The organism is Chlorogloeopsis sp. ULAP02 (assembly GCF_038404745.2).
In the GTDB taxonomy this organism is placed as follows: Bacteria; Cyanobacteriota; Cyanobacteriia; order Cyanobacteriales; family Nostocaceae; genus Chlorogloeopsis.
Window position 1 is genome coordinate 230,687 of record NZ_JAYKTT020000023.1, and the last position, 115,343, is coordinate 346,029.

A 115,343-nucleotide genomic window follows, 5' to 3' on the forward strand; every position below is an offset into this window, starting at 1 on the left:
ATCAAAGGCGACTTGGGCGCGACTAGTTCGGGGATGCCACTGATAATGCTCTCCAGCCTCGCGGAACTGAATTGATTGGGTGAGCAAGTTAATCTCTAAATGGTGGTGGAACGAGTAATTAACTGGTTCTACATCTGGCACATCAGCTAAAGGCATCGGGCTGTTATGCATTGTTCTGCCAGGATAGAACCACAGCAAGTTTAATTCTGCTGGCAAATCTCGCCCTGGTTGAACGCCTGTTTTAAAGTCTACTCGCAAATAGAAATTCAGGTGATCTACTCCATACCACAAGCGTTGGATGACGCTGCTGTTGTGCATCGTTCCTCGTGCGCCACCTACCTCTATGCGCCCGGCTTTATCCCAGTCTTGTTCATCTCCTTTACCATCTATGCTTGGATGAATAAAGCTTTCTGGGCGGTGGCTTCCCCGTGCTTCGTGAACTTCTAAAGGTAGCCGCAGATACGGGGGTATTGGTTCATTGAGGGCTTTATAAATCCCACACAAGTGTTCTCGAAATAATTGATCAAAAATGGCATCTTGATTGGAGGAGTGTCCTTCACCAAACCACCAGAACCAATCAGAACCTTCTGCTGCATATAAAGCTTCCCAAGCTGCTGGGTTGTTTTCTTCTGTGGCTTCGGGATGACTTGCCAATACTGCCCTTGCTTGTGTTAAGTAGTCCCAAGCACGATTTTTGACGGGATCGCCGATCCAGGTGGTGAAACTGCCATCCACCCATGAACCACTGTGTAGTTGGGCTTGGGGAATAGTTGCTGTAGGAGGAAATTGTTCGATAAACTCGGAAACGGTAACTAGTTTCAAATGGGGTTCTCGTTCTAGGGTTGCATACAGAGCTTCTAAGAATGGTTTTCCATCTTGCTGATAAAATTCCCAGCAATTTTCTCCATCTAGGGCGATGGTAACTAACCAAGGCTGTTCGCTAGAACGCTCTCTTTGCATTTTGGCGATCGCCTGCAAGTGTCCCACTAAATCTGCTGCTGCTTGCTTTGGTGGCATAGAACCATAGGTAAAGCCAATCAAGTCAGACAATCTATGATCGCGAAACACAATCGCCAAGTCTCCGGCTGGAGTATCTAGGCGGTAAGGACGGTACATTAACTCTGGTTGTTGAACGTTGCCGACTGCATCACGGTGGAAAAAGTGTCTCAACGTCCAACCTAGTACAGCTTCATCTGAGCAAATCCACTTAAAACCTTGTTTTATTATATATGGCAATATTTCTGGGCTGACCGACTGTTCCGAAGGCCACAAACCGCGCGGTTCTTGTTCAAATCTATCTAGATATAAATTCCAAGCTTTTCGTAAATGCCGGGGAATATCTTCTGTCCACTGAAACCTATACTCTGGTAAAGTCATATTTGGCACGGCTACTCGACCAGAGTTAGTATCGGCAAGTAGAGGCAAAATTGGGTGGGTGTAGGGTGAAGTTATAACTTCCAATTGCCCCGTTTGTTGCATTTTGCGGTGTTGGGGGATAATGCGACTAATAATTTCTCGCTGTTTGGAATAAATACGTTGGCGATCGCTTAAACTAAAATTCCGTCCCTGCTTTAACCAAGCGTCAATTTCTGGATCATTCCAAAATACTGGGTCAATCCAAGCCAAATTATGCCAAGCTAGTAGATCGCTATAATCATGTTCTTGCCAATTTTCTAAGCACCAAGTTTGTCCTTGCTCCTGCCTTTGATAGTAAAGCTCGCGGTAGCGGGGATGAGGATCGATTAAAGTATGGTGATTAGCATCAAAAAAGTGTTGAACAATAAACTCTCGCTGCTGTTGAGTTAATTGTTGACACGGCGTTAAACTAACTTCTAAATATGGATCAAAGGCTGTACCAGCTATGTAATCTTCTAATTGCAAAATTAATGATGGTACCAAATTCACTGTTTGATGCAATTTAGGATACCGCTCTAAAATTAGTATTAGATCTAAATAATCTTTAGTACCGTGTAAACGTACCCAAGGCAGACGATACTGCTGAGACAAAGCTGAAGTGCCACTACGGGATTTGTATAGCGGTTGATGTTGATGCCAAATAAAAGCAACGTAGAGGGGATGGGACATAAGCATGAAGGGGCTAGGGGCTAGGCTAGGGGCTAGAGGCTAGAGGCTAGAGGCTAGAGACTAGGGATGAAAAATGAGACAAGGGACACGCAGAAGTACAGGCATTTGCAGAGGTTTCCTAACGCACTGGCTCCTCTCCTGCTTTAGTCCCTAGTCCCTAACCCTAATACCTAATCCCTAGTCCCTAGTCTCTAGTCCCTAAATTACTTGCTCAACTTCTGCAATTTCAGGAATCATGTCCTTCAGACGGCGTTCAATACCCATTCTTAGTGTCATAGTGGAACTTGGGCAAGAACCGCAAGCACCTTGTAAGCGTAGTTTAACAATAGGGCCATCAAGTTCTACTAGTTCCACGTTGCCACCATCAGACATGAGGTACGGACGCATTTCATCTAGGACAGATTCTACATTTTCAGCTGTCAGTTCCATAGCTTCAGACCTCTTTAGAGTCGAAAATTTTTATTTTCAATATTTGTTGTTAACTACATCCTAGACCTATTTACTGCTAGATCGTACTTTGTCTAGTAGTCCTTTGTCATTTATTCTGGCTATGGATACATGACAAATGGCAAATGCTAATAGTTAAGGACTATACAGCAGCAGGTTTAATTAATTTGATATTGGAATAACTGAATTCTGTCGTAGTGCTATCTCTAGCTTGGCAATCTTGCACTATCTGTTTAGCCAGAATGTAGTACTCTCCTATTTTTTCAAAAGTGTCTTCAAATTTTAGAATACTTTTGACTTCGTTAGTTTCACGATTGCGAAAAATAGCGTCGTAGCAAGTAGCAACGTAACCAGAACCTGTATCTAAACTTGCATGGGTATCAATTTCAAAAGCCATGCGACCCATTACTTGACGCACCTGGCAAAATTCTTTACCTCTAATTTTATAATAGGACTCCGTAGATTCATCTTTAACCAAGATGTTTACTGCGCCTGTATCGTCTATTTCTCCTTGAATAAATTCGTAGTTGCCATAGGATTCTTCAAAAGAAGTGGGCTGACGATGGGTGATTATATCCTGTAGTTGAGTATAAATACCTTGTTCAACTTCTTCGTTGTTAACTTCCGTTACTTTTATACTTTTGTCGCGGTTAATGCAAATTTTTCCTGTGTAAACTTTCCCTCCCTGAACCACTTGCACATCTGCGCTGTAGCCAGGGAAGTTAGCATCCCAAGTGTAACGGCTTGCATAAGCGGTTTGAAATAACTCGCGGGCAGTTTTTAGAGGTGCCATACAACCACGTTGATTTCTACCTTTCTCAGTTTAATCTACTCAAGGAGTAAATCCGTTTAGTTGCTGTTTTGAACAAAGTCAAAAGATCATCTACAAAACCCGCCTCTACTAACAACTAACCACTACCCACTAACTAATGACTAATCTTGAGAACTGCTTTCTGTGGAGGAAACCATCACAGGTTGTTGATAAAGCGGTACGGTAAAAGTGACTGTTGAACCAAGTCCCTCGCCTAAGCTGTAAAAATGTACTTCTCCACCCATTGCTTCTACTAATTTTTGCGATATGACTAGTCCTAAGCCTGTACCACCATACTGGCGAGTGCGGGAACCATCTACTTGTGAGAATAATTGAAACAATTTGTCTTGTTTATCTAAGGAAACACCGATGCCAGTGTCTGCTACACGTACTCTGACCATACCAGGGAATTCTTGGTCTTGAAATATCACTTTTTTGCGAACTACATCAGCGCTAATGGTGACACCACCTTCCTGGGTGAATTTGATCGCGTTGCCAACTAAATTGAGCATTACTTGTTTGAGGCGCTGGTAGTCGCCATAGACAAGTATTTCGTCGGAAGTTTCTGGCAGTTGCATCCGGAAGCTAAGTTTTCTTTGTTCTGCTTGTAGACGCATAAAGTTGCCCACATTGCCAAACAGTTCTTCCAAGCTCACTGCCCTGAGTTCCATTTCCATTTTGCCTGCTTCAATTTTGGCAAAGTCTAGGATGTCACTAATAACATCGAGTAGATGCAGTGATGATTTGTGAGCTTCCATCAAAAACTGCTTTTGTTCTTCTGGATCATCTGCCATTCCGTCTAAAATCAACTTTAAAAAGCCGATCATGCCATTGAGTGGCGTTCTAATTTCGTGGGAAACGTTAGCTAGAAACTCACTTTTGAGGCGTGAAGCTTCTTCGGCTTGTTGTCGAGCGGCTTCTAGTTCTTTGTAGAGGGTGGCGTGGGCGATCGCTGTACCCAGTTGATCCGCTACTTCTTTTGCTAGTTCTAGTTCTGCCGTCGTCACCTCGTAACAATCGTTACACAAAGTTGCGGCAATCAATCCATTGGGTTGATCTTGATAGCAAGTTGCCACCACCAACATTTTCTCTTGTTCGAGTAGCAGATTTTGAGGGTTTTGAACCAAAATCGGTTCTAAAGTTGCTAAAGCTTGAGCGAACGCTGGCTCAGAGGCGGCATACATTTCTATTCCCAGCACGGAGTTAACTTCTTTTTGACGATACTCTGCTATCACCTTCAACTTATCACTTGGTGGTTGGTAAGGACAGATGATGCAACGCTTCAATAGCAGAGCTTCTCCCAAGCAGTCCACGGTTTGTTGCCAAATAACATCCAATTCTAGAGTGCGTCGAATGTTTCTGGTAATCTGGGTTACTAACTGATGATTGTGCTGCGAACGTAAAGTCAATTCTAATTCTGTAGGCGGTGGTGCTGACACATTCAGTTCTGCTTTACTAACTGTAGCTTGAAGTAATCTTCCCATTACCAAAACAGTGGTTGCGGCACTACCCAATGCTGGTAAAATCGCGCTGATTGTCAATTCTAACTCAATGAGTTGTTCACGATAGCAAAACCAGCACTGAAATTTTTCTGGCACCAAAGTTTTTAGTATCCGTTGCAACCGCTCTAAATAAGCAAGCTTATCTACTGGAGCAAAAATTGCCTCTCCTTTAGTATCGGCAACTACTTGCTGAGGATCTAAACAGAACTTCTGGCTATGTTGCCAATAAAAGGAGAGGTAACGCCCGGCTCCATCTTGGGTGTACACCAACTCTGCTCCTAAATTTGCCCATGAGCCATCAGTTTTACTGGTAATAGCTTTCTGATTCTCAGACAAAAGATTTGGCAGTTGGGAATTAGCAGTAATACTCATGACTCGAGTTGGATAAACTAATGGCAACCCACAATACTTTTCTAAAGCTGCTTCCAGTTTGGCATAACTTTTTACACCTTGTTATACCTTAAGTATGCTTGAATTGAGAATTTTTCACTAGTGGAATGTAACTGATAAAATTTACACTATTTTCATCCTCCATAAACAAATATTTATTTTTGTTATATTAGTCGTTCCATTCGCCTCTGGGTGGAACTGGTGTGCGTCTTGGATTGCGTGTCAGTTCATCATCCCTGGGTACCTCACCTCTTAACCACTGGCGGATTGCCACCTCAATCACTTTACTGGGATCGTTAGTTAAGTGATGAATTTGCTCCACTAGCTCTGAGTCTAGGCAAATTGCAATTTCTACCTTATCGGTTAATCTATTTTCCGCATCGGTAGCATGATCTTTCATATTCATAGTTGATATACTCTGGAGTGGTGTGTCAAAGGCTTTGTAAAAAGCTTTGTTTATTAGGTTTGAGCAATTGCAGCTTGCAATCAGCCTTTTTAGTCTGCATTTTGCAGTTCTAGATGTTTATTGTACGCTCCAAGCTAAACAATACTAGACGCCATAGATAGACCTTTATAAATATATTTCTGTAAGTTCATTTGTTAGGGATTGGGGATAAGAGCTAGGAGAAAGACGCGGAGGGATTGGGGATAGAGGCTAGGAGAAAGACGCAAAGAGAGAAATATTCCCTGTGTCCCTGTGTCCTCTTCCTATTCCCCAATATCAATAGCAGCGTCTGAGCAAAGAAAGCATTAAAATACGTTAAGTAAATTGCTGTTTTAACCTTGGTTGCTGCTAAAGCAGAAAAGTATTATGACTGACGTTCCCGCAGCTCGTATTCGTAATTTTTGTATTATTGCTCACATAGACCACGGCAAATCTACCCTTGCCGATCGCTTGCTGCAAGTTACGGGTACCGTAGACAAGCGGCAGATGAAGGAACAGTTTCTTGACAACATGGATCTGGAACGGGAGCGTGGCATTACCATTAAGCTGCAAGCAGCCCGGATGAACTACACGGCAAAAGATGGTCAGCAGTATGTACTTAATTTAATTGATACACCTGGCCACGTGGATTTCTCCTATGAAGTGTCTCGCAGTCTTGCTGCTTGTGAGGGCGCGTTATTGGTGGTGGATGCTTCCCAAGGTGTAGAGGCGCAAACATTGGCAAATGTCTATCTGGCACTGGAGCATAATCTGGAAATTATTCCAGTTTTAAATAAAATCGATTTACCAGGGGCAGAACCAGACAGGGTAATCTCCGAAATTGAGGAAATTATTGGTTTGGATTGTAGTGGTGCAATTCTTGCCTCTGCCAAAGAAGGAATTGGTATTGATGAAATTTTAGAAGCAATTGTTGAGCGCATCCCACCACCTCGAAATACTGTTAATGAACCCCTAAGGGCGTTAATTTTTGATAGCTACTACGACAGTTACCGGGGAGTAATTGTATACTTCCGGGTAATGGATGGGACAGTAAAAAAGGGCGATCGCGTCTATTTAATGGCATCTGGTAAAGAATACGAAATTGACGAATTAGGCGTACTTTCCCCGAACCAAAAGCCAGTTGAAGACTTACACGCTGGGGAAGTTGGCTATTTGTCAGCAGCAATTAAAGCTGTAGCTGATGCTAGGGTGGGAGATACCCTTACCCTCGCCCACACTCATGCTAAAGCCGCCGAACCATTACCTGGTTACAAAGAAGCTAACCCGATGGTGTTTTGTGGTATGTTCCCCATCGATGCCGATCAATTTGAGGACTTGCGCGAAGCACTAGAAAAACTCAAGCTCAACGATGCGGCACTGCACTATGAACCAGAAACCTCTAGCGCGATGGGGTTTGGCTTCCGTTGTGGATTCTTGGGCTTATTGCACATGGAAATTGTGCAAGAACGCTTAGAGCGGGAGTACAATCTAGATTTAATTATTACTGCTCCATCAGTTGTTTACCGTGTGACTACGAATAAGGGTGAAGTACTCTACATCGATAACCCCAGCCATCTACCTTCTCCTAACGAACGGGAAAAAATTGAAGAACCTTATGTTCAGGTAGAAATGATTACACCAGAAACTTTTGTCGGCACGTTAATGGAGTTGTCACAAAACCGACGCGGTGTTTTCAAAGACATGAAATACCTCACCCAAGGACGTACCACACTTACTTATGAGTTACCTTTGGCAGAAGTAGTTACCGACTTTTTCGATCAGATGAAGTCGCGATCGCGCGGTTACGCTAGTATGGAATATCACCTAATTGGCTACCGTGAAAATCCTTTGGTGAAGCTAGATATTATGATTAACGGCGATCCAGTTGATTCTTTAGCTATGATTGTTCACCGCGATAAAGCTTACAATGTTGGGCGATCAATGGCTGAAAAGCTCAAAGAATTGATTCCTCGCCATCAATTTAAAGTGCCAATTCAAGCGGCGATCGGTAGTAAGATTATTGCCAGCGAACACATCCCAGCATTACGCAAAGACGTGCTTGCGAAGTGCTACGGCGGTGATATTAGCCGGAAGAAGAAACTTTTACAGAAGCAAGCGAAAGGTAAAAAGCGAATGAAAGCTGTAGGTACAGTGGATGTACCACAGGAGGCATTTATGGCAGTACTGCGATTGGAGCAGCAATAATATTCCTCTAACCCCCCTTCTTCACTAGAAGGGGATTATTTTATATAGTCTGGATGATTATTAATGATTGTTCAGCATTACAATCCACAAGATTTAGAAGACACTGTTCAACTTTGGTATCGAACTTGGCACCATACTTTTCCACTACTTCAACATCCACAGCCATATTCTGCCTGGAAAATCCGTTTCCGTGACGAGCTTGCTGCAAGAGGAAGCGTTTGGGTTGCCGAAGTTAAAAATCGCATTGTGGGCTTTGTTGTAGTGATGAAAGAGGAACATTATTTGGCTCAACTTTTTGTTGCTCCAAGTTACCAAAATCGTGGTGTCGGTTCAGCGTTAGTTAAAAAAGCAAAAGAGATTTGTCCTCTAGGGCTAACCCTGCAAACATTACAAGAGAATACAAGAGCCTGCGTTTTTTATGAGAGACATGATTTCCAAGTAGGCAACCTGTCAATAAACAAAATTAATGGGCAACCCAATGTAGAATATTACTGGTTACCGTAGTGTTTTGAAGATAAAGTCTGCCAAACTATTAAGTTTTGACATCAAACGAGAGATGCCAACAACTTTGCTCAGATGAAGCGTGAAAAAAATTAAATAAGAAACAAAATTTTGTTTCTATTCAGACTTAAACTCAAGTTCAAATATTTAAAATTACAAGATTTAGCTTGTTATTGCCTTGTAAATGACAAAAATAACAACCTAGATAGCAAATTTAAAGGACTAAAACCATACTTCCGCATTCTACGCATACTATTTCCGAACCATTCTCCAAAGTCAAATCTAATCCGCGAAAGCGAATATCCTGTTTCTTTCTTTGAGTAGAGGCTACGAGTGCCATCAGTAGCACTAATTTCATCTCTTGCGAAAGTATTTATATCTTCAATGAGAATGCTGAATCCTCCAGATGAAAATTCCTGTTCTTCTTGCTCAGACAAATCTCTCAATTCTGTAAATGAGTCGGAGTTGATGTGCTTGATGTGGTTATTCACAGTAACACCTCTCTTTTTTTACATCAGTATCAGCAACTCAAAATTTAACTAAGGATAGACTAGAGTACTTTCGCCACAATAATAGCGCGAATCACACAGTGTGGATTTGTAATTTTGTTACAAAAAAATATAACTCTCCAAGAGCAGCATAGTAGTAAGTAATAAAGATGGTTATAAAAAATTAGCTCAGAAAATCTTATGTATATATTGTTGCGATTAAGTATCTAATTATTCAAACGTCTGCCCATCTTAGAAGATGCGGTAAAAATGGTTATATTATCACCTTTGTTAAATTTAGCAGGATTGATTTGAAAATCTGGTTATCCTTTTTAGGACAATTAAATTTTTGCTATATCCATGCTTTTTACCTGTTGAAGAAAAAGATTAGAAAGAGAAAGCCTATAATTATTCAAATACATATTTTTCAGCAACTTTCCAGTAACGAGAGAAACGCTTAAGGTCAATATACCCGTCATAATCAAAAAACGGCTCTACTTCAAAAATTTCTAATTCTACAGAAAGTTCAATTTCATCGCAAATAGTGTGAAAGCGAGGGCTGAGACTATCTGATGTGACTACTTTATTAGCATTATGCTCTTTCGCAAAAGCTAAAACTTCTTGTGCCACATTACCGCGTCGGATAATTACGGGTAACTCTAGTAAGCATTCGTAGATAAAAGCAATGCGTTTAAGGCTGAGTTGCCATTCTTCTATTAACGCATCGTCCCATACCCAGATAGCAGGTGCATCAGGGTATTCTTGTAATGCAGGGTTGTACGGACTTAGGCAGTCTCCATGTATCCAAACAACAGGTTTATTCATAAGAGTTATTAGTAAGGTGCTGAAAAGCCTTTACAAAAATTTACTTTAACTTAAAAAGTCAAACATATCAAAAATATGTACATCAAACACTTATTCTGGTTATCTGTCTTAATAGTTGCTATAGGTTTATTATCTAGTTGTCAAGAAATTAAGTTCAATGTAGCAACAGAAGCATCTCAAAAATGTCCTGGAGAAGATGAAAAATTCAGTCTTAGTTTTTTTAAGACTGATAATCAAGGCAAAAAATCCGCAAGAGGAATTAATCATGTAATAATTTTTAATCCTAAATCGGAAGCATTAGATTTTAAAGTTAATGTTGGTTTAGCTCATCGGCTTTATGCAAAAGATAATCGGGGAAAATTACGCAAAGAATATGTGCCAAAAACATTTCATGAATTAATTACTGGTGAAAATGCCAAATTAAACGGGCAAGCCCCGATCACAGCAATTAATGCCGACTATATAGATACTGAAAATAAACCACAAGGATTGAATATTTCTCGTGGATACGAGTATTCGGGCATATTTAAAAATAAGCGCTCCTCCTTCGGAATTTCAGCAGGCAAACCACTGCAACGCAAAGCTACAATTCAAACAGGAAGAAGAAATAATGAGATTCTCAACTACAATATTGTGGGTGGAAATGGTAGATTTTATAGTAATGGTCAGTTCAAAGATATTTGTGTAAATTTAGGTGAGTTTGCTTGTAAAGTTGCAACGAATCGTTCGATGGTAGCGATTACTAATCAAGGTTATGTAATTTTCTTGGTAAACGATATCAAAGCTAATTCTGATATTGAAGTTTCCCAACTCAATCAAGAGCTTTTGCCAGATATGTTTGATGATGTGTTAGAAGGAATTGCTCGTCAGAATTGTTTAGGCAAAATTCAAGAAGGGATGTTATTTGATGGAGGTCAATCTCCAGGATTATTTTATGATAAGAAAATTTACGTAGAAAATACAGGGCCGATTGGTTCAGTATTTTTAATTTATCAAAAAAGTAATAATGAATAAGAACAAATTTAATAGATGATGTTTGAGACACAGATAGCCGATATCTTTGAGATATCGGCTATCTTATTTTTCAATTAACCATTAACTACTCTACAAGCTAAATTCACGAGCACAAAAATACCTAAGCTGCGGTAGGCTAGATCATGACGTAAAAAAATGATTATGACACCCACAGAAATTGCAGGTACACTGGCAGAATTATTTAGTGCAGAGGCAACTGTTGCGATCGCACCCGGTTCTTGGCAAGTAGAAACTCCTGCTTTTCGTTTATTAGTATTACTTTCGGATGATGGAAGTTGGTTGCGCGTTTTGCTACCAATTGTACCAGCACAACAGGCTCGACCATTTTTAGAACAGTTTTTAGAAGCTAATTTTGATGAAACTCTCCAAGTACGCTATGCCTCACACCAAGGTGTAATCTGGGGGGTATTTCAGCATAACTGTAGTAGTTTAAGTGTAGAAGATTTGCGAGATGCGATCGCTCAACTTATCTCTTTACAGGAAGTTGGTTTGGACGATGTTTTTAATCGGTTAATTGAAAGTCGCGTTCGACAAATTATCTTAGCAGCAAAAATGCAAGGTCAATCCCTAGAATTTACCATGCAAAATCTAGAACGTTTTTACGCAGAAGGTTTAATGGGAGACGAAAATCAAACTTCACAAGCACGAGAAGAAACTTTAGCTGCTTGGCGACGTCAGTTAGAGCGACTTTGGCCAGAAATAGAACCTTAAAATAGATGTAAGACTTATAATTTATGTAGAAATTTTACTGTTGATTTTTCATCAATAAAAAATTTCTCAATTAGGACTCAGAATTAATGATGATATAAGTTTAACGTTTTTGTATATTCCACTAGATAGCAATAAAAAAGCTTGGCTAGTTTGCTCTAACCAAGCTTCATTTCACATCACACTATTACATGAGGTGCTAATTTTTTAAGCTAGTTGGCAGCTTTAGCCAACTAATAGATACGTAAAGCTAATTAAGCAGCGTCTTGAGCCAAATTTACTTTGACAACTTTATTCTTTTCTGCTTTAGTTTTAGGCAGTAATAAATTCAAAATACCATCTTTGTATTCTGCTTTTACATCAGTATTTTGAATTTTAGCAGGTAGAGGAATTACACGTTGAAATTTGCCGTAATGGAATTCAGTGCGAGTATAGCCTTTGTCTTCAGTTTTATTTTCAGACTTGCGCTCACCGCTAACATATACAGCATCTTCTGTAACCTTCACATCCAAGTCTTTAACTTCAATTCCCGGCAGTTCTAACTTTAGGTGAATAGCATCTTTAGTTTCTTGTAATTCTGCCACAGGAACTTTGATTGAATCTTTTGTAAACAATGTTGTTGGTACTCTTGTATCTTCAAATAAACTGTTGATTTGTTTTTGGAGAGTGTTAATTTCTTGCCAAGGGTTGTAACGAATAAGCATATTGTGTTCTTCCTAGAGTTAGTTTTATTGTTCCCACAACCAATACAGGAGTTAAATCCTTGCTTTGATTACTATGTTATTAATAATTAACTAGGGCGTAAATTCGGTTTTTATCACTTGGTTAATGATGATTACCGTCCATAAGTTATAGTTCATAAAAGGTGTAGAAAATTAGATATTTATGGTTCGGTAAATACTACAGGAATTCTATTTCGAGTAAAGATTTCAAGTTTTTTGAGAATTCGGGAATCTTGCTTTATAAATTGAGGAAAACAGCTACTCTGATATTTGAAAGAAAAGGTAATCCAGGGTAACTTACTATGCTATCAGTCCAAGATGCAGAAACAACTATTTTTAATTTGGTACAACCATTAGATCCTCAACACGATACAGAAGTTATAGATTTACTAGCAGCCAATAGCCGTGTTCTAGCTTCTCCTGTAACGAGTCAGCTTGACTTTCCCCATTGGGATAATTCAGCAATGGATGGTTATGCAGTGCGTTACACAGATGTGCAGCACACCAGTCAAGAATACCCAGTTACCTTAGAAATAGTTGAGGAAATCCCTGCCGGATATCAGCCCCAATCAACTATTCAACCAGGGCAAGCAGCCCGAATTTTCACTGGCGCAGTAATGCCAGCAGGTGCAGACACGGTGGTGATGCAAGAACGGACGCAGCGAGAAGAAAATTGGGTATCGATCCTGGCTGCACCAAAGCCACAAGAATTTGTCAGATATCGTGCCTCTTACTACAAAGCTGGTACGCCATTGCTACCTGCGGGAATAATGCTGAATGCTCCAGAAATAGCTATTTTAGCTGCTGCTCAATGCAGCCAAGTAAAAGTTTATCGCCGCCCATGCGTAGCAATTTTGTCTACAGGAAATGAACTAGTTACCCCTGAACAACCTCTACAACCTGGACAAATTGTTGATTCTAACCAATATGCCCTAGCAGCTTTAGTCAGACAAAGTGGAGCAGAACCACTAATGTTGGGAATTATCCCTGATGAGGCGATCGCTCTATCTAAGGCGATCGCTCATGCCATATCAAAAGCTGATATTATCATTTCTTCTGGTGGTGTCTCTGTAGGAGATTATGACTATGTTGAACAAATTATTGAGTCTTTGAGAGGGAAAATTCACATTCGTGCCGTAGCAATGAAACCTGGTAAACCGCTTACAGTTGCATTTTTTCAAGAAAATCAGATATCTACTCCACGAGTATATTTTGGTTTGCCAGGAAATCCTGTTTCGGCATTGGTAACTTTTTGGCGGTTTGTACAACCAACAATCAAAAAACTTTCTGGCATCAGTGAAGATTGGCAACCAAAGTTTGTTAAGGCACTCACTCGCCATGAGTTGCGATCAGACGGCAAGCGCGAAACTTATGTTTGGGGCAAGTTGTGCTTAAAAGATGGAGTACATGAATTCCAACTCGCAAGCGGTAACCAAAGTTCTGGTAATTTAATTAATCTTGCCCAAACAAACGCTTTAGGCATTTTACCAGAAGGTCAAACTTTAATTTCTTCTGGAGAAGAAGTACGAGTTTTACAAGTTGGCTGAGATGCGGGCATTAAACAAAAGGCAGAAGACGCAGAGCAGCTTCTGTAAAGTTAAGGGTTCCCGCAGGTTAGGGTGGGTAGGCACACAGCAGTAGGGAAAAATTCACTTTCATTTCTTTGTTGTGAACTCTGCTCATGAATGCCTTGGACTATTCTCAATCATTGTAAGGCAGGCACTGTAAAAACATAAGGGTTTGAAAAAAAGCTTAAAAGTACCCACCTTAGAGAATTTGCTATATTTCGTTACTGTATTGCTACTGCTGTACTTAATATAAAGAGCCACACAAGCGTTGAAGCTCAACTTCTGGTTGTCCAAAGTGTTGTTGGCGACACAATAGAACCTGAGCCGAGCGGTAGCGAAAGAAAAGCTGGTGACTAAACCACCCTAGCGGAGCACCAATAATTAAACCCAGCAATAAGCCAGTTATTAGAAGAGGTAACGGATTACGTCTATTTGGAGAAATATCTTGTCTAGAAGTAGTATTTTTAACCATAAGAGGTGTTCCTCTATCTGCTTGCCTTTCTTAAAAAGAGCAAAAAATAAGGTCTCTTGGCGTCTCTCTATGTACTTATTTAGTAATAAGCAAAGGCACTGACTAGGTGTAAGTTTTCCCTGATAGTTCAATGAAGAAATATGAAGATGTTAACTATTCTTACTTGCGCTCAGAGTTATTACACATTCACACAAGGCAATAATTGTGTGGCTTATCTCTTTTAAATAGCCTTAAAAATATTTATTTTTTATAAATCTTATAATATTTGAAGATATAATTCTCATTTTGCTTGCAGAATAATATAAATATAATAAATCCTGGAATTAAATAAATAAATTTTAGAGTAATTATACCTTTTTCAAATCTCGACTTATCAGAAAAGCTGGGATTCTATATTTTTAAGAATGATTTTGGGTAAATCACATTACTAAAAGATAAATAATAGGTTTGAATCTTTGAGCTAGATGAACGAAAAAACTGAAATACTCTGTTCTTAGATTTCATTACTTATGGCTAGACTAGTTATGAGAACTTCACTGTGCATTCTTAGTCTTCTGAATTTTTGACTGGGAAAAATCTTGCCAAAATGGCAACCTAGTTCTGATCCCCTCAGTTAAATTGAATAAAGATAAACGACTTCAAGGGTGTTGTTATCAGGGTGTATCACAATAAAAAATCTTGTGATACACTCTCTCTCAAAAAGAATTCAACAAATAGGAACAATATCATTACATGATATACAAATTTATTGTTTAACTTAATAAATAATTAGATTTGACATTTACTGCGCCAGGAATTAGTGTGTGATGACATTGTCGTTGTCCCACAGTTAGCCCCCTAAATAAATGGCAGTGTCTTTACATATTCCTGTTCACTTCAGTAGTAAATGTCAGAGTGGGAGTTCAAAGCGATTGATATGCTTACTCCCACTTTTATTTTTATCAGCCTTCGGCAAGGCAGTCCCAATTAAACTTGTTTCATCGGCTGAGGGCAGGAGGCACGAAGAAAGAATAAGTACTCTTGTTATCAGGTTAAACCTGGTAACGAGAGCTAGAGCATTCTGGCTCTCTAAATCGTGGGGTGAAACGATAGGTTGTAAGATATTAGCTATCAAATTTTTTTGTGATCGCATGGGTTTGTGCCAGTGATGACGCTTAATTATTGACACAGTTTCAAAAATGTACATTCCCAAACGAGGCGCGGTTGGGCGTAACAAAGCAGAGATTTCCGAGCTTGTTCTAGCTGCTTGACAATACTTGGTTGCTGCCACTGCTGCCAGTAAGACTGCTGAAGATAATCAATTAACCACAGTTGTGCTTCAGTATCTAAAGCTTTATCGATTTCTCTAGCTAATTCTAAGGCTTGGATATAGTTTTTTGGTATTTTGGTTACAGCTTGGAGTAGTTCTGGGGAAATAGCTTGCAGTTGCTCGTACGCAGCGATCGCTTCTCCAGGGCTACCAGCGGCAATACTTAAGACTGCTGGATGTTGCAAAATTTCCTGATGCTCGATATCTGTGAGTACCTCAGCTATTGCAACTGAATCTAAGCGATAAAAGGGAACGCGTTGACAGCGTGACACTAGTGTCGGCAAAATAGACTCTGGGGAAGGAGCTATTAAAATTATTGTTGCCTGCCCTGGTTCTTCTAGAGTTTTCAGCAAGGCATTGGCAGCAGTTTCTGCCATTGTTTCTGCTTGCTCTAAAACTACTATCTGCCTTGGCGCTTCCAAAGGTGGGCGACTGAGAAACTCAGTAATTTCGCGAATTTGCTCTAGACGAATCACAGGTGGTGCTTTACGCTTGAGTCCTTTCTCTGCTGCTTCGGTTGCTGTCAGTCGTTGTCCTTGGTACTGGTATGTTGGCTGTACCCACAGCACATCTGGATGGTTGTCTTTTTGCAGTTTGGTGCGGATAGAAGTGATAACTTCAGATAAGCCATCGGTAAATAACAATTCTATCAAACACCGTGTCGCCAAACCCCGTCCTACACCATTAGGCCCTAAAAACAAATAAGCTGGTGCAACTCTTTTTTGTTTAACAGCTTGAGTTAGTAACTCTACTGCTTGTGGTTGCCCTATAAGTTGTGCAAATGGGTCACTCATAATTGAATGTATAGCACTTTCAGTCAACACTTGTGTACTAGCACAAGCAATCATAAAGTTAGAACTAACACATAGGAGTTACAAGATCATGTTAGTACCCGCAGAAACCGTGAGAATCTTCCAAAAACAACCAGAATTGAGATTTTCCCCTGGTCAAGTTATTTTTGAACAAGGTCAAGAGGGAGATTTGATGTATGGCATCTTGATGGGAGAAGTCGAATTACGTGTTGATGGCAAAGTAGTTGAAATTATCAAAGCAGGTGATGTTTTTGGTGAAGGAGCCTTAGTTCATCCAGCTCGAAACAGAGCATCCACGGCGATCACCAAAACCGACTGCATAATTGCATCCATGAACAAAGATCGTTTTCTTTTTGCTGTTCAAGAAACTCCTATGTTCGCCCTGCAAGTGATGCAGAGTTTCTCAGAACGCTTGCGCCGCATTAAGCAAAATATGTAACCCTGTTTTTAACTTTTTATTTGCTTATATCCCCACCCATCAAGTTTTAAGAGCAAAATTTTCTGAATTACTCGTTGGATTGCATCTACACTGACACTAGCATCTACCCTTACTATTCGCTCTGGGTGAGATGCAGCTAATTCTGTATATCCTTTTTGAACACGACGATGAAAGGCAATATTTTCTTGTTCAATGCGATCGCCTTTAGCGGGTGCGGCGGGGGCAGAAGCTTTATGCTTGCGAGCTAGCCCCACCTCAGCATCAACATCCAGCCAGAAAGTTAAATCGCTTTTTAGCCCATTGGTAGCAATGGTGTTGAGTTTATTAATTAAATTCATGTCTAAACCGCGACCGTAACCTTGGTAGGTTACGGTAGAGTCGGTATAGCGATCGCACAATATAATTTTCCCTGCTGCGAGAATTGGTTTAAGTTCTTCGACGTGTTGCGAGCGATCGGCAGCATATAGTAATAATTCTGCTCTGTCTGCAATAGGGAAGGCAGATGGTTCTGATGATTCTCCTTCTGCCTTTTGCAGCAATAAGCGGCGCAGATGCAAGCCCAACTCTGTTCCCCCAGGTTCGCGAGTAATTACTACCGGAATACCAAGACTTTGCAGCCACTCACCACAAAGCTGGATTTGAGTTGTTTTACCACAACCTTCTACCCCTTCAAATACAATTAATTTGCCATTCATGCGTTTTGATTTTGCTGCCATCGACTTTTGAAGTATATCGTGGCAGAAATAAAGGTAGCTTTACCAAGAAAAGCATAATTTAAAGGGCAGAGGACAGAAGGTTTAGTTTACATTCTTCCCTTCTGCTATCTGCCTTATTAACATCAAATTACCAGCTGACGACTTTCTCGTTAGGACGTTGGATTATTGTTTCCAAAACCCGTCGTTTCGCCTTCGGATCTATGCCTACTAACCGCACATACTCGCCACTATACTCGGCTAAACACGATTCTAAATTTGATATAGCATCCGACTCATTTTGAATCTGACTTAACGTACAACTTTGCCAAGAACCAGTACGGAAACGTCGTTCATCTACGTGTTCAACACCAATTTTATGACCTTGAGCTAGAATATTACGTACTTGTTCTACAATCTCAGAACTTAACTGAGTATTCGATGAGTGCTGCTTTTGGAAGCCATTAGTTGCGCCTGGTTGGCTAGTAATACTACTTGAATAATTAGTAGTATTAGTTACATTTTCTAGCATAGCAGAAGGTTGATAATTTTGCCGCATATTCCGGTTGTATTCCGTCACTAAGCGGTAATCTTCCACTCGTTTTTGTTCACCAACCATCAAGTTAGCCATCTCTAACAAGTGAGAAAGATTAAAATTAGGCTTGTGAAATTGTGGTGGCCCTTCTAAACTGTTGACTACCCGTTGAGATATGCGCTCAACTCCGATTTCATAGATGAAGTTGCGGATTTGCTCATCATAAATCCGGGATCGCAAAGCGCTAAAAAAGTCAATTGACTGATGTGGAAAAGTATCCACTAGCTGCTCTACTTCCCGGTGCGAAAGCCCATCTTCACTAAAAATTCCGCCAACAATCCCTATCTTGTCATTTCTGTCTGGCTCCCAGTAGAATTTTTCCATCCGCCCATCGCGAATCAAAGGCGCGTATAAAGTAGAAAAATCATTTCCTGTCACAATAATTGGCACGCGATGTAAAGGCGTGGCATCGTAACTGCCGGGAAGTTGCACATCGGTAGGATTATCGGCAATATTCATTAGTGTGGCATTTACTAACTGAGTATTCACCGTATACTGCGTACCTTCATCAAACCGCCCCGCACCCGCATCTAAATCATTAATCATCAACACGCACATTTTGCCGCGTACCTTAATTAATTCTGCGGTTTCCCGATAGCGCAGACGAATCAGGCGTGCTGGATCTCCTGCATCCGGACTTTCTAATTCTCCGCCAGAAATGAGAGTAACTTCCACACCCATTCTCTCGAAGACTAACTCACATTGAAAAGATTTACCTTCGCCCTTACGTCCATGAATACCCAAAATTAAAGGCACCCGTACACCAGGCAGGTTGAGGAAGTTTTTGGTAATAAAAACTGCTAATTTATCCAGAAAGCGAGGAGCGATATAGTAACTCATGAACCTGTGGGATTGATAGCACTGCTTAAAATAATGTTAAGTTTTTCTGACAACAAGCGATCGCTATCTTTCGACGGAAACTGAGATAAGTTAAATCGCTATCATGCCCAGAAGCACACAGTAATGTTCAAGTATCATGTACATTCCATATACCTTTCGAGAAGAAAACATTCAAAGCGATCGCAAAACTCCGCGAGCCTACCGAAGTTATGAGCGTCGGCTTCCGGCGCTCATACTTCTGTGTGCGCTTACTTTGCGTTCCTCTGCGTTTAAAAAACTATAACTTTACGCAAAATGGTGGTTCTGCACAAACTTTCAGATTTTATAGAATCTGCAATTAGTAACCTATCTCCTAGCTATTACTATCAAGGGCGTTGTCCTCAAACAGGCAAACTACTAAAACTGCCCCGCACCCCTTTAGCAGAAGCAGTAGCCTATGGTTTAATGCGTTATCTTGCCACCGATGAGCGTTATAATTCTGAAGGCAAGATGTATGGAGTATTGCTAGTTGAATTACCTTCTGGTGAACAAAGGGTACTCAAAGCATTTTCCGGACTTTTGAATGGTAGCAGCATAGTTGAAGGCTGGGTGCCGCCAATTTCCGGAAAAGACGAAATTGCCCTAGACGAAGCCCGCACTCTAGTGCAATTAGAAGCTATCAAACAGGAAATTATTACTCTCAAGCAACTCCCCCAACGGCAGCAGTACGAAACACTGTCTCGTGAGTTTGAGCAGCAGTGGCAACAAATGAGCGATCGCCATCGGGATTACAAGCAAAAACGCCAAGAAAAACGTCAAATATTATCCGAAACACTAACAGAAACAGCACTCACTGTTGCCCTAGAACAACTCGATGCCCAAAGTCGTTGGCAGGGAATCGAGCGACGGCAATTCAAACGTCAACGAGATCAGATATTACAGCCCCTCAAGCAAACAATTGCAGCAGCAGATACCCGAATTCGAGAATTGAAACAACAGCGTCAAACACTATCACGTCAACTACAAGCTCAAATGCACTCTGCCTATAGCCTAATTAATTTTTTAGGGCAATCCGCATCGTTGCAGCAATTGATCCCAGGAGGTTCAATGCCCACTGGCACGGGAGATTGTTGTGCTCCCAAACTACTCCACTATGCGGCAATACATCGGTTCAAACCACTGGCAATGGCTGAATTTTGGTGGGGACTGCCTCCAAAAAATCAGGATAAAACCCAAGGAGAATTTTATGGAGCTTGTGCAGAGCGTTGTCAACCGTTGATGGGCTTTTTGCTCTCAGGATTACCTCAACGTGATTTGAGTGTAGAAGGTGCGATTCCACAAACACTATCTATTATTTATGAAGATGAGTGGCTGATTGCTGTCAATAAACCCCCAGGTTTACTATCAGTTCCAGGACGTTACCTGAATTGCCAAGATAGCGTGCAGAGTCGACTGCGTCATCTTTTACCTGATGAAATGGCGCTTATGGCTGTGCATCGACTAGATCAAGAAACCTCTGGTATTCTGCTTCTAGCCCGCGATTTACAAACATATCGTCAACTCACTCAGCAGTTTCAGCAGCGTCAAGTTCATAAAGTTTATGAAGCCATACTTTCTGGCTCTGTAGCAACAGAAAAAGGTGTCATCGAACTACCTTTGTGGGGAGATCCTCAGCAACGCCCTTATCAAAAAGTTGATTGGCAGCGCGGTAAACCTAGCTTGACTCGTTTCCAGGTAATAGCAACAAAGTCAAACCACACTCGTGTAGAGTTTATACCTTTAACAGGGCGTACCCATCAGCTTCGCGTTCATGCTGCCGCTCCTAAAGGACTTGGTGTACCGATTTTAGGCGATCGCCTTTATGGATGTAGTGCAGATGCAAGTCGATTGCATTTACACGCACGGGAAGTTTGCTGCAACCATCCCCAATCTGGACAAGTGCTTCATCTACGGGTAAAGACACCGTTTTGATAGCACAATTCAATTCTTGTCAGATTTGGAATTTTGCAAAAGACGATTGCGGATTACCTGCAATTGTACTTGAGTATTAATAGGTATTCGTGGAAGTGGCAAGTCTGTATTTGGCCAGCCTGATAAATCATTACAGGGACATAGTTCTGGTGGCATACCCAAATTTTTTACTGGTACTGGCATTGTGCAACGCGCACAACTCACCATTTCCCAGTTAGGACTCAAAAGTTCGGCAATCGTTTCGTGTGTACCCTCTAGGTAACAGTCGCCACTTTCTGGTGAGACAATTTTTTGCCAACACTCTTCAAATTCATCACTATAACCATCAGCTACAATTACCGATTTTGGCAACAAGGTTTCTGCACCGTTGCCGATGACAACCTTTTTACCTAATTGAAACCAGTAAGCCAGATATTGTTTAACTTCTTTTTGAGATGCCATATCTTAATTGTAAATTTTATATTGTAGGATTTGAACTGGGAATTTGGAATAAAGAATTAAGAATAAGTCATAAGTCATTGGTCATTTGTAGGAGCGGGTTTATTTAGATATTGCGTCATCTAGAGAGATTGTTGTTAAAACCCGTCCGTACAGTGGTTAGTAGTTGGTTGTCCCCGCGTCCCCGCGTCCCCGTCTCCCCTTGTCCTCTTTTCCCCATGCCGATAAAGGGGTTCCCAGAACACTGAGATTAAGCACATAACCACCAGTAACTAGATAAACAGCCTCAGAAATTGCACCTAAGCGACGGACTAAACTCCCCAAGCGATCGCGGAAAGTTCGACCTGTAGGATAAGCTGGCACTACACCCCATCCTGTTTCTTCAGCTACAAAAATCATCTCGACAGCGACTAAATTTATTGTTTCTAACAAATCTTGCACGGTCTTTTCCCAGCTTTCTTCTTCCTGGGAGAGTAGATTAGCTACCCAAGTTCCCAAGGAATCAATCAAAATACAAGTGTTTGGTTTGGCTTCGGTGAGGGTAGTAGATAATTCTACAGGTACTTCCAATGTAATCCAATCATGAGGGCGACGTTGTTGGTGTTTTTGGATGCGCTGCTGCCACTCGCAATCAGCAGAATTTTGAGTTGCTGTTGCTACGTAGATCACAGCTTTTTGTGACTGCATTGCCACATTTTCCGCCCATTCACTTTTACCAGATCGTGCTGGGCCTGTTACCAGAGTTACTTTTCTCAAAGCTATTTCCTTAGTATCTTTAATTAACCGGGGTTGCAATTGATGACTAAGATTTTTTCTTTCAATGGTGGGATTTTTGACACTGAATAACTTTTATATAGATACAATTAATACTCAGCATCATTTATGCAATGATTGGGTAAAGTCAAAAATCCTAAAACCTAATTCAGCATCATTAAACACCACAAGTCACGATCTAGGCTAGAGATATATTTATGAAAGCAGGCTTAAAACGTATTGAGGCAACCCTACATGATTTAGGCAATCGCGACAATGCTGCCGAATCAGGAGATACAAGCAAGCGGTCTTTGTCTTTTAGAATCAGTGTTGGAACATCGGAACAAGCCACAAACGATACACAATCCCAGAATCAGCCTCCTGAAAAACTAGAAGAAGAGAATAGCGAGTCCCACAAAACCTCTGTACAAACCTTTTCAGTCGAAGATAACGGTTGCAAAACACCAAGCCTACCTAAAATTAAAACTCCTAGCTTAACGAGTCATCGAAATGCAGCCAATCCAGGTTTAGCAATGAACTTGTTGCAAGAAATACAGGAAATTGTAGCCAATTGGCAGGCAGAACTACAAATAATAGTACGGCAAATACAGGATGTTTATTTAGAAGGGCCAATTGTCAATGGTTGGTTAGAATCTGAAACTGCTGATGAATCAGCAGGAACTGCCACCCTACGCCATGCAGAAGTTGACCAACTTATGAACTACGTAGAAGAAATTTGCGCACAACAAGCAAAAGTATCTTGTCAATCGTCTCGTACGGGTTATCGTTTGTGCGGGTTAGATGCCTCTGGTACTGTTTGGTCGCGTCCTTGTCCACCTGAGCAAGTAGCCAGTGTTAGTATGGCTATTGCTCGTTATCAGAAATTGCGTCAACTATTAGGACGTAAGCAATATCTAGAAACTCGTCTTGCACAACTAGCTGAAAGTCTCGTGGTATTACACAGCCATATTCAAACCCAATAGGGTTCCAAAGATCAAGATTATTTCCGAAAAAACTCGGTTGGTGAGTCAGGGTAAGTTGGTATAGATTAGCACCAAAGCTAGTGAAGGTTGGATTTTGTTAATAGTTATTAGTTGCAAAAGAACTAATAACCAGCGACTACACAATCCAAAATTACTTATACCCTATGCCAGATACGCAAATCTCTGCCATTATCTGTACTCACAATCGAGACACTTATTTAGGTGCAGCCATAGATAGCCTCCTATCACAGGATTTTGTTGGCGATTTTGACGTGATAGTAGTGGATAATGGATCGAGCGATCGCACTCGTTCTGTTGTAGAACAAAGGGTTAGCGATTCTCGTCTGAAGTATGTTTTTGAACCCACTCTTGGTCTATCTGTAGCTCGCAATACAGGTGCTAAAGTTGCAAGCGGCGAAATTTTAGCTTATCTGGATGATGATGCTGTAGCTTGTCAGCACTGGTTACAAGTATTGTATTATGCCTATCAAAATAATCCCAAACTAGCGATCGCTGGTGGTAAAGTGAGCTTGCTCTGGTCTGATGGAATGCAACCACCACAATGGCTATCAAGTGGATTAGCAGCTAATTTAGGTGCATACGATTTAGGCGACAGTGTAGTATGCATTGATAAACCCGGTTTAACCCCCAGAGGTTTGAATTACTCCATAAAACGCAACTTTCTCAAAGAAATTGGTGGTTTTGATCCCCATCTTGGGAGAGTAGGCACAAAATTATTATCGAACGAAGAACTACAAATGACTGAAATAGCCCTGCAACAAGGTTGGCAAGTTGCTTATCTGCCTGATGCTCATGTGTTTCATCATGTTGCCCCTGAACGTCTCAACCATTCTTGGTTTTTAAACCGAGGCTGGTGGCAGGGAATTAGTGAGTGTTATCGGGAACAAATAGCAGGTATAGCTATTACAGAGCAATTACGACGCGGTAGCGAACGTTTTTTACGTGGTATCTATAAGGCTTTAAAACATATTTCCGATCCAGCCGAGCGATTTGACAAGCTTGTATATGCCTATGGTCAAATTGGGTATTTAAATGCTGCTATTCAAGGTTTAAAAATTACAAAATAATCTTCAATATTTATATTATGTCACTATCTAAAATACCAGTTTCTGTATTAATTCCAGCAAAGAATGAAGAAGCGAATTTACCAGCCTGTTTAGCTAGTCTCGAAAGGGCTGAGGAAATATTTGTGGTGGATTCACACAGTTCTGACAAAAGTATAGAAATTTCTCAGAATTATGGTGCAAAAGTTGTACAATTTGATTTTAATGGACACTGGCCTAAAAAGAAAAATTGGTCGTTAGAAAATCTACCTTTTCAGAATGAATGGATTTTAATAGTTGATTGTGACGAACGTATTACTGCTGAGTTATGGGAAGAAATAGCCCAAGCAATTCAAAATCCAGAGTATGATGGTTACTACCTCAATCGCCGCGTATTTTTCTTAGGTAAATGGATTCGTCACGGTGGTAAATATCCTGATTGGAATTTGCGTTTATTTAAACACAAAAAAGGTCGTTACGAAAACCTGAATACTGAAGACATCCCTAATACAGGTGATAACGAAGTTCACGAACATGTTGTTTTAGAGGGAAAGGTGGGATATCTAAAGCATGACATGATTCACGAAGACTTTCGTGACCTTTATCATTGGTTAGCAAGACATAATCGTTATTCTAACTGGGAAGCTCGTGTATATCTGAATTTACTTACAAATCAAAGTGATAACGATACTATTGGTGCGAGTTTATTTGGTGATGCAGTGCAACGTAAGCGTTTTCTGAAAAAAATTTGGGTGCGGTTGCCATTTAAACCATTTTTACGATTTGTGTTGTTTTATATGATCCAACGTGGTTTTTTAGATGGTAGAGCAGGTTATATTTATGCACGACTTTTAAGCCAATATGAATATCAGATTGGTGTCAAACTCTATGAATTAAGGCACTGTGGCGGTAAGCTCAACACAAAATCAGCCCCAGTGACAACATCACCATCTCTTCCTCAGGTAGTTAAGCAGACAGTAATTTAAAAAAGGGGGACGCGGAAGGGGACAAGGAGAATCATTAATGCTAATGACTAATGACTCATTTATTGATTTACGCAAATATGATCAATCTTGGTTTGACCGAGGTCGTCCAAGCTGGTATGTTTTGTTGTGGTGGTTTGTACAGGCGATCGCTTTTCCTCTGACTCTTCACCCATTTAACAATCTGCGTTGTGCTCTGTTACGTCTGTTTGGCGCTCGCATTGGTAAATATGTACTAATCCGACCGACTGCTCGCTTCACATATCCTTGGAAAATCACAATCGGTGATTACAGTTGGATTGGAGACGATGTAGTTTTATATAGCCTTGACTACATCAATATTGGAGAACACTGTGTGATTTCGCAAAAAAGTTATTTGTGTACTGGTAGTCATGATATACAAGATCCAAGCTTCGGTTTGACAACAGCGAGCATCAATATTGCTAATGGAGTGTGGATTGCGGCAGACTGCTTCATAGCACCGGGAGTGAAGATAGGAGCAAATGCTGTTATTGGTGCGCGCAGCAGTGTTTTTAGTGATATACCCTCTGGGCAAGTATGTTGGGGTACACCTTGCAAATCTCACTATTCTAGATATGGCACGGAACAGGGAACGGGGATAAGGAGACAAGGAGACAAGGAGACACGGGGACACGGGACATGGAGATAAGGGGAATACAGAGGACAAAGAGAAAAATTTTTCCTTGCTCCCTAACTCTTCCCACGCCAGGTGACGCCACTTGACGCCAGTCGCTACAACGCGCTTAACCCGCAAGGGCGCTTACGCTCCTTTATGCCGGGAAACCCTTACTTTCGCTTATCCGCTCCACGTCTACTGCCATCTGCCTCCAGCATAGCTGCCTTCAACTTAATTGTCTTAAGCTTGCCACTTTAAAAATAATTCCGTATATTTACTATTTTCATATGTATATGAGTACTTGTAAAAAGTATGAAATATATACAGTAAGAGCGTTAGCCTGATAACCAAAGGAGGGAAATATGCATCTCTGGTTTTAACCAGAGACCATACTCTCTCCTGATTTCTTGAGTATATACTTGTTAGCGATCGCCATTAATGATATTCATGAATAAAGTAATCTCTAAAAGTAAAAAAAGTGACGTGTGCATAAATGCACTACACGCCACTCTGACTTAATATATGCAACCTAATTGAATGATTTAAGCGGCTGATTCCAACAACTTAATATTAGAAAAAGTAAATTCCTGAATTGAGGGTTGCCCTTCCGTCTCAGTGCTGATTTCCCGTCGATTCAAAATAAAGTAGTCATCAACCTTTTCGTATTCATCCACAAATTCACTTCTACCACCTTTTTGCTCACCTGTTTTTGGATCATGATATACAGAGTCATAGGTATGAGGGAGGTAGCCTTCTTCAGTATCATGAGTACTAAAGGTGTTAATGGTGACGACAACACCGTGAATATGACGGTGAACAAGGCTAACTACATTGTTGTGGACTTTGTATTTATCCCCTTCAGACTTACCGCCTAAGATAATCTCAACTGCGCCTGTCTCGTCAGTACTACCATAGCTAAACGTATTCGCACCATGAGTTTCTTCAAAGCTGCGACGGATGCGGTGAATAGCTATCTCCCATGCTTGATTGTGAATTGCCTGCTTTGCTTGCTCATCTTCGATTTCAAAAACTTCGGCTTTGAGGTTAGCATTAATGCGGATTTTACCTGTGAATACTTGCTCATCTACCTTGTATGTGATATCTGCGGTATAGCCAGGAAAATTGCGATCCCATGTGTAACGGTTCTCATAAGCAGCCCGGAAGAACTCTTGGGCAGAAATTTGTGTAGCAGTCATTTTTTTCTCCTATATTCGCCAGTTATGTTAGCTTTTTACCTTTAGTGCTATTAGTTAGCATAGAAGTAGTTGTCAAGTCCCGCCTAGTCCCCAACTGGGTACACTTATGAGTACACTGTATGGCTCGTTCTCTTCATGCCCTGTTTAATGCGATCGCCAATGCCCATAATGAGCAAGAACTACGCCTTGCTGTGATGAACACAGTGGGCGAATATTTTGGTGTGGAACGTGGGGGTTTGTATTTGCTGGATGAATCGTCGCCGATAGACGTTGAAGTACAAACCATCCCTGAAGTTTGTTTGGAGGGCAATCCAGTCGGACGCTATGTTGTTGAGCGCCATGCTCCCGCCCATGAACAATTAATCTTAGCTCCAGGAGACTGGAAAGAAATTTGTCCGCGCCATGATCATGCCCACGTGATGAGCGGGCCTATTATATGCGATGGTCGTATGGTGGGAACACTCAACCTTGCTCGTGCTAACGGTACTCCTGCCTTTGATGCTAATGATTTAGCAGATCTAAGTGCTTTATGCCTGCACTTATCAGCTAAACTCGCCACCCTGAGGGCGAAACCAAAAACATTCAATTCGCCATTAGTTAGTCGCCTCACTCCACGAGAGTTAGAAATCGCTGAGTTGGTGGCACAGGGGTTAACCAATACAGAAATAGGAGAAAAACTTTTTATTACGCAAAATTCGGTTAAGCAAGCATTAAAACGAATGTTTCGCAAAATGGGAGTTTCGGCACGGGCAGAAATGGTAGCTAAATTACAAAATGGTTCGTCATAACATATACAAGATAGAAAATTGTAGATTTATGTGGCGTTACAGTCTACGTATTTCCAGAAGCAATTTCTGCCAATTTTTGGGCATCAAGTATTGTAATTTTGCCACCCCGACTATAAGCAACTGTTGTTTTTATACTTTTAATTAAACGTACGCATTCTTCATAAGTAATACCAATACTGCGGGCGATCCGATAATATGGCAATTTGACTTTTAATATCTTTCCTTGCTGGTTTATTTCACTACCATATTCAACAGCGAAATATTGAATTAACCTAGCCAACCGGACGATCGCTCTTTCAGAAACTAATCCGTGAACTGTTTCATGTAACTGCTGAATCCGAGAATTTAAAACCATCAGCATTCGCAAGGCAACATCAGGATTGTGCTGGATAGCTTGGAGTAAAGCATCTCTGTTGACTGTCAGAATTTCGCAGTCCGTTTCAGCTGTGACTGTGGCGGGAGAAATACCATTTCCTAAAAGTGCGGGCGCAGCAAACATTTCCCCAGCAAACAGGGTGCGAAGAATCGTTTCTTTGCCCGTAGTTGCTGTTTTACTAACTTGAATAGCACCACTAGCTACAGTAAATAATTTAGCTGGTAGGCGATCGCCCTCATGTAAAATAATTTCTCCTTGGCTGTAGCTTTGTATGTGTGTGTGAGGCTGTAAACTCATCATGTCTGTGGGTTCTAAATCCGCAAACACGATGATTTGTGAGAGTTGTTCAAGGGTTGCCTGCATCGATGTTGGTAGGTAATAGGGAACAGGTTACAGGTTACAGGGGAGCGAAGAGGAGAAGACGCACAGAAAGACGGACGCGGCGACGCGGAGAAATTGTCTGGATGTCTCCGTGTCCTCTTGTCCTCGTTTGCCCCATACCCTATTAACTAATTTGTGGCAAATGCGGGGCGATGCTGAATCCAAGGTTTAGCTGCTTCTAGTTGGGCTGCTAAACTAATCAGAGTCGCTTCCGCTGCGGGTTTACCAACGAGCTGGACGCTAATTGGTACACCTAGCTCGTCAAAGCCAACGGGAAGGGCGATCGCTGGTTGCCCGGTGGCATTAAACGGTGGACAAGGAGCTACCCAATTAATGATATTTTGGAATGTTTCTTCAGGAGTGAGGTTTGCCCACTCGCCGACTCGGATGGGGGAATGGAGATAAACTGGCAGTACTAATACATCTACGGTGGTGAAAAATGCAACAATCAGTCGCGCCACCATTTGCATTTGATAAACTGCTTGGAGATATTCACCAGCAGAACCAGTCTTTGCTAATAGGAAACGGTTCACAGGTTGCAATGCTTCGGCTGGAATACCGGATGCAGCTACACTTGTTTGCCATACAAATTGAAACGGTTCTACTAAACCGCTAAAGTCTGGGCATTTTTCTTCTACTATATGGCCAAGTTCTTCTAATAACTTCACTGTTTGCAACACGCCTTGCTTACAGTTAGCATCAGCTTCGCCAATGGGAGCAATACTAGTAGCATAAGCTACTCGCAATTTGCCAATTCTTTCCTTGCTTGCAGTGAGAAAAGATGGTTCGGGATCGGGTAACCAATAGGGATCGCCAGTCACATAACCGGACATCACATCTAAAAGGGCAGCTGCATCAGCCACTGTACGGGCAATCGGCCCATTGGTAGCAATGCCACTAAGGCGATCGCCCACGGGTGCATGAGTTACCCTTCCTCGTGCTGGCTTAATTCCGACCAAACCACAGCACGCTGCTGGGCCACGTATTGAACCACCTCCATCCGAACCTTGAGCGATCGCACACAATCCCGCTGCTACTGCTGCTGCTGCACCTCCACTAGAACCACCAGGAGTGTATTCTAAATTCCACGGATTTCGGGTTGGGGGAAAACCCGTAGGTTCTGTGTAAGGAAAGGAACCAATTTCTGAGGTAGCTGTTTTACCAAGAAGAATAAATCCAGCTTGTTTAATCCGCGTTACTACACCATCATCAAAGTCGAGAATATTGTTGAGTAAGGCTGGATTGCCAAAGGTACAAGGTACACCCGCAACTGGATTGAGGTCTTTAATCGAAATTGGTACACCAAAAAAAGGAGGTAATTCCTTACTAGTTGTCAACATTTCTGTTTTGGCTTTTGCATCAGCTAGAGCTTGCTCTGCCATTACCGTAAAATAACTTCCCAGTTGGGAATTTAGGCTTTGAATCCGTTTTAAATATATCTGCACTAATTCTAGTGGCGATACTTCCCGGCGACGAATTAACTGTGCCTGTTCCAGGGCTGGGGTAAAGGCTAAGTCAATTTCATTCATGTGTAATTTGTTAGCTAGTTTTGTCTATTCCTAGCATTTTTTAGATAATTTTTAACTTGACTTTGCTTGGAAATGTGGCCAGTTTTGCTCTTGCAGACGTGACATCGCTTTACGAATGTGTTCGGGTTTAAAGAGTTTGCGCTTACGCTCGCTCCATTCATGTACAAGGGCGATCGCCTGCTCGCTATCTTGTGCTGGCTTCGGTTAAACATCAAAGGAGAAAGCTTTAGCCGTAGTGTTTTATAGACTTTGTGGATGTGGTGAGGTGTTGAAAGCTCGTAGGTTAATTTTTCTGGGTAATCACAATCAGTTATTGTCTGATATATAACATTTTTTGAATTTTATTTATTATTACGGCAAATTTACAAAAGCTGTGCGAAACGATAATATATTGACACATAGCACTATTTTGTTGAAGTTTTGTGACGTTAATTATTGATATAGATTACTTATTAATGAAATTTGGTTTATTAGTTGAGTATTTTAAGGGGATAGGTTCTCAACGTTCTGATATATAGTTGAGGTAAATTAATATAATTTTGCAAGAAACAACACAAGAAAAGAGTAAATTTCCTCAAAACAAAGATGATGTTTCAAATCCACATATTTTAACTAGATTAAATGTAGAAAAACTTAAGGGGGTTTTGTCTTATTTCTCTTATTTGCATAACAACGGAGAAATTAGTGATAGAGCTTTTGAAACTCTAGTTCGTTATGCGTGTTCGATTTTTATCGAAAATGAAGTAGAGGCTAAAATAAAAGGGACTTTAGAACGGAAGCTCATGCAGTTTTTATATTCTAAGTTTTCTGATTCTACAGAAGATATTGAAGACATAGAAACGGCTATCTATTCGCTAGATATGTCACGTTTAATAAGGAGTAGATAGAATGTCTGAGCTAGAAAATGAATCTACACAAAGCTCGGATAAACAGCGAAAACAACAACAACGGCAACATTGAGGTCACTCCGCCTGCAATAACCAAAAACCACTGTAAGTTAAACCCGAATCATCTGGCTGCACGAGTAAAAAGTGTAATCCACGGCTTTGCTGCTTGCGCTGTTCGTAAAACTTGGCTGCTGCTGCTACTTCTGCATCCTCAAAAGTAGCCAAAATCCATCTATCTACTAAACCAGCTTCCAACACTAACCCATCGGGCGCACCTGCAACATAATTCAAAGCCACAGGGCGTGCTTGTTGCAACCACCGTGCCAAGCGCATCGATTGTCGTCCCCCATAAATTACTACACCGGGAACCGCCACTGTTGATGGCAAACCCAAATTAATCGGCAATAGAAACTCTGGCATCACCAAATTAGGAATGGGAAGCTCTGCAAACGCCTCTACTAAATTACCTGCCGACATTGCTGCAAAACGCCATTCTTCTCCCCAGAGATTTTCTGGTAATGGCGCAGGAGGTGGTTTGTCTACCACAGTTGGATAGTCCTTTGCCTGCAACCACTGCTTGAGAGCAAAAGTACGACGAGTCGGCTCAACATTAATCCCCAAACTGCGTCCAGCTTGTTCAATTAAACCCAAAGACTGAGGGCGAAATACCTGAATGACATCTGGCAGCCCTTCAACAGTTGCTGCTATTTGCAGCTGGGACGCAACCCAGCTAGAATTCACCTCAGATTGGGGACAGTTAGCTTCATATTGAAAACTGCGATCGCGATCGCAAATCAACAAATCCCACAAAATCTGCTCAGATGCATCTTTTTGGGGGCGACGATAAAAATCAGCTTGCCAAATTTTCATAAGCACTCGTCTTTGCTTGTATTGCTGATCGTGCCATATTCCCATTGCATAGTCTAATAAATTACCAATGCGATCTCACTTCTACCCTAACCAAACGAATAAGCGATCGCTCTTAAGAGTTGCCAGGTGTATTCAAGTTGCTTATGCACGCAACACGAGTGCTACCATTCGCGAACTTAAACACCATTGAGACGAAAAAATGTAGAGCAAAATCTCTCTAAAATCCTCTTGACTCTGTGTCCTCCGTGTTCTCTGTGGTTTATTATTCTATAGCTCGTGCGCCAGTCTTGAAGAAGTCACAGAGCGATAAGCTTAGTAGGGGAGCCAGTGCGCTCTTGGAGATTTCCTCATTTGAGTGCAACTGGCGTGCGGGTTTAGCAAACCAATAATCGTTTTCAATAGAAATATCATTGCCAAACCCATCCGTACAGGAGGAAAATAACCAATAACTAAGAGCGAGCAACACCATCTTGACGTGCCGCACGTTGCACCGCAGCAGCAACAGTAGTGGCAACTCGCTCATCAAACACAGAAGGAATGATATGTTCTCTATCTAGATCTGTTGGTTTGATTAAAGAAGCGATCGCACTTGCTGCTTCTAAATACATTGAAGTAGTAATTGTTGCTGCACGACAATCTAAAGTGCCGCGAAATACTCCAGGAAAAGCAAGGACATTATTGATTTGATTAGGATAGTCACTTCTACCGGTAGCGATGACAGCAACTTCGCTGCTTACTAATTCTGGTTGAATTTCTGGAATTGGATTTGCCATTGCAAACACAATAGGATCTTTAGTCATTGAACGTACCATTTCTGGTGTCAACACTCCCGGTATGCTGACACCAATAAATACATCTGCCCCTTGCATAGCACCTGCTAGAGTACCCTGGGCTTTGACAGCAAATTCCTGTTTTTCCTCTGTTAAGTCAGTGCGACTACTAGAGAGGATGCCCTTAGAATCGCATAGCCAAATTTTTTCTGCCCCAGCTTTGCGGAGTAAACGAGCGATCGCAATTCCCGCTGCACCAGCACCGTTTATCACAATCCGGATTTGATCCATTGATTTGTGTACTAGTTTTAAAGCGTTGAAAAGGGCTGCTAAAGTAACTATCGCTGTACCATGCTGATCGTCGTGAAAAACGGGGATATCTAACTCGCGCCGCAGTCTTTTTTCTATTTCAAAACAGCGAGGAGCGGCAATATCTTCTAAATTTACGCCTCCAAACACAGGAGCAATATTTTTAACTGTACTAACAATTTCATCTGTATCTTGAGTTGCAAGGCAGATGGGAAAAGCATCGATACCTGCAAATTCTTTGAACAGCATTGCTTTTCCTTCCATGACTGGTAATGCTGCTTCTGGGCCGAGATTTCCTAAACCTAAAACAGCGCTACCATCAGTAACAATAGCAACAGTATTTTGTTTAATGGTTAATTTGTAAACTTCTTCTGGATCTTGAGCGATCGCATTACAGATACGTCCGACTCCAGGCGTATATGCCATTGCCAAGTCAGATACGGTTTTAAGGGGAATTCTGCTAGCTATGCTAATTTTGCCACCACGATGCAGATTAAAGGTACGGTCATAAACATTCAGTACCTTGATATCTGGTAATGCCTTGACTGCTTGTACAATCGCTTCGGCGTGTTCGGTACTTGCAGCATCAACAGTAATCTCGCGAATGGAAATATGTCTGGTTTGCTCAATGAGATCTATTTGACCAAAATTACCACCATTATTGGATATCACTTGAGTTACATTAGCCAACATTCCCACGCGGTTGGGAATTTCTAGGCGGAGTGTCAAACTAAAACTAGAGTTAGGAGTCAGATCTGTCATTGTAGTCGTAGATTGGAGATTTTAGATTTTAGATTGTAAATTAGCCCTTTAAATCTAAAATCTGAGGATTCTGTACTATAAACGAGCCATAACTCAGTAATTGTACTCTGATACACCATATAATTTCGGAGATGTGTTTGTATTCACTGACGAAAAGAGTTGCTCGTTCAAGAAGTCTTTGATGGTTAAAAACTTGGCACAATCAGGAAAAATCCTAACTTTTCTACTTCTCCAAAATTCTAAGCACCGTATATATAGTGAGTCTTCCTTGGAAGCATCCCAAATGTTTGAGTTTATTTTTCAACGCAGAGTCAACGCGAACGCCTTCCCGCAGGGTAGGAACACAGAGCGTTAATCTGAGCTAATTAGTTTTGTGTTTTGAAAAAATTGGGGTGCTCTCAAGGAAGACCAATTTTCATCTTTTATTGTGGACTCTATATATGGTCTATTTTGAATATGGTCTATTTTGAGATTTTTTATGTTTTTATTTATTTTTGATATTCAAGTAGTACCAACTCTGAATAGAAGATTGGCACTCATAAATTAAGTATTTTCTTGCTTTTTCTAGAGAGCAATTCTGACAATAAGGCTCATAATTTTATTTTGTAAATCTATGTAGGATGTGTTAGCGAAGCATAACGCATTAAAGCCTCTGAGTTTTTGCAAAAATCAAATCGGATTTTTAAACAAGTATGAATATTATGATAGTTCTGAGTTAAACAGTTGTATAAGTTATCTCCCTAGCTATTTAAGCGTCTACCAAAAGTATAGTAATTTTTTAGATTTTGTGAATTGCATCTAACTCATCAAACCTTTCTCAAGAAAGACGATTATTTCTCTTTTCTCTTCATAGCATTTAATTAGTTTAACTTTTAATATTCTCTTTTGAGAAATTCCACTAAGAAGGAGTACAGCATGAAGCTGAATATGATGTTGTTTTGGATCACAATATCGTTTGTGATTGTAGGAGCGATCGCGCTACTTCTCCAACCTAGTATTGATTTTCATTGATGCTGCTTATGCAAAAAACTAGATCCCAACAAAATTTTACCTCCTCCCATTCTAAACCCTACACAATGGAAGACTGGCGGGGAGCTAACCGTTCCTTGACACAAGAATTTGACTATTGGATTGAAGATGTAGAAGGAAAAATTCCTATAGATCTCAACGGTACTCTATATCGTAATGGCCCTGGGTTACTAGATATCTTTGGTCGAACTGTTCATCATCCTTTTGATGGAGATGGCATGGTGTGTGCTATTTCCTTCTCAAACGGACGTGCTCATTTTCGCAATCGCTTTGTGCGTACAGAAGGTTATTGTGCAGAACAAGCAGCAGGACGAATGCTGTATCGGGGAGTTTTCGGTACTGAGAAACCAGGAGGCTGGCTAGCAAATACCTTTGACTTGAGAAAGAAAAACGTTGCCAACACTAACATTATTTACTGGGGTGGAAAATTATTAGCCCTTTGGGAAGCTTCTCATCCCTATCGTCTGGAGCCACAGACATTAGAGACTCTGGGCATCGAAACACTAGATGGTGTACTGAATAAGGATTCACCCTTTGCAGCGCATCCGATGATAGATCCAGGCGATGAAAATCGAGAACCGCGCTTAGTTACCTTTGCTATTAAACCAGGCACTTTAACAACTATTACTGTTTATGAGCTAAACTTGGCGGGTAAGGTTGTACAAAAACACGACCACAAACTACCAGGCTTTGCCTTCATCCACGACTTTGCCATTACGCCTAATTACTGCTTATTCTTTCAAAACCCTGTTTCTTTTAATCCTCTGCCCTATGTATTAGGTTTTCGAGGTGCGGCAGAATGTATCAAATTTCAAGAGCAAAACCCAACAAAAATTTGGGTAATTCCTCGCAATTCGTCACAATCAACACAATGTATTCTTGCCGATCCCTGTTTTGTTTTTCATCACGCCAACGCTTTTGAGCAAGGTGAGGAAATTATTGTAGATTCGATTTGCTATGAAACCTTTCCTGGTGTTGATCACAACCTAAATTATCAGGAAATTGATTTTAATAGCCGTCCTCCAGCACAACTTTGGCGTTTTCGCATCAATCTGAAAACGCAGACATCACAACGGCATCAAGTTGATAAACGTGCCTGTGAATTTCCGTTTATTCATCCCGCACTCATTGGTAAACATCATCGTTGGATATTCTTAGCGGCTGCCCATCAACCAGAAGGAGATGCCCCCCACCAAGCAATTATTAAAGTCAATCCAGAATCTGGTGAACAGCAATTCTGGAGTGCGGCACCGAAGGGATTTGTGGGCGAACCTGTGTTTGTACCTCGCACCCCCCATATCGAGACAAAGGAGTGTGAAGATGATGGTTGGGTGTTTACACTAGTTTATAACGCTGCTCATAACCGTACCAACGTGGTAATTCTAGATGGCAAGAATCTAGAAAAGAGGCCGATCGCCAATTTACACCTTAAACACCACATCCCCTACGGACTGCATGGTAGCTTTACTTCTCAAGTAGAAGGCAGTGATTAGTTTATGTCTGGCAGTCACAATCACAGTCATAGTCACAAACAGTTGAATTACAATCGTGCTTTTGCGATCGGACTAATCCTCAATGCTGGATTTGTCGCTATAGAGGCAACTTATGGTTTTTTGACTAACTCTTTAGCACTTGTGGCTGATGCCGGACATAATTTAAGCGATGTTTTGGGGTTAGTGCTGGCTTGGGGAGCAAGTTTTCTCTCTCAACGCCCACCTACCCAACGCTACACCTATGGACTCCGTCGTTCTTCGATTTTGGCTGCCCTGTTAAATGCTATTATCCCGCTGTTGGTCATGGGGGGAATTGGTTGGGAAGCAATTCGCCGCTTCAGCGATCCCAATCCTATCCCCAGCAGTGTAGTTATAGTAGTGGCGATCGCAGGAGTGATCATCAACTCCATTACTGCCTTAATGTTTATGTCTGGTCGCAAACGAGACATTAATATCCGTGGGGCGTTTTTACACATGGCTGCTGATGCAATGGTGTCTCTTGGTGTCGTCTTGGCAGGTGTTGCTATTTTGACAACAGGTTGGTTGTGGTTCGACCCTGCAATTAGTTTAATTGTGGTTGTAGTTGTAGTTATTAATAGCTGGCAACTTCTCTGGGAATCTCTTAACTTAGCACTTGATGCTGTCCCCATCGGCATTGAACTTCTTGCCGTTCGTACTTTTTTGAGTGAACTACCAGGTGTAATAGAAGTTCATGATTTACATATATGGGGAATGAGTTCTTCAGAGGTAGCTTTAACTGCCCATTTAGTTATGCCAAATGGACATCCAGGAGATGCGTTTTTGGCTAAGATTGTCCAAGAACTCCACGATAATTTTGGTATTGAACATACAACTATTCAACTAGAAATTGGCGATCCAAATAATCCTTGTGTTTTAGCTCCACATAACCTGATTTAAATTTATGGTTATTAGAAAAATTATTCTCTGGGTAATTTGGTTAGGTTTTGTCGCCTATACCCTTTGTTTAGCTCCCTTGGATCAAACCGACACCTGGCCTTTAGGATGGAAATTGTTAACACTCCAATGGAATAAACTCAATGCCTTTATTCCAGTAATTTTTTCTTTAATGGGGGTTTGGCCGATGATTTACGGCGCGATGATGTTTGCGGATGGCAGAATGCAAAACTTTCGCGTTTGGCCATATTTCCTTGGCTCAAATTTCACTGGAGTAATTTGCCTTTTACCCTATTTAATTTTCCGCAAGTCTAATCAAGAATTTTATGGAAGAATAGATAAGTGGCTGCGATTTTTTGACCAACGTTCAACAGGAATTGTTCTTTTAATCGGCACTATTGCTCTACTAGTTTATGCATTCACAACTGGAGATTGGCAGGACTATGTTCGTCAATTTCAGACTAAGCATTTTGTACATTTGATTAGTATCGACTTTTGTTTGATGTGCCTAATATTCCCCATCACCTCTTTATTTCAAGATGACATGGCACGCAGAGGAATTAAGGATACTCGCATTTTTTGGGTGGTGGCACTCTTACCTTTGTTTGGCCCATTATTTTACCTCTGCCTACGTCCACCTTTAATGGAAACTTTAGAAGAATCAAAAGATACCGAAATTAAAAATAAATTAGCTCCCTCAGGTGTTTAGTAATTCAAGGCAGAAGTCAGTTGGGACAAAGGTACTAAGTATTGGTGATTGAGGATTGGGAAGAAGACACGGGGACAAAGAGATGTGGTGAACCAGCGCCTTGGGCTGAACCGCTTGGCGGCAAAGACTTGGGGCGACTGGTGTAGACGCCCGGTAGACAGGCGTAGCCTAGCTTCTCGTAGAGTACCCGAAAGGGGACGCAAAGAAAGATTTTACCCTTGTCTTCCCTTCCCCCCCTTCTCCTTGTCCTCTTCCTAGCCTCTAGTCCCTAGCCCCAATTTTTTATACAAGCTCATATCAAAGAATTAGGAGAAATTGACATTAATTAAATTCCTACTCAGGTAAGTCCTATTCTATGCTTACAGAAAGAGGAGAAGACATCTTTTATTTTTTACGATGGATTCAAGATTAATTTAAGATTAAATAATCGGAGTGGACTGATGACTTATAACAATGTAGAACAATCATCTGAAGAAAATAGAAGTAACAACGTAGAGCAATTGCAGCAAGAAAGCACAAGTAATAACGCAGAACAATTACAACAGGAAAGCAGAAACAACAATCAACAGGAATTGCCAGAAGAAATTAGAGGAGAAAACTTGCCTCAAGAAGCTCAACAAATTTATGCTGCTGCTCTCAAAGCTGCCAAAAGTGACGGTATCAGTGAAGAGGGTGCTCGACAAATAGCTTTGAATAGCGTCCACGAGATGTTTGAAAAAGGCTTAGATGGTCAATGGTATGCCAAAGGTGAAGTTACCGCTCAACATCACAAAGCTGTAACCTCTGGTGGCAACTAACTTTTTATAAATATATGCTAGATTTGAAGCGGCTTGTGTAAAGCATAAGCCGCTTTTTAATTATCTTCATAGTGATTCTGAAGTGAGTACACAAAATTTACCATATAATTACTAATTTCGTCTATTTTGCAGATTAATTTAGGATTTTAAGCTTATGGATTCGGCAGATAATTATATTGAAGAACAACACAATGATCCAAGAAGTACTGAAGAGTTAATCCAAATTGCACTAGCACAAGAAAACGAATATACTTTTAGAGATATTGTCAGTATTTTACATTTCCGTGGTAGTTTAGAAGTATTTGAAGCAGCATCGAGGTTATGTAAAAGTCAAAATCCTAAGGAAAGAGAGCTAGGGGTTGACATATTAGGACAGCTAGGAATACCAAAAAGGTCTTTTCCTTATGAATCAGTGAATATACTTCTCCAACTGCTTGAGAAAGAAGAAGATACTGAAGTTCTGGGCGCGATTGGAGTTGCTTTAGGTCATCTTAAGGATTCTAGAGGAATACAACCATTAGTAAAATTAAAAAATCATGCTAGTGCCAATGTCCGTTTTGGTGTCGTTTTTGGCTTACTATCCCAAACAGATGAGCTAGCAATTAATACGCTAATTGATTTATCTGCGGACGAAGATGCAGATGTGAGAAATTGGGCAACTTTTGGATTAGGCTCAATGATAGAAATTAATTCTCCAGCGATTAGAGACGCTTTATTTAAACGTCTCATAGATGAGAAGAATGAGACTGAAACTGAAAGTGAGATTCGTGGAGAAGCATTACTAGGTTTGGCGATTAGACGAGATGAAAGAGTCGTAAATTTATTAATAGAAGAGCTTACTTCTAAGTGGGTTGGTAAATTAGCTGTAGAAGCAGCCAAAGAAGTTGGAGACTCAAGATTATATACAGTTTTAATACGGTTAAAAGAGTGGTGGAATGTGGATAATAACCTATTGAAAGAGGCTATTGAAAATTGCAAACCAGAAGAATTAGATAATAGAGATGCTATTTGAAAAAGATGGAATCAGTTTTCGCCTCATGCAAGACGATATCCATGATTATCAATTAATGGCAAAATGGCTGACTGACAAAAAAGTCTTAGAATTTTATGAAGGTAGAGATAATCCTTTTCCATTAGCAAGAATTATAGAAACATACCAACCTCTAGTTAGGGGATACGATCCAGTTGTACCTTGTCTGTTCTACTATCAAAATATCCCCATTGGTTACATACAGTATTATTCCCTCAATGACTTACCTGAAACCGACAGGCTGAAATATTGTCTGGAAAATACTTATTTTATCTACGGTATTGATTTATTTATAGGTGAAAATACTTATTGGAATAAAGGAATTGGCACTACAGTTGTATCAGGGATTGTGGATTATCTTTTTGAGCAATTACAAGCTGTTAAGGTAGTCATAGATCCAGATGTGAAAAATACTCGTGCTATTCGTTGTTACGAGAAATGCGGCTTCGTAAAAGAGAAGCTTTTACCAAAACATGAACTGCACGAAGGAAAATACCAGGATAACTGGTTGATGGTAATAGAGCGAAAGAAATCATTACACTGATAGAAGTTGCCCTACTGGGATTCACTGCCCATTAGACACATGACCGAACAAAGAGCTAGAATTTGTATCCTGGGTGGAGGCTTTGGTGGTCTCTACACTGCCTTACGGTTAAGCCAGTTACCTTGGCAACCGTTGTCAAAACCTGAAATAGTTTTGGTAGATCAAAGCGATCGCTTTCTTTTTTCTCCCCTCCTCTACGAACTACTGACTGGGGAACTACAATCTTGGGAAATTGCCCCTCCCTTTGAAGAACTTTTGAAAGACACAGGTGTGCGCTTTTATCAGGCTACTGTGTCGGGAATTGATATAGATCAACGCCAAGTATATTTACACGATGGGCCAGCAATCAATTATGATCGTCTGGTGTTAGCGCTGGGTGGGGAGACACCTCTAGATATGGTGCCGGGAGCTACAGCTTATGCATACACATTCCGAACTATTACAGATGCGTATCGTTTAGAAGAACGCCTGCGAGTATTGGAAGAATCAGATGCAGATAAAATTCGGGTAGCAATTGTTGGCGGTGGTTATAGCGGTGTTGAACTAGCTTGTAAATTAGCAGACAGACTGGGGCAAAGAGGACGCTTTCGATTAATTGAATTGACAGACCAAATTTTGCGTACTTCTCCAGAATTTAATCGCCAAGCAGCCAAAAAAGCCTTGGATGAACAAGGTGTATTTATTGACTTGGAAACCAAGGTAGTATCAATCGAGCAAAATACTATTTCCTTAGAATATAAGGGTCAAGTAGATATTATTCCCGTAGATTTAGTCATTTGGACTGTAGGAACGCAAGTTGCACCTGTAGTACGAAATCTTGGTCTTAAACAAAATCAGCGTGGTCAAATTACCACTACACCCACTTTACAAGTCCTCGATCATCCAGAAATTTTTGCTTTAGGAGATTTAGCAGACTGTCGGGATGCGGAAGGACAGCAAGTGCCTGCTACTGCTCAAGCAGCTTTTCAACAAGCCGATTATGCTGGTTGGAATGTTTGGGCAACTCTAACCAATCGCCCCTTACTCCCTTTGCGCTATCAGCACTTAGGTGAGATGATGACACTGGGGATAGATAGTGCTACCTTCAGTGGTTTAGGCATCACTTTGGAAGGGACTTTAGCTTACATAGCTCGTCGTTTAGCCTATCTCTATCGCCTGCCGACTTTAGATCATAAACTTAAAGTTGGTTTTAACTGGTTAGCTCGTCCTATTATAGAGACACTCTCAAAATAAGTTTAAGTAACTGAGTGTAGATAAACATAATCTACGAGGATCGTTAGTAGTTAGTAGTTAGTAGGTAGAGACGCTTCGGTTCCTCGCGTCTGTATATTAGTAGTTAATTATTAACCACTATCCACTCTCTACTACCCACTAACAGTCACCACGAGAAATGTGTTGATTTCTGCCGCCTAATGTGAGTAGCTAAAATCCAAAATCCAAAGTTGTCAAAGGTTGATGAAACGACCGAAAGTTATTTTTTTAGATGCTGTTGGCACACTCTTCAACGTTAAGGGCAGTGTGGGTGAGGTTTATAGTCAATTAGCACAGGAATTTGGCGTCGAAGTTTCAGCCGAAATTTTGAATAAAACATTTATCTCTAGCTTTAAAGCTGCACCGCCACCTGTATTTCCCAATACACAAGAGCAAGATATTCTCCAGTACGAGTTTGACTGGTGGTTTAGTATAGCCTCTAAAACCTTTGAGCAAGCAGGTGTTCTAGAGAAGTTTTCCGACTTTTCGGCTTTTTTTAGCGAAATTTACATTCACTTTGGCACTGCCGAACCGTGGTTCTTGTATACCGATGTTTTGCCAGCCTTGACAAACTGGCGGCAGATGGGAATCGAATTAGGGATAGTCTCGAATTTTGATTCTCGCATTTATTCAGTATTGCAGGCTTTAGAACTGAGAGATTTTTTCAGTTCTATAACCATTTCTACCCAAGCAGGTGCTGCCAAACCCGATCCAAAAATTTTTACAATTGCTTTAGAAAAACATAACTGCCCCCCTGCCGCAGCATGGCATATTGGGGACAGTTTTACAGAAGATTATCACGGAGCAAAGGCAGCAGGATTAAGAGGCATTTGGATTAACCGTGAAAGTTAGTGGTTAGTAGTAAATAACTAACTACTATCTACTAACCTTTAAGCCAACTGCTTTGCTTCTTCTTCTAATAGCTGAATGAGGTGTTGATTTCCTTGTTCTTTGGCTACTTGCAAGCGATGTTCCAAATTACGCTGGATATGTACCAGATGAGTTCTTGCTAGATCCTCTGTCAACTTTTTACGTTTGGTGACGGTTGCTTCAGTTTTAGAACCAGTACGCTGTTTCCGGTGCATCATCGCTTCTACATCTAGCGGATCGCCGATATGATAAGGAACTCCGCGATACTTCAACTCAGCTACTGGTTGAGGTACGGGAATATGTCTGGGATAACGACGCTCCCAAGTTGCACCCCGATATTTACCACCAATTTCTTCTGGGGTTAGTTCAACGGTTAAAGGATTGTGTTCATAATCAACACCACGATAAGTAAGTTTCATCTGCTTCGCCTCGCTTTAAATTTTTGCTGCTTCAATTGGAGTTAAATGAGGCGCGTTCCTTCAGGATTTCTCCTTACTTCCGTCTCCTCAACAGCATCTGATACCAAATAACATTCACAGCAGTTCAAAGCTATGCCTACAAGATGACACTCTCTGTCTGGGAGTACTATTTGGAATCTACTTCAGGAGATGAACGATTTTTCTGTATCTATTGTAACTATTTTTTTGTAATGTCAATAAATTATAACTAAAATTTTAGGATTAACACCTCTGTTCTAAGTCTTACTTCTTCTGGCAGAAGCGATCGCCCTTTGAAGCTAACCATGAAGAAGACCCCTCCCCTTGTCCTCTTCCTGCCATCTGTCTTGAAAATAGGTGCAGGGGAGCAAGTGCGGTGGTGAGACAGCGCGCCCTTGGGCATTCCCCCCGTTGTAGCACCTGGCGTCGGGTTAAGAGCTTTGTAGCGACTGTCGTAGACGCGGTAGATGCGGTAGATGCGGAGCAGCTTCCGTAGGTACGGCTTCAAGGTAGAGTCCCCGTAGGGCGTAGACGCGTTCTCCGTCAGGCGTTGCGTTAGCTAGCATCTTCTCGCAGAGTAGCCATTACCGCAGGGTAGTTTCATCAAGACTGCCTTTCAAGACAGATTCTCAGTTACCAGACAAAACCCTGGTAGCAAATTTTCACTACAAAATTCCAACTTACGGTGGGTGAAAATTGAATTTTGTACTAACATGGCAAGCGAGAATAGAATTCGGTAATAGTGTTTGTTTGTGGTATTGATGGGCTTTAACCTTTTGATATTGGCAGGCTTTTCTCCGAAATCTACATCTCCACACACTCATGATTTTGGAGAAAATCTATGTCAGTTTATGTAGGCAACCTCTCTTATGAAGTCACAGAAGAGGCTTTGAATGAGGTTTTTACAGAATATGGTTCTGTAAAAAGAGTTCAGTTGCCTGTTGATCGTGAAACTGGTCGTGTACGCGGCTTTGCTTTTGTAGAAATGAGTTCAGAAGCTGAAGAATTAGCTGCCATTGATGCGCTTGATGGTGCTGAGTGGATGGGTCGTGACTTGAAGGTTAATAAGGCGAAACCCAAGTCAGATGGAGGTTCATTTGGTGGTAGACGCGGAAATAATGGTGGAGGATACTCTCGCCGCTACTAAATTTTGAAAACAAAATTTAGCTTTTAATTCTCTTGGGCAGAGTAAGTGTCTGCCCTTTTTTATTCTCTGTTGAATAAATTGTCTATATCCGACTACCTCTACCAGTTAATTTATTGAGGAGAAAGCGAATGACTCAAATCGTAGTGGGCGAAAATGAGGGACTTGAGTCAGCTTTACGTCGATTTAAACGGCAAGTTTCCAAAGCGGGAATTATGCCAGACGTAAGAAAACATCGTCACTTTGAAACACCTCTAGAGAAAAATAAGCGTAAAGCTAAAGCAATTGCTAACTCTAAGCGCTACAAGAAACGTTTCCGCAATTAGCCAGAGTAACCGTAGAGCAAAGCATGCAGAATGTGAATTGTACATCTGATAACTATTTTGAGCACAACTGTGCATTTAATGCTTTAGTAATGCGATCGCTTGTTTCTTCTAGATGAGCTAGCGTATAAATATCCAGGTTGTTGCTCTGTTGCTTGAGATTAGTATCAATAGCTTGATAGAGTTGGCGTAATTCGTACCAAGCCAATGTACGACTATCTTCAGGTACATCGTTAGTACGTAATACCATCTCCAGCAAAATACTCAGATGTTCTCTTTGCAATGAACGACGGATACTAGAAATTGGATTTGCTTGCTTTGAGTCAAAAACTTCTGTCCAAATGCTTTTTTGCAAAGTATCAAATAATTCTGGCATAGACAGCACTTGCCCTGGCAGAGTTTTAAATTCTATATCTCGTAATCGATGGAGGCGATCGCGATCTAAAAGCGATCGTAAAATTGAACTTTGAAAGTGTAGAATTCGCTCGTGAATTGGATAATCAAGGCGAGATACAGGTATATAGTTCCCCCAATGTTGCCATCGCGAGGGTACTAGCTGATTAAGCAATTGCGGTGAGAAACTCAAAGCGTCCTCAGCAAACACATTCTTTTGTAATGTCGCTAATACCTGACGTTGTTGTTCTAAAGAAACTGGTATAAAGCTAGGGCGAGTATCATTATCGGCATGGTGACGTCGAAAATATTGCCCACCTATATACTGAGTTAATAAGGAAGCGTTACGAAAATAGTATTTCAGTATTCTATTGAATAATATACGCAAGTCACTATAACTTTCTCCTTTAAATGGATAACGCTTTTCAAGTTGCTGCCACATCATGCGGGCATTATCCATTTGCCATTCAGAATAAAGCAGTACATCGCTACTCATATCCCAAACATTGGCAAGAGGGTTGATGTCCCAAATATCTTCATCGGTAGCGTAAGATAATTCTGGTTGGGGCGAAGCTAAAGCAATCTCCTCCAAAAAAGGCTTTTCAGCTTCAGGAGCGATCGCCTCTGTTGATAGGTGTGGGTGAGGTTTATAACCATACTCTATTGCCCATTCATCGTAAGGACCAACAATTGCCGGAAAATAATCGCCTTGCTCGACTCCCACAGGCGCTACATTCACAGGCAAATAATCCATCACCGAACCGACTAAGCCTTTGGTGTGAGTAATTTCGGTGTTGTTTAATTCTTGAGGTGCTAACATGGTACTGCCATGAAAGTTGTGACGCAAACCTAAAGTATGCCCAACTTCGTGAGCAATCAGAGAACGTAAGTACTGATGTACGTACTTTTTCATCTCATCACTACTTGGTGTAGCATTTTGTAACAGCGATAACACCAGTGCTCCCATTGCTGCTTGATTTGAAGATTCAATGCCATAGCAAAAGTCAGAATCAGGCTTCAGGATGGCATGATTGCTATCTGCTTTGTGCTTCTCCCCCAAAGCTAGGCATAAGTTTTTACCCCCCACAGAAAAGGATTCGTCCTCAAATAGTGAATCCGTTTCCATCAGTGAGCGATATTCCTGCTCAATTGAACGCACCATGTTGGCATCTACAATTATATCTGCATCCAATATTTCTCCAGTCAGAGGATTAACACGTGCTGGCCCTCTGGCGAAACCTGCATCTAAAGAATTGAACCAGCGAATCGTGTTATAGCGTACATCTGCTGGTTGCCAATCTGCGTTATCCGGCATTTGCCGTACTTCAATAGCATTTTGAAATCCGGCTTTTTCAAATGCTTTGTTCCACATCAAGACGCCCTCACGAATGGCATCGCGATATTCTAAAGGCACAGCATTTTCAATCCAAAATACAATTGGCTTTTTGGGTGGAGACAAAGGAGCGCTACTGTCGGATGGTTCTAAATGCCAACGATGAATGTAACGTACAAAAGACTCTTTGCCATGATTGTGAGAAAAGTCTTGAAAAGCAGTGATAAAATACCCCACTCTATCATCAGCAACTCTAGGAATATAACCGTTGTTTGCGGGTAGTTGGGAAAAACTGTAATGTACTTTCAAAGTCAAGGCTCTGCTGTCAGGTAAGGTAACTAAGTATGCTCCCTCTGGTGATGAGAAATTGTAAATTGAGTCAATCTCTAAGTTGAAAGGGAAACTGTTGACATCTCCAAAATATGATTTTTTGTCTTCTAAATGGTAATCAGCCTGCAAAAAGTATTTCAACAGGGAAGTTAATCCAGGAAAATCCTGCATCAGCAGGTCATCAACTTTAATTAAAATGCTTTTAGTATAAGGATCGATACTAGCTATTTCGAGCGCATACAAAACTGAATCGCTAAAAGAACGAGCAAGCGATCGCACTTCTGGTTCATCTGGCTTTGCACGGAACTTGACATTACGAGCAACAAAATGCAAGTTATAGTTTACTCGTTGGAAGTAAAAGAGAAAGTCTTGTAGAGGTAATCCACTATAGATACCGCTCTCTCCTATACCTGATTCCAATGTGACTGTACACAAGTAATTTTGATTTAACTGTTCTGGCTTAATTTCCCAATAAATCTCACCAGAATCTTTGTCACGATAAAGGGTGAAAAGTCCCTCTAATTTATCTGTATCTTTTAATCTCTCGCGAAATCGTCGAAAACTTTCTTTTCTATATTCTTTCTCTGAGCTATCAGCAATACCTACACTTTCAAATACTGGTAAGCCATTGAAGGGCTGCACATAATTACTTAAAAGTTGATCGGCGACTGCATGATTGTTTGCACATAACAAATAGCACAATAATACTGTACAGATTGTTAATTTTCTAATCCAGTTTTTCATCCCTTAGCTATCCTATAAAGCGGTATTTGTCTTGAGCCACCGCTTAATTAATAATAGATTAGCCGTTTTTGTATTTTTAAGATAGTGAGATTTTTACTAAATTTAATTGATTTATTGGAGGTTTACTAAGTTAATGATTATGTTTTCTCAAGCTTAAACATATTGTGAATTTTAAAGATAATTAATTGAGTAATTTTTAAAGCATTAAAAAGTAGAAGATGGGTTAGTAAAGCTCATCTTTGAATACAGATATTGTACTAAGTGATTAAGTTATTTACCCAAATTGAATTAATTCCACCAACCAAAAAGGTAGGTAGAGCACTGATACTAGATATGCATCAGGTTATAAAGCTAAATTGTACGTTAACCCTAGCTAAAGTCTGTGGCAAATGCTACCATATGCATTACATTGATTGCCTAGCTTAGGTTTGACGCGATTCAATCTTACTCGTCACAGTCTATGACAAAGACAGTTAACAGTCTCGTGACTACTGGTGATTAGTAGCCTTTAGAACTGCTATATTTTGCTACTATAATGAGTTATTGTCAGCTTTATTACCACCAATTATTGCTTGCAGCAAACTTCCGAGCAAGAATATAAACGCTGCAATGACCAACAATAGCATTAAACTTGCAAGAGAAGCAAATGGAGATATGATAAACAATAATAAAAACACAAACAATAAAGTAGTTAACAGTGTCTTATTCATAATTTTTCCCTCTACTTCATTTCTACCTTTAACTTAACTTACTTATTTGCAATTCATTATCTTTCTTTGGAAGCAACTAGATGATTAATGTGTGTAGCAATGTGTTTTTATTTAGATTTATCGGTATCAAATTAAAGTCGCCAGCTTTAGATTCTGCCTTGACGTTATTGTTTTAAACCCAAACTGGTAAAGAAATTATGCTCTAAATTTTACTATAGTTAAATTTCTTTTCATCAGACTTTTTCTTCTGTTTTGCTCCTTCACACAAACTTAAAAATAAGATCCCCGGCTTCTCAAAGAAGTCAGGGATCTGAAGCTAGGCTGTAGTTTTCATACGATGAGCGATCGCGGGCTATAAGTTCGTAGTAAGGAATTTAGTCCTAAACTCCGAGAGCGCATGCATCTTTTTCTACAAACACCTAAAAATATATGCAATGGATACTAGCCCTGCAAATCAGTCATAGCCGATATAAATTTAGTAATATAACTTAATATTTGTATATACTTTAAGGTATCTTGCTAAACAAACCTTGGTTCAACCCTCGTAAACCAGGGTTATTCTATTACTCTTGTTAATACGCATATACTCCAGCCAATAACACGGTGCAGACGAGGGACACATGGCTGATAACAGTGAATACGCGTGTTGACTAATTAATACTGTAACTAAATCGCGATGAAACACTGGCGTGAGACAATGGCTGTGACTCAGCGCATTTTAATTGAACTATTACGGCGCAGACGCAGTCTGATATTTTGGATTATCTTTCCTATTTCTGTGCTGATAATTAACGGATTTGTTTTGGCAGAAAGTATGAATCTGTCAACAAAACGAGGTTTTGAGTATGCTGCTCCTTCCACCTTAGTAGGAGCAGCACTATTTTTTAGCTGTTTGGGTGGCAGTGTTTCTACCGTAGTATCAGAAAGAGAACAGCAAACCCTCAAACGCCTTTTTATCTCACCTTTAAGTGGTACATCCTATTTCCTTGGAATTTTTTTAGCTCATAGTTGCATTGGTATTGGACAAACATTACTGATTTACACAACCGCAGCATTGTGGGGTGCAACCTTCAAGGGTTCGATATTCTTAGGAGCAATAATTATTTTATTGAGTATCATCGCCTATGTTGGTTTAGGCTTTATTTTAGGTACACAACTAGCTCGTCGTACCGAAGATGTTAACTCTCTAGTTGCTGCTTTTGGAGTACCTTTGTTAATAGTAGGTGGAGCATTTTTTCCGACTACATTTTTACCAGAAATATTACTTGAAATTGCTAAAGTCAATCCGATTTATCACATGAGTGAAGCTCTCTTAGGAGTGTCTGCGGAAGGGAACAATCTAAGAGAAATTGCGTCTCATCTCAGGTTTCTATTGGGTTTTGCTGTCATAATGATTTTTGGGGGTTGGATAGCTTATCGACGGATGCTGTTAGTAGAAAGGAGATTGTGATAAGTAGAAGGCAGAAGTCACTGCGCACAAGAGCGCAGGTAGGCAGAAGGTAAAATGACCTTCCTGAACAGGTTTTAAAGGTTGGTATTTTACGTCGAATTATACCCACCTACTTACTCACCTTTCACTAATAATATAAAACTAATATAAAGTTATGCTGTATATAGAAAAGCTCAATAAATCCTATGGTAGAAGACAAGTTCTTCAGGATTTAACTCTTGATGTTGCCCCTGGAGAAATATATGGTTTACTAGGTGCAAATGGAGCAGGTAAAACTACTACGATTAATATTATTTGTAATTTATTACAAGCTGATAGTGGTGCAGTAACAATTAATCATCAGCCAGTTTCAGAGGCAACAAAAAATTTCATTGGTATTGCACCACAAGAAAATTTATTATACAAAGGGCTTTCTTGTGAAGAGAACCTCAAGTTTTTTGCAAAAATTTACGGTTTAGATAGAAGACTACGGCGACAAAGAATCAAAGCTGCTTTAGAAGCTGTGAATTTATTAGATCGGGCAAAAAGTCCGGTAGAAACTCTCAGTGGTGGTATGCAACGGCGCTTGAATATTGCAGTGGCATTAGTGCATCAACCAAAGTTAATCATTCTAGATGAACCCACTACAGGTTTAGATATTGAAGCGCGGTACGAAATTTGGGAGTTGATTAAACAACTCAAAAATCAAGGAATGACAATTTTATTAACAACTCATTTATTAGATGAAGCAGAGCGCCTGTGTAACAGAATTGGTATTTTGAAAAATGGTTGTATTTTAGCTGAGGGCTGTTTAGAGGATTTGCGTAGTTACATTCCAGCTAAAGAAATTTTGATTGTACAGACTGATGAGGAGAAGGAAGCGATCGCGCGTGCAATTGCCTGTGGTTTTACGCCCCGGCGTTATGGTAACGATTTGGCTTTTTGGTTATCAGAACATTTGGAATTAAAAGAGATCATTGCACAGTTTGATGGCATTGCTATTGATTCAATTTCACGGCAACCTGTCAGGTTGGAGCATATATATATGGAATTGATACAAACAGAAAAGACCTCGATTATAAATCGAGGCCCTTGTAAGATTCTAAAAATCAAGCTTTGATTACAGAGCGTTACCGCGAGGCAGAACTTCCTCAGGGAATACAAATTTCTCGTGTGGCTGATCTTGAGGAGCCATCCAAGCGCGGATACCCTCGTTCAGCAAAATGTTTTTGGTATAGAAAGTTTCAAACTCTGGATCTTCTGCTGCCCGCAACTCTTGAGAGACGAAGTCGTAAGCACGCAGGTTCAATGCTAAACCAACAATGCCTACCGCACTCATCCACAAGCCTGTAACTGGTACAAACAACATGAAGAAGTGCAACCAGCGCTTGTTGGAGAAGGCGATACCGAAGATCTGAGACCAGAAACGGTTTGCCGTCACCATCGAGTATGTTTCTTCGGCTTGAGTTGGGTTGAAGGCACGGAAGGTGTTTGCTCCTTCTCCGTCTTCAAACAGGGTGTTTTCGACTGTCGCACCATGAATCGCACACAGCAGCGCTCCACCCAACACTCCTGCTACACCCATCATGTGGAAGGGGTTGAGTGTCCAGTTGTGGAATCCTTGCAAGAACAGCAAGAAACGGAAGATTGCTGCGACGCCAAAGCTCGGAGCAAAGAACCAGCTTGATTGTCCCAAGGGGTACATCAAGAATACGCTTACGAATACGGCAATCGGTGCGGAAAATGCGATCGCGTTGTAAGGACGAATCCCTACTAATCTTGCAATTTCAAATTGCCGCAGCATGAAGCCGATTAAACCAAAGGCTCCGTGCAAAGCGATAAATGGCCACAATCCTCCCAACTGACACCAACGGGTGAAGTTGCCTTGAGCTTCTGGCCCCCACAACAGCAATAGGGAATGTCCCATTGCGTCTGCGGGTGTGGATACTGCTACGGTCAAGAAGTTACATCCTTCTAGGTAGGATGACGCTAGACCGTGGGTGTACCAACTGGTGACGAAGGTGGTGCCGGTTAGCCATCCCCCTAGTGCCAAAAATGCACAGGGGAAGAGCAGAATACCAGACCACCCTACGAATACGAAGCGATCACGCTTCAGCCAGTCGTCGAGAACGTCAAACCACCCTCTTGTGGGGGCGCGTCCAACTGCGATGGTCATTGGAACAAATCTCCAAATTTTATAAGTACAGGTTTTGTCCTCTATATATAGACTGCCATTTTTTGACTGCCTATAGACAGAAGATAAACTGGATTGTCAATCCAATTTACAAATTTTTACTTCTTCTAATCATATTAAGTGTTCTTCGCTAATTTTTCCAGTCTTTTTTTAACTTAACTTAATCTTTGAGGATGATTTTCACGGAATGACGAACAAGAAAATTCACAGAAATACCTGTGAATCATAAGGTACAACTGCCAACCTGGGGAGCAAAGGACATAAGGACAAGGGGATAACTAACCACTGTACGGGCGGGTTTAGAAGATAAATTCTCGGTTTTAACCCAAAGTTAATCAACAAAACTCGCACGGCAGTCGTTACAACTGGGGGAAACCCGACGCCAGGTGCGACAACGCGCTTAACCCGCAAGGGCGCACTGGCTTTGCAACGCGCTGCCTCCCCTACTAACTACTAACCACACCATTAAACTGGATAATGACATCATATTTAGCTATCTGGGCTAGTTTGTCTACCAATTAGCCAAGCTTTTCACTCACCACTGAGATTCAGCTTGCTAAGGTTAGAATTAGACCAAAAGTTAAATTAAGTTCAGGCTAGATGTTTACTATTGATTTAACCGTAAAAAACACCCCTTTCCCGATTTCAGTGCAGCGTAAGACCGCAGAGGATGCTGACGCTGTTTTTCAGCTAATTTTGGCAGCAATGAGTTCTGGCAAGCCAGAGATTGTGGAACTCAAATGCGAGGGCAAGACAGAGAAAAAAATTGCCGTTCGTGCCAGTGAAATTTCAGGGGTGCAGGTTGCGCAGAGAGATGGTGTAGCCACTGGTAGTGGCAGACCTCCTGGTTTCTTTGCCCTAACCTCTGAGTAAGGTGCTGGTGGTGTAGAAATGGCGGAACCGGGCATCAAGGTACAAGATTTAAACTTCAGTTGGCCGTCAGGTGAAAAAGCGATCAAAGCTTGTTCTCTAGAAGTACCCAAAGGAGAATTCTGGATGCTTTTGGGTACAAATGGCAGTGGGAAATCAACATTACTCAGACTGCTGGCAGGGCTATTGGCTCCTCAATCTGGCGAAATAGGAATTTTGCATCCCGTTGGTTTTGTTTTCCAAAATCCCGATCATCAACTGGTGATGCCTACCGTTGGTGGTGATGTGGCTTTTGGGCTGGTGGAAGAAAAATTACCACCAGCCGCTGTGAGAGCTAGAGTTGAGGAGGCCTTAGCAGCAGTAAATTTGCTGGGATTGCAACGACGCCCTATATACGCCTTGAGCGGAGGACAAAAACAGCGGATAGCGATCGCTGGTGCCTTAGCTCGTCGCTGTGCAGTTTTACTATTAGATGAACCGACTGCTTTACTTGATCCAGATAGCCAGCTAGAATTGGTGGCCGGTGTCCGCAAACTAGTTAAAAGTAGAGGCATCACAGCTCTTTGGGTAACACATCGTCTTGACGAATTAGATTACTGTGACGGTGCCTTTTTATTAGAGAGAGGCTCATTGATAGATCAAGGAGAAGCCCAACGTCTCAAACAACGTTTGATGTGCTCAGATGAGGAAACTTAGTAAAAGGGGTTAGGAGTTAGTAGTTAGTAGGGTAGGCAGCGCATTGCAAAGCCAGTGCGCCCTTGCGGGTTAAGCGCATTGTCGCACCTGGCGTTGGGGTTCCCCCGGTTGTAGCGACTGCCTGCGGGTTTTGTTGATTAACTTTGGGTTAAAACTGAGAATTTATCTTCTAAACCCGCCCGTATAGTAGTTAGTTGTCCCCTTGTCTTCTTCTCTTTGTGTCCCGCGTCCCCTTGTCCCCCCTCTCCCTTTCCTCTTTCCTAGTCCCTTCTTTGAGCAATTATCTATAAAGTAATCACTTTTTTGCTTATGTAACATAGTGTTACAAGGGATGGTTGAATTACTATAAAAGTTATGAATGAATTTTGTTAACTTTAGAAAATTGTGATTCAAAACCATGCCTCGTTCCTCATCTACAGCCGTTTTGCTTGTAGACGGCTACAATATAATTGGTGCTTGGTCTTGCCTTAAAAAAACTCGTGATAGTGCTGGACTAGAAGCAGCACGTTGGGAACTGGTAGAAACTTTGATCGGTTACAGCGCTTTTGTGGGCTATAACACGCAAATTGTTTTTGATGCCCAATATCAAAACTCCTGTAGCAACAAAGAATCTATCACTGAGCTTCTATCTGTTCATTATACTGATTTCGGGCAGACAGCGGACACTTATATTGAAAAAGTCTGTGCATCTGTCCGTTCTTCACTGACTCAAGCTTTGTCTGCTCGCATGATTGTTGCGACATCAGATCGTGCACAGCAATTGGTAGTACAGGGGTACGGTGCAGAATGGATGTCAGCTCAACAGTTGTGCTATGAGGTACAAGCTACTGTTTGTCGGACTCGGCAAAAGTATCAACCACGCAAAAAGTCTAATGGTAGATTTTTAGCTAACTCTATCGATGCTAAGGCTCGACAGCGTTTAGCTGAACTGAGAATGGGATTGTAAGTAGGTCAACAGATACATTAGTCCTCCATAACTCTTGGGCTAGGTTCAGAGCTAATTAGCACTGCGAAATCATAGAGTTAAACTGCTATCTAAACATTTTTCAAAAAAATTTTTTAAAGTACTTGCTATTTATATTTTTTGGTACTAAGATAAGAAATCGCGGCGTTCCTCAGTAGCTCAGTGGTAGAGCGGTCGGCTGTTAACCGATTGGTCGCAGGTTCGAATCCTGCCTGGGGAGTTAAAAAAAGGATCAAGGTTAAAGGATGAAGGATCAAGAAAAAGTTTCATACTTCAACCTTAAACCTTCATACTTTAGAGATTTGTGGTTGCTTGACCAAAAAGTCACGTTTCTCAATCATGGCTCCTTTGGTGCTTGCCCGAAGGAGATTTTGACAATGCAAGAAGACTTGCGATCGCAATTAGAACAAGAACCACTACGATTTTTTACTAGAGAGTGGGAACCACTACTAGATGAAGCAAAAAGCAAATTAGCAGTATTTGTGGGAGCTGAAGCTGAAAACTTGGTATTTGTCCCGAATGCAACTACTGGTGTCAATTGCGTGTTGCGTTCTCTTGTCTTTCATCCCGAAGATGAAATACTCACAACAAACCACGAGTATAACGCTTGCTGCAATGCCCTGGATTTTATTGCCAGTCGTACAGGTGCGCGGGTGGTTGTTGCCAAAGTTCCATTCCCGCTTGAGTCGCCACAACAGGTTTTAGAGGCAATCCTAGAGCAAGTTTCATCAAAAACACGGCTGGCACTGTTGGATCATGTCACGAGTCAGACTGGGTTAATTTTTCCCCTACAGCAACTGGTGCAACAATTGCAGGAGCGGGGTGTAGATACGCTGGTAGATGGTGCTCACGCACCCGGAATGTTAGCTCTAAACTTGCGAGAAATTAATGCAACTTATTACACGGGAAATTGCCATAAATGGCTGTGTGCGCCAAAGGGAGCAGCATTTTTGTATGTGCGGCGCGATCAACAGCCAGTAATTCGTCCATTGACAATCAGCCACGGTGCTAATTCACCGCGTACCGATAAAAGTCGCTTTCAATTGGAATTTGATTGGATGGGAACAGATGATCCCACAGCATATATGTGCGTACCAAAATCGATCGCATTTCTGGGATCGCTGCTTCCGGGTGGTTGGGATGAATTGAGGCAGCGCAACCATCAACTTGTGTTGCAAGCAAGAAAGCTACTTTGTGAAGCGTTGGAAGTTCTGCCACCCTGCCCTGATGAGATGATTGGCTCAATGGCGGTTATACCGATGCCTGCTGCCTTGGAAAACCGGAATTTTATCTCTGTACGCGATGAGTTGTTTGATAGGTTTAATATCCAGGTACAAATAGTTCCTTGGCAGGAAACACCAAAATTACTGGTGAGAATTTCAGCGCAGATTTATAACACAATTGAGGAGTATGAGTATTTAGGGAGAGCGATCGCGCAAATTCTATAGCAGTAAATAGAAAATATGGATCAAACAAAAATCACCTATCAAGAAAGCCGCGATATTGATTTGCATAGCATCCTGACATTGTACAATGCAAATCACTGGTCTTCAGCCAAGAGACCAGAGCAACTCTACAACGCCCTGACGAATTCCCACTCTTTAGTTTCGGCATGGGATAAGAATAAATTAGTTGGACTTGGAAACGCTATTTCTGATGGTTTTTTAGTCGTTTACTATCCTCATTTATTAGTTTTGCCAGAGTACCAAAAGCGAGGTATAGGCAGACAAATTATGACAATTTTAATGTCTCGCTATCAAGGTTTTCACCAACATATTCTAGTTGCAGACAAACAGGCGATCGACTTTTATCAAAAGTGTGGATTTAAGCGAGCGGGAAAAACTGAAGCATTGTGGATCTATGCAGGAAAAGAACATTGATGAAATTATCATTTCACCTCAGACTTTGGAAAGCAATTACGTATCAGTTCATCATGCTGTTCGTTACGTTCCTCTCTCGTTTGTCGGATATAGTCTTCTAGTGGTGGATCAAATGGTTTACCACCACGACGAGCGTTGATTTTATTCCCCAATTCGATTAGCCTTTCAAAGGCTGCTCGCCCATCTAATTTTTTCAGTTTTTCTTCTAAAAGTGCTCTTTCCTCTTGAGATAGAGACTGGATAATTTGCGCTAGAGCTTCTACCAGTTGCGTGTTCATAAACTTTACCAGACAAAATAGCTTTATTAATATCCTACAATCCAAGTTTTCTTAATCTCAGGCGAGTTCATAGCAAGAGCGAGTTACATATTTGATAACAACTTTTATAACAGCTTGCGATCGCTCATGGATGATAGCACCTTGATGCTGGTGATATCTTTACGCAAAAAACTGGGAGAATACGCTGTTCACCTTTCAACAAATTATCGCTGGTGGCAGTGGCAATGCTTGAGGTGACTTGGGAACAGATAAAGGATTTACTGCAAAAAGCATTGGGGGGATATGTATGAAAACTCGTGCGCGAGTATTTGAACTTCATCGTCGAGTGTTTAAACTTCATCGTCGAGTATTTGAACTCCGTCGTCGAGTATTTGAACTCCGTCGTCGAGTGTTTGAACTCCGTCATCGAGTGTTTGAACTCCGTCATCGAGTCTTTAAACTCCGTCGTCGAGTCTTTAAGCTTCGTACTCTCGTTCCCAGGCTCCAGCCTGGGAACGCAATTTTTAGAGGTTCTACCTCTGGTAAATCTGGGAGGCGGAGCCTCAAAAACCAGCATTCCTTGCCACAGGCAAGGAACGAGTCACGCAAACTTAGGGAACAATCTCAAAACCGTACCTACCTGCACCCACTAATACAATTCATCCACATCTTTGTTCTTTAGGGAAGGGCAGCCCGATCCCTAGTTCCCAGATCACAGGTAGTAGAAGAACAATTGTATTGATTAACCCTGCGACTGATGAACCACCGTCTTTGCTCTGACTTATTGGATTGGTAGGAGTAATTTTGCAGGAGCAGGAGTAATGCAAATACAGCTTAAGCCAATCAATCAGCAAGTTGTCGCCGTAGTTGGGGCTTCTAGTGGTATTGGGCGAAATGCAGCTTTGCAGTTTGCCAATCGAGGCGCAAAAGTGGTAGTTGCCGCTCGCAGCCAGCCTGGATTAGAGTCTTTAGTGGAAGAAATCCAGAAAATGGGTGGTGAAGCCACTGCTGTAGTCGCTGATGTAACGGTATTCGAGCAAGTCAAAGCGATCGCAGATCGAGCTGTCGAGCAATACGGGCGTCTCGATACTTGGGTACACAATGCAGCTGTGGAACTATATGCTGCTTTTGAGGTGACAACACCAGAGGAATTTAAGCGCGTTATAGATGTTAATTTGATGGGGCAGGTATATGGTGCGATGGCAGCGTTACCCCATCTCAAGCGGGAAGGGCGTGGGGCGTTGATTCATGTGACGTCGGTGGAGGCAAGGCGCAGTCTACCATTGCAAAGTGCCTACGCTGCATCAAAACACGGTGTAGATGGCTTTTTAGAATCTCTGCGCGTTGAGTTGATGCATGAAAAGCTACCTATTAGCGTTACGAATATCATGCCAGCTTCTATCAATACACCCTTGTTTAATAAGGCGCGTACCAAATTGGGAGTCAAGCCGATGGGAGTACCGCCAGTTTACCAACCTAGCTTGGTTGCTAAAGCTATTGTTGAAGCTGCTGAACGTCCAAAACGCGATGTTGTTGTTGGTGATGCTGGCAAGGCAATTCTTGCAGCGCAACGAATTTCGCCAAGTGCGGTTGATGCTTATATGGTGCGTACTGCTTTTAGTGGGCAGCGCACAAATGAACCAAAATCAGAAACCGCGCCGGATAATCTTTATGAACCAATTCAAGGTTACGACAAGATAGAAGGTGATTTTAGCGAGCAGGCACGCTCTTGGAGTTTTTAGATTAGGAGTTGAGACGATCGCGCATCGAACTGTTACAGCAAGGTGCGCGTTTTTTAGTGTCACCAATTACTACTTTGGTAAGTGAATATATCCATCTGAGGGTTTTTGCGATAGTGACAACGCTAACATTACTCTAACTAAAGAAGGATAAAGGCATTAAGTCATATCTATTAACAATTACTAAAATCTTTAAGTTGCGACAGGGTAATTAAGTGAGTTATAAATTCACAGAAAAACAAGTTCAAGTTCAGGAGCAAAGTATCTTTTATTTAGAGGGAGGAATAGCTAATAATTCTACCCCAATACTTTTCATACATGGCTGGGCTGTCGGTGTAGATCCTTATCAAGAAGTTTTAAATAATTTATGCAATCGCTATCATTTAATAGCGCCTTATTTACCAGGATTTGGTAAGTCAAGTGGTTCTGTCGAAAATTGGAATTATCAAAATTATGCTCAAGTATTAATTGAATTTTTGTAAGAATTAAATATTAAAAAAGTTCATGTGATTGGACATTCTTTAGGAGGTGGCATAGCTGCAACATTAGCAGCCTTAAAGCCAAATCTAGTCAAAAGCCTAATATTAGTGGATAGTACAGGTATCCCTGTCGAGCCTGTACCTTTTGTACTAGCTCAAAGGGCTATAGAAATGACTGCCCAAACTCCGCAAATGAGATTTCCTCAAGTTCTGCAAATTTTTCAAGCTTTTTCCTACAATTTATTGTTTAGAAGTCAAAATACTATCAAAGCATTAATGCTCTCGTTAGAAAAAGATTTAAAAACACTTTTGCCGCAAATTCAATCCCCCTGTCTACTTTTATGGGGAGCAAATGACCTCACAACTCCATTAAAAGCTGCACAAGAATTTTCACAACTAATTAAAGGTTCTCAACTGATAATTGTGGAAGGAGTTTACCACGAGTGGAGCATCTTTTTTGTGGAAAGATTTACCAATTTAGTGTTTGATTTTATTAATGAAATTGAATCTCAAAATTAAAGAGGGGTAAGATATATCAGTAGTGCTGACTTTACAACTATGACAGCCACTTTACCGGTTGCTTCCCAAACAGAACCTTTTTACCCCAGTGCTGATGGTGAAACAGTGGCGGAAACTTACGATCACCTTTATGCTTTGCTGACTACTCTGGAAGTTTTGAAACAATATTTAGCAGGGCGTCAAGCAACTGTATTGGCAAACCAATTTCTCTATTATTCTCAAGGTTTTCCTAAGTTGCGAGTTGCCCCCGATGTTATGGTAATTTTTGATGTTTCCCCAGGCGGTCGGGATAATTATAAAATCTGGGAAGAAGGTCAAGTTCCTAGTGTCATTTTTGAAATGACTTCCCCAGGAACGAAAGAGCAAGATGAGGTATTTAAAAAAACGCTTTACGAACAATTAGGTGTAAAGGAATACTGGTTATTTGATCCCAAAGGCGATTGGTTGCAAGAGCAGTTACGCGGCTATCGTCTGCATCGGGAAACCTACGAACCCATCGAGGATAACCGCAGTGAACCGTTACAGTTGCGGTTACAAGTTGAAGGGCGATTGATTGGGTTTTATCGAGAGGATACAGGAGAAAAACTGCTGCTCCCAGAGGAACTCACACAGGCGTTGCAGCAAGAAGTTTTGGCAAGACAACAAGCAGAAGAACGTGCTGAACAAGAAAGACAACGTGCCGAGCAGGAAAGACAACGCGCTGAACAAGCACAAGCCCAGGTACAACAGTTAAAGGAAAGATTACGTTCTCTCGGTGTTGATCCTGATGCAATTGAGTGAGGCTAAAATTTAACTGCGGTACTGAGAGATAAATCATCAATGGCGTGGAGGGTGAGCAAAAACAGAAAATTCCGATATAGAGTTTTCCTGCTACTAGTGGTTGTCAGCGCGATCGCTATTTTTCTTCTTCACCCTCAAAAACAGCAGGCAATTTACACAAAAGAAAGCAATTACGCTATTCACGCCCGCCAAAGCTTTAATCAACCGCAATACTACCCCATAGAGCAAACACTTCCTTCGCACTATCAACCGATCACAAACTGGGTAGGAAGATTAATTTTGCCTAATATGGAACAGATGCGCTCAGGTGCAGACTGGGTATGGCTGGAAGTACAACACGCACCACCAGAAGCCAAAAATCTGATTGGCAAAGTCGTGCGTCTGGAATGGAAGCACACGCAACAGCTACAGTCTTACGTAAGAAGAGTAACGCGAGATGTTAATTTTACACCTGCTACCAGAGATAGCGCACGTGCCGGCAATATTCATCCTTCTCGTCTTGATGGACGTTTGAGGGTGGGGGCTTTACAATCTCTTGCGGGATTTCGACCTAATAATGATGTAATTGTTACGTTAGACAATGTTGAAATTATAGAGCAGGATGATAGTCAAATAACTCTGCAAATTGAGCAGGAACCTGTGCTAGCAACTGGGCGGTTTTATGGTTTGGTAAAAATCCTCAAAGCGGAAATCCCCACAAAAGCAAAAGTACCTAAAAGCAGCGAATTTTTTCGTGTGCGTCATTACAATCCTGCCTCTGGTGACTTTGATGGTGCAGAAGAAATTATTCGCATTCCCCAGCAGGCAATTGATACACGAAATATACCTCCATCTACGCCATATCAAATTGAAGACTCAACCGCAGGTAAGGCAGGCTGGTATATTTATGGTGCTAAAGATGCTAGTGATGTATTTGTGGTTCAGGCATTAGCACCGCGATCGCTTTTTCAACTGCAACCAGATAACATAATTTCGGGAACTAAAGCAGGAATAAATTACATTAAATACGAGAATTGGCAAAATACAGAAGCAAACAAAGGTAAAATCCGCAAAGCTTTAATTGTTCCACAAACCACACAACCATTATCAGAATGGCATGAAGGGGATAAAGCCATTGTTTTACATATCTTTGGTGGCATTGGTGGTAAAAAAGGTGAAGCGTTGAGTATACCCAGTACTATCACAGGGCATTTTGCCTTTGGATTGGCTGAAGTAGTTCGCGATCACTTCACCAACGAGTTACAGTTTGCGATCCAGTATCACCAAATTTACGCCCACAATCCCGATGGAATTATTTCCGGAACACACTCTTGGGCTAATTATATGGGTAACTTGCAGTGGGGATGGCTGGCAATACGTCCTGTTACGGATATCTTGATCAAATTTAATCCGGTTACGCAAGACTATAATTTTGACGGGATTAAACTTTCGCCTCTGCAAGAATTTATCCACCAATTGCAGATCATGATGGCTCGCTATCGAATCGGGGATGGTACAGGCAGCGCTCTGGTTACACCCGCTATTTCTTGCGTTCAAGACTCCAATCAAGCACTGTATGCTGCCATCAAAGCGATTAGACAGCAAGTTCATTCAACCCCAGCCATCCAACAGTGGCTAACAACTCATCCCGAAGATAGCCAAACTTTACGCTTTCAGCAATTAGTCTCTTTAGGATCATTCCTTGAAAAAGAACTGCTGCCTCTTGGTATAGTTCGTGCCGACTGGGAAAGCAATGCAACTGCTGTAGCAGGAATTGATGATGGCAAACAACCATTTAGAGATCCTAGTATTTGGGCAGGGCTGACAAGTTGGCGAAGCACTACGCCACGACAGGCACACGACGAACTTGCTGCTTTATTTCTAAAACATGGTGCGAAACTGTGGTTTTTGCAAAGCAATCAAGTCGGGGGATGGAACCCAGATATTATCCCTGTTGCACCTACAGCATTCTTCGGGCAGATTAAGATATTCTTTACCCAAGTATCACCTATGCCTATTATTCTCAATCGTGTATTAGCATCTTTGGCAATTCCCGAAGTTCGAGATTGGCTGGTTGTAGGCGCGACGCTGCTGGTGTATGGCGCGATCGCTCTACCCTTGGGTTTTTCCTCTGGATTTTTGCAGCTAAATTTCTGGTCTGAGAGCTGGATTAAACTATTCTCAGTGACATTAGGTGGTTTAATATTTCCAGCCTTAAGTGAGGAATTGGTATTCCGCGTTTTGCTACTACCCCACCCCACAGAAGTAGTAAACTGGGGCAATTGGACTTTATGGGCAGTGTTTAGTTTGCTGCTATTTATCCTTTACCATCCACTGAATGGCAAAATCTTTTCACGGTTTGGATTGCCAACCGCTTCTAACCAGCCTATTTTTCTGACTTTAGCAGGATTATTGGGCTTGGGCTGTACCGTAGCATATGCCCTGACAGGTTCTTTGTGGGCGATCACAACCATCCATTGGATTGTAGTAGTTGTGTGGCTGCTATTTCTAGGAGGAATGCACAGGTTGCATCTACATAAAGTAAATCATTAAAATTTTCCAGGCGGTTTTCTAGTATCTGCTACTAAATTTTCTGCCTATCTACTCAGTTTTTAAAACTGATTTAACTCCTGATTAATTCTCACTTCAACGACCAAAATGTCTATATTTTTTATTAGTTATTTTAAACTTCATAATTACTTGTATTTATGAAATTATGGTGATTTCTACTATTAGGTAAACTAAATTATAACTTTTTGTAACGCAGGTAACATTTTATCAGAGAGTGAATACCCTAAAATCAACATTCGTTACAGGCTCTTCCTAGTGAAATGTTGCCACAGATGGAGAAAAATCCTGCTTATACCTGCAAAAGTCCATCCTTGGGTACTGTTGAGTTTTAGGTAAACAATTTACATTCAAGATAGGTGATGGATATGCCAAATATTAGAAATCAATAATTGTAAAAGTGACAATTTAAGATTTTATTTGTTATTTTGTACTTAACTGAACAATTCTTCATGGTTCAGCAAGTTTTAATAGCGATAGAGCAGAAATGCCAATTATCCACTAATTGGAGGGGAGAATTATTATGCTTAAAGTTAACAATCAAAAGATTATTTTCTCAGCTTTTATCAATCCTGCTGTAGAAGGTCATAAATTAGTAAATAAAAAGCAATTGATTAAGCCTAAACATGACTTACTACAACCACTGCGCCAATGGCTAGACTCATTTGATATTGAAAATCCTCAATTGGCAAAATTTATCGCTCAACTGATTCCTGCTCAGTGTCCGTTCGAGCGGGATATTATTTTATTTGGTCGTAAAATTGCCCACATTCCCCCCTTATGCAAACTCAATCCGTTTTACGATCAATTTGTAGGCTTACGTTTTCGCGCTTTGTGTTATTTAGTGGATCAGTGTGGTGAAGATATTCAGTCCTACTGTTGAATACAATTGAGAACCCAGGTATGGAAATTAAAATTGAGCGTCAACCCAGTCAAGAACGTCTTCAAGAATTGGCTGTATCTAAATGGGGAATCTGGCAAAAAGAAGTCTCGAAATTTCCCTGGACTTATGACACTCAAGAAACTTGTTACTTTTTAGAGGGTGATGTCACCGTTACTCCTGATGGCGAACAACCGGTGCAGATGGGCAAAGGTGATTTGGTAACTTTTCCTGCTGGTATGTCCTGCACATGGGAAATTAGAAGTGATGTTAAAAAGCATTATTGTTTTGGTTAGTCATTATTAATAGGGAATAGGGTTGGGGAAAAAGTTTATAACTCTCCCTCTCTCCTTGTCTCCCCTTTCCCGTGTCCTCTTGCAACGAGTATCGTAGTAGGGTGATGGTGACTACAATATGAAAGCGTTTCATAAATAGGTCGGCATCAATGTTACTGCATTTGAGTACTTGGCAAGAAGTAGAAGCATATCTGCAACAATCTAGTGGTATGATTATTCCGATTGGTTCTACAGAGCAACACGGCCCAACAGGATTAATTGGTACTGATGCAATTTGTGCAGAGGCGATCGCTCGTGGTGTGGGTGAAACAACTCAGGCAATGGTTGCTCCCACAATTAATGTCGGTATGGCATTGCATCACACTGCTTTTCCTGGCACAATAAGTCTGCGTCCTAGCACAATGATTCAGGTAGTGCGAGATTACATCACCTGTTTAGCAAAAGCTGGCTTTTCCAAGTTCTACTTCATCAATGGACACGGTGGCAACATCGCCACGCTGAAAGCTGCCTTCTCTGAAACTTACGCACATTTAGATGATTTGCAGATTTCTAACGCCCACAAGGTGCAATGCCAAGTTGCTAACTGGTTTATGTGCGGTTCAGTATACAAGCTAGCAAAAGAATTATACGGGGATCAAGAAGGTTCCCATGCCACACCAAGTGAAGTAGCCCTCACTCAGTATATTTATCCAGAAGCGATTAAGCAGGCACCCCTTTCTTCTGAAGTTGGCAGTGGGCATAGAATTTATGGTGCCAAAGACTTTCGCCAGCATTACCCAGATGGCAGAATGGCTTCAAATCCTGCCTTGGCAACACCTGAACACGGCAAGCAGTTTTATGAGTTGGCAGTTAAAGAACTCAGTAATGGGTATTTGGAGTTTTTGAGTGCAGAATAATTGTTAGTGAGGGAATTGAGAGCGAGGCTCTCAAAAATTAATGGTGAAGCGATAATTTTAAGTTTTATCACCAAGCAGCTAAGAATTTTGGGAATCCTATTCTTAGAAGTGTGGGGTGAATAATATGGCATCTAAGAAGTACTATGCAGTCTTCAAAGGCAGAAAAACAGGTATATTTACAAGTTGGGCAGAATGTGAAGAACAAATCAAGGGTTTCAGTGGGGCATTGTATAAATCCTTTAGAACCAGAGGTGAAGCAGAAGCGGCGTTAGGGTTTGCCGATCAAACATTACTTTTCCCTGTTGAACAGAAGGAAGTGAAGTGGCAGCCAGCAAAAGAAAAAATAGTCCTTGCAAGTGAATTAATCATGGATAGTGTTTGCGTTGATGCCTCATGTATTGGTAATCCCGGTGATGTTGAATATAGAGGTATGTACACAGCGACACGCCAAGTAATTTTTCACAAACGTTCAATGCCAAATGGTACGAATAACCTTGGGGAGTTTTTAGCTATTGTTCATGCTCTTGCTCATCTTAAGAATAAAACAAGTAACATACCTATTTATTCCGATTCCGAGACAGCTATTATTTGGGTAAAGAATAAGAGAGTCCGAACGAAGTTGGAAAGAAATGACAATAACGAAGAGATATTTAACTTAGTGGCAAGAGGATTAAAGTGGTTAGAAAATAACGAGTATGCTAACCCTGTTTTAAAGTGGAATACGATGTGTTGGGGTCAAATTCCTGCTGATTTTGGTCGGAAGTAAGTTCTAGGATTCTATTTGTGGAAGCCAAAATATTGAAAAAGTAGCGACGGCGTAATATTTCCATGTTTGCTCTCGCCTCGCCTAAAAAAATCGAGTTATCTCTGGGAGCAGTAGTGCGATTACCTACAACCTGGCGGGAGTATCAAGTTTTGTATCAGCAATGTGGCGATCGCTTCTGTTCAAAATTGCTTTAAATTCGTGATCATACTCATACCGATATTATATACGACCTGTATGCCACTAAAGTCGGTACTCATCTTTTCAAAGTACATTCCTAGCTTTTTCGTAAAATGCTTTCTTTATAAAAAGAAGATCTGTGTCTATGAAAGTTTACAATTTTTGACTTAATTTTAGCGCTTTCTATCTATTAAAAAGCAGCTAGTAACTGGCTGAACTTTTGCCAACACAAATGCAGTATAAAGTGAAGTTTTATTTTGAAGGTAGTAATAAGTATACGCTTATTGACACTCCATAGTTACGACTTTTGCCATAACCTTAATTTCAAAAAAATAAACAAAATTAAACTATTTAAAATAGTATTTTTGAAAACATTTTTATACACAAATATGTGCATAATTTCAATTTATTTACAAATATTTATGAATAAAAACTTTACAGAAATTTGAAAAAAACGGTATATCTAGTTACTTTATGCTGAAAAAGTATCAAACTAATATCAAACGTACATAACATTTTTAGTAAAAGTTTACTCAATGAAGTAAGCTTAATAACTCTGGCTAAAATTACTTCATGAAAGCGACGCAATTGTATGACAAGAAGATTTAACAGACGGAAATTTTTGGTCTACGGTGGTGCTACTTTTGGTACTAGCTTGCTACTAAAAGCTTGTGCTAATAATTCCTCAACCACGTCAGAAAATCCTAACTCTGGAGAAGTTCCTACTGCTACACCAGCGGCTGCGACTGGTAGTGGTAACACTATCAAAGTGGGGATTTTGCATTCTCTGAGCGGCACAATGGCAATTAGTGAAAAAAGCGTTGTCGATGCGGAAAGATTAGCAATAAAAGAAATAAATGCTGCTGGTGGTGTTTTAGGTAAGCAGATAGAAGCAATTGTTGAAGATGGTGCTTCTAACTGGGATACTTTTAGAGAAAAAGCCACTAAGTTAATCGATCAAGATAAAGTTGCTGTGGTTTTTGGCTGTTGGACTTCTGCTAGTCGCAAGAATGTCAAGCCAGTATTTGAGAGCAAAGATCATATGCTCTGGTATCCTGTACAGTATGAAGGCCAAGAGTGTTCCAACAATATTTTCTACACAGGTGCTGCCCCCAACCAACAAATTGAACCTGCTGTAGATTGGTTGCTGAAAAATAAAGGCAAAGAATTTTTCTTAATTGGTTCTGACTACGTTTTTCCAAGAACAGCTAACGAAATTATTAAAGCTCAGTTGGAAGCGGTAGGTGGTAAAACAGTTGGAGAAGATTATCTACCTTTAGGTAATACAGAAGTTACGCCAATTATCACCAAAATTAAGCAAAGATTACCCAATGGTGGCGTAATTTTCAATACTTTAAACGGCGATAGCAACGTTGCTTTCTTCAAGCAGTTAAAAGGGGCAGGATTGACACCAGATAAATACCCCACCATGTCTGTAAGTATTGCTGAAGAAGAAGTAAAAGCAATTGGTGTACAGTATTTAAAAGGTCAATATGCAGCGTGGAACTACTTCCAAACTGTAGATACTCCTGCTAATAAGAAGTTTGTTGAAGCTTTCAAGAAAGAATACGGTGGGAACCGAGTAACAAACGATCCGATGGAAGCTGCATATGTAGGAGTGTATCTATGGAAGCAAGCAGTAGAAAAAGCTGGTACTACTGACTTGGCGAAAGTGCGTAACGCGGCTTACGGTCAAAGTTTTGATGCACCTGAAGGTAAAGTAACAATGAATTCTAACCATCATCTATCTAAAATTGTCCGGATTGGTGAAGTTAGAGATGATGGTTTGTTCAATATTGTTTATGCAACTCCTACACCTGTTGAACCTGTACCTTGGAACCAATTTGTAAAATCAACAAAGGGTTATGCTTGTGATTGGTCAGATCCTAGAAAGGGTGAAAAGTACAAAGTTTAAGTAGTTGAAATAAGTTTCAATTTTAGCTTGTGATTTTGAAGTCAGTTACGTGCAGTTGAGGCAGAAGCAACTTAAGACACCCCATGGGTGCAAACTACCATCTTGTTTTGAAAATAGGGGACAGGGGACAGGTGACAGGGTACAGGGAAAGAGATTTTCTCGTGAAAAGTTAGCCAGTGCCCACCCTACAAACATTGCTACCTTCTACTTAAAATCTCAAGCTTAAAATGCAAAATGGGGGAATAAACAAGTGTTTGCAGGATTTTTAGATGCTTTGTTTAATGGCATTAGTATTGGTGCTGTTTTATTAATTGCTGCTTTAGGGCTTGCAATTGTATTTGGACTAATGGGCGTCATTAATATGGCTCATGGCGAGTTAATGATGTTGGGAGCCTACACAACATTTGTTGTACAAAATTTCTGCAAACAACTGGGTGGATTTTGGTTTGAAATTTATATATTTTTAGCTTTGATTCTAGCTTTTTTAATCACAGCAATTACTGGCTTAATTCTAGAAAAAGGTGTGATTCGCTATCTCTACGGACGTCCTCTAGAAACTTTGCTGGCAACTTGGGGAGTAAGTTTAATATTGCAGCAATTTGTTCGCAGTGTAAATTGGGTAATTGTGATTGGAATTGCCTTATTTTGTTTATTATTTTTTGGTGGATTGGGAATATTAAAGTCCCGTGCCAATATAGGAAGAGTTCAAAATTGGATTGTCGCAGTGCTTTTGATACTATCGCTTGGTGTAGCAATAGCAACGGGTAATTTCTTGAGTCAAACTTATCAGCTTGCGGTTACTCAACCTTGGTTTGGTGCTCAAAATCTTGATGTTACTGCTCCAACTTGGTTACAAGACGGTTTAAGTTTGGGAAGTTTACAGTTACCTTATGCACGGTTATTTATCATTGCTTTAACCATTGTTTGTGTGGCAGGTATTTATGTATTTTTACAGCGTTCTAACTGGGGATTAAGAATTCGCGCTGTTACACAAAATCGAAGTATGAGTGCTTGTTTGGGTATCCCAACTGCAAAAGTTGATGCAATTACTTTTGCACTGGGTTCAGGATTAGCTGGTGTAGCTGGATGTGCAATTAGTTTACTTGGTTCTGTGGGGCCTAACACCGGACAAAACTATATTATCGATACTTTCATGGTTGTGGTTGTGGGTGGCGTAGGCAATTTAGTAGGTACTATTGTCGCAGCATTGGGAATTGGTACAGTGAACTATTTAATTGGTTCTGGTACTCTAGCTTTGTTACTAACTCCCATTCCACCTTTAGTAGATTTCTTTAATTTCTTTGCCACAACAAGTATGGCAAAGGTGATGGTATTTGCTTTGATTATTGCATTTTTACAGTGGAAGCCAGGCGGTATTTTCCCGCAAAAAGGTCGTACTGTTGATGCTTAGAATGAACCGCCAATAAAGGACGCCAAGATGAAAAAGAAGGGAAGAAAGTTACTTTTAATCGAGGTGGGGGTGGTAGTAGCGATCGCGCTCATTCTCATTTTAGTAATGCCAGTTGTACTTTCAGAATTTCGGCTCAATTTGCTGGGGAGATTTTTGTCACTGGCAATTGTGGCTTTAGGTATCGATTTAATTTGGGGTTTTACTGGTTTATTAAGTTTAGGACACGGAATTTTTTTTGGTTTGGGTGGATATGCGATCGCTATGTACCTGAAACTGCAAGTTCCCCCAGGTGAGTTACCTGATTTTATGCAGCTTTACGGTGTAAATGAACTGCCTTGGTTTTGGCAACCTTTTTATTCGTTTCCCTTTGCAGTAGTTGCTGTTGTATTAATTCCAGGGATATTAGCAGGATTGTTAGGATATTTGGTATTTCGCAATCGCATCCGGGGTGTGTATTTCTCGATTTTGACTCAAGCGGCAGTGATTGTATTCTTTAATTTCTTTAACGGGCAGCAAAAACTTTTTAATGGTACTAATGGGCTGATAGATTTTACTACTTTATTTGGTGCAAAAGTCAGTAGTGCTAGTACTCAATTTATCTTTTATTGCCTGACAGTAGTATTTCTAATCGCTACCTATGCCCTTTGCCGTTGGTTGACAAGTGGAAGATTTGGCAGATTACTAATTGCGATTCGGGATGATGAAAGCCGGGTGAGATTTACAGGCTACAATCCCACAGAATTCAAAGTTTTAGTGTTTGCTGTTTCTGGTGCGATCGCTGGAATTTCTGGTGCATTTTACACTCTCCAAAGTGGCTCTGTCTCACCTAGAGCAATGGATATAGCCTTTTCGATTGAAATGGTAATTTGGGTGGCTGTAGGAGGGCGTGCTACTTTAGTAGGAGCAATTTTAGGAACTTTGCTAGTAAATTATGCCCGTACCTTTTTCAGCGAGCAATTTGCAGAAGTTTGGTTATTTTTCCAAGGTGCGCTGTTTTTATTAGTAGTGACAGTACTTCCTGATGGCTTAGTGGGATGGTTGCGCAATCAAAAAATCCCTCTTTTTAAAGAATCAAACCAAGTTGTCACCTATCCAAGCTTAGAAATAGATCCAGAAGTGCAGCATGAACGCCAAAATATTGGAAACTGAAAACTTAACTGTAAACTTTGACGGTTTTACAGCATTAAAACAGCTAAACTTTAGTATGGATGCAGGAGAATTACGAGTAGTAATTGGCCCAAATGGAGCTGGTAAAACAACATTTCTTGATGTCATTACAGGTAAAGTACAGCCAACAACAGGACGAGTTACTTTTAAAGGTAAAAATTTGCGTTCATTGAAAGAACATCAAATAGCGCGTTTGGGAATTGGTCGTAAGTTTCAAACACCGCGAATTTATCTAAATTTAACTCCTTTAGAAAATTTAGAAATTGCTAGCAATCGTAATAAAAATTCCCTTTCTACCTTGTTTAAATCTCCTAGCACAGCAGAAAAAAATAGCATTAAAGGATTGCTAGAAACAATTGGTTTAATTGCAAAAGCACGTGTTAAATCTGCTTTTCTTTCTCATGGCGAAAAGCAACGTTTAGAAATTGGGATGCTACTAGCGCAATCTCCTGATTTATTACTAGTTGATGAACCTGTCGCCGGATTAACAGATGAAGAAACCTATAATATTGGTGAATTATTGTTAGCACTATCTCAGAGTCATTCAATTTTAGTGATTGAACATGACATGGAATTTGTGCGTCAAATTGCCCGTAAAGTCACAGTTCTCCATGAAGGTTCTGTCTTGTGTGAAGGCAATATCGAAGAAGTTCAAAGCGATCCTCGTGTCATTGAAGTATATCTTGGGCAACAAAAAGAGTAATAGAAGAAGGCAGGAGGTAGAAGGTAGACATTTAGACTCACGCACTATATACCGATACAGTGACTCCTCTGGCTTGCTCTAAGTGTTGATTAAAATTACATTGTTTTTTGTGTTTATGTCTGTTTAATATCTTTTGATAATCAATGCTGCAAATTTCTAACCTCGATGTTTACTACGGTGAAAGCCACATTCTCCGTAATGTAGATTTAAGCGTTCCTAAAGGACAAATGATATGCTTAATTGGACGTAATGGCGTAGGCAAAACTACCCTTTTAAAAACAATTATGGGGTTACTTAAACCTCGTAGTGGCATAATTACTTTAGATGGACAAACAATTAATTCTAACTCACCAGATCAAAGGGCAAAAATGGGAATTGGATATGTCCCCCAAGGTAGAGAGATTATTCCTCGGTTGACAGTCAAAGAGAATTTGTTGCTGGGCTTAGAAGCAAGAAAAAAACGAGTTAAAAAATCCGAAATTCCAGAAGAAATTTTTTCTCTATTTCCGGTATTGAAAAAAATGCTTTTTCGTATGGGAGGGGATTTAAGTGGAGGGCAACAACAGCAATTAGCAATTGCTCGTGCTTTAATGGGAAATCCTCAATTACTCATACTAGATGAACCAACTGAAGGTATTCAACCATCAATTATTTTAGAAATTGAAGCCGCTATTCGTAATATTGTAGAAACTACGGGCATTTCTGTTTTACTAGTAGAACAACATTTACATTTTGTCCGTCAAGCTAATTATTATTACGCTATGCAAAAAGGTGGTATTGTTGCCTCTGGCTCAACTAACGAACTTAGTCAAGATGTGATTCAAAGGTTTTTAGCAGTTTAAATGTGTAACCTACAAGCTTTATCTGTGATTTAGTGACTTTTAGTCTTAGGGCTTCTATGAACCCTGTTTAACAGGAATCACGATCGCAAATTCAGTTCCTTGCCCTGGTTGGGAAACACAATACAATGAACCGCGATGCCTTTCTGTCACAATTTGATAACTAATTGCTAGCCCCATGCCAGTACCTATACCAACAGGCTTAGTCGTAAAAAATGGATCAAATATTCTTTGTTTAATTTCTTTTGTCATGCCTGGCCCATTGTCGGCAATACAGATGATAACGCGATCGCCTTCTGTTTGTGTACGAAGATGAATTGTGGGAGAACTCTGAGTATTGTCTTTAATTATTTCCAATGCATCGATAGCATTGCTAATAATATTCATAAACACCTGATTGAGCTGCCCAGGGTAGCACTCTACTAAAGGCAGGTTGCCATATTCTCTAATAACTTGAATTGCCAAGCGGTTTGATTGAGCCTTAAGCCGATGTCCCAAAATCATCACAGTACTATCAATACATTCGTGGATATCAACAGCCTTCATTTCGGCTTCATCTAGGCGAGAGAAAACCCGTAAAGAAAGTACAATCTCCCGAATACGTTCTGCTCCAACTTTCATGGAGTCTATTAGTTTTGGCAAGTCTGCTGTCAGGAAATCCAGCTCAATAGCTGAGACAACAGTTTGAACTTCGGTAACAGGATCAGAGTAGTATTTTTGATAAGCTTGTATAAGTTTTAACAAATCATGAATATATTGATCAGCATAAGTGAGGTTACCGTAGATAAAATTGACTGGGTTATTGATTTCGTGTGCCACACCAGCCACTAATTGTCCCAAACTAGACATTTTTTCGCTCTGTACAAGTTGGGTTTGAGTTTGTTGTAATTCTTGTAATGTTTGCTGAAGTTCTATTTCTGCTTGTCGGCGCTCATTGATTTCATTGATTAATTGAACTTGCGTGTTTCTCAATGCCAAATGAACATTAACACGCGCTAGAACTTCTTCAACTTGAATAGGTTTAGTAATATAGTCTACTGCTCCTAATTGTAATCCTTTCACCTTATTTTCTACTTCAGCAAGGGCAGTCATAAAAATGACGGGAATATCTTTGGTGCTTTCTTCAGTTTTAAGATGATGACAAGTTTCAAATCCGTCAATTCCTGGCATCATCACATCTAACAAAATTAAATCTGGTTTAATAAATGGCACCTTTTCTAGCGCTAGTTCGCCACTTTTAACTACAGAAACTTGAAAACCAACTTCATGTAAAATATTAAACAAAATTCTGATATTATTAGGGGTGTCATCGACAATTAAAATTGAGTTTTGTTGAACAGTATTCATAAGTTAAATAAATTGGATTAAAGAAAAATTGTAATTAATTCAAATCCTGTGCTTCTATTAAAGAAGCAATTGCTTCAATTTCAAAGTCATCAGCCAGTGTCAATATCTTATTGGCAAAAGCTGTGTACTTTGTATTTAATTGCTTAATACGATTTGCTTCTGCTTGAATATCTGCAACTGCACAGCGTTGAACAGCTTCATGTAAGGCAAAAAGTTCAGATCTAGGTGGTAGAATTATTTCTATTACTTCAGGTGAGATATCTTGATTTTTGGTATTTAATCCATCGCTTTTTTGATAAATCCATGTTAATTGCAAGTGATTTTGTAGTTGCAAAAATAATTCTTCTACTTGTACTGGTTTGGGGAGAAAATCATTACAACCAGCATTCATGGCTTCTTGACGATGAAAGTCAAACACACTTGCAGAGGAAACTATAATAATTACGTTTTGGATATCAGGTATTTTGCGTAGCTGTTTACTCATTGCCAAACCATCCATCACAGGCATTGCTAAGTCAGTAATAATCAAGTCTGGTTGAGATTCAACAGCTTTATCTAATCCTTCCTTGCCGTTAGGTGCTTGGATAACCTCAAAACCAATAGGCTCCAATAGATTCGCTACCAAAGATCTATTCTCCCAGCGATCGTCAACTATCAAAATTTTTCGTTTCTTACCTTGAAAGCCTATAATCTGGTTTTGTTGAGATACAGCTAAACTTTGTGTCCATTCTCTCGCTACTGGCAGCTCTACCTCAAACCAAAAGATACTACCTAGCCCTAGCTGACTTTGCACTTGTATTGTGCTACCCATCAAAGTAACAATCTTTTGGCTAATGGCTAACCCTAAACCCGTGCCTTCCGTTCGCTTTTCGGCATCACCAACTTGTTCAAAGGGTAAGAAGATTTTCTCTATTTGTTCTTGAGTCATCCCTACGCCTGTGTCTTCAATTTGGAAGCGTAGTTTGACAACAGATTGAGTAACATCAGATAAATCATCTGTGGCATCAGTGAGAAAATCTGCTCTCTCAACTTTAAAAGTCACTTTACCTTTATCAGTAAACTTGATAGCGTTACCTAACAGATTAATCAAGACTTGTCGCAGACGTTTTTCATCGGTATGAATGCCAATGGGAAGTTGTTGACTTGGTTGATAGGTAAAGGCAATTCGCTTTTGCTTTGCTCGAATCTGACAGATTTCCACTACATCTTGCAGAAAATTGGCAAAATAAAAATCTTCAGGATAAAGCTCCATTTTCCTGGCTTCGATTTTGGAGAGATCGAGGATGTCATTAATTAAAGTAAGTAGATGAGAACCACATTGATAAATAATGTCGATACCTTTACGCTCATTATCTACTAGTGTTTGTGAGCGTTGTAGAATTTGGGCGTAACCCAAAATACCGTTAAGAGGGGTACGCAGTTCATGGCTCATATTTGCTAGGAATTCACTTTTGGCTTGGTTAGCGCTGTCAGCTGCTTGTTTAGCTTCTTTCAGCTCGCAGGTACGTTCCTCTACTCGTTCTTCTAATTCTTCGTTGACTTGTCTAAGTTTTGCCGCTGCTTTTTTATTTTCGTTAATGACAGCAGATAGAACAAAGGTAGTAACAGCAACGACACAAATGAAAGATTGTAGTAGTAATAAAGACTGAGTAACAGACTCTTTAGAAAATGAACCAAAACCACGAGCAGTTCCGAAAACTGCAATTACTGTTACAACCATCACAAGCAGAGTTGATTCCTGCTGTCTAAAGCGAAACGCTGACCAAATCAACAAGGGAATTGTCATATACTCGACAGGATACCCTCCCCAAAAGGCTATTCGACTAATGGTAATTAACAGCAAAAGCAGTAGTGCAAGCTCTAAAACTTGTTGCCAGTGGAGTTTTAGTTGTTGTCTAGATTGCAGACTTAACGATAGTAATGCAGGTGTGACGATTAGCATACCAGCAACCATTGCTGTATACCAAGTTCGCCAAACTTCCCCGTAATCACCCCAAGATGCATTGTTGCTTAGACACAAGGTAGTAGTTGCAAGAGTGGTACTAACCACAGGAGCCGGCGTCAATAGCACCAGAAATTTAAAAACATCCGCAGAACGCTCTAGTATATTACGATGCCGAATCAGCTGATTTATGAGTAGGGCTGTCACTAAAGGTTCGATCAGATCAATAGCCGAAATGCTAAAGCTTGTAAAAATATTTTGATAGTACAAAAAGTAATTAACAATAAATTCGCTTAGTAGAATAGCTGGCCAAATGCGATACCCTAATACAAGAACTGCAGCCAAATAAAAACCAACTGAAGGCCAAAAGACTGATGTTCCATTTTCTAAAGATAGTGTTCGCGATACATTAGCTAAACCGAAGTGAATAGCAGGTATTACTACTGTTGCTAGTAGAATCTTTCTATCTGATAAAAAAGGAAATTTAATTTTAGTTATTCTGCTTTGCATGGTTTTTGTATGGGCATAGATCCCAGTATCCTCTAATCAAAATTTGAATTTGTACGATATTAAATAAGTAATTACTCTAAGTTCTCATTGTTACATATCCATTATGACCGTCTATTTACTTAGGTTTATAAAAAACTTACTAGAAAAGTCCTTACAATCATTAATGGCTCTCTCATTTAAAGTATTCCCAAAACTCTGACTGCAATAACAATTAATTAAATAAAATAGTTTTTGTTATTTTTTTATCGCCTAAAATCCAGAACTGGAAGAACTTTCACATTTAGCAACCGTCATTAATACATATAAATAAATGAGAATTTTTCTCATTTCAATAAATATCCCCAGCTTCTTCGAGAAGTCAGGGATCTTATGTTTTACCTTATGATTTGGAATTTTGTAAGACAAGCTAATTAAGTGGTTAGGCAAAATTAAAGTTATGGGCAGAGGCAAGGGAACAGGAAACTCTTAACAGGGAACAGCAAAAAAAAATGTGTAATTAATTTTGTTTAGGTACTTATCTGTTTACTCAGTTAGATTTCACTCAAGATAGGGCAAATGGTAACAAATCTACAGCTAATTCGACTTTGAGCGCACCGTCTACACATTGAATCATATATGTAAAGAAATCTGAAACTCGCTTATTTTTCATAAAATCATCACTACGCTTTCCGTATTCTTCCAGTGAGGTATAGCGATAGATATTCATAAATTGTGCATATTGTCCAACCTCAGTTACTAGCATCAAAACAGGTTCAATTCCTGCTTCATGAACCATAGGGAGAAGTATATTTTGGTGTAAGTTTGTAAATTCTTCTCGCTTACCGAGAAGGATTTGACCACTAACAACTTCATAAATTGGTGAAGCTGAACCCAGCATAAGATATTCCTCTAATTTGATGATTTTTTTAAAGACGACTGTAAACTTGTTTACTTCAAAGTCAAATTAATCACATACTTAGCTGTATCCCAATTAACCATATACTAACAGCCATAACACGTAATTTTTTAAAATTTCTATAAAATAACTGAAGTATTACTTTATAAGTATTTAAATAAAACTTTAACTGTTTTTCTTTAGATTTTCTTAATTTTTTTGATATGCTTTAAATCACAAACTAAATACTGATCTCAGAAAGGCATTTTAGAAGTAACTTGCATAATAATGCAGTTTGTAGTTTGCCTGTAAGCCTTGGACAATTTACCATTTTCTGGATTGGGCATAGTTTTGTATACCTTAAAAATGAGAGATATTTTTTGTCAATAAAGAGTAAAATCGAGAATATTCTCAGATTTATACTGTATTTTTTAAAAAAATATCTAGTTAAGGTGCAAGAATATCAATTCAGTCTTATCATTTTTGATTGAATAGATTGAATTTAAATTACTGATTTAAAAGGATATTTACTGTTTTATTATCCTATAAATTTGACAAATTACAGTCAAAAGCACCTAATTGTTTTGGCGTTTTTAGTTTTTAACTAAGGTTAATATTTTAGAGTAATCTCATATTCTGTGTATCTCAGTTGAAAATTGGAATTGTGGCTTAATAATGTTTTTTACCTAAAACTCATACATGAGTAGTTTTGGGATGAAAATTCTTGTTAAGCGACAACTCTATTGATATGAGAGTCGCTTCTCTCACCTTAGACTTTTCTAACAATATGCAAAATCAAGCGATACTAAGTGATTTAGAGACAGCAGAGATGGCGATTATAAATATTACAGAGTCTCAAATAGATTTCTATGCTGAAAACGATGATTGGCAAGTTCGTAAGACAGCACTCATACATCAGTTATTTGAAGCCCAAGTACTTTGTTCACCTAATAGTATTGCCATAGAATTTGAAGGTCGGTTTCTTTCTTATCAAGAACTCAATCAACGTGCCAACCAACTTGCTCATTATTTGCAAGGATTAGGAGTGCAAGCCGATGTTATCGTTGGTTTATGTTTAGAGCGCTCTTTAGAACTGATTATTGCTGTACTAGCTGTTCTCAAAGCAGGTGGTGCTTACCTTCCTCTCGATCCAAACTATCCAGCAGAACGTCTGTGTTTTATGCTGGAGAATACTCAAGCCTCTATCTTGTTAACTCAAAGCCATCTGTGCGAGAGTTTGCCATTGTACGCAACACATCGCTTTTGCTTAGATAGCGATTGGCAAGCGATCGCCCAAAATCCGACTACCAATCTCCAAACCGAAGTTACTGCCGATAACCTGGCATACGTTATCTATACCTCTGGCTCGACTGGCAAACCCAAAGGTGTAGCCATGCCTCACCTGCCGCTTGTAAACTTAATTGCTTGGCAGTTGGAAAATTCAACTGTAGGTTCTGCCGCCAAGACACTCCAATATACTCCGATTAGCTTTGATGTCTCCTTCCAGGAAATCTTTGCCACCCTCAGTGCGGGTGGCACACTGGTTTTAATTTCCGAACAAATGCGCCGCGATCCGACAAACTTGCTGCAATTTCTCAATCAAGCCAGAATTGAGCGGCTGTTTCTGCCGTTTGTAGCTCTGCGACAGTTAGCCGAAGTAGCGCAAATAGAAGGTATTTTCCCGACAAGTTTGCGTGAGGTGATTACTGCTGGCGAACAATTACGGATTACAACAGCGATCGCGCATTTATTTACTCAGTTGCCTAACTGTAGTTTACACAATCACTACGGCCCTTCTGAAACTCATGTAGTTACTGCCTTTACCTTAACAGGTTCACCCCAATCTTGGTTAGCATTGCCACCAATTGGGCAAGCGATCGCCAACACCCAAATATATCTACTAGATTCACAATTACAACCTGTGCCGGTTGGCGTTGCTGGTGAGTTATACATTGGTGGTGTCAGTCTAGCCAGAGGATATTTTAACCGCCCTGACTTAACAGCGCAAAGATTTATTGTTAGTCCTTTTGATAAATGCGATCGCTTGTATAAAACAGGTGACTTGGCAAGATATCTTGGTGATGATGGAAATATTGAGTATTTAGGAAGGATAGATCAACAAGTAAAAATTCGCGGCTATCGGATTGAGCCAGGAGAGATTGAAACTGTTCTTGAGGGGCATTCTCAAGTGCGGCAGGCAGTAGTCATGGCACGAGAAGATATACCCGGCGAACAGCGTTTAGTCGCCTACGTGGTTGGTGATACGGTTGCGTCAGAAATGTCTGTAACTGAACTGCGGCAATTTTTACGGACGCAGCTACCAGAATACATGATGCCGAGTGCGATCGCAATCCTCGACAAACTGCCACTCACTCCTAGCGGTAAAGTTGATCGCAAAGCTCTGCCTGTACCAAGCTATGGAAGTAACCAAGAGAATTGGGTTGCTCCTCAAACTCCCACAGAAATAGCACTAGCAAATATCTGGAGTGACATTCTTGGCTTATCGCAAGTCGGAATTTACGACCATTTTTTGGATTTAGGAGGGCATTCACTGCTGGCAACTCAAGTAATTTCCCGTATCCGCAATGATATGCAGATTGAGTTGCCTTTACGTTGTCTGTTTGAATCACCAACAATTGCTGAACTTGCTAAGTACGTAGAAACACTTCAGCAAAAACCACAAGATTCCCATACTTCTATTATTCAAGCAGTAGGGCAAGACGCTAACTTACCCTTGGCATTTATGCAGGAGCCATTGTGGTTTCTGGATCAGTTAGTACCCAATCATCCCTTCTACAATGTTCCAGAAGCCTTTCGCTTGAATGGTTTTGTTAACTTTACAGCTTTAGAGCAGAGTTTCCAAGCAATCATCAACCGCCATGAAACTTTGCGTACCACCTTTAAAGTTGTCAATGGAGAACCTTCTCAGGTAATTCATCCATCTCCAAGCTTTAAGCTATCTGTAATAGATGCAACTACACCCACACAAGCAAGCCAAGTCTGGGAATTAATTATCCAAGAGGCGCGACGCCCCTTCAATTTATCTGAAGATTTACTCTTACGTGCGGTACTTTTCAAGCTCAGTGAAACGGAACATATTCTGTTTCTCAACCTACATCACATTGTCTGTGATGGTTGGTCGATGAGTATACTATTGCAGGAATTAGCAACGCTTTACACAGCTTTTACATCAAAACAGACTTCTCCTCTACCAGATTTAAAAATTCAGTATGCTGATTTTGCCGTATGGCATCGGCAATGGTTGGAGGGTGAGATTAGAAAAAGTCAGCTTACCTACTGGCAGCAGCAATTAAATGGACTTTCGCCTCTGTTGTCATTCCCCGCAGACTACCCGCGCCCGCCAGTATTAACCTATCGAGGAGCGCGTCACTTCCTGAGTTTATCCGAACCCTTAACTAAAAAACTGAAGGAATTGAGCCGTCAAGAAGGCGTGACTTTATTCATGACATTGCTGGCTGCCTTCCAAACACTATTGTTTCATTACAGCGGGCAAGATGATATTGCGATTGGCTCCCTCCTTGCCAACCGCCATCACCCTGACTTAGAAGGAATGCTGGGCTTCTTTTCCAACACCATCGTACTCCGAACAGATTTTTCAGATTACCCTGGTTTTCGGCAGTTGTTGCAGCGAGTGCGAGAGGTAACTTTGGGAGCCTATGCCCATCAGGATTTACCATTTGAGGAACTGGTGCGAGCACTACAACCCGATCGCGCTCTGAACCAAAACGCGCTGGTTCAAGTCGTATTTAACTTGCAAAATACGCCAACATCCAATTGGGAAGTACCGGGTTTAACCTTAACTCACTTGCCTGTTGATAACAAAACCGTCAAATTTGATTTGTTTTTGGAATTAACCGAAACATCGACTGGTTTAGCAGGTTACTTTGAGTATAGTACCGACTTGTTTGCAGCCAGTACGATCGCCCGCATCACCGAACATTTCCAAAAGCTCCTAGAGGACATTGTTAGCAATCCAGATGAGAAAGTAGATAGATATTGCTTGCTGACAACAGCCGAGCAACAACAACTGCATACATGGAATCAGCAGGAAGCAGATTTTCCTGATCAATGCCTTCACCAGTTGTTTGAAGCGCAAGTAGCAAAAACACCGAATGCGATCGCCATCGAATTTGCAGGGCAGCACCTGACTTACCAACAACTGAATCAGCAGGCAAATCAACTAGCAGATTATTTGCAAACTCTTGGCGTCAAACCGGGTGTTTTAGTTGGTATTTGCATTGAGCGATCGCTCGAAATGGCGATTGGGCTGTTAGGAATTATGAAAGCTGGTGCAGCTTACGTACCCTTAGATCCGGCTTATCCTCAAGAACGTTTAGCATTCATGCTCGACGATTCTCAAGCACCAGTACTGTTGACACAGCAAAGTTTGATGAGTAAGCTACCCAAACACCATGCACGGGTAGTTTGCATAGATTCCGATGGGGATGTCATTGCCAAGCACAGTCAGAAGAATCCCAATAGTGGAGTAAAACCTGAAAACTTAGTTTATATACTCTACACATCAGGTTCCACTGGTAAGCCCAAAGGCGTGCAAATCAAGCATTGTTCGCTAGTCAATATTTTATCTTTCATGGCTGAGGAACCAGGACTTACTGAGCAAGATATCCTCTTGGCTGTGACTACCATCTCTTTTGATATTGCCGCCATCGAGCTTTACTTACCGCTGATTGTCGGCGCTCGTATTGCCATAGCTAGCCGCGAAGTTGCCTCTGATGCCTTACAACTAGCTGAATATATTGAGCGATCGTGTGCAACTTTCATGCAAGCCACTCCAGCGACTTGGCGAATGTTATTAGCAGTAGGTTGGCAAGGTAATCCACATCTGAAAATTCTGTGTGGCGGCGAAGCTTTAACGAGAACACTCGCAGATGAACTCCTCAAAAGATGTTCTTCTGTCTGGAATGTATACGGGCCGACAGAGACTACCGTTTGGTCTACAATTTACAAAGTAGAATCTAGAAATGATTCCATACCTATTGGTCGTCCTATTGCTAATACGCAAATTTACTTACGAAAACAACAAAAAAATCACACTCAGTCTTTTCAACTTGTTCCCATCGGTGTAGCTGGGGAATTATATATTGGTGGTGTGGGTTTAGCTCAAGGATATCTTAACCGTCCTGAATTGAATCAAGAAAGATTTATTCCTAACCCCTTTGACAATGGGCAACAAGATTATCTGTATAAAACTGGCGATTTAGCTCGTTATCTACCAGATGGTAACATTGAATACTTAGGCAGAATCGATCACCAAGTTAAAATTCGTGGCTTCCGGATTGAGTTAGGAGACATTGAAACTGCACTCAGCCAACATCCTGCTGTCAGAGAAACAGTTGTAATTGCCCGTGACGAGCGCTTGGTTGCCTACGTTGTTCCTAAACCAGAAAAATCAGCAGAGAATTCTTCAACTACATCCCAGATTGAACAACTACAACAGTGGCAGACAATCTGGAATGAATCCTATAGCCAGTCTTCCCCAAATCAAAATTCAAAGTTCGATCCGACATTTAATATCATTAGCTGGAATAGCAGCTACACAGGATTAGCGATCGCAGCCCAACAAATGCAAGAGTGGGTAGAGCGAACAGTTGAGCGGATTTTGTCTTTACAACCGCAGCGCGTGTTAGAAATTGGTTGTGGAATGGGATTGTTGCTGTTTAGAATAGCTCCTCATTGCTCCCATTACTTTGGGATAGATCTCTCAGAAACAGCGATCGCTTACATAGAACAGCAACTAAAGCAGCAAAATTTGTCTCAGGTAAAGCTTGCCAACAAAGCCGCAGATGCACTTGATGAATTAGAAGCTGAAGCTTTTGATGCGATCGTTATTAACTCTGTCATTCAGTATTTTCCCAGTATTGATTACTTAGTGACTGTCTTAGAAAAAGCAGTCAAATTAGTCAAGCCGGGGGGACACATCTTCATTGGGGATGTACGCAGCTTGCTGTTGCTAGAAGCTTTCCATACCTCCGTGCAGCTATATCAAGCTTCCGACACCTTACCTATAGAGGAACTGCGGCAGCTCATCCAAGAGCGTATGGCTCAGGATGGAGAACTAGTTATCGATCCAGCCTTTTTTACTGCTCTCAAGCAACATCTCTCCGAGATTAGTCATGTGCAAATCCAGCTCAAGCGTGGCAGCTATGACAATGAAATGACTCGCTTTCGTTACGATGTCATCCTTCATATCGGCACCGAAGTGAATCGTACTGTAGAACCAACATGGCTAGATTGGAACCCGGATCTGACATTATCTGCAATTCACACACTTCTCAAAGACACAGAGCCAAAGTGTCTGGGTTTAGCCCGTATTCAGAATGCACGAGTGATGCAGGATATTGAAGCTAGTAAACTGCTGGCGAACTCCAATGACTTTCAAATAGTGAGTGAACTACGGGCAAAATTACAGGAGAACACCCAGCAACCAGGAATCGATCCTGAAGCACTGTGGAATTTGGGTAATTGCTTACCTTACACCATCCACATTAATTGGTCAGGTTTAGATGCACAAGGCTGCTATGACGTAATATTTCAGCGACATTCTAGTACTTCTACAACTATTGACTTCTTTTCTGAACAAACCGCTCCCATCAAACCTTGGAGCACCTATGCCAATAATCCTCTTAAAAGTAAACAAGCAGGCAATTTAGGAAATCTTGTACCCCAACTGCGTACTTTTCTCAAAGAGAAACTACCTGAGTACATGATTCCTGCTGCCTTTGTCGTCATGAACTCCCTACCACTGACACCAAATGGCAAAGTAGATCGCCGGGCATTACCTGCGCCAAACAAAATTAGAGCTAATTTAAAAGAAGATTTTGTTGCCCCTCGTAACTCTGTGGAACAGCGATTAGCTGAAATCGTAACTCTAATTTTAGGATTGGAACAAGTTGGAATTCATGACAACTTCTTTGACTTAGGGGGACATTCTCTGCTGACGGCTCAGATGCTTTTCCAAGTACAAAAAACATTTGAGATAGAGTTATCTCTGCAAACATTTTTCATCGCTCCCAACATTGCAGAACTAGCGAAAATTATTGAAAATCGACAAGTTGGCAATGATGAAACATCAACCATTAACTCTGTTCTCAATCTGCAAGCTGAAGCCATTTTAGATCCAACTATTCACTCTAGGGCTGCATCAATTGCATCACTCCCTCAACCAGCTAATATTTTATTAACTGGTGCAACAGGCTTTTTGGGAGCCTTCTTACTTCACGAACTGCTAGAGCAAACCCAGGCTAAAGTTTACTGCTTAATTAGAGCTGCTGACACTCATGAAGCTAACCAACGTATCAAAAATATACTGGAATCTTACAAACTTTGGCATCAAAATCGCAGCTCCAGAATCATTCCTGTAATAGGCGATATGTCACTGCCACTACTAGGATTATCATCTGAACAATTTCAAACTTTGGCAGAAACAATCGATATTATTTACCACAATGGTGCATTGGTAAACTTTCTTTATCCATATTCTGCGCTGAAAAATGCAAATGTTCTCGGCACCCAAGAAATTTTGAGATTGGCAAGTCAAACGAAGATAAAACCAGTTCATTTTGTTTCTACTATTGGCGTTTTTTCACCAACTGCTTATACCGACACACAAGTTATCTCAGAAACTGTCGCCGAGCGCCCACAAGGACTTTACGGTTACACACAAAGCAAATGGGTTGCCGAAAAATTAGCTACCCTTGCTCATGAGCGAGGAATTCCAACAGCTATTTATCGTCCGACTTGGATCGAAGGACACAGTCAAACTGGCATTTGCAACCGCCCTGGTTTTTTACGCAGCTTAATTAAAGGTTGCATTCAACTCGGCTTGGCACCCGATTGGGATATGCCAGTAGATATTGTCCCTGTTGACTTTATCAGTCAGGCGATCATCCATTTATCAAAACAAACCGCTTTGAGTGCGAGAATATTTCACATCTCTAATCCTCGCTCTATCTCGTGGAATCAACTGGTTAACTGGATGCATAATTTTGGCTATCCAATTCAACATATTCCCTTTCAAGATTGGGTTTCAAAAGTTATGTTTCTAGTTCCAAGTATGCCAGAAAATGCTTTGTATCCCTTCTTAAGTTTCTTATCAGAAAAAGTTTCAGAACAAAAAACGGTTCCTGAACTTTACTTCCAATCTAAATCTCTGCAATTTGAGAGTTACAACACATTTAATGGATTATTAGACAGTAATATCACCTGCCCTCCTGTAGATGATAAATTACTGAATACTTACTTCCAGCACTTTATTGAATCTGGCTTTTTGTCAAATCCGCAATTAAATGTTTCTGATATTGCCGTGACAAAGTAATTTAGAACTCTGGGGATTGGGTGTTAGTTATCAGTTATCAGTTATCAGTTATCAGTTTTTCTTCCCTGTTCACTGTTTACTGTTCACTGTCCCTAGTCCCCTGATACGATCTGAAGAAAACAAGATCGAAAAAGCGATCGCTATGAGCCTCACTCCTGTGAAGTGGACAATAGACGAGTACCACCGTATGATCGCGGCGGGTATTTTAAACAATCGGCGTGTAGAACTACTGAAGGGAGAAATTGTAGAAATGTCGTCGGAACGAGAAGTCCACGCCTATTTCAGTAGTGAAGCAACTGAATATTTAATGAGATTGTTAGGCAATCGAGCGATGATTCGTGCAAGCAAGCCAATTACACTTCCTAACAACTCTGAAGCTCAACCTGATATCGCTATTGTGCAACGGTTGGGGCGCGAATACCTAGAGCATCACCCTTATCCTGAAAACATTTTTTGGCTCATAGAATACTCAGATTCTGGTTTAGAAATTGATTTAGAAATAAAAAGTAAAATTTACGCTGAAGTTAGCATTCCTGAATATTGGGTGGCTAATCTTAAGAAAAGACAGATCGTAGTATTTCGAGATCCCGAAGAAGGGGAGTACGCATCAAAATTTACACTAGCAGTCGGGATTATTTATCCATTAGCGTTTCCAGGTTTAGCTGTATCGGTAGATGCTATTGTTAGCAGTCTGTCGCTACACTGAACAATCGGTTACAAAAACTCTGCGCTCCTCTGCGCTTACTTAGCGTTCCTCTGCGTTTAAAAGCTTTACTAAACCCCAAAACCGAGGATATTTGGCAACCCTCGCTTGGACGACTATCTTTTAAGGTTAGAATAATCAGGCTTTAATAATATCTCATAATTAGGAGCCATACTGCCCCTCTAACAGATAACATTTACATATGAACTCTACACAAGAACAACTAAAAAATAAATTACAGCAGGCTTTAATCGCAGCTTTTGGCACTGATTATATCGGTGTAGATCCGATATTAGTTCCTGCAAGCAATCCTAAATTTGGTGATTATCAAGCCAACGTTGCTTTAAGTTTAGCTAAACGTTTAGGACAACAACCACGAGCGATCGCCCAACAAATCGTCGATAACTTAGATCTATCCGATATCTGCAAACCACCGGAAGTTGCTGGCCCCGGCTTTATTAATCTTAAACTGCAAACCGAATACTTGGAAGCGCAATTAAACGCAATCCAAACCGATCCCAGACTGGGAGTTGCCAAAGCGAAAACACCGAAGCGCGAAATTGTAGATTTTTCTAGCCCCAATATTGCCAAAGAAATGCACGTCGGACATTTGCGTTCGACGATTATTGGTGATTGTATTGCTCGAATTTTAGAATTTCAAGGTCATGATGTGCTGCGCCTAAATCACGTTGGTGATTGGGGTACGCAGTTTGGTATGTTAATTGCCTATCTACGGGAAGTTTACCCAGAAGCCCTCACCACGGCTAATGCTTTAGATATTGGCGATTTAGTAACTTTTTATCGTCAAGCAAAAGTACGGTTTGATGCGGATGCAGCTTTCCAAGAGACGGCGCGTCAAGAAGTAGTGCGCTTGCAAGCAGGTGCGGAAGACACGCTCCATGCTTGGAAATTACTTGTCGAACAATCGCGGCGAGAATTTCAGGTAATTTACGATCTGCTAGATGTGCATTTGGTGGAACGCGGCGAGTCTTTCTACAATCCTTTACTGCCACAAGTTGTAGAAGATTTAGACAAGGCTGGCTTACTTGTCGAAGATCAAGGTGCTAAGGTTGTTTTCTTGGAAGGGTTTACTAATAAAGAAGGTGAACCGTTACCCCTGATTGTGCAAAAATCTGATGGCGGTTACAACTACGCTACAACAGATTTAGCGGCGATACGTTACCGGATAGAACAAGACCACGCCAAACGGATAATTTATATTACAGACGCTGGACAATCGAACCATTTTGCAGGTGTGTTGCAGGTAGCACGCCGTGCTGGTTGGATCGGCGATAATGTGGAAATTGTCCATGTTCCCTTTGGTTTGGTGCTAGGCGAAGACGGCAAAAAGTTTAAAACACGTTCTGGAGATACAGTACGCTTGCGGGATTTGTTAGATGAAGCGATCGCTCGTGCGCGTACAGACTTAGAAACTAGATTGGAAGCAGAAGGGCGCGAAGAAACAGAAGAATTCAAAGCTCGTGTTGCTCAAGTAGTTGGTATCGATGCGGTGAAGTATGCAGATCTCAGCCAAAATCGGACTAGCGATTATGTCTTTAGTTATGACAGGATGCTTTCTTTAAAAGGCAACACCGCACCCTATATGCTCTATGCTTACGTGAGAACGCAAGGAATTAGCCGTGAAGGTAACATTGACTACGAGCAGTTAGGAGCAGATGCCAAAATTCTGCTAAGGGAAGATACAGAATTAACCTTAGCAAAGCATTTGTTACAACTAGATGAAGTGATTGCTGATGTAGAACAGGATTTGATGCCTCATCGTTTATGCGAGTATTTGTACCAATTAAGCGATAAGTTCAATAAGTTCTACGAGAATTGTCCTGTACTCAAATCTGAGGAGCCTGTGCGAACATCACGCTTAGTCTTGTGTAATTTAACAGCTAGAACTTTGAAGTTGGGACTGTCTTTGTTGGGACTTCAGGTATTAGAGAGGATGTAAGTATCTTCATATCTCACTTTAAAATAGGGAACAGGTTACAGAGAAGAGAAATTTTCATACTTTGTTGTGAACTTTAGTTCCTGGGCGTCTGTCTTGAAAGTAGACTTTCAAGACAGATATTAAGTTCGTCAGACATCCCGCTATATTTCTCTCTAGTAGCGTGACCGCCTTAAAATAGTGCATTAAGTGTAGGTTGGGTTGAGCAACGCGAAACCCAACATTGATAAGCTTGTTGGGTCTCATGCTTCGACCCAACCTACAAAAATTATTACATCAAATTAACCCGATCACGCCAGTAGTATGTTGCAGCGCCGTCAGGGAAAAATCTTGAATGTTAGCTGTTCTACTGCTTTTCAGCCTGGGCTTTGATGGCAGTTTACTACGCTACAAAAGCTTATGTTTTGTTATTTTCAGAGGCGATGTTTAAAAAATTAGTTGCTTGCTTTATCTGTAAAATTTTTACCGAGGAAATTAGTCACTCAAATTGTGAGGAATATGCAGGAAAGAGTAGACAGTTGACATACTGCTTCTATACCTTTGGCATAACTCGCAGTATCGGTTCAGGCAAAGGTGAACATTCTTCGGCTAACAATTTAGGTGGCTGCCAAGCATTTATATGGTCATTGAGATTTTTCAGGCGCGTGGCTAAATTACACAGCAAGTCCGGATCAACTAAGCCATAGGGATAATCTGTGAGATCAAATTCGGGGTTATTAACCAAATCCCTATAAATTTCGTGTTTGGCGATCGCTTCGTTCATCTCATATATACTGGCTTCCATCAGTTTCATCAGTATGCGAAAACGAACCCATTGGTGGTATTTGAAATTGAAGTCATACAGCAAAACAGAACCAGCTGTTTCTCCCTTTTTAATGACTTCCTTAATAGTATCTTCGGGCATAGCTAAGTTTAGTCCACCTTCATCATCTTTCAGGCGCACCTGCACAATTCGTTCTCGATAACTAGGTAGTACTGACTGGGCATTATCTCGATAGTTCTGTGCTGTTGAGAAGATAGCCCTAATAAATCGTAGGAGATTAGGAATTGGGAGACTGCTGTTTTCTATCAGCTCATTCTCCAAAGGTATAAACTCTGTTACTGGAAGCTCATCTGCTTTGGGAAGATAGATCGCCTCGTCGGGTAGAGTTGTTACCTGACAAGCAGCAGAAGTGAAAGCAGTGGAAGTGGGGCTAATATAGTCCTGCTTGACTTTTACCTTACCATCTTTCTCTTCAACTTGCTCTTCCGGCATTGAGGTTAGATTAACGCCAAAAGTGGGACGTTTTGGTAGCCAAGTATCAAAGAAGTGAATGGGAAAGTTACTGCAAATTCCCCCATCACTAAACCAATTAATTTGAAGATCTTTTGGCTCAAGCTGAACTGGTTTTTGAATCGCAGCTGAGATATCTGCACATTTGTTGGGCTTAATGGTGTATAGTGGCACAGCGCTGAGTAATACAGGAAAGCTCAAACTCATGCGTGTAGCTACAATAACTGGCAGATCATCCGCTTCAGGAAAAAAATAATAACCTGGAGGTGGAGCGATAACGCTTGCTTCAGTGTTCTTAAAGCGTTTCAAGTAATTTAAAATCTGTTTAGGAAAAAGCTTTTTAAAGTCATCTTCCTTAAACAGGAATATTTGCTCCTCAAATGGCAAAACATAAGGTAGATTTTGGCTGAGGTTAGAAGTCACCATGCGGAGCGTAATGTTATCTTCTTCGCCAAGCAACGGTCGCCTCAAATCGCCAAAAGTCAAAGGTTCTTTCCTGATTGCAATCCCAGCCAAGTTGTTGAGCCAATTATTGAGCCAGTCAGTCAAAACGGTTGGGTCTTCCTGGTCAAGATCATCTTTTCTACCTGTGCAGATTCCAAGCAAGTTTTCAGGCACTTTTCGGGTCAAGATGAAGCCCAGATAAATTACACCTGCAACTAGTGCTCCTAACCAAGCAAAGAGTAGGAGGAAAATTATTCTCCAAGCTGACACGGAACCACCCATCAGAAATGCTAGCAAGTATGCTAGGTCTGCACCTAGCAAAGCACCAACAAAAGAAATGAAAGGAGCGTGATGCCATAGCGAGGATGTCAATTGCAGAATGAATTGCCAAATACTTTGGGGTGTAGAAGGTTCCGCTCTCTTGTATCCAAATATCAGGTAATAAGCTAAAGCTCTTACTGGTTGATTATTTTGTATCTCTCGAAACAATTTGTACCAAAAAGTTAAGGGAGGCTGCAAAAGGGAACGATTACTGATGAAATCAAGTAGAACGTTCATCAGTGGACGTGTTGTTTGAGAAGGCTGGAACAAATCCCGTAGGAACGTTCCTTTACTAAGTTGGTCTTGTAAATCTTTCAACTTGTCAAAGCCGTTCTGTTCTCGTCCGTATTCTGCTGCTGCCACAGCAGCAGCAGAAATCGCGCCAGCAGAGGTTCCCCCTATATTTCTAAAGCGGTATCTGTTCTTAAGTCTTAGCACAAGGGATGGATAAACAATTCCACTGGTGATGCCCCCTTTCATAACCAGATCGCATTCTTTAAGTTTATTCATTTTTATACTTCCTTATGATATATGGAAGGAAAATTTTCCAAATAAATTGTTAGAGTAGTTTTTCGTCCAACTAAAACAGTTTAAAAATTTTACTAACTACATCAAAAAAAGGTAATATTCTACCTGCTTTCCAAACTGCTCTAACCTTTGTTGATGCTGATTTTTAACAAGCCAACGCTGGAACATTCTATCAGACTAATCCAAAGCGCTTAAGCGCAGTTATAAGTCTTATCTGCTTATACATCAGTTCGTTTCAGTACTGTATCAAAATGTCCCTTTAATGTGCTCTTTTTATGATTAGTCTTGATTAGCTCAAACGTTCTGACAAATATCAATTAATTTCTATCCTTGATTTTTGCAAAATAATACCTATAGCAATCCTATTTTAGTTGTGAAAATCATTGGGCTTCAGTTCCCTGACTTCTTTAAGAAGTCGGGGAGCTTTTTGTTCACGAATGATTTAGGACTGCTATATAATCTAAATATTAGATAAACCTGACAGCAATGAATGCAATAGTTTAAGCTTCTTAAATAAACAGCGTTGTATTATCAGCTATCAGTTTCATCAAGGTGAGCAGATTTGCTCTAAACTAAGCTGATTTCCAAGTACCGTGAAAGCTGTGGGGAATCACACTAGGTAATTCCAACTTGCAAACAGGTTCTTCGTCTAATTTATCCGCGTCAAATACCCAAACTTCACTTCGATCGGAATTACCGTCATATACAACCGTTAAAATCCAACCTTGTTCAGGGTTTTCGGAATCTGCTGCATAAATGGGTTCTGAGGGATAGCGATTTTCACCCAAGCCTGCTTCGGTAAGGCTTTCGGTTTCGTAGTCGTAACGAGCGATCGCTCCTAACAAATCTGTTGCTATATCTGCATCTTGCCGGAGTACAGATAAATAAGTATAACGCCAAGGTTGTCCCACTTGCGACTGCTGAACTACTGGAAACTCACACTTGCGATTACAAACTTCCTCCATTGCCGTTACTTTGCCAGTTTCTGGATTGAGACGCAATCGCCACAGCGTTCCTTTTGCGACTGTGTGAGTCTCACCAGTTGCAACTTCTCGAAGATACTCATTAGTTTGATCGAAGTCTGAATATCGAATTAAATCCAGCATCACCAAGCCGTCGTTATCCACACAACCATTACCAAAATGCCACTGGAACCAAGGATCAGTTTCACCACGACTTACTAAGGACAAAGTTTCGCGATCAAAAACTAGAATTTGAGTTCCTAACTGCGGTTGCCAAGCTAGAGCCTCACTGAAAGTAATTAAACCAAGTAAAGCTGGCAGCATTTTCAGACGCATTGGTGGCATGAAAAACACCAAATGCCGTTCAGTTAAAACAAAATCATGTACTACAGAGTACCGATCTAACTTATAAGCTGATTTCTGTACTATTTTGCCAGTGCGATCGCTCTTATAAAGATTCAACTGCACCTCACTGCCAATGCTGATGCCAAAGTTAAATATTTCACCAGTGTGCGGATCGCGTTTGTAATGAGCAGAATAGGGTAATTTATCATTCAACCCACCTAAATCATCCAATCCCTTAGTTTCAAGATTTTGCAAATCGAGCGCAGAAGGTTTGGTTGCTTCCCACAAGGCTAACAGTTTATCTGGTAAAGCTAACACAGATGTATTGGCTGCGTTTTTTATTTGTTGGTTCCACCGCTTCCAAATCGCCCCTGGTGGATGCATCCCATAAACACCATAAAGGAACCTATCTGCCTTTGTTTCCGCTTGGTATTCAGAAGTTTGTACATAACGATACACTCCCGTTGCTCCTGCATCAGTAAAATGCACGGCAAGTACCGCTCCATCTCCATCAAACCAGTGTCCCACACGCATACCACCCCGCTCTAACCGTGCCGGGCCGTTGCGGTAAAGTGTACCTCGTAAACCTGGGGGTATTTTACCAGATAGAACTGATAGGGGAGTAAGAGGAAATTCTTCAGCAGGTTTAGCGATCGCTCCTGCCCAAGTTGTTTTTCTTAATCTTTCGTTAACTATAACCATAGAAAATTCTTGTGAATGTATTAGGGGCTAGGGGCAAAGAAGAGGACAAGGAGCAGGGGAGCAGAGGGGAAGAATTCTTCTCCGTGTCACCGTGTCCCCGCATCCTCTTCCCAATTCCCGATACCCAGTAGCTAATCTAATATTGTTATATTTTTGTAACATTATAATCATCAGCCATGATACAGAAGATTAATAAAAAATTCATCGCTATAGTAATTTTTGCCTTATCAGCCTTACTAGCTTGCACACCACAAATCCAAGTACAAGGCAACGCCAATTTTCACCAAGGAAATGTGATATTGATTCACCCAGATGGTACAAGCGCATCTCACTGGGGTGCGGCGCGGATGCTTTACCTTGGCCCGGATGGTAGGCTGAATTGGGATCGGATGTCTAATCTTGCCGTTTATTTGGGACACATGAAAAATCAACTTACTGCCACTTCTAACGGGGGTGCAGTAACTCACGCTAAGGGAGTGAAAGTAAACGCTGATTCCTACGGTTTAGATGATAAGGGTAAAGCTGTAGTAGCTGCCTCTGGGAAACCTCAAACAATTATGGAAGAAGCTGTAGCCGCGAAAAAAGGAACGGCTATCATCAACTCTGGTATTATCCTCGAACCAGGAACAGGGGCATTTTCTGCCAAGACTACAAGTCGGCTTCAATTTGCAGAAATTACCAAACAAATTGTTGAGTCTGGGGTAGATGTGATCTTGGGAGGTGGAGAGGTATGGTATCTTCCGAAAGGAACTGTTGGTAGACACGCCACAGCTACACAAACTCGACGAGAAGATGGACTTAATTTGATCGAACTGGCTCAAAAGAAGGGTTACTCTGTTGTTTATACTCGTGATGAATTATTGAAGTTACCAGGAAATACTAAAAAAGTATTGGGGATTTTTGCCGCCGACGATACTTATAACGATGCACCAGAAGAAGAGTTAAAAAAGCAGAATTTGCCGCTATATGTGCCGACTGCGCCGACAGCAGCCGAAATGTTACAAGCAACTTTAAAGATTGTGTCATCTAATCCCAATGGTTTTTTTATAGTTCTGGAAGAAGAAGGTAGTGATAACTTCTGCAACTTTAATAATGCAGTTGGTTGTATAGAAGCAGTCAAACGCGCCGATGATGCTGTGGGTGTGGCAATGAAGTTTATTGAGAAAAATCCCAATACTTTATTGGTAACAGCAGCAGATAGCGATGCTGGTGGATTAGAAGTGGTGGGAGTTACAGAAAAAGATTTTCCTTTAGATAAGCCTTTACCTGCAAAAGGAGCGAATGGCGCACCCTGGGATGGTAAAGATGGCACTGCTACTTTACCGTTTGTTTCTGCACCAGACAATCAAGGAAAGCGCTTTCCTTTTGCGATCGCTTGGGCGGGTTTTGGTGATTTTACTGGTTCTATTGTTGCTAAAACGCATGGCTTAAATGCAGATCTACTGCCAAATACTGTGGATAATACTGGTATTTATCAGCTGATGTACCAAACTCTGTTCGGAAAGAAATTACCAAAATCATAATTCGCATTATAGATCCCCGATTTTTTCAAAAAGTCGGGGATCTAGCTGATGCTGTTCGCGAAAACAACACTCTCAACTAAAAATAAAGTTTTCTCTATTGATTTAATTGTAGAATTGGCGACATTACTAGCATGATTTAGACAATCTAGTAGCAACTTATTCGCATCCCAATACTGCTGTAGTAATTGCCACTCCTTTTCGTTGAATTGCCAATCCTGACAAATTTGGCGATCGCTAACTATTAAATTTTGCAACTTAAGAGTCCATGTTTCTCCATTCGCTTGCCACCACTCTTTAAGAGCGATTTTATCTGCGTAGGAATATGGAAGTTCGCTTTGCAGTTGTTGCAGTGATTTCTCTAAAGATGGATATTCTTGTAATAGATCCTGCAAATCAAGAGCAAGCTTGATCGTAGATAAGCGCTGGCAGAAAATATTATCGCTCATCTTCAGACTGACACCAAGAGCATGAACTAAAGCCAAGTCTAAAGCTAAATCAACAGTTAATTTCCCTGTGAGGTGACGATCCAAAGAAACAGACAAAGTTTGGTTTTTGGCAAGAGGGTGATCAATGGGAAGATTGAGGGTAAAGTAAAAAGCACGTATACTAGCAGGATGATACGATGCACTAATAGTTGAAGATTTTTGTTCTAACCAAATTAAAAAATTATATAGTTTTAAATTTGAGTTAGCTAAGGTATCAATTTGTTGCTTCATTAACAGTAACAATTCATCAGCTGGTTGGAGCATACCTGCTGTTAGTAAAAAAACTTCTCGCCAGCGTTTCTCCCCCATTTGTATCACAAATTCTAGTAGTGTTTTAGAATTGGCATTGCTAACAATTTCCCTGGCTGTCAAATATTCTTGAAAAGTCAAATGAGAAAAAGAATAAATACCCCGTGCCTGTTCTAGTAATATTCCATGTTGGGCTTCAATAGCTTTTAAAACAGCACCACTATCAATTTGTAAAGCTTCTACATCTATTGGTTCAAGAGACAACTGACGTAGATAACTAGTAATTAGTTGTTGTATTTTATTTTCTGAGAAAAAGTAGTTTCCTTGAGCAAAAGTAATTGATGCTAAATAACAGAGTAATTTGATTTTGTGTGATAAAGACAAATTGCGATAAACTTCATCTCTTTTAATACCTCTTGCTTCATCCCAACGTACTAACAGTAATTCTAATGCTTGTTTGTAAAGTTCCAAGCGTAAGGTAGGAAAGTCTCCTAAAAATTGAAATACTAAGCAAGTTAAGTTGAGTAAAACTGGTATAGTTGCTAATTCAAGAATTTGCCGATTTTCTGGCAATTCTAATTTATTTATAAAATTATTGGCTTTAGCTCTTCCTTCCCAAAAAGAATTTTTAGCGACTGCTACAAACCACTTATCAACAAATGCTCTAATTTGTAATAGGTTAAAATCAGCAATCTCAACTTCTGTGAATCCTTTAAATTTATACTGAAAAGCTGCTAAACGACAAGTGATAATAATTTTATTTCTGTAATATTTTTCATTAAAGTTCCGAATTTCTCGAAATATTTTATCATGGTCTATATGTGTGACCTCATCTAAGCCATCTAGTAAAATTAGTGCTTTTCCGTGAGTAAGTATTGTCAAAACCTCTGTTTGAGAAATTCCACAATCACTAAATTCTTGATTGATATAATCAAATAAACTAATTTGATTGGTATTGCCACTATCTTCAGCAAAATTTTTTAAATTTATAAAAATTGGTAGAAAATCGTGTTGAAAATTTTTCCGTGCGCAACGAAGTGCTATTGATTGTAAAAAAGTCGTTTTTCCGGAACCCGGTTTTCCTAGTATCAACAACTTAGAATATTTTGAAATAGCTTCTAAGCCAGTTACTCTGTGTTGATATATTTGCTCGCAGTTAGAACTGTTAGAATTATTTAAGTATAGACTTTGTAAGTTATTAATTTCTAACCATCTTTGATTAGTAATTTCCTCAAAAATGTTGACTTCTACATAAAGGTCATCTAATCCGATAGGTCGAGAAATATCTAAAAGATGTAAAGTGCCACACTGAGCTTGAATTTTTTCTTGGTGAGCAAGCCTTGCCTTTCGCACCAAATAATCGATATCTAAAGAATTTTCTGGTACATTTTCAATAGATACTGATTCTTTTTCACTAATAGTATTTTCAACTATTTCTTTGGAATTGATTCCCAAAACTCGACAAATTTCATGAAAGACTTGACGGTCAACAGGTTGACCTGTAAAGAACTTCCAAATTGGTTGACGAGTATCTAAACCTACTTCTCCAGCCAGACGTTTTTGCGTCAGTTTTTTACGCTTAAAAGCCTGTTTAGCCCTTCTTATACCCTCAGCTGACGCTTTAAGCGATCGCTTTGCCATAGTTTTGAGAACAATCTCTATACTGAATAAGCTATACAATAAATTATACTTAACATAAATCTAAAATCAAGTTTTAAGAAAGCTAAAATCAAGCTTAAATGATGTTATGTAAGCAAAATCACATAGTAATCTAGAAAAAATATACAAAATCTTAGGCTAACTCCATACATCTACAATTTGGATCATTCACTGATTGTGCAAGAATATTCTCTGTTGCGTAATCTGCTGAAAATTTGCAGTGAATCCAATAGGGCGATGGCTGCGTTTGAGTTTATTCAAAGAATCTTGAGTTTTTTTAGCAATACTCGCTGCAATTGCAAATATAATGATCATACTCTGATAATAGTTATCATTAACGATAAAAATCTAATCAAACCCGTAAAAATGAACTTGTCTTGATTGGGCGCAATCTAGACGAAGCTAAACTCAGAGAGGATGTCGGGCGTGTCTAGTTTAAAAAACAACAACCAAGGCGACTTTCAAATTTCTTGGCAAAAGTCGCTCTTAGATTATGTGACAGCAATTAGTTGGTCACCTGATGGTACAGCCTTAGCTGTCAGTTCCGCTGCTGGTGAGGTAGCGTTATTAATTGTGGAAACGCAAGAACTCACATACCTACAAAGTAGCTGTGGACTGTCAATTGATTGCCTGTCTTTTTCCAAAGATGGACGATTTCTTGCAGTTGGGGGACAGGATGGGCAGGTAAAAGTCTGGGATTTACTTGGGGAAAAACCCGAATTAGTTACCACTTTGAAAAATGCTCCTGCTTGGGTTGACCGCATGGCGTGGAGTCCTACTCAAAATCAATTAGCCTTTAGCTTAGGGCGCAATGTGCAAGTCTGGGATGTAGATGTTGGTGATATTGCCACAAATCTCAATTTTGACAACTCTTCAGTGCTAGATCTAACTTGGCATCCCGATGGTCAACGCTTAACAGTGGCAGGCTACCAAGAAGTTAAAATTTGGAACAGCCAAGACTGGAAAGACGATCCATATCTACTAATGATTGGTTCCGCAAGTGTGGCGATCGCCTGGTCAGGTGATGGTAAATACATTGCCTCCGGTAATATAGATAGGACAATCACCGTTCTAGAGTGGGACAATCCAGAACCTTGGGTAATGCGTGGCTTTCCTGGAAAAATTCGTAAATTGGTATGGTCAGAAGTACCAAGTAAGATAGGTGCTCCTGTGTTAGCTGCTGCCAGCATGGAAGGTGTTGTAGTCTGGGAAAAGCATGAGGATGAATCGATTGGATGGGAAGGGCGAGTTTTGCCAAAACATGAAAGTGTAGTGCAATCTCTGCAATTTCAACCTCACAGTCTCTTACTAGCCTCTGCTGGGGAAGATGGCTGGGTTTGTCTGTGGCAACGTGCGAAAAAACTAGCCCAAGTTCTCAATGAAGGCGTGGATGGTTTTTCTTGCCTATCGTGGCATCCCCAAGGGCATCAACTAGCTGCTGGGGGACAAAGTGGCGAACTGCTAATTTGGACAAAAGGTTCGCGCGGTCAAGGATTTGGACGCCGTTCTTGAGCGAGGGGGTAGGGTGTGGGGGAAAGAGGACACGGGGACACAGTGACACGGGGAAATCTGAATAGCATTCTTGCCCCAAGTCTTGTTGTCTCCCCTTCTCCTCGTCCTAATTTGAGCCTGGTAACGAGAGCTAAACTCCTGATTTTTCCTTACTCAGTTATTATTAACATCTCTTTGCGTCCCCGCGTCCCTACCTCTCCGTGTCAGCCTATATGAGTAAGTTTTTAAGTCCAATCATTTCCCCCGTTTGAATTTGGATAATAATCTAACTGAATGATTTACCAATTCAGGTCGGGTTAAAATGCCACCAGAAGGACTAAAAAGCAGCACCAATAAAAATAGTACGGATGATACTAGGACAATTGCAGGCCCAGACGGGATATTACGGTAGTAACTAATGTATATGCCAGTGATACTTGCAAGCACTCCAATGATTGCTCCTACCCCCATCATCTGATGCAATTCCTTGACCAGGAGATAGGATGTAAGAGCAGGCCCCACTAGCAGTGCGATTACCAAAATTACTCCGACTGCCTGCATACTGGCAATAATTGTTAATGTAACTGCTGCCATAAAGCCAAAGTGAATGCCGTGAATTGGTAAGCCGATCGCTCTAGCACCAGTTTTATCAAATGTGTAAAATAGCAGTTCTTTATAAAAAAGCTTGACCGCAAATAGAATGACAGCAGTAATAATTAACGTTCGATAAATGTCATTCATTGTAACTCCCAGAATATCTCCAAATAAGAAGCTATCCAGGTCGAGTTTGTTTCTGAGTACCGTAATCAGCGTTACTCCTAATGCAAAAAAGCTTGAAAATGTCAGTGCCATAGCGGCATCTGCTTTAATATGAGATTGGGAACGAATCCAGGCAATTAAGAACGAACCCAAAATACCAGAGCAAAAGGCTCCAATTAAAATATCTATTCCTAAAAAGAACGATATGGAAAGTCCGGGTAATACACAATGGGCAATCACATCACCCAGAAGTGCCATACGCTGGACTATTAAGTAACTCCCCACCACCGGACAGAGAATACCAATGAGAATGCCGATCGCGATCGCGTTCCGCATAAACTCGTAGCTCAGGGGTTGTAATAGCAAATCCAGCATATAAAAAAGAACTTAGATGCAGAACCCAGATTAACAAAAAAATGTTGTTCCTAAATCCTGAAATTGATTTTGTAAAGCTGTACCGTAAGCTTGTTGTAAATTCTCTTTTGTCATCACTTGCTGTGGCAAACCATCACAAATCACACGTTGATTGAGCAGTAACAATCGGTCTAACTGTGTTAACGACTGTCCCCATTCGTGAGTACTAACCAACAGAATTTTGCCTTGCGATCGCAACTCGGTAAAAATTTCTAGCATAATTGTCTCGGTTTTTTTATCAATACCTGTAAACGGCTCGTCAAACAAGAACAAGTCTGCTTGTTGAGCTAAGGCTCGTGCCAAGAATACTCGTTGCTGTTGTCCGCCAGACAGTTCTCCGATCCGCCGATGATGTAGGTGCAGCATTTCTACCCTTTCTAAAGCCGCTTTGACAATTTCTGCGGCGGCACGGTTTGGGCTGCGAAACCAACCCAAGGAACGAGTTCGTGCCATCATCACTACATTCCAAACAGTGATGGGAAAGTCCCAATCAATTAGCGATCGCTGCGGTACGTAGGCTACTTTTTCTAGTTGCCGATGCAAAGGACAGGTGCAATATTGCACAGTTCCACTGATGCTAGGAATTAAACCCAGCATTGCTTTGAGTAGTGTGCTTTTACCCGCACCATTTGGCCCAATAATACCGACTAGCTGTCCGGGTTCAACATGAAAACTCACCCGATCTAGTCCTCGCACTCCTCGGTAATCGACAGCTAATTCCTGAACCTGTAACATGAAATATTTAAATAAGAACGATAATCATTATATTCTTAAAGATGATATTTGCAGCCGATAAGAATTATGTACATCAGTTCTAATCGAACCTGGAGAACTATAGCTTTAGTTATAACTTTGGGCTTATTTAGTGCCTGTGCTCAATCTCCTCCCACTAATGAGACTAGTTCTGTTAACTCTACTGCCAGTCCTGCTGCTAACGATAAGCTTTTGAAGGTAGTCGCTACTACTACAATCCTATGTGACATCACAAGGCAAATAGCGGCAAATACAGTTGATCTACGTTGTCTGCTTAATCCTGGAGTAGACGGTCACACCTATCAACCAGTTCCAGCAGATCGTAAGGCGATTGAAGATGCGAACCTGATTCTTTATTCTGGCTATAACTTTGAGCCAGAGTTAATCAAGCTTATTCAGGCAACATCGAACCCTGCTCCTAAAGTAGCAGTTGCAGAAGAAGCTGTTCCCAATCCGCAAAAGTTTGAAGAAGATGGGCAAACAGAGGACGATCCCCATGTTTGGCAAAGCGCTGAAAATGGCGCTCGGATGGTAGAAGTAGTTGAAACCCACTTAGCAAAATTAGCACCTGCTAATACTGAGTTATATGCCAAAAATGCCAAAGAACTGAGTGCAGAACTAACCCAAATTCACAGTTGGATCAAATCTCAGATTGCCACCATTCCTCAGTCATCTCGAAAACTGGTGACTACTCATGATGCATTTGGGTATTACACCACAGCTTATAACATTCCAGTGGAAGGAGCGCTGCAAGGTGTAAGTACCGAAGAAAAACCAACTGCTGCACAAGTTAGAAAATTGGTTGATTTAGTTAAAAAATCTCAAGTTCCAACTATTTTTGCTGAAGTTACTGTCAATCCCAAATTGTTAGAGACAGTTGCAAAAGAAGCAAATGTCAAAATTTCTGATCGCGAACTTTATTCTGATAGTTTAGGCGAACCCGGAACAGACGGCGATAGTTATCCCAAAATGATGATTGCAAATACTAAGACAATTGTGGAAGGGCTAGGCGGACAATTTACGGCTTTTCAAGGAAAGTAAGGGGATTAGTTGCTTACTTTCGTATTTACAAAACACTTAAAAACGTATCTTTTCCCTCTCTTGGTAAAAGCCTTAGTCGCTGATTTTGCAAATCAGGTTCTAAACCAGCACATACCGCCTCAGAATGATTCTCAAATCCTATAGCAAAGTCCTCTCAAGAAGACTAGATTTCACTTCTATTAGTAATTACAGTCCACTTGAGTGGACTTAAGCTATCATCAGCCAAGAAATAAATTTCTTGGGGGCTTAGGTGCTAATTAAGAATGGTGCAAGTTGTTAATTAATTTGTAGTTGACTTTGCTATCACCTGTAGCTGTAAACCTGGCGGATAACTTCCTTCTTCTTTGATTCGCTTAATATCAGCATCCATCATCCGCAAACCCAATGTTTGTGCTACTGCCTGCACGATGTCTCCGCGATCAATTACACCAGCAACACTATCCGCAGGTGAAAGTACGGTAACGCGGGGTAAATTTTCATTTTCTAGCTTATTAATCACCTCAGCGATATTAGTTGATTCCTCTACAGTAGGAATTTCTGTGAGGGGATGCACAATGCTTTCCACAGTCTTGGTTTCCCACTCACTTCTTTCTACTAAACGCAAGTCATCAATGGAAACCATGCCCCGGTAACGTCCATCCGACTCGGCAAAATAAACTTGGGCAGGAGCAGTTTCAAGTAGATATAAATCAGCAAAGGTACGCAAAGTTTGGTTAGCATCAACTATGCGAAAATCACGAGTCATAGCCTCACTAGCCTTGAGCTTGAGTAAGGTTTCTTGCAACATCGTGACGCGATCATAACTGGTTGCATTGCGGATACCAAACCAACCTAATAGAGCAATCCACAAACCAGTGACTAATTCACCTGTAAAGTAGTCTACTGCCAAACCCAAAGCGATCGCACAATAACCCAAAATTTGTCCAGCTTTGGCTGCCCAATGTACTGCTTGAAAGCGATCGCCTGTAGCTTGCCAAAGTGCTGCTTTTAACACTTGTCCACCATCTAGGGGCAAGCCAGGAATCAGGTTAAATAATGCCAAAACTAAGTTAATTCGTGCCAAATCTCCAACCATGATGTGGAGAGGATTGGCATTAGGTAAGACATTGGCGATGAGACGAAGCAGTAAAAATAGTAACATACTAACTGCTGGCCCAGCGATCGCAACTTGAAATGCTTTGCCTGGAGTTTTGGATTCTTCTTCGATAGCAGCAATACCACCAAATAGAAACAGGGTAATGGAGTTGACTTTAATACCTTGCGATCGCGCTACCAAGCTGTGTCCCAACTCGTGTAATAACACTGAAGCAAAGAGTAATAAAGCCATTACTACCCCAGAACTCCAAGCTAAGACAGTACCTAATTCTTGATAAGCTACTGCAAAATTTAGGATTGCCAACCCTAAAATCACAAACCATAAGGGGTCTAAAAATAAGGGTATGCCCAAAAAAGACCCTATTCTCCAATTTGTTTGCATTCTTATTTCCTAAAACTAAATTTTTCAGCAAGCGACAAAAATGTAACAATGTGCAATTTTTTAGCCATAAAGAGTTTTATCTAATGTATTTACAGCGCTGAAATACGAAGGTACAAAGCCCAGCTTCAGCCAGTGAGATGAAAAAAATCAAAATTTGGTCTTTAAGATCCTCTTATTTCTAGAATAGACAATTAAAGCCCGCGATCCGATCATTAAGGCTGATGCAAAGACGCAAAGAGAAATGAGGACAAACAGACAACCCAAGAGAACCTGATTCCCAATTCTCCACCCCGTGTCTTGATTCCCCCGTCAGCACATACTTTCGAGATGATCCTGAAGTCGGGAGAGATTTTAATCCTCAGTGATTAGTCAATATTGATGTAATATTTCGTTACAAGTATCAATAAGTTAAGATTTAGTCTTAAGTAAAGGGAAAAAACCAACTGCAAGGCTGACACATCCAACTACAATCCACCATTTGTCTTTCTGCTCTACTTGCAAATATGATTGTTGAGGGTTTTTCACAAAACTGCTGATCCGAGATGCTATTTCTCGCTGTTCAGCTTCGTCGCCATAGTTTGCAAAGGAAGAAAATAGAACTTCACCATTACTAGTGTAGATAACAACTCTAGTGGATTCACTATCCTTTTTGGTCAGAAATCTAGCTCCTTGTAATTTATTGACTGGCATTTCTTTTTCTTCAGACCATAGAAAACCAGATTTTACAAGTTTACAATATCCTTGATTTGGCTCTGTTCGGCTGCAAGTAAAGGTACTCACTTTTGCAAAAGAAATCAAAAAAAGTCCAAATATTATGAAAAACAGCCTCAATTTAAACTCCTATTTATACTCGATTTAGTAATAGTTAAAATTAGGTAAAACTCATTTTTTTGAGTTAAATTAGATTTTAAAATTTTTTATTTAAGAGAACTTTTCATAAAAGCTTATAGTAGTTAAAATTTATAAATCGGTTAATTTATTATTTTTAGTTACCTATAAGTTAATACATAATTGATAGATGACAACTTTAATTGACCTCATAAATATTCATCAGGAGCTAAAATAACTATCTGCAAAAAATCCAATCAAGTATGACAATAATATTTTAACTTTTCACATATCCTAATGCAGCACAAAAAGATACCGTTTTCTTAACTGAGTACAAAATTTTTCTTAACTTATCTTTATTAATGAGAAACAAGAACAAGTTTAAGAAAATTAAAAATATGTATCACAGCGAAACGAACTTAGTAGTTCTATTTTTGTAAAAAAGAAGATGCCCGATTTTTTGGATAAGTTGGGCATCTGTGTACTTAAAAAATATACAGTGACTATTAGTCACTGGCTAATTTAGTTTTAACTATTAACAGTTAGTGGCTTTGTACTTTCTAGATGTACTATTGCTAACCCTGCTAAATAAGCAGTTGTCCAAGCGCTTTGGAAATTAAAGCCACCAGTTACACCATCTATATCTAAAATTTCTCCAGCAAAATACAAACCTGGTACTAACTTACTTTCCATAGTCTTAAAATTAACTTCCTTAAGATTAATACCACCACAAGTAACAAATTCTTCTTTGAATACGCCTTTACCATTAATCAAATATTTTCCTTGAGAGAGTTCTTGGATTAATTGATTTAACTTTTTATTAGATAATTCTGCCCAACGGTTTTCAGCGGAAATACCGACACGAGAAATTATGTATTGCCAAAGGCGGTGGGGTAAGTCAACACCACGATGGGATGTAATGAGGCGCTTGGGCGAATCATTCTTGACGGCTAACAATTGTTGGCGTACTTGCTCTGGTTGCAACTGGGGTAGCCAATTAATGAGTAAAGTAGCTTGGTAGTTACTTGAGTGTAATGCTCTGGCACCCCAAGCAGAAAGCTTGAGTACGGCTGGGCCGCTCATACCCCAATGTGTAATTAGTAATGGCCCAGTTTGTTCTAGTGGAGGGTATTCTGGTACTATTAAGCGTAACTTTGCATAGTTAGTACTTACGCCAGCTAACTCCCTTAACTTTTGATCACGAATATTGAAGGTAAATAGAGAGGGAACGGGTTTTTCAATGATGTGTCCCATTTGTTGGGCGATTTTATAACCTAAAGGATTGCTACCCGTAGCTAACAGCAGGCGATCGCATGGCAATTTTTCTCCCGACTTCAGGATCACCTCGAAATTAGAGAGTGGGAGAAATTCCACCTCTCTCCCTATCACCCCCTTTCCCCCTCCTCTTCTTACCCCCACCACCACCATACCTGTGCGTAGTTCTACTCTCGCGGCTTTGGCGGCATCCATCAGACAATTGACGATTGTTTCTGAGGAATCTGTAATCGGGAACATCCTGCCATCAGCCTCGGTTTTTAACTGTACGCCATTCTTAGCAAACCAAGCGACTGTGTCTTGGGGTTGGAAACGCGTAAAAGCGCCTAGTAAAGCTTTTCCACCTCTGGGATAATTTTGTATTAAGACTTTTGGATCGAAGCAAGCATGAGTGACGTTGCAGCGCCCTCCACCAGAAATGCGAACTTTGGCTAGTGGTTGGCTGCTAGCTTCGAGTAAAATCACACGAGCGCGAGGATTACTTTTGGCAGCAGCGATCGCGCTAAAAAAACCAGCCGCACCACCACCTATGACTACTACCCGTAGCGGTTCCACAGTTAAAAAATTCCTAAACATTTGTTGATTAAAATTGTCAGCACAATATTTATTATTCTTCTGGTTCAAATTGATTTTTTTCTGCGCCACAAACCGGACATATCCAATCTTCTGGTAATTCTTCAAAAGCTGTCCCGGATTCTATACCATTATCTAGATCGCCGACTTCCGGATCGTATTCATAACCGCAGACACCGCATATATACTTTTGCATCTTTAATCTTCCCTAATTAATACTCTGTTTTATATCCATCTTAATTACCTTTCACACAAAAATTACTTATATTACTTTTTTTTACAAGTAACTAGAACATTCTAGATTATTCTTTCAGACGGCATTCTGGACTTAGAATACACTTATTATGACTGTTAGATTCTTAATTAATTAAGTGACCGATGTCCCAATCAACTGAATAATTTAAAATTTTAAAAAGTATGATGCATAAATTAAAAGTTTTAGATAAACAATTCTAATTTACTGCTATTTATTTTGCCTCCTTTCTGGATTCTCTACTCTTCTGTGAAAATTACGCAATTATACCCTTTGATATAGAAGGTATTTAAATTTATTCTTTTTATTAATAGAGGATGAAATGTATCGTGAGCTTTCAACAGGGAAAAGAGTAGAGAACAGTGGCAGAAAGGGCAAGGTTTCCTAGTCTTATGAGTGAGTTGAGAAAAAGGCTGAGAGTCTCAGGTAAGCCAGTTGCTTGCCAGTGGGATGTTTCTTTGCAGACAATTAATTTCCTTTCACAAATGGTAAGCAAGGTGATTAAGCCTTTTGTTGAGGAAATTGCGGCTCCAACCCTGAACTTAGCGCAAGCAAGATTTTTCAATCTAAAACCCACAGACATGAGAGTGTGAAGAACAGCCATGCCAGAAAACGAACAAGAAAAAATATGGCACTTGTTGGTGGTACAAGACTTGCAAGGGCAGCGAACTATCCCTTTGAAAGAGGCTACATATTCTCTTGGGCGTGACTCTAGGAACGCAATTGTTTTACGTTCGCGATCGGTGTCAAGGCAACACGCAATTTTACTGCGGGTAACTCTTCCAGAAACAGATCAATATGCTTTTCGGATTGTTGATGGTAGTTTTAAGGGTAAGCAGAGTACCAACGGCTTATTTATCAATGGTACGAAATGCTTCTCTCACGATCTTCAGCATGGGGATTTAGTTGAGTTTGGCAATACTCAAGTTAAGGCTAGGTACTATGCCATCTCCAATCTTTCAGAACAGGATTTTTCAGAATCTTACGTAGTTGAACACTTATCTGACTTACTGTCAGAACCAGGTAATTCCATCAATCCCTTTGAGACGCTAATAGTCAAAGATGATAGTCTTGAAAGAGCTAGTGAAGTTGCTTTAGCTCGTTTAGCTTCATTTCCCGAACTGATCCCCAATCCAATTATTGAGATGGATTTAGAGGGAACAATTACTTATCTCAATCCAGCTGCAACTCTCAAATTTCCTGATCTGAAAAAATCTGGAAAGTATCATCCTTTCATAGCAGAGCTAGTCACTACAGTTAAAAACCAAAAAGAGAATTCTTTTATTCGGGAAGTGGAAGTTGATCAAGAAGTATTTGAACAATCTGTACACTATCTTCCTGAAAGTGATTTAATTAGAACTTTTGTAATTCGGGAAATTACAGAGCAAAAGCAAGCTGAAGCTGAACTGCGTCAACGCGATCGCTTGCTACAAGCAGTTGCAGAAGCTGCCAATTACTTGTTAGTAGAAATGAACTACGAAATAGCGATTGAAAAAGCTTTGGCAGTACTAGGTGAAGCTGCCCAAGCGGATCGTGTTTATTTATTTGAGAACAAACCTCACCCACTCACGCAAGAAATGACAATGAACTTGCGATATGAATGGACAGACTTTTCAGTAGAGTCTTGCCGTCATAACTGGCAAAATCAACCTTATAACAATTCTGGACTGAACCATTGGTATGAAGCTTTTTCTAAAGGAAAATCTATTGGTGGGTTGACTCGCGAATTAAGTACTGCCGAACAAAAACTTCTTGGGCGCGACAGTATTCAATCTCTGCTGTTAGTACCTTTGCGGCTAGAAGAAAAGTTCTGGGGATTTCTAGGCTTGGTAGACTGTTCTCAAGAGCGTTACTGGTCAAAGCATGAAGAATCAACTCTTTTGACGCTGGCTGCTAATATCAGCGCCGCTCGACAACGGCAACAGGTAGAAGAAATGATTCGCTACCAAGCTCTTCACGATCTGCTGACTGGATTGCCTAATCGCCTGCTATTTAACGAACAACTATCTAAAACCCTGCCTAATGTAGCTAGGAGGAAAGAAAGTTTAGCTGTGATGTTCCTTGATCTAGATCGGTTCAAAACCATTAACGATTCTCTCGGACACACGCTTGGAGATTTATTATTGCAAAGTGTTGCTCAAAGATTGAATGATTCCCTCAGAGCTGGAGATACCATTGCTCGTTGGGGAGGTGATGAATTTATTATCTTGCTACCCCAAATCACTAGCGTTGAAGAGGTAACCCAAGTTGCTAAAAGAATTTTACAAGCTTTAGAAAAAGCTTTTCAGATTGACGGACACGAACTTTACATTAGTGCTAGTCTGGGTATTGCTTTATTAAACGAGCATAGCCCCGATGCTGAAACTCTAATCCAACATGCAGATGTGGCTTTGTATCATGCTAAAGACAAGGGAAGAAATAACTATCAGTTTTATACCACTTCTATCAGTACCAAAGCTCCTGAGGTGCTAACTATAGAGAAAAGCTTGCGCTATGCCCTAGAAAGAGAAGAATTTGTAGTCTATTACCAACCCCAAATTAATATTCATACAGGGAAAATTACTGGCATGGAAGCGCTATTACGCTGGCAGCATCCAGAGATGGGATTGGTAGCTCCCAATATTTTCATTCCTCTTGCCGAGGAGAGTGGATTGATTGTTCCGATTGGAGAATGGGTTTTGCGAACAGCGTGTATGCAGAATAAGGCTTGGCAAAATGCCGGATTGCCTTCCTTAACTGTAGCGGTTAATCTTTCTCTCAAGCAGTTTCGTGAACCCAAACTAGTGCAAACTGTAGCCCAGATTCTAGAACAGACAGAACTAGAGCCACAATTTTTAGAATTAGAAATCACGGAAACGGTAGCCATTGAAGACTTAAACTTTACTAAAAAAGTATTACAAGAACTAGAGCAGATGGGTGTTCATCTTTCTATTGACGATTTTGGTACTGGTTATTCTTCTCTTTCGCGCTTGCAGTTGCTGCCATTGCACAATCTCAAAATTGATCGATCATTCATCCGTGAATTGACAACTGATGTGAAGGTTGCTCACATTGTCAAGGCGATAGTTACTTTAGGACGAAATCTAGGACTGAGACTTACTGCTGAAGGGGTTGAGAAGGAGGAAGAATTACAGTTTCTGAAATCTATTAACTGTGAGGATGTGCAGGGCTTTCTGTTCTACCGCCCGCTTTCTGCGCAAAAAGCAACAGAAATCCTAGAAAATACAACGACACATTTGCACTAATAAAGTTAATAATTTTATTCTCTGCTAGTCCTCTCATACACTTAAAGCACACGATAAGCTTGTTCATACAAGAGGAATCCAATGCAGTACTATTATTGATGGGTTCCTTTAAGTAAAATGTTCTCCTCACAATCTTTCGTAGGTACCCTTAAGCATTAAAGAATACTAGTTTGTTTCTTTTCTTTACAAATTTGTCCGATATTTACATTCATCTAATTAGTTCTAGCTAAAACTAATGGTTGCCCAACAAGTTTCAGTACTTCGATTACTAAATCTTTAGGTTGTATTGGCTTAACTAAATATGCTTGAAATCCACTTCTGATCGCTTTTTCACGTTCTTGAACTGTGTTTCTCAATCCTGTTAAGGCAATAGCTGGAATTGAACATATTGGTAGAGGTAAGCTTCTAATAATACGTATAAGTGCGTAGCCATCGATGTTAGGCATCGCAATATCGACAATTAGAAGATGCGGTTCAAATTCCTCTATCATGTCCAGAGCCTCCTGTGCTGAGGTTCGTGTCACAACCTCAAAACCAAAAATTTCCAAACAACAGGAGGTTACATCACAATGATCTATATTATCATCTATAACCATTATTCGTAACCTATCTAAGGTTGGAGAAGCTTTTATTTCTGCATTAGGATAATCAACGTCAAAACAAAAGGTCATAATAATACTTGTCTCCTGAACGAACTGAATGGTCAGCAGGGAGAAAGTCCTACTAGGAGCTAGGGCTAGACTAGCTCTTTAGTGGGCTATTGGTGCTTGATACTATGACTCAGACTAAATTTCCTTTGCAATCCTTGGAGTAGAGCTAAGGCTAATTCAAAAATCACCTCGCACATACTGCTCCAGCTTCTAGGAAAAATTTTTCCAAGATGGAACTAGAGAGTTATTTTTTAGCTTAAACGATGTTATCTGGTTATATGTGTTTGGTTTAACCCCTCTTTCCAATCTAGACATTGTTAGGACTAGCATTTACAAATTGCTCTGGCAAAGGCTTGTAACCCACTTTGCCAGTTCTAAAATCAATCTTTTATTAAATCAACAGGATGTCAAAACCAATTATAACGGTTCTCGTATGTCTGAAGTACATCTGAACATAGAATCGAACCCGTAACTAGAGTCAAAAGATTTACCTGTTTTGTGTTCTGTATTTGAAGATTTTAGTAAAATCGATTATATTCAATTGAGACTTTTGATCAAATACAAAAGCAACATCTTTCTTGAGTGGAACATAATAGTAAGGTGTTTTTCATAACTTTATCATAACTTTTTAAAGGACTTTTTTGGAAGTAGTAAACGCACAGTAAATTTTCTATTTTTAAAAAGAAAAAATTTTGTTTCATTTGAGTAACTCATTTAGATCAATTTATTTATTCAACAAATAATCCACGAATTTGTGTTGGTAAGACGTTAATAATAAAATTGATTAATATTGTGGCGTGAAGAGTATGAAAGCTAATTGCTTAACGATAAAAGAACTTACCGAGGTAGTGGGAGGTGGAATAACACCCCGGATGGTACGTCATTACCATCAAGTAGGTTTATTACCTCAACCTATGCGATCGCCTGGTAACTATCGTCTTTATACTCAACAGGATGTAAACCGATTACAACGGATTGTTGCACTTAAGCAGCAAGGCTTTCAGCTAAATCATATTCGCCATATTCTTGCTATTGAACCAGAAGTAAGTACAACTGTAGAGACTCGATTAATCACATCTCTACAAAAGCAATATCGAGCAGTTATGCAACAAATTTCTCAACTCCGGCAAACTGCCTCCGCATTAGAGGGTTTACTGGGGCGCGATCGCAATTGTCAACTCATGCAAGCTGAAGTACTTGCACAACTTAAGTTACTGGAAGTAGAAACTAAGGTAGGAGCCGAGCAATTAGAAAAACTTTGGAGTGGCTTAGATGCACAAGTTCACGCTCACCCTGAAGATTTCTATGAATCATTACAATATTTACTACCAGATCTGTGCGATCGCTCTGCAATTGAACAAGACTTAATAGCAAAGCTAGTGTTGGCTAGTGGAGATGTGAGTTTAGCGTCTTTTGTGAGGTTGCATCCTGAGGCGATCGCTACCAGCCGTGAAGCCTTCAAGTCGGGATGTCAAGTGATTGCAGACACTTCCACAATTGCGGCTGCCTTAGATCAAACACGATTAATTCATCTGGGATGTCGTGTTGAAACTTTGATTGGTAATCCGCATATTACCACTGCAAAAGAGGCAGAACTTACTTTTTGGCAAGAACAGAAATGGCGGGAAAAATTACAGCAACTCGAAAAAGGTTGCGTGCTGGTAGTAGGCTATGCGCCTTCGGTGTTACTAGCAATTTGCGAAGCGATCGCCCATCAGCAAATCCAACCTGCATTAGTAATTGGTATGCCTATTGGCTTTAGCCATGCTCCCGCAGCCAAACGACAGCTAATGCAAACAAGTGTTGCTTGGATCGCAATTGAAGGAACCTTAGGAGGAGGATTGTTAGCAGCGACAGCCTTGAATGGTTTGGTTGAGTCAGTGATTGATAAACCTGATTGTCATTGTTATCTGCAACACAAGGCAGTAGGCAGTAGGCAGTAGGGTAAAAATTATATCTTTAATTTTACTTTACCCCTTCAAAAGGCCCAAGAAAAGTAGGTAGGGGATGAGTCACATGAACTTCCCACAATGCTTTCAGAGTAGACATCACCTCGCGCAGGTTATAGTACACAATAGCCTGAAAACGGTAACTTTCCCAGTCTGGTGTTCCGAGAGCGATCGCATCTACACCTAATTGACGGCAAGTGTAAACTGCACGAGGTAAATGAAAGTTCTGAGTCACTAAAACTGCTTGTTCAACACCAAAAATTTCTCTAGCGCGATAACAACTTTCGTAGGTGCTAAAACCAGCATGATCAAGGGTAATATCTTCAGCAGGTACACCTCGTTCTGTGGCGTAACGCTGCATCACTGTCACTTCATCGTAGTCATCGCTGCTATTGTCACCAGTCATCAATAGTTTTTGCACTCGCCCCAATTTGTAAAGTTCAACAGCAGCTGTGATGCGATCGCTTAACATCGGTGATGGCGTACCGTCTGGGTAAACTCCTGCACCTAAGACAATAGCAATACGCTGTGCTGGAATATCAGTAGGTTTTATGTAGCGGTAATTACTAGTAACTGCCTTGATGTAAAAGTTTAACCCCAGAGCAGTTATGATTGCGCCTAATGGCAGTAACCAAAATAGAAATCGCCAATGAAGCAAAAACCATTTAGATAGCATATTTTTGCATTGTCAAAATAATTCTGTTTTAACGGACTTCAGCTATGAGTCAGAAATTTAAATCCCTGGCTTCACCGCAGCAGGTGTTTGCACATTAACTTTCAACCGCTTAAACATTGCTTCCCTTCCTTGCATTGCCAAGGTATCATCTAAAGGTGATAGCGTGATCGCTTGTTGATACTTTAATCGCAATGCAGTTTGAATTAACCAATCTGCTACAAAAGGATTTTTTGGCAACAACGGCCCGTGAGAATAGGTAGCGATCGCATTCTGATAAAATACTCCTTCTGTACCATCTTCACCATTGTTGCCTAAGCCGTAAACCACGCGTCCTAATGCTTCGACTTTTCCTAATTTGGTGCGCCCACCGTGATTTTCAAATCCAATCAGATAAGGTGTAGCACCGCCTAACATCTCTTTTAAATCTTGGGCTAGAAGAGAAGCTGTCACTTCCACAACCAAATTTCCAATACAGCGCCGGACATTTTCTCCTGGATGTACCGATACAATATCTAATATTCCCAAACCTTGAATGCGTTGTCCAAAGCCTGGTTCGTAATAGTGTCCTAGTAATTGGGGCGAGCCGCAAGTAAACACGCCAGGAGTACCATTTTCTATTTTCTCCCGCATTGCTTCTGCTTTTGCACCTTGCAAGTCGCGCATGACAATTTCTTGTTGGCGATCTTGTGCGCCACCACCAACTATTAAATCTACCGAACGTATATCAGCTGCTGTAGCGTTCCGATCCAAAGGCAGCACCTTAACATTATATCCGCGCCACAGACAACGGCGTTCTAGAACGATGACATTACCGCGATCGCCATAAGTACTCATTAAGGTTGGATATAACCATCCAATAATTAATTCCATTTGCTGATTACTCATAACTCCTCACTATTCATAAACTTTTATAAAATAGAATTTTCAAATTTGCTCTCGTTTTACATCATAAAATAAACTTTATTTTTCCTTGATTAGATAGACATTATTTAACGTAAGATACTTGTATCTATAAATTTAAAGCTGAGAAGCATTTTACCTTCTACTATCTGCCGTCTACCATTTGCCTTTTTCGATTTAACTCTTTTCTTTGTCCTTTGTCATTGAATAGCTACCCATAGTTAAATTTCATCAAAAATAAAGAAACCCTAATATTTATAGTTTGTGTTTTTGAGAAAGTATGTCAGTATAAGTAAAACTCTTTCTGTGTATATATAAACTACAGATAGCAGTAGATTGATTTTACTACCAGGGGATTTCACATGGATTGTAAAACTGCAACATTGGTTTACCAAAGTGAGAATCATCTAGAAAAAATTCGAGAGATATTTCCGCAAGCGTGGACATTTTTAGAGGAAGTATCTTGGGCATACGTTCAGAACAAGTTGGATAAATTCGATGCTGCTGTTAAGGAAATAGTTGGGAAAACTCCTTTTAAATTTAGAATGGTTCACCGTGATGATCGCGATCAACTGACAAAAGACCTTTCTGATTTATTAGGAGATATTACCTCAAGATTGCTGCTAGAAAAGCATTTTTCTAAATTAGTTGGTCAACCAGTATTTTTTAGTACAATTTGTTGTAACAGTCATCTAACTTCTGACCATGAATTAACTTTAGAAGAAGTTTTACCATTACAGCGTGCAGCAGTGAAATTGCAATAATAATTGGTTAGTAGGTAGTAGGGGCGGGTTTAGAAGATAAATCATCGGTTTTAGCCCAAAGTTAATCAACGCAACCCGCCCACACAGTAGTTAATAGTTTATTACCCACTATCCACGATCCACTAACTACTATCCATAAAATGATTTAACGAATTTTCCTACCTATTAGAGCCTCTCGCACATCTAACATGGCTGTGTAGGTAGGTAAGATGTGTAAAGTTTCGTTAACTGGCGTATGTTGTAGGGCGATCGCTAGAGCTTGGCGTAAATCTTCTTCGACAATCAAATTGAAATTACTATCGGCAGTGTTTTGGCTGTAATGTAGACGTAGCGACATATCGTAGACGCGATCGCCACTAACTACTAAAGTTCCTCCCCGTTCGACTAATTTTTCTGTATCTACATCCCAGATCCAAGATACGTCTTCTCCATCTTGAATGCGATCATTTAATACTAGAAGTGTTGTTTTATCGTTGCTTTGGGTGACTACTCTAATTGTTTCATTGGTACCTACAGGATTTTTTGATAATAAAATCCGTACCTGCTTACCGTTAATTTTTAACTCTTCAGCACGACCAAAAGCTGGTTGGAAATTTGGTATAGTTTCACGGATAGTAGCTTCATTAATTCCTAATTCTATGGCAGCAGTAGCAGCTGCTAAAGTATTGTATTTGTTATACAAGCCAATGAGAATTTGCGGCCATGTGGCACTATCAAGAGTTGGTTGGCTTCTAGTAAAGCCACAACTCGGACAGGTATACTCACCCATATGAGACAAATAAACACCTTTGTAATTTAAGGCGTATCCACATTGGGGACAGTAGATAGAATCAACAGCATGGGGAATTGCTTCTAAATAATGTTCTGGTTCATTTAAACCAAAGAAAGAAACTCGCTGCTGGGATAACTGCTGCCCAAGATGGCAAATTGTCGGATCGTCTGCATTAGCAACAATGATAGTTTCAGGAGGGAGAGTCGCGATCGCACGTCCCCAGCGCTTACTGATTGTGTCTACTTCTCCATACCTATCTAGTTGATCGCGAAACAAGTTTAAACAGAGAATAAGCTTGGGTTGAATTGGTGCCAATACTCTTGGCAAGATATTTTCATCAACTTCTAAAATGGCGTAATCTACATTCAGCTTTCCTATCAAGTTGGTACTTTCCATCAACGCTGTCATTAAGCCATTTTCTAGATTCGCACCTGTGGCATTGTGAGCAACACGATAGCCTTGGCGTTCCAATATCTCGCGCAAAAACAGCGATGTAGTAGTTTTACCGTTAGTACCAGCAACGAGAATGATTCCGTTTTTAGTTTGCTGACTTAATAATTGCAACAGACGTGGCTCTATGCGACGCGCGATCAAACCAGGTAAAACTGACGCCGCACCCAAACGTAGCGATCGCACCATTAGAGTTACACTTTTAGCTACCGACACAGCCAAGCCAAGCCGGAGTTTATCTATAAATTGAATTTTTTTTTCCACATCAGTACCCTAGTGCTTTGGTGATTGCTAATTTACAACTGATAGCTACCAATTTAATTTTGTGAGTTTAGCGAATCCTTAGTAAAAAAGCCAGTCATAAGAGGATAAAAACCAAAGATGAGATGTGCTTGTGAAAACACAAAGAGAAATCAGGCAAAAAAGACGAAAGAATTAAGTCTGATTCACAATTCCCGGTGTCACCTTGCCTCCTGTCTCCCGTTTCATTCTCGCCTAGTTTACCTTTTCGAGAGATAATCCCCTAAGAGGCGTTATCTTAAAAATTGATGGCAGACGTCATCAAATATTTACATCGTCTGCTGAGTTCAGTAAAAACTTACAAAGAAATAAAAATTTAAAGGTTCCTTTTGATGAAAGGCATAAAGTTGCAATTTTTACCCAAAAATGTTCTGAACTGGCGACGCATTTTGTCTGGATGCTTGTTACTTGTGTGCCTGTTCATCCTTAGCACCACACCAGTATTAGCTGGTATTAAAGATGACAGATATGACGGAAATATTTTCGTGGTTTATGCTGGTAATGGTTCATTGGTTCCCCCGAAAGCCACACTAGCAACCGCACTAAAAGAGCATAAACCCGCACTGTTAGTTTTTTATGTGGATGACAGCAGTGATTGCAAAGAATATGCAATCGTTGTTTCTAAACTACAAGCTTTTTATGGCGGAGTAGCAGAGATTATCCCGATCAACGTGGATACAATTATACCCAAACAAAGTTATGAACCGACAGAACCTGGTTATTACTACTCAGGCAAAGTTCCCCAAGTATTAGTGTTTAATCAATCAGGACAGGTAGTCTTGAATGAAAAGGGGCAAGTACCATTTGAACAAGTAGACGATCAGTTCAGACAACTGTTTGATTTGTTACCACGTACCGAATCAGTAGAATTAAAACGTCGTTCCTTTAATGAATTAAATAGTGAGCTAACTCAGTAATTTTTGGGGCAGGCAGATTTCGTCTGCCTTATTTTTTAGTTGAATTTGATACTAAATTTTAAATAAACGTAATGGAGAATATCTAAACAAGATAGGAGGGTAAACGACTAACAATCAACAAACGATAAATAATCAATGGCCAATGACTTAGAGAGTGTGTTCTGATGTCAAAGGTTTATACTACAGAGGAGCTAATCAAAATTTTGTCAGTAGAACGCCAGGCATGCTTAAAAGGCGATCGCTTGAAGTTAGAGATCAAAGTCTCTGGCAATCCTGTAATTGACCAGTTTATCAGAACCGATGGGCTGCAAAAATTTACTGCCTATCAAGATTTTAAAGCTGCTATTCACGATTATCAAAGGAAATATCAAGTTTCTGGCATTGTCTGGCGTGAGGTGACAGTCAAAGGTAAAACCTTACGCTATCCAGAAGTAGATTCTCAGTTAATTGCTTTATCTGATGATTTGGATATACTCAAGGCTGCTAAAAATTCTGTTTTAGAATTTTGGGATACAGTCACTGTCGAGATGGACTTATATTTAAGTGTTAATCATGGTAAACAATATCAACAGATTATAAAAGTTGATGTTGATAGAATCGCCCACAGAACAGAATGGGCTAGTTTATGTTCTTTTGAAAAATCCCACTTTTTGGAAATAGTTTTACAAATGGGG

General features: G+C 40.4%; 100 protein-coding genes, 1 tRNA gene, 2 pseudogenes and 1 riboswitch (2 of these 104 running past the window's edge). Of the genes and pseudogenes, 60 read left to right on the forward strand and 43 right to left on the reverse strand.

Annotated elements, in window-relative coordinates; genetic code table 11:
* The 5 genes from U2718_RS11385 to U2718_RS11405 all read right to left on the reverse strand — a co-directional run.
* On the reverse strand, positions 1 to 2,085 hold the 5' portion of the coding sequence (locus U2718_RS11385) for a glycoside hydrolase (protein WP_342003051.1). The gene continues 144 nt to the left of window position 1, outside the view; only the first 2,085 of its 2,229 coding nucleotides appear in the window; its start codon is at positions 2,083 to 2,085; its stop codon lies off the left edge, out of view.
* 198 nt (positions 2,086 to 2,283) lie between these two features.
* Entirely contained in the window at positions 2,284 to 2,514 is a 231-nt protein-coding gene (locus U2718_RS11390) for a NifU family protein (RefSeq protein ID WP_342003050.1), read from the reverse strand.
* A 160-nt stretch (positions 2,515 to 2,674) separates the two neighbouring features.
* Entirely contained in the window at positions 2,675 to 3,325 is a 651-nt protein-coding gene (locus tag U2718_RS11395) for a DUF3386 domain-containing protein (protein WP_342003049.1), read from the reverse strand.
* 140 nt (positions 3,326 to 3,465) lie between these two features.
* Positions 3,466 to 5,217 carry an ATP-binding protein gene (locus U2718_RS11400; protein ID WP_342003048.1) on the reverse strand — a complete coding sequence of 584 codons (1,752 nt, stop codon included), beginning with the start codon at positions 5,215 to 5,217 and terminating at the stop codon, positions 3,466 to 3,468.
* A 187-nt stretch (positions 5,218 to 5,404) separates the two neighbouring features.
* Positions 5,405 to 5,641, reverse strand: a complete 237-nt coding sequence (locus U2718_RS11405) for a hypothetical protein (RefSeq protein ID WP_342003047.1) — start codon at positions 5,639 to 5,641, stop codon at positions 5,405 to 5,407.
* A gap of 405 nt (positions 5,642 to 6,046) precedes the next feature.
* Here U2718_RS11405 and lepA point away from each other — a divergent pair, with 405 nt between their 5' ends.
* Both lepA and U2718_RS11415 read left to right on the forward strand, forming a co-directional pair.
* Positions 6,047 to 7,864 carry a translation elongation factor 4 gene (gene lepA, locus U2718_RS11410; RefSeq protein WP_342003046.1) on the forward strand — a complete coding sequence of 606 codons (1,818 nt, stop codon included), beginning with the start codon at positions 6,047 to 6,049 and terminating at the stop codon, positions 7,862 to 7,864.
* Positions 7,865 to 7,927: 63 nt separating this feature from the next.
* The gene (locus U2718_RS11415; protein ID WP_342003045.1) at positions 7,928 to 8,368 is read left to right on the forward strand and encodes a GNAT family N-acetyltransferase; all 441 of its coding nucleotides are present in this window, start codon (positions 7,928 to 7,930) and stop codon (positions 8,366 to 8,368) included.
* A 167-nt stretch (positions 8,369 to 8,535) separates the two neighbouring features.
* Here the strand turns inward: U2718_RS11415 and U2718_RS11420 are convergent, their stop codons facing one another.
* Both U2718_RS11420 and U2718_RS11425 read right to left on the reverse strand, forming a co-directional pair.
* Positions 8,536 to 8,856: a hypothetical protein gene (locus tag U2718_RS11420; protein ID WP_342003044.1), complete on the reverse strand. Its 321-nt coding sequence runs from the start codon at positions 8,854 to 8,856 to the stop codon at positions 8,536 to 8,538.
* Positions 8,857 to 9,261: 405 nt separating this feature from the next.
* Positions 9,262 to 9,678: a hypothetical protein gene (locus tag U2718_RS11425; RefSeq protein WP_342003043.1), complete on the reverse strand. Its 417-nt coding sequence runs from the start codon at positions 9,676 to 9,678 to the stop codon at positions 9,262 to 9,264.
* Positions 9,679 to 9,753: 75 nt separating this feature from the next.
* Between U2718_RS11425 and U2718_RS11430 the strand changes: the two genes are divergently transcribed.
* Complete coding sequence (locus U2718_RS11430; protein WP_342003042.1) at positions 9,754 to 10,692, forward strand: phosphodiester glycosidase family protein; 939 nt, start codon at positions 9,754 to 9,756, stop codon at positions 10,690 to 10,692.
* Between the two features lie 162 nt (positions 10,693 to 10,854).
* Positions 10,855 to 11,424, forward strand: a complete 570-nt coding sequence (locus U2718_RS11435; protein WP_342003041.1) for a hypothetical protein — start codon at positions 10,855 to 10,857, stop codon at positions 11,422 to 11,424.
* 251 nt (positions 11,425 to 11,675) lie between these two features.
* Here U2718_RS11435 and U2718_RS11440 read toward each other — a convergent pair whose 3' ends face one another.
* Positions 11,676 to 12,125, reverse strand: a complete 450-nt coding sequence (locus U2718_RS11440) for an Hsp20/alpha crystallin family protein (protein ID WP_342003040.1) — start codon at positions 12,123 to 12,125, stop codon at positions 11,676 to 11,678.
* 320 nt (positions 12,126 to 12,445) lie between these two features.
* On the opposite strand from U2718_RS11440, the gene glp reads away from it, so the two are divergent.
* On the forward strand, positions 12,446 to 13,690 hold the full coding sequence (glp, locus tag U2718_RS11445; protein ID WP_342003039.1) for a gephyrin-like molybdotransferase Glp: 1,245 nt from the start codon (positions 12,446 to 12,448) through the stop codon (positions 13,688 to 13,690).
* Between the two features lie 265 nt (positions 13,691 to 13,955).
* Here glp and U2718_RS11450 read toward each other — a convergent pair whose 3' ends face one another.
* Positions 13,956 to 14,183: a hypothetical protein gene (locus U2718_RS11450; RefSeq protein ID WP_342003038.1), complete on the reverse strand. Its 228-nt coding sequence runs from the start codon at positions 14,181 to 14,183 to the stop codon at positions 13,956 to 13,958.
* Between the two features lie 1,158 nt (positions 14,184 to 15,341).
* Entirely contained in the window at positions 15,342 to 16,286 is a 945-nt protein-coding gene (locus U2718_RS11455) for a DNA polymerase III subunit delta' (RefSeq protein ID WP_342003037.1), read from the reverse strand.
* Between the two features lie 88 nt (positions 16,287 to 16,374).
* On the opposite strand from U2718_RS11455, the gene U2718_RS11460 reads away from it, so the two are divergent.
* A complete protein-coding gene (locus U2718_RS11460; RefSeq protein WP_342003036.1) occupies positions 16,375 to 16,743 on the forward strand; it encodes a Crp/Fnr family transcriptional regulator in 369 nt (122 codons plus the stop codon).
* 8 nt (positions 16,744 to 16,751) lie between these two features.
* Here the strand turns inward: U2718_RS11460 and tmk are convergent, their stop codons facing one another.
* Positions 16,752 to 17,438, reverse strand: coding sequence for a dTMP kinase (gene tmk, locus U2718_RS11465; protein WP_342003235.1), 687 nt, complete (start codon positions 17,436 to 17,438; stop codon positions 16,752 to 16,754).
* 148 nt (positions 17,439 to 17,586) lie between these two features.
* Positions 17,587 to 18,870, reverse strand: a complete 1,284-nt coding sequence (locus U2718_RS11470) for a ribulose bisphosphate carboxylase small subunit (RefSeq protein WP_342003035.1) — start codon at positions 18,868 to 18,870, stop codon at positions 17,587 to 17,589.
* Positions 18,871 to 19,164: 294 nt separating this feature from the next.
* Here U2718_RS11470 and U2718_RS11475 point away from each other — a divergent pair, with 294 nt between their 5' ends.
* Positions 19,165 to 20,820: an RluA family pseudouridine synthase gene (locus U2718_RS11475; protein ID WP_342003034.1), complete on the forward strand. Its 1,656-nt coding sequence runs from the start codon at positions 19,165 to 19,167 to the stop codon at positions 20,818 to 20,820.
* Between the two features lie 9 nt (positions 20,821 to 20,829).
* Here U2718_RS11475 and U2718_RS11480 read toward each other — a convergent pair whose 3' ends face one another.
* The gene (locus U2718_RS11480) at positions 20,830 to 21,261 is read right to left on the reverse strand and encodes a hypothetical protein (protein ID WP_342003033.1); all 432 of its coding nucleotides are present in this window, start codon (positions 21,259 to 21,261) and stop codon (positions 20,830 to 20,832) included.
* Positions 21,262 to 21,417: 156 nt separating this feature from the next.
* Positions 21,418 to 22,014, reverse strand: coding sequence for a bifunctional adenosylcobinamide kinase/adenosylcobinamide-phosphate guanylyltransferase (gene cobU / locus U2718_RS11485; protein ID WP_342003032.1), 597 nt, complete (start codon positions 22,012 to 22,014; stop codon positions 21,418 to 21,420).
* 215 nt (positions 22,015 to 22,229) lie between these two features.
* On the opposite strand from cobU, the gene U2718_RS11490 reads away from it, so the two are divergent.
* The 5 genes from U2718_RS11490 to U2718_RS11510 all read left to right on the forward strand — a co-directional run bounded on the left by U2718_RS11490 (position 22,230) and on the right by U2718_RS11510 (position 25,936).
* On the forward strand, positions 22,230 to 22,994 hold the full coding sequence (locus U2718_RS11490; RefSeq protein WP_342003031.1) for a hypothetical protein: 765 nt from the start codon (positions 22,230 to 22,232) through the stop codon (positions 22,992 to 22,994).
* Between the two features lie 164 nt (positions 22,995 to 23,158).
* Positions 23,159 to 24,082, forward strand: coding sequence for a glycosyltransferase family 2 protein (locus U2718_RS11495; protein ID WP_342003030.1), 924 nt, complete (start codon positions 23,159 to 23,161; stop codon positions 24,080 to 24,082).
* Between the two features lie 17 nt (positions 24,083 to 24,099).
* The gene (locus tag U2718_RS11500) at positions 24,100 to 25,044 is read left to right on the forward strand and encodes a glycosyltransferase family 2 protein (protein ID WP_342003029.1); all 945 of its coding nucleotides are present in this window, start codon (positions 24,100 to 24,102) and stop codon (positions 25,042 to 25,044) included.
* Positions 25,045 to 25,087: 43 nt separating this feature from the next.
* Positions 25,088 to 25,711 carry a hormogonium polysaccharide biosynthesis acetyltransferase HpsU gene (gene hpsU / locus U2718_RS11505; RefSeq protein ID WP_342003028.1) on the forward strand — a complete coding sequence of 208 codons (624 nt, stop codon included), beginning with the start codon at positions 25,088 to 25,090 and terminating at the stop codon, positions 25,709 to 25,711.
* Positions 25,712 to 25,771: 60 nt separating this feature from the next.
* On the forward strand, positions 25,772 to 25,936 hold the full coding sequence (locus U2718_RS11510; RefSeq protein ID WP_342003027.1) for a hypothetical protein: 165 nt from the start codon (positions 25,772 to 25,774) through the stop codon (positions 25,934 to 25,936).
* 284 nt (positions 25,937 to 26,220) lie between these two features.
* Here U2718_RS11510 and U2718_RS11515 read toward each other — a convergent pair whose 3' ends face one another.
* On the reverse strand, positions 26,221 to 26,874 hold the full coding sequence (locus U2718_RS11515) for a DUF3386 domain-containing protein (protein ID WP_342003026.1): 654 nt from the start codon (positions 26,872 to 26,874) through the stop codon (positions 26,221 to 26,223).
* Positions 26,875 to 26,993: 119 nt separating this feature from the next.
* Here U2718_RS11515 and U2718_RS11520 point away from each other — a divergent pair, with 119 nt between their 5' ends.
* Positions 26,994 to 27,662, forward strand: a complete 669-nt coding sequence (locus U2718_RS11520) for a helix-turn-helix transcriptional regulator (protein WP_342003025.1) — start codon at positions 26,994 to 26,996, stop codon at positions 27,660 to 27,662.
* Between the two features lie 43 nt (positions 27,663 to 27,705).
* On the opposite strand, the gene U2718_RS11525 is transcribed toward U2718_RS11520, so the two are convergent.
* Both U2718_RS11525 and U2718_RS11530 read right to left on the reverse strand, forming a co-directional pair.
* Positions 27,706 to 28,401, reverse strand: a complete 696-nt coding sequence (locus U2718_RS11525; RefSeq protein WP_342003024.1) for a Crp/Fnr family transcriptional regulator — start codon at positions 28,399 to 28,401, stop codon at positions 27,706 to 27,708.
* A gap of 146 nt (positions 28,402 to 28,547) precedes the next feature.
* Positions 28,548 to 29,948, reverse strand: coding sequence for an amidase (locus tag U2718_RS11530; protein WP_342003023.1), 1,401 nt, complete (start codon positions 29,946 to 29,948; stop codon positions 28,548 to 28,550).
* A gap of 539 nt (positions 29,949 to 30,487) precedes the next feature.
* Here U2718_RS11530 and U2718_RS11535 point away from each other — a divergent pair.
* The gene (locus U2718_RS11535) at positions 30,488 to 30,835 is read left to right on the forward strand and encodes a hypothetical protein (RefSeq protein ID WP_342003022.1); all 348 of its coding nucleotides are present in this window, start codon (positions 30,488 to 30,490) and stop codon (positions 30,833 to 30,835) included.
* A gap of 75 nt (positions 30,836 to 30,910) precedes the next feature.
* Here U2718_RS11535 and U2718_RS11540 read toward each other — a convergent pair whose 3' ends face one another.
* Entirely contained in the window at positions 30,911 to 31,705 is a 795-nt protein-coding gene (locus U2718_RS11540) for a Tab2/Atab2 family RNA-binding protein (RefSeq protein WP_342003021.1), read from the reverse strand.
* A 67-nt stretch (positions 31,706 to 31,772) separates the two neighbouring features.
* On the opposite strand from U2718_RS11540, the gene U2718_RS11545 reads away from it, so the two are divergent.
* The gene (locus U2718_RS11545; RefSeq protein WP_342003020.1) at positions 31,773 to 31,895 is read left to right on the forward strand and encodes a hypothetical protein; all 123 of its coding nucleotides are present in this window, start codon (positions 31,773 to 31,775) and stop codon (positions 31,893 to 31,895) included.
* Between the two features lie 72 nt (positions 31,896 to 31,967).
* Here U2718_RS11545 and U2718_RS11550 read toward each other — a convergent pair whose 3' ends face one another.
* Together U2718_RS11550 and U2718_RS11555 are read right to left on the reverse strand one after the other, a co-directional pair.
* Positions 31,968 to 32,174, reverse strand: coding sequence for a hypothetical protein (locus tag U2718_RS11550; RefSeq protein ID WP_411813268.1), 207 nt, complete (start codon positions 32,172 to 32,174; stop codon positions 31,968 to 31,970).
* Complete coding sequence (locus tag U2718_RS11555) at positions 32,155 to 33,546, reverse strand: malic enzyme-like NAD(P)-binding protein (RefSeq protein ID WP_342003019.1); 1,392 nt, start codon at positions 33,544 to 33,546, stop codon at positions 32,155 to 32,157. Before U2718_RS11555 ends, U2718_RS11550 begins: the two co-directional genes overlap by 20 nt.
* 1,019 nt (positions 33,547 to 34,565) lie before the next feature.
* Here U2718_RS11555 and U2718_RS11560 point away from each other — a divergent pair.
* The 8 genes from U2718_RS11560 (at position 34,566) to U2718_RS11595 (ending at position 42,166) form a co-directional block, all read left to right on the forward strand.
* Positions 34,566 to 36,068, forward strand: a complete 1,503-nt coding sequence (locus tag U2718_RS11560) for a carotenoid oxygenase family protein (protein ID WP_342003018.1) — start codon at positions 34,566 to 34,568, stop codon at positions 36,066 to 36,068.
* A 3-nt stretch (positions 36,069 to 36,071) separates the two neighbouring features.
* Positions 36,072 to 36,986, forward strand: coding sequence for a cation diffusion facilitator family transporter (locus U2718_RS11565; RefSeq protein ID WP_342003017.1), 915 nt, complete (start codon positions 36,072 to 36,074; stop codon positions 36,984 to 36,986).
* A gap of 4 nt (positions 36,987 to 36,990) precedes the next feature.
* Positions 36,991 to 37,692, forward strand: a complete 702-nt coding sequence (locus tag U2718_RS11570; RefSeq protein ID WP_342003016.1) for a DUF2834 domain-containing protein — start codon at positions 36,991 to 36,993, stop codon at positions 37,690 to 37,692.
* Between the two features lie 440 nt (positions 37,693 to 38,132).
* Positions 38,133 to 38,489: a ChaB family protein gene (locus U2718_RS11575; RefSeq protein WP_342003015.1), complete on the forward strand. Its 357-nt coding sequence runs from the start codon at positions 38,133 to 38,135 to the stop codon at positions 38,487 to 38,489.
* A 154-nt stretch (positions 38,490 to 38,643) separates the two neighbouring features.
* Entirely contained in the window at positions 38,644 to 39,501 is an 858-nt protein-coding gene (locus U2718_RS11580; RefSeq protein ID WP_342003014.1) for a HEAT repeat domain-containing protein, read from the forward strand.
* Positions 39,491 to 40,063, forward strand: coding sequence for a GNAT family N-acetyltransferase (locus U2718_RS11585; RefSeq protein ID WP_342003013.1), 573 nt, complete (start codon positions 39,491 to 39,493; stop codon positions 40,061 to 40,063). The genes U2718_RS11580 and U2718_RS11585 overlap by 11 nt, the downstream gene beginning before the upstream one ends.
* A gap of 39 nt (positions 40,064 to 40,102) precedes the next feature.
* Positions 40,103 to 41,296 carry an NAD(P)/FAD-dependent oxidoreductase gene (locus U2718_RS11590; RefSeq protein ID WP_342003012.1) on the forward strand — a complete coding sequence of 398 codons (1,194 nt, stop codon included), beginning with the start codon at positions 40,103 to 40,105 and terminating at the stop codon, positions 41,294 to 41,296.
* A 222-nt stretch (positions 41,297 to 41,518) separates the two neighbouring features.
* Positions 41,519 to 42,166 (forward strand): HAD family hydrolase, encoded by a 648-nt coding sequence (locus U2718_RS11595; protein ID WP_342003011.1) that lies wholly within the window; start codon positions 41,519 to 41,521, stop codon positions 42,164 to 42,166.
* Between the two features lie 38 nt (positions 42,167 to 42,204).
* Here the strand turns inward: U2718_RS11595 and U2718_RS11600 are convergent, their stop codons facing one another.
* Positions 42,205 to 42,603, reverse strand: a complete 399-nt coding sequence (locus U2718_RS11600; RefSeq protein ID WP_342003010.1) for a DUF4278 domain-containing protein — start codon at positions 42,601 to 42,603, stop codon at positions 42,205 to 42,207.
* A gap of 49 nt (positions 42,604 to 42,652) precedes the next feature.
* Positions 42,653 to 42,801: riboswitch (Glutamine riboswitch) on the reverse strand.
* Positions 42,802 to 42,850: 49 nt separating this feature from the next.
* On the reverse strand, positions 42,851 to 43,129 hold the full coding sequence (locus U2718_RS11605; protein ID WP_342003009.1) for a hypothetical protein: 279 nt from the start codon (positions 43,127 to 43,129) through the stop codon (positions 42,851 to 42,853).
* A 333-nt stretch (positions 43,130 to 43,462) separates the two neighbouring features.
* On the opposite strand from U2718_RS11605, the gene U2718_RS11610 reads away from it, so the two are divergent.
* Together U2718_RS11610 and rpsU are read left to right on the forward strand one after the other, a co-directional pair.
* Entirely contained in the window at positions 43,463 to 43,768 is a 306-nt protein-coding gene (locus tag U2718_RS11610) for an RNA recognition motif domain-containing protein (RefSeq protein WP_289793114.1), read from the forward strand.
* Between the two features lie 128 nt (positions 43,769 to 43,896).
* Positions 43,897 to 44,091, forward strand: coding sequence for a 30S ribosomal protein S21 (gene rpsU / locus U2718_RS11615; protein WP_342003008.1), 195 nt, complete (start codon positions 43,897 to 43,899; stop codon positions 44,089 to 44,091).
* A gap of 52 nt (positions 44,092 to 44,143) precedes the next feature.
* Here the strand turns inward: rpsU and U2718_RS11620 are convergent, their stop codons facing one another.
* Together U2718_RS11620 and U2718_RS11625 are read right to left on the reverse strand one after the other, a co-directional pair.
* Positions 44,144 to 46,888 (reverse strand): zinc-dependent metalloprotease, encoded by a 2,745-nt coding sequence (locus tag U2718_RS11620; protein WP_342003007.1) that lies wholly within the window; start codon positions 46,886 to 46,888, stop codon positions 44,144 to 44,146.
* Positions 46,889 to 47,418: 530 nt separating this feature from the next.
* On the reverse strand, positions 47,419 to 47,598 hold the full coding sequence (locus U2718_RS11625; RefSeq protein WP_342003006.1) for a hypothetical protein: 180 nt from the start codon (positions 47,596 to 47,598) through the stop codon (positions 47,419 to 47,421).
* Between the two features lie 676 nt (positions 47,599 to 48,274).
* Between U2718_RS11625 and U2718_RS11630 the strand changes: the two genes are divergently transcribed.
* Together U2718_RS11630 and U2718_RS11635 are read left to right on the forward strand one after the other, a co-directional pair.
* Positions 48,275 to 49,048 carry an ABC transporter permease gene (locus U2718_RS11630; protein ID WP_342003005.1) on the forward strand — a complete coding sequence of 258 codons (774 nt, stop codon included), beginning with the start codon at positions 48,275 to 48,277 and terminating at the stop codon, positions 49,046 to 49,048.
* A gap of 154 nt (positions 49,049 to 49,202) precedes the next feature.
* Positions 49,203 to 50,147: an ABC transporter ATP-binding protein gene (locus tag U2718_RS11635; protein WP_342003004.1), complete on the forward strand. Its 945-nt coding sequence runs from the start codon at positions 49,203 to 49,205 to the stop codon at positions 50,145 to 50,147.
* Here the strand turns inward: U2718_RS11635 and psbD are convergent, their stop codons facing one another.
* Positions 50,148 to 51,203: a photosystem II D2 protein (photosystem q(a) protein) gene (gene psbD, locus U2718_RS11640; RefSeq protein WP_341995233.1), complete on the reverse strand. Its 1,056-nt coding sequence runs from the start codon at positions 51,201 to 51,203 to the stop codon at positions 50,148 to 50,150. It abuts the gene before it with no gap.
* A gap of 618 nt (positions 51,204 to 51,821) precedes the next feature.
* Between psbD and U2718_RS11645 the strand changes: the two genes are divergently transcribed.
* From U2718_RS11645 to U2718_RS11670, 6 genes are all read left to right on the forward strand, one after another.
* The gene (locus U2718_RS11645; RefSeq protein WP_342003003.1) at positions 51,822 to 52,094 is read left to right on the forward strand and encodes a hypothetical protein; all 273 of its coding nucleotides are present in this window, start codon (positions 51,822 to 51,824) and stop codon (positions 52,092 to 52,094) included.
* An 18-nt stretch (positions 52,095 to 52,112) separates the two neighbouring features.
* On the forward strand, positions 52,113 to 52,787 hold the full coding sequence (locus tag U2718_RS11650) for an ABC transporter ATP-binding protein (protein WP_342003002.1): 675 nt from the start codon (positions 52,113 to 52,115) through the stop codon (positions 52,785 to 52,787).
* Between the two features lie 397 nt (positions 52,788 to 53,184).
* The gene (locus tag U2718_RS11655) at positions 53,185 to 53,733 is read left to right on the forward strand and encodes an NYN domain-containing protein (RefSeq protein ID WP_342003001.1); all 549 of its coding nucleotides are present in this window, start codon (positions 53,185 to 53,187) and stop codon (positions 53,731 to 53,733) included.
* 166 nt (positions 53,734 to 53,899) lie between these two features.
* Positions 53,900 to 53,971, forward strand: a tRNA-Asn gene (locus tag U2718_RS11660).
* A gap of 25 nt (positions 53,972 to 53,996) precedes the next feature.
* Complete coding sequence (locus U2718_RS11665) at positions 53,997 to 55,199, forward strand: aminotransferase class V-fold PLP-dependent enzyme (RefSeq protein WP_342003000.1); 1,203 nt, start codon at positions 53,997 to 53,999, stop codon at positions 55,197 to 55,199.
* A 15-nt stretch (positions 55,200 to 55,214) separates the two neighbouring features.
* Entirely contained in the window at positions 55,215 to 55,631 is a 417-nt protein-coding gene (locus U2718_RS11670) for a GNAT family N-acetyltransferase (protein WP_342002999.1), read from the forward strand.
* An 8-nt stretch (positions 55,632 to 55,639) separates the two neighbouring features.
* Here U2718_RS11670 and U2718_RS11675 read toward each other — a convergent pair whose 3' ends face one another.
* Both U2718_RS11675 and U2718_RS11680 read right to left on the reverse strand, forming a co-directional pair.
* Positions 55,640 to 55,909, reverse strand: coding sequence for a hypothetical protein (locus U2718_RS11675; RefSeq protein ID WP_276750685.1), 270 nt, complete (start codon positions 55,907 to 55,909; stop codon positions 55,640 to 55,642).
* A 329-nt stretch (positions 55,910 to 56,238) separates the two neighbouring features.
* A pseudogene (locus U2718_RS11680) lies at positions 56,239 to 56,307 on the reverse strand (hypothetical protein); the annotation flags it as partial.
* 402 nt (positions 56,308 to 56,709) lie between these two features.
* Between U2718_RS11680 and U2718_RS11685 the strand changes: the two are divergent.
* The 15 genes from U2718_RS11685 (at position 56,710) to urtE (ending at position 71,005) form a co-directional block, all read left to right on the forward strand.
* Positions 56,710 to 57,630 carry an SDR family oxidoreductase gene (locus U2718_RS11685; protein ID WP_342002998.1) on the forward strand — a complete coding sequence of 307 codons (921 nt, stop codon included), beginning with the start codon at positions 56,710 to 56,712 and terminating at the stop codon, positions 57,628 to 57,630.
* Between the two features lie 212 nt (positions 57,631 to 57,842).
* The gene (locus U2718_RS11690; RefSeq protein ID WP_342002997.1) at positions 57,843 to 58,109 is read left to right on the forward strand and encodes an alpha/beta hydrolase; all 267 of its coding nucleotides are present in this window, start codon (positions 57,843 to 57,845) and stop codon (positions 58,107 to 58,109) included.
* A gap of 9 nt (positions 58,110 to 58,118) precedes the next feature.
* Positions 58,119 to 58,625 (forward strand): alpha/beta hydrolase, encoded by a 507-nt coding sequence (locus tag U2718_RS11695; protein WP_342003234.1) that lies wholly within the window; start codon positions 58,119 to 58,121, stop codon positions 58,623 to 58,625.
* 39 nt (positions 58,626 to 58,664) lie between these two features.
* On the forward strand, positions 58,665 to 59,405 hold the full coding sequence (locus U2718_RS11700; RefSeq protein ID WP_342002996.1) for a Uma2 family endonuclease: 741 nt from the start codon (positions 58,665 to 58,667) through the stop codon (positions 59,403 to 59,405).
* Positions 59,406 to 59,444: 39 nt separating this feature from the next.
* Positions 59,445 to 61,937, forward strand: a complete 2,493-nt coding sequence (locus U2718_RS11705) for a type II CAAX prenyl endopeptidase Rce1 family protein (protein WP_342002995.1) — start codon at positions 59,445 to 59,447, stop codon at positions 61,935 to 61,937.
* 538 nt (positions 61,938 to 62,475) lie between these two features.
* On the forward strand, positions 62,476 to 62,835 hold the full coding sequence (locus U2718_RS11710; protein ID WP_342002994.1) for a Mo-dependent nitrogenase C-terminal domain-containing protein: 360 nt from the start codon (positions 62,476 to 62,478) through the stop codon (positions 62,833 to 62,835).
* Between the two features lie 20 nt (positions 62,836 to 62,855).
* Positions 62,856 to 63,128 carry a cupin domain-containing protein gene (locus tag U2718_RS11715; protein WP_342002992.1) on the forward strand — a complete coding sequence of 91 codons (273 nt, stop codon included), beginning with the start codon at positions 62,856 to 62,858 and terminating at the stop codon, positions 63,126 to 63,128.
* 149 nt (positions 63,129 to 63,277) lie between these two features.
* Entirely contained in the window at positions 63,278 to 64,024 is a 747-nt protein-coding gene (locus U2718_RS11720; protein WP_342002991.1) for a creatininase family protein, read from the forward strand.
* Positions 64,025 to 64,148: 124 nt separating this feature from the next.
* Positions 64,149 to 64,790, forward strand: coding sequence for a ribonuclease H family protein (locus tag U2718_RS11725; protein WP_342002990.1), 642 nt, complete (start codon positions 64,149 to 64,151; stop codon positions 64,788 to 64,790).
* Between the two features lie 62 nt (positions 64,791 to 64,852).
* A complete protein-coding gene (locus tag U2718_RS11730) occupies positions 64,853 to 64,984 on the forward strand; it encodes a hypothetical protein (RefSeq protein WP_342002989.1) in 132 nt (43 codons plus the stop codon).
* Positions 64,985 to 65,559: 575 nt separating this feature from the next.
* A complete protein-coding gene (gene urtA, locus U2718_RS11735) occupies positions 65,560 to 66,882 on the forward strand; it encodes an urea ABC transporter substrate-binding protein (protein WP_342002988.1) in 1,323 nt (440 codons plus the stop codon).
* A 250-nt stretch (positions 66,883 to 67,132) separates the two neighbouring features.
* Positions 67,133 to 68,293, forward strand: a complete 1,161-nt coding sequence (gene urtB / locus U2718_RS11740) for an urea ABC transporter permease subunit UrtB (protein WP_342002987.1) — start codon at positions 67,133 to 67,135, stop codon at positions 68,291 to 68,293.
* A gap of 27 nt (positions 68,294 to 68,320) precedes the next feature.
* Positions 68,321 to 69,442 carry an urea ABC transporter permease subunit UrtC gene (urtC, locus tag U2718_RS11745; RefSeq protein WP_342002986.1) on the forward strand — a complete coding sequence of 374 codons (1,122 nt, stop codon included), beginning with the start codon at positions 68,321 to 68,323 and terminating at the stop codon, positions 69,440 to 69,442.
* Positions 69,417 to 70,163, forward strand: a complete 747-nt coding sequence (gene urtD / locus U2718_RS11750) for an urea ABC transporter ATP-binding protein UrtD (RefSeq protein ID WP_342002985.1) — start codon at positions 69,417 to 69,419, stop codon at positions 70,161 to 70,163. Before urtC ends, urtD begins: the two co-directional genes overlap by 26 nt.
* A 143-nt stretch (positions 70,164 to 70,306) precedes the next feature.
* Positions 70,307 to 71,005, forward strand: a complete 699-nt coding sequence (urtE, locus tag U2718_RS11755; RefSeq protein WP_342002984.1) for an urea ABC transporter ATP-binding subunit UrtE — start codon at positions 70,307 to 70,309, stop codon at positions 71,003 to 71,005.
* Between the two features lie 54 nt (positions 71,006 to 71,059).
* On the opposite strand, the gene U2718_RS11760 is transcribed toward urtE, so the two are convergent.
* The 3 genes from U2718_RS11760 to U2718_RS11770 form a co-directional block, all read right to left on the reverse strand.
* On the reverse strand, positions 71,060 to 72,349 hold the full coding sequence (locus U2718_RS11760; RefSeq protein ID WP_342002983.1) for a response regulator: 1,290 nt from the start codon (positions 72,347 to 72,349) through the stop codon (positions 71,060 to 71,062).
* A gap of 34 nt (positions 72,350 to 72,383) precedes the next feature.
* The gene (locus tag U2718_RS11765; RefSeq protein WP_342002982.1) at positions 72,384 to 74,801 is read right to left on the reverse strand and encodes an MASE1 domain-containing protein; all 2,418 of its coding nucleotides are present in this window, start codon (positions 74,799 to 74,801) and stop codon (positions 72,384 to 72,386) included.
* 541 nt (positions 74,802 to 75,342) lie between these two features.
* Positions 75,343 to 75,678, reverse strand: coding sequence for an NIPSNAP family protein (locus U2718_RS11770; protein ID WP_342002981.1), 336 nt, complete (start codon positions 75,676 to 75,678; stop codon positions 75,343 to 75,345).
* Between the two features lie 745 nt (positions 75,679 to 76,423).
* Between U2718_RS11770 and U2718_RS11775 the strand changes: the two genes are divergently transcribed.
* The 3 genes from U2718_RS11775 (at position 76,424) to argS (ending at position 86,694) form a co-directional block, all read left to right on the forward strand.
* The gene (locus tag U2718_RS11775) at positions 76,424 to 84,031 is read left to right on the forward strand and encodes an amino acid adenylation domain-containing protein (RefSeq protein ID WP_342002980.1); all 7,608 of its coding nucleotides are present in this window, start codon (positions 76,424 to 76,426) and stop codon (positions 84,029 to 84,031) included.
* Between the two features lie 142 nt (positions 84,032 to 84,173).
* Positions 84,174 to 84,737, forward strand: coding sequence for a Uma2 family endonuclease (locus U2718_RS11780; protein WP_342002979.1), 564 nt, complete (start codon positions 84,174 to 84,176; stop codon positions 84,735 to 84,737).
* Positions 84,738 to 84,936: 199 nt separating this feature from the next.
* A complete protein-coding gene (gene argS, locus U2718_RS11785) occupies positions 84,937 to 86,694 on the forward strand; it encodes an arginine--tRNA ligase (RefSeq protein ID WP_342002978.1) in 1,758 nt (585 codons plus the stop codon).
* A gap of 529 nt (positions 86,695 to 87,223) precedes the next feature.
* Here argS and U2718_RS11790 read toward each other — a convergent pair.
* Together U2718_RS11790 and U2718_RS11795 are read right to left on the reverse strand one after the other, a co-directional pair.
* Positions 87,224 to 89,239, reverse strand: a complete 2,016-nt coding sequence (locus tag U2718_RS11790; protein ID WP_411813269.1) for a patatin-like phospholipase family protein — start codon at positions 89,237 to 89,239, stop codon at positions 87,224 to 87,226.
* 590 nt (positions 89,240 to 89,829) lie between these two features.
* Complete coding sequence (locus tag U2718_RS11795; protein ID WP_342002977.1) at positions 89,830 to 91,266, reverse strand: carotenoid oxygenase family protein; 1,437 nt, start codon at positions 91,264 to 91,266, stop codon at positions 89,830 to 89,832.
* 176 nt (positions 91,267 to 91,442) lie between these two features.
* On the opposite strand from U2718_RS11795, the gene U2718_RS11800 reads away from it, so the two are divergent.
* Positions 91,443 to 92,789, forward strand: coding sequence for an alkaline phosphatase (locus tag U2718_RS11800; RefSeq protein WP_342002976.1), 1,347 nt, complete (start codon positions 91,443 to 91,445; stop codon positions 92,787 to 92,789).
* Positions 92,790 to 92,830: 41 nt separating this feature from the next.
* On the opposite strand, the gene U2718_RS11805 is transcribed toward U2718_RS11800, so the two are convergent.
* Entirely contained in the window at positions 92,831 to 95,164 is a 2,334-nt protein-coding gene (locus tag U2718_RS11805) for an NACHT domain-containing NTPase (RefSeq protein ID WP_342002975.1), read from the reverse strand.
* Positions 95,165 to 95,526: 362 nt separating this feature from the next.
* Between U2718_RS11805 and U2718_RS11810 the strand changes: the two are divergent.
* Together U2718_RS11810 and U2718_RS11815 are read left to right on the forward strand one after the other, a co-directional pair.
* Positions 95,527 to 95,621: pseudogene (locus tag U2718_RS11810) on the forward strand (GTP-binding protein); the annotation flags it as partial.
* Positions 95,609 to 96,694 carry a WD40 repeat domain-containing protein gene (locus U2718_RS11815; RefSeq protein WP_342002974.1) on the forward strand — a complete coding sequence of 362 codons (1,086 nt, stop codon included), beginning with the start codon at positions 95,609 to 95,611 and terminating at the stop codon, positions 96,692 to 96,694. The pseudogene U2718_RS11810 and the gene U2718_RS11815, both read left to right, overlap by 13 nt.
* Positions 96,695 to 96,928: 234 nt before the next feature.
* On the opposite strand, the gene U2718_RS11820 is transcribed toward U2718_RS11815, so the two are convergent.
* Both U2718_RS11820 and U2718_RS11825 read right to left on the reverse strand, forming a co-directional pair.
* Positions 96,929 to 97,807 (reverse strand): metal ABC transporter permease, encoded by an 879-nt coding sequence (locus U2718_RS11820; protein WP_342002973.1) that lies wholly within the window; start codon positions 97,805 to 97,807, stop codon positions 96,929 to 96,931.
* Positions 97,808 to 97,837: 30 nt separating this feature from the next.
* Positions 97,838 to 98,581 carry a metal ABC transporter ATP-binding protein gene (locus U2718_RS11825; RefSeq protein ID WP_342002972.1) on the reverse strand — a complete coding sequence of 248 codons (744 nt, stop codon included), beginning with the start codon at positions 98,579 to 98,581 and terminating at the stop codon, positions 97,838 to 97,840.
* A gap of 66 nt (positions 98,582 to 98,647) precedes the next feature.
* On the opposite strand from U2718_RS11825, the gene U2718_RS11830 reads away from it, so the two are divergent.
* Complete coding sequence (locus U2718_RS11830) at positions 98,648 to 99,640, forward strand: metal ABC transporter solute-binding protein, Zn/Mn family (protein WP_342002971.1); 993 nt, start codon at positions 98,648 to 98,650, stop codon at positions 99,638 to 99,640.
* A 280-nt stretch (positions 99,641 to 99,920) separates the two neighbouring features.
* Here the strand turns inward: U2718_RS11830 and U2718_RS11835 are convergent, their stop codons facing one another.
* The 4 genes from U2718_RS11835 to rd form a co-directional block, all read right to left on the reverse strand.
* A complete protein-coding gene (locus U2718_RS11835) occupies positions 99,921 to 101,117 on the reverse strand; it encodes a site-2 protease family protein (RefSeq protein WP_342002970.1) in 1,197 nt (398 codons plus the stop codon).
* Positions 101,118 to 101,525: 408 nt separating this feature from the next.
* Complete coding sequence (locus U2718_RS11840) at positions 101,526 to 101,915, reverse strand: hypothetical protein (RefSeq protein WP_342002969.1); 390 nt, start codon at positions 101,913 to 101,915, stop codon at positions 101,526 to 101,528.
* Positions 101,916 to 102,473: 558 nt separating this feature from the next.
* Entirely contained in the window at positions 102,474 to 103,796 is a 1,323-nt protein-coding gene (locus U2718_RS11845; RefSeq protein ID WP_342002968.1) for an NAD(P)/FAD-dependent oxidoreductase, read from the reverse strand.
* Positions 103,797 to 103,827: 31 nt separating this feature from the next.
* Positions 103,828 to 103,989 (reverse strand): rubredoxin, encoded by a 162-nt coding sequence (rd, locus tag U2718_RS11850; protein WP_342002966.1) that lies wholly within the window; start codon positions 103,987 to 103,989, stop codon positions 103,828 to 103,830.
* Between the two features lie 659 nt (positions 103,990 to 104,648).
* Here rd and U2718_RS11855 point away from each other — a divergent pair.
* Complete coding sequence (locus tag U2718_RS11855; protein ID WP_342002965.1) at positions 104,649 to 107,291, forward strand: EAL domain-containing protein; 2,643 nt, start codon at positions 104,649 to 104,651, stop codon at positions 107,289 to 107,291.
* A gap of 212 nt (positions 107,292 to 107,503) precedes the next feature.
* Here U2718_RS11855 and U2718_RS11860 read toward each other — a convergent pair whose 3' ends face one another.
* On the reverse strand, positions 107,504 to 107,887 hold the full coding sequence (locus U2718_RS11860) for a response regulator (protein WP_342002964.1): 384 nt from the start codon (positions 107,885 to 107,887) through the stop codon (positions 107,504 to 107,506).
* Between the two features lie 860 nt (positions 107,888 to 108,747).
* Between U2718_RS11860 and U2718_RS11865 the strand changes: the two genes are divergently transcribed.
* Positions 108,748 to 109,884, forward strand: coding sequence for a precorrin-8X methylmutase (locus U2718_RS11865; RefSeq protein ID WP_342002963.1), 1,137 nt, complete (start codon positions 108,748 to 108,750; stop codon positions 109,882 to 109,884).
* Positions 109,885 to 109,906: 22 nt separating this feature from the next.
* Here the strand turns inward: U2718_RS11865 and U2718_RS11870 are convergent, their stop codons facing one another.
* The gene (locus tag U2718_RS11870) at positions 109,907 to 110,566 is read right to left on the reverse strand and encodes a vancomycin high temperature exclusion protein (protein ID WP_342002962.1); all 660 of its coding nucleotides are present in this window, start codon (positions 110,564 to 110,566) and stop codon (positions 109,907 to 109,909) included.
* A gap of 57 nt (positions 110,567 to 110,623) precedes the next feature.
* A complete protein-coding gene (locus U2718_RS11875; RefSeq protein WP_342002961.1) occupies positions 110,624 to 111,451 on the reverse strand; it encodes a type 1 glutamine amidotransferase in 828 nt (275 codons plus the stop codon).
* A gap of 377 nt (positions 111,452 to 111,828) precedes the next feature.
* Between U2718_RS11875 and U2718_RS11880 the strand changes: the two genes are divergently transcribed.
* A complete protein-coding gene (locus tag U2718_RS11880; protein WP_342002960.1) occupies positions 111,829 to 112,230 on the forward strand; it encodes a hypothetical protein in 402 nt (133 codons plus the stop codon).
* A gap of 145 nt (positions 112,231 to 112,375) precedes the next feature.
* On the opposite strand, the gene U2718_RS11885 is transcribed toward U2718_RS11880, so the two are convergent.
* Positions 112,376 to 113,716 (reverse strand): Mur ligase family protein, encoded by a 1,341-nt coding sequence (locus U2718_RS11885; RefSeq protein WP_342002959.1) that lies wholly within the window; start codon positions 113,714 to 113,716, stop codon positions 112,376 to 112,378.
* A gap of 368 nt (positions 113,717 to 114,084) precedes the next feature.
* Between U2718_RS11885 and U2718_RS11890 the strand changes: the two genes are divergently transcribed.
* Together U2718_RS11890 and U2718_RS11895 are read left to right on the forward strand one after the other, a co-directional pair.
* Positions 114,085 to 114,669 (forward strand): thylakoid membrane photosystem I accumulation factor, encoded by a 585-nt coding sequence (locus tag U2718_RS11890; RefSeq protein WP_342002958.1) that lies wholly within the window; start codon positions 114,085 to 114,087, stop codon positions 114,667 to 114,669.
* 164 nt (positions 114,670 to 114,833) lie between these two features.
* Positions 114,834 to 115,343 carry the 5' portion of a hypothetical protein gene (locus U2718_RS11895; protein ID WP_342002957.1) on the forward strand. Its footprint extends 99 nt past the window's final position, so the window shows 510 of its 609 coding nt (coding positions 1-510); its start codon is at positions 114,834 to 114,836; its stop codon lies beyond the right edge, outside the window.

What these genes read in the sequence shown, in the direction of transcription:
- U2718_RS11500 (WP_342003029.1), top strand. Translation starts at nt 24,100, where the DNA reads ATGTCACTATCTAAAATACCAGTTTCTGTATTAATTCCAGCAAAGAAT.
- U2718_RS11875 (WP_342002961.1), bottom strand. Translation starts at nt 111,451, where the DNA reads ATGAGTAATCAGCAAATGGAATTAATTATTGGATGGTTATATCCAACC.
- U2718_RS11555 (WP_342003019.1), bottom strand. Translation starts at nt 33,546, where the DNA reads ATGACAGATCTGACTCCTAACTCTAGTTTTAGTTTGACACTCCGCCTA.
- U2718_RS11655 (WP_342003001.1), top strand. Translation starts at nt 53,185, where the DNA reads ATGCCTCGTTCCTCATCTACAGCCGTTTTGCTTGTAGACGGCTACAAT.
- tmk (WP_342003235.1), bottom strand. Translation starts at nt 17,438, where the DNA reads ATGAATGGCAAATTAATTGTATTTGAAGGGGTAGAAGGTTGTGGTAAA.
- U2718_RS11775 (WP_342002980.1), top strand. Translation starts at nt 76,424, where the DNA reads ATGAGAGTCGCTTCTCTCACCTTAGACTTTTCTAACAATATGCAAAAT.
- U2718_RS11440 (WP_342003040.1), bottom strand. Translation starts at nt 12,125, where the DNA reads ATGCTTATTCGTTACAACCCTTGGCAAGAAATTAACACTCTCCAAAAA.
- U2718_RS11820 (WP_342002973.1), bottom strand. Translation starts at nt 97,807, where the DNA reads ATGCTGGATTTGCTATTACAACCCCTGAGCTACGAGTTTATGCGGAAC.
- psbD (WP_341995233.1), bottom strand. Translation starts at nt 51,203, where the DNA reads ATGACCATCGCAGTTGGACGCGCCCCCACAAGAGGGTGGTTTGACGTT.
- U2718_RS11765 (WP_342002982.1), bottom strand. Translation starts at nt 74,801, where the DNA reads ATGCAAAGCAGAATAACTAAAATTAAATTTCCTTTTTTATCAGATAGA.
- U2718_RS11540 (WP_342003021.1), bottom strand. Translation starts at nt 31,705, where the DNA reads ATGAAAATTTGGCAAGCTGATTTTTATCGTCGCCCCCAAAAAGATGCA.
- argS (WP_342002978.1), top strand. Translation starts at nt 84,937, where the DNA reads ATGAACTCTACACAAGAACAACTAAAAAATAAATTACAGCAGGCTTTA.
- U2718_RS11705 (WP_342002995.1), top strand. Translation starts at nt 59,445, where the DNA reads ATGGCGTGGAGGGTGAGCAAAAACAGAAAATTCCGATATAGAGTTTTC.
- U2718_RS11525 (WP_342003024.1), bottom strand. Translation starts at nt 28,401, where the DNA reads ATGCAGGCAACCCTTGAACAACTCTCACAAATCATCGTGTTTGCGGAT.
- U2718_RS11620 (WP_342003007.1), bottom strand. Translation starts at nt 46,888, where the DNA reads ATGAAAAACTGGATTAGAAAATTAACAATCTGTACAGTATTATTGTGC.
- hpsU (WP_342003028.1), top strand. Translation starts at nt 25,088, where the DNA reads ATGACTAATGACTCATTTATTGATTTACGCAAATATGATCAATCTTGG.
- U2718_RS11590 (WP_342003012.1), top strand. Translation starts at nt 40,103, where the DNA reads ATGACCGAACAAAGAGCTAGAATTTGTATCCTGGGTGGAGGCTTTGGT.
- urtD (WP_342002985.1), top strand. Translation starts at nt 69,417, where the DNA reads ATGAACGCCAAAATATTGGAAACTGAAAACTTAACTGTAAACTTTGAC.
- U2718_RS11760 (WP_342002983.1), bottom strand. Translation starts at nt 72,349, where the DNA reads ATGAATACTGTTCAACAAAACTCAATTTTAATTGTCGATGACACCCCT.
- U2718_RS11725 (WP_342002990.1), top strand. Translation starts at nt 64,149, where the DNA reads ATGGCATCTAAGAAGTACTATGCAGTCTTCAAAGGCAGAAAAACAGGT.
- U2718_RS11720 (WP_342002991.1), top strand. Translation starts at nt 63,278, where the DNA reads ATGTTACTGCATTTGAGTACTTGGCAAGAAGTAGAAGCATATCTGCAA.
- U2718_RS11835 (WP_342002970.1), bottom strand. Translation starts at nt 101,117, where the DNA reads ATGCAAACAAATTGGAGAATAGGGTCTTTTTTGGGCATACCCTTATTT.
- U2718_RS11650 (WP_342003002.1), top strand. Translation starts at nt 52,113, where the DNA reads ATGGCGGAACCGGGCATCAAGGTACAAGATTTAAACTTCAGTTGGCCG.
- U2718_RS11710 (WP_342002994.1), top strand. Translation starts at nt 62,476, where the DNA reads ATGCTTAAAGTTAACAATCAAAAGATTATTTTCTCAGCTTTTATCAAT.
- U2718_RS11890 (WP_342002958.1), top strand. Translation starts at nt 114,085, where the DNA reads ATGAAAGGCATAAAGTTGCAATTTTTACCCAAAAATGTTCTGAACTGG.
- U2718_RS11480 (WP_342003033.1), bottom strand. Translation starts at nt 21,261, where the DNA reads ATGGCATCTCAAAAAGAAGTTAAACAATATCTGGCTTACTGGTTTCAA.
- U2718_RS11610 (WP_289793114.1), top strand. Translation starts at nt 43,463, where the DNA reads ATGTCAGTTTATGTAGGCAACCTCTCTTATGAAGTCACAGAAGAGGCT.
- U2718_RS11600 (WP_342003010.1), bottom strand. Translation starts at nt 42,603, where the DNA reads ATGAAACTTACTTATCGTGGTGTTGATTATGAACACAATCCTTTAACC.
- U2718_RS11805 (WP_342002975.1), bottom strand. Translation starts at nt 95,164, where the DNA reads ATGGCAAAGCGATCGCTTAAAGCGTCAGCTGAGGGTATAAGAAGGGCT.
- U2718_RS11425 (WP_342003043.1), bottom strand. Translation starts at nt 9,678, where the DNA reads ATGAATAAACCTGTTGTTTGGATACATGGAGACTGCCTAAGTCCGTAC.
- lepA (WP_342003046.1), top strand. Translation starts at nt 6,047, where the DNA reads ATGACTGACGTTCCCGCAGCTCGTATTCGTAATTTTTGTATTATTGCT.
- U2718_RS11780 (WP_342002979.1), top strand. Translation starts at nt 84,174, where the DNA reads ATGAGCCTCACTCCTGTGAAGTGGACAATAGACGAGTACCACCGTATG.
- U2718_RS11630 (WP_342003005.1), top strand. Translation starts at nt 48,275, where the DNA reads ATGAAACACTGGCGTGAGACAATGGCTGTGACTCAGCGCATTTTAATT.
- U2718_RS11795 (WP_342002977.1), bottom strand. Translation starts at nt 91,266, where the DNA reads ATGGTTATAGTTAACGAAAGATTAAGAAAAACAACTTGGGCAGGAGCG.
- U2718_RS11825 (WP_342002972.1), bottom strand. Translation starts at nt 98,581, where the DNA reads ATGTTACAGGTTCAGGAATTAGCTGTCGATTACCGAGGAGTGCGAGGA.
- U2718_RS11665 (WP_342003000.1), top strand. Translation starts at nt 53,997, where the DNA reads ATGAAGGATCAAGAAAAAGTTTCATACTTCAACCTTAAACCTTCATAC.
- U2718_RS11470 (WP_342003035.1), bottom strand. Translation starts at nt 18,870, where the DNA reads ATGAGTTACTATATCGCTCCTCGCTTTCTGGATAAATTAGCAGTTTTT.
- U2718_RS11860 (WP_342002964.1), bottom strand. Translation starts at nt 107,887, where the DNA reads ATGGTTATAGATGATAATATAGATCATTGTGATGTAACCTCCTGTTGT.
- U2718_RS11450 (WP_342003038.1), bottom strand. Translation starts at nt 14,183, where the DNA reads ATGGTTAAAAATACTACTTCTAGACAAGATATTTCTCCAAATAGACGT.
- U2718_RS11495 (WP_342003030.1), top strand. Translation starts at nt 23,159, where the DNA reads ATGCCAGATACGCAAATCTCTGCCATTATCTGTACTCACAATCGAGAC.
- U2718_RS11565 (WP_342003017.1), top strand. Translation starts at nt 36,072, where the DNA reads ATGTCTGGCAGTCACAATCACAGTCATAGTCACAAACAGTTGAATTAC.
- U2718_RS11390 (WP_342003050.1), bottom strand. Translation starts at nt 2,514, where the DNA reads ATGGAACTGACAGCTGAAAATGTAGAATCTGTCCTAGATGAAATGCGT.
- U2718_RS11790 (WP_411813269.1), bottom strand. Translation starts at nt 89,239, where the DNA reads ATGAATAAACTTAAAGAATGCGATCTGGTTATGAAAGGGGGCATCACC.
- U2718_RS11545 (WP_342003020.1), top strand. Translation starts at nt 31,773, where the DNA reads ATGCGATCTCACTTCTACCCTAACCAAACGAATAAGCGATCGCTCTTA.
- U2718_RS11530 (WP_342003023.1), bottom strand. Translation starts at nt 29,948, where the DNA reads ATGAATGAAATTGACTTAGCCTTTACCCCAGCCCTGGAACAGGCACAG.
- U2718_RS11865 (WP_342002963.1), top strand. Translation starts at nt 108,748, where the DNA reads ATGAAAGCTAATTGCTTAACGATAAAAGAACTTACCGAGGTAGTGGGA.
- U2718_RS11870 (WP_342002962.1), bottom strand. Translation starts at nt 110,566, where the DNA reads ATGCTATCTAAATGGTTTTTGCTTCATTGGCGATTTCTATTTTGGTTA.
- U2718_RS11855 (WP_342002965.1), top strand. Translation starts at nt 104,649, where the DNA reads ATGCCAGAAAACGAACAAGAAAAAATATGGCACTTGTTGGTGGTACAA.
- U2718_RS11670 (WP_342002999.1), top strand. Translation starts at nt 55,215, where the DNA reads ATGGATCAAACAAAAATCACCTATCAAGAAAGCCGCGATATTGATTTG.
- U2718_RS11400 (WP_342003048.1), bottom strand. Translation starts at nt 5,217, where the DNA reads ATGAGTATTACTGCTAATTCCCAACTGCCAAATCTTTTGTCTGAGAAT.
- U2718_RS11635 (WP_342003004.1), top strand. Translation starts at nt 49,203, where the DNA reads ATGCTGTATATAGAAAAGCTCAATAAATCCTATGGTAGAAGACAAGTT.
- U2718_RS11460 (WP_342003036.1), top strand. Translation starts at nt 16,375, where the DNA reads ATGTTAGTACCCGCAGAAACCGTGAGAATCTTCCAAAAACAACCAGAA.
- U2718_RS11475 (WP_342003034.1), top strand. Translation starts at nt 19,165, where the DNA reads ATGGTGGTTCTGCACAAACTTTCAGATTTTATAGAATCTGCAATTAGT.
- U2718_RS11520 (WP_342003025.1), top strand. Translation starts at nt 26,994, where the DNA reads ATGGCTCGTTCTCTTCATGCCCTGTTTAATGCGATCGCCAATGCCCAT.
- U2718_RS11585 (WP_342003013.1), top strand. Translation starts at nt 39,491, where the DNA reads ATGCTATTTGAAAAAGATGGAATCAGTTTTCGCCTCATGCAAGACGAT.
- U2718_RS11550 (WP_411813268.1), bottom strand. Translation starts at nt 32,174, where the DNA reads ATGGTGTTGCTCGCTCTTAGTTATTGGTTATTTTCCTCCTGTACGGAT.
- U2718_RS11430 (WP_342003042.1), top strand. Translation starts at nt 9,754, where the DNA reads ATGTACATCAAACACTTATTCTGGTTATCTGTCTTAATAGTTGCTATA.
- U2718_RS11700 (WP_342002996.1), top strand. Translation starts at nt 58,665, where the DNA reads ATGACAGCCACTTTACCGGTTGCTTCCCAAACAGAACCTTTTTACCCC.
- urtA (WP_342002988.1), top strand. Translation starts at nt 65,560, where the DNA reads ATGACAAGAAGATTTAACAGACGGAAATTTTTGGTCTACGGTGGTGCT.
- U2718_RS11770 (WP_342002981.1), bottom strand. Translation starts at nt 75,678, where the DNA reads ATGCTGGGTTCAGCTTCACCAATTTATGAAGTTGTTAGTGGTCAAATC.
- U2718_RS11830 (WP_342002971.1), top strand. Translation starts at nt 98,648, where the DNA reads ATGTACATCAGTTCTAATCGAACCTGGAGAACTATAGCTTTAGTTATA.
- U2718_RS11675 (WP_276750685.1), bottom strand. Translation starts at nt 55,909, where the DNA reads ATGAACACGCAACTGGTAGAAGCTCTAGCGCAAATTATCCAGTCTCTA.
- U2718_RS11800 (WP_342002976.1), top strand. Translation starts at nt 91,443, where the DNA reads ATGATACAGAAGATTAATAAAAAATTCATCGCTATAGTAATTTTTGCC.
- U2718_RS11560 (WP_342003018.1), top strand. Translation starts at nt 34,566, where the DNA reads ATGCAAAAAACTAGATCCCAACAAAATTTTACCTCCTCCCATTCTAAA.
- glp (WP_342003039.1), top strand. Translation starts at nt 12,446, where the DNA reads ATGCTATCAGTCCAAGATGCAGAAACAACTATTTTTAATTTGGTACAA.
- rd (WP_342002966.1), bottom strand. Translation starts at nt 103,989, where the DNA reads ATGCAAAAGTATATATGCGGTGTCTGCGGTTATGAATACGATCCGGAA.
- U2718_RS11405 (WP_342003047.1), bottom strand. Translation starts at nt 5,641, where the DNA reads ATGAATATGAAAGATCATGCTACCGATGCGGAAAATAGATTAACCGAT.
- U2718_RS11455 (WP_342003037.1), bottom strand. Translation starts at nt 16,286, where the DNA reads ATGAGTGACCCATTTGCACAACTTATAGGGCAACCACAAGCAGTAGAG.
- urtC (WP_342002986.1), top strand. Translation starts at nt 68,321, where the DNA reads ATGAAAAAGAAGGGAAGAAAGTTACTTTTAATCGAGGTGGGGGTGGTA.
- U2718_RS11625 (WP_342003006.1), bottom strand. Translation starts at nt 47,598, where the DNA reads ATGAATAAGACACTGTTAACTACTTTATTGTTTGTGTTTTTATTATTG.
- U2718_RS11575 (WP_342003015.1), top strand. Translation starts at nt 38,133, where the DNA reads ATGACTTATAACAATGTAGAACAATCATCTGAAGAAAATAGAAGTAAC.
- U2718_RS11490 (WP_342003031.1), top strand. Translation starts at nt 22,230, where the DNA reads ATGAAAGCAGGCTTAAAACGTATTGAGGCAACCCTACATGATTTAGGC.
- U2718_RS11880 (WP_342002960.1), top strand. Translation starts at nt 111,829, where the DNA reads ATGGATTGTAAAACTGCAACATTGGTTTACCAAAGTGAGAATCATCTA.
- U2718_RS11570 (WP_342003016.1), top strand. Translation starts at nt 36,991, where the DNA reads ATGGTTATTAGAAAAATTATTCTCTGGGTAATTTGGTTAGGTTTTGTC.
- U2718_RS11395 (WP_342003049.1), bottom strand. Translation starts at nt 3,325, where the DNA reads ATGGCACCTCTAAAAACTGCCCGCGAGTTATTTCAAACCGCTTATGCA.
- urtE (WP_342002984.1), top strand. Translation starts at nt 70,307, where the DNA reads ATGCTGCAAATTTCTAACCTCGATGTTTACTACGGTGAAAGCCACATT.
- U2718_RS11645 (WP_342003003.1), top strand. Translation starts at nt 51,822, where the DNA reads ATGTTTACTATTGATTTAACCGTAAAAAACACCCCTTTCCCGATTTCA.
- U2718_RS11715 (WP_342002992.1), top strand. Translation starts at nt 62,856, where the DNA reads ATGGAAATTAAAATTGAGCGTCAACCCAGTCAAGAACGTCTTCAAGAA.
- U2718_RS11515 (WP_342003026.1), bottom strand. Translation starts at nt 26,874, where the DNA reads ATGACTGCTACACAAATTTCTGCCCAAGAGTTCTTCCGGGCTGCTTAT.
- U2718_RS11415 (WP_342003045.1), top strand. Translation starts at nt 7,928, where the DNA reads ATGATTGTTCAGCATTACAATCCACAAGATTTAGAAGACACTGTTCAA.
- U2718_RS11845 (WP_342002968.1), bottom strand. Translation starts at nt 103,796, where the DNA reads ATGTTTAGGAATTTTTTAACTGTGGAACCGCTACGGGTAGTAGTCATA.
- U2718_RS11730 (WP_342002989.1), top strand. Translation starts at nt 64,853, where the DNA reads ATGTTTGCTCTCGCCTCGCCTAAAAAAATCGAGTTATCTCTGGGAGCA.
- U2718_RS11685 (WP_342002998.1), top strand. Translation starts at nt 56,710, where the DNA reads ATGCAAATACAGCTTAAGCCAATCAATCAGCAAGTTGTCGCCGTAGTT.
- U2718_RS11435 (WP_342003041.1), top strand. Translation starts at nt 10,855, where the DNA reads ATGACACCCACAGAAATTGCAGGTACACTGGCAGAATTATTTAGTGCA.
- rpsU (WP_342003008.1), top strand. Translation starts at nt 43,897, where the DNA reads ATGACTCAAATCGTAGTGGGCGAAAATGAGGGACTTGAGTCAGCTTTA.
- U2718_RS11595 (WP_342003011.1), top strand. Translation starts at nt 41,519, where the DNA reads ATGAAACGACCGAAAGTTATTTTTTTAGATGCTGTTGGCACACTCTTC.
- U2718_RS11580 (WP_342003014.1), top strand. Translation starts at nt 38,644, where the DNA reads ATGGATTCGGCAGATAATTATATTGAAGAACAACACAATGATCCAAGA.